The following is a 115,343-nucleotide window of genomic DNA, read 5'->3' on the forward strand; positions in this document are numbered from 1 at the left end:
GAAGGACAGATCCATATAGTTTGGCTGGGCAGTGGTACCGCCGGCGCCAAACAGGCCGGCCAAGCCGTAACGCCCGGCAACCAGGAAGGAACCCTTCTTGCCCAAAGGTCCTTCGGCCATGGCCTCGGCACCTGTAAATGCACCGGCTGAGAGGGTATATTCGTAAGCATCTTTGTTCCCTTTTCTAAATGCAATATCAAAAACACCGCCCAAGGCATTGCCATATTCGCCCGGAAAGGCCGAAGTAATAAAATCGGAGTTCCCCATCACATTTACATTAAGTGCTGATACCGGGCTGCCGGTGGTACCCAGGCTTGAAAAGTGATTTGGGCTGGGTACCGGTATGCCCTCAATACGCCAAAGTACACCTGTAGGCGAGTTACCGCGTACTATTATATCGTTGCGGCTGTCATCAGGGGCAGATACACCGGCAAAATTGGTTGCCAAACGGGCCACATCACTCCGTCCGCCTGCAAATTTCGAAATTTCTTCAGGGCTTACCTGCCTGGCGCTTACCGCAGCCAGTTTATTCAATGGCCTGTCCTTGGGCGGGCCCGCACTTATCACCACTTCGGCCAGGCTGTTAAATTTTTCTGTTAGCTTAACGTCAGCAACCACATCCTTACCGCTGCTTACGTCAACATTGGGTATTGTAGTTCTTTCATAACCTATAAAAGTGATGATAAGTGTTTTGCGGCCTACAGGCACATTGCTTAACCGGTAGGTACCGTCTGGCCCTGTAGTGGCTTTAAGTGTGCTATCTTCTGCTATCGTTACCGTTGCATTTTTAAGCGGATTATCAACAGCGGCATCGGCAATGTGGCCACGTATGTTACCAGTTTGAGCAAAGGTATGCGAGGCCAAAAAAATAAAGACACCAAAAACTGAAATAAAAAGGGTCAAATTTTTCTTGTTCGGGGTGTTGGTCGTTGTAAAACATTTCATTTTATGTGTTTTAAAAAGTGATGCAGCAAAAGTATCCTGATGAGAAAAAACGCAACGTTGACTTTGGTCAAGAAATGGTTTGTGTTACTGGTAGATGTTAAATAACCGGTAGAATAAGGCTAATAATATCAATATGCCCCCGGTTATTACACGCTAAGTATGTTTGATTTTTACAGTTTTTGGTTTTGTATTCGCAGCTATATAGCATTGAAAGTCAGTTAAATTTGATTTTATAATACCTAAAAACACAAAAATGGAAAACGACAAGAATTTAACCGTCCTGATCACAGGCGCAGGATCAGGAATGGGTTTACACACTGCCCAAACATTAGCCTTACTGGGTTATAAAGTATTTGCCGGTATCAGAGATCCGCAAGGCCGTAACGCGCACAAATCCAAACGGCTACTTGAGCCTGTAGAAAGCCAGGGTAAAAGCATGGAGATCGTAGATCTGGACATACTTTTAGAAGACTCGTGTGAACAGGCAGCAAAAACCATCATTGATAAGGAGGGGGCCATCGATGTTGTTATTCACAATGCCGCTCACCTTTTTATCGGATACGCAGAAGCCTTTAAACCGGAACAGATCGCCAGTTCATTCAACACTAACGTATTAGGCGCGCACCGTTTGAACCGGGCTGTTTTGCCCTACATGCGTAAGGAAGGCAAAGGCCTTATTTTGTATGTAGGTAGCGGTATTACCAATGTAACAGCGCCTTTCATGGCTCCCTATGTGCTCGGAAAGGCCGCCCTTGATGCACTGGCCGAGAATACAGCTTATGAGATCAGCCAATTTGGGGTAGAATCTACCATATTGATGCCTGGTGTGTATATGGACGACACTTCGCATTTTGAAACTGCCGAATTTCCGGCAGACGAAACTGTAATGAAAGCGTATGACCGCCTTCAAAAAGACTATGATCATTATGAAGACGGCCTGCGAAACCTGTTCCGTTTTGGTGATGCACCTATACAAAGCGTTGCCGACAAAATTGCAGAGATATTGGCATTGCCTGCCGGTGAAAGGCCTTTAAGAACAACGGTAGATTATTCGGACTGGGTGGCCGAACCGGGTAACGGCGTGAGGGAAGCACTTACCGAAAGGGCATTTAAGATATTAGGATACAGTCATCTTTTAAAGATCAAGAAATAATTATTTTCCGGGATGTGACAGGTCCCGGAGCTATTAAAATCAGTTTATGGAAAGTAATAAATATATCGGTATGTGGGTAACCGCTGATGGCTACATACGGCAGGAACTGTTGCCTAATGGCAGGTACGATGAAGCCCGAGGCAACAGGCAGAGTGCTTATACAGGAAGGTATGAGATAAGTGGTACCCATATAGAATACTGGGATGATACCAATTTTACCGCTGACGGTGATTTTACTGACGATAATACCCTGTCGCACGGTGGGTATATCTTTTATCGCGAAGATGCAGACAGACAAAAAAATAGCGTTCTATAAAATTTAACATCGAAGGAGATCACACCATGGTCTGCTTTTTTTAACAAATACCATGAAAAACATCATACCCCCCCTGATTGCCGTTATACTTATGGCTTTTATCTGCGGCTGTCAAATCAAGGAAGATAATTTGACCGCATCAAACAAAAAGCAGATTCAAACCGCGTTTGACAACTGGAAGAAAGGCAAGGGAACCGTGTTTGACCTGCTTGATGAGAATGTAACCTGGGTAGTTGCCGGTTCAAGCCCTGTTTCGGGTACTTATCGTTCTAAAAAAGAGCTGTTAGATGTAGTCAGGCAGATCAACGCTAAACTTTCAGGCCCGATAGTACCCGAGGTAAAGCAGATCATTGCACAGGATGATGTGGTTGTTGCAGTATGGCAAGGAAAAGCACCTGCAAAGGATGGCAACGTTTACAGCAATACATATTCGTGGGTGCTGACTTTAAAAGAGGGTAAGATCATCCGCGTAACGGCGTTTCTCGATACTTATCTCTTGTCCCAATTATTAGGACAATGAATGGCTCACACAATCCTGTGAATCTTTATTAAAGCAAAAATATAAGCCTGTCCGAGATTATTCTCAGACAGGCTTAGTTAACGAATGCAGTTTGATTGATATATTAAGGCGATCGCTCAGTTTTTTACATTACAAGCTAACCATTTTACAATTGAATGCGGTTCACAATGTTGTAATAGGCATCAAGGTCAAGCCATTCTATCCCCGATACAACTTTGCCATCTTTCATGGTCATGATATACAGGTATTCATTCCCATAAGGTTTACCATCAATAGCCTCACTCGCGCTCTTTATCCTGGCAAATACCTCGTTCCCGTCTGCCCATACGCCTATGGTTTTAACAGCTAACGGTTTTGCTAATCGCTGATACAAGGCATCTTCTGCTTTTTCAAACAGTTCCTTCATTCCATAATAGGTTCCAGCCACCGGGCCATAACCTGCAATTGTCCATTCAATATCCTCTATAAAAAGATCCTTAAAAAATATGGTAAAGTCTTGCGCTGATTTTGCCAGCGTGTTCTTTACTATTTGTTTATTTAATTCTTCCTGTGCTATATTCCTTTCCATAATAATAGTTGTTTATTACAAAATTAGGATCGCTTCAGGTCATCCGTTTGTGGTTATGAAACCAATATTTGTCAAATTCAAACCTGCCGGAATGATGATGGATTGAGCCCGGTGTTTTTTTTAAAGAAGTTGTTAAACTGGGCCTGATCTTCAAACCCAAGTACATGGCTTATCTCTGCTATGTTCCAGTTGGTATGCCTCAGTAATGCTTTCGCTTCAGTTATAAGCCGTTCAGCAATTAGGTCGGTAGTGGTACGTCCTGTAGTTTTCTTGATAGCACGGTTCAGATAATTTACGTGTACTGATAATCGTTCTGCGATTACGTTGGGCGAGCGAAGCTCGAAGCGATGAGTCGTATTTATAATCGGAAATTGCCGTTCCAGCAGTTCAGTGAACACTGCGGCAATACGGGATGACGCATCAGGATGCTGGAAGAGTTTATCCAGCGGCTGGAGTTTCATAGCCGTGTAGATCAGCTCGCTTACATAGTTTTTGATCAGTTCATGTTTATAGATATATTCAGAATTGATCTCACTGATCATTTTCTCAAACGCCGTTTTAACGATCAGGTATATTTCATCATTTAATGAAAATACAGGCTGCGCACCTGCACTGAAAACAGGAAGATGGTAAAGGCCGAGACGAAGGCTGTCCTGAAAAAGATCATCTTTAAATACACAGAAATAGCCTTTGGTTTGTGGCCTGAGCGGATCGGAAGTGTAAGGCACTCTCGGGTTAAAAAACAACAGCGTTTTACCGCTTACCTCAATACTTTTATCTCCATAGTGAAACACATTGTCTCCTTCAAACAACATTATTTTATAGAAATCTCTGCGGATATAAGTTGGCGTAACAGAGCCGGCATGTATCCAGTCCTCAATTCTAAAAACATCGAAATGACCGACCTTCATGACCGGCCTTTCTTCAATACCATTAAACTTTTGTTTATAAAACTCTGCTAATGATTCTGTTGTTTTCGGCATATGTTTTTAAAGTATCCAATTAACAATATAATAATCAGTTAGCGCTATTGTTTGTTTGTATGCAGCTTACATTAATGGTGGGGAATATTCATATTACAGGAGAAATCAAAACCGGTTATTTAATGTAAGCTGAACTGATAATGCCTTACATTGTAAGATAATAGGTCGCCAGATCTGTGTTTGTAAGATCAGTGAAGCCCGATGAACGCAATAAGGTAACCAGTTGCCCGCGATGGTAAGTGGAGTGGTTGATAATGTGGGAGAAGGTTTGCCAAAACGCCATCTGCCCTTCGCCGCCACGCGGATAAACAAAGGTTACCTGGTGCTCCAATTCATCTTCCGGGTAATTTTCAAGGTGAGTTTTAATATCTTTTGAAGCCTTTTGCCATATCTCTATCAACTCATCTTTTGTGCCGTTAAATCCTGCTGACAGGTATACAGGTGCAGCAACCTTTGTCCAAAAGTCAACCCATATCTTTTCTGCACTGGCAATATGGATAGCCGTTTCCCTGATACTGGCGAAACTGCTGGTGGTTTTTTGTTCCCACTGCTCCTCATCAATTAGTTTTAACCAGCTTATCGCTCTGTTGTTCGCCCAGATATTGTATTCAGCTAACTTTAAAAAATATGCTTTCATGTCTTGTCCTTTTATGTTTTTTAAACAGTTTAAAGGTAGACCGGGTGCTCTGAACAACTGATCGCTTTCCGTTCAGAAAGTATCGCCGAACGTTCAATTTAAAAGTTGGTATTGCTTGGGAGTGATACCGTGTATCTTTTTAAAAGACTGGATAAAACCGGACAGGTTTTCGTAACCCAGTTCATAGTAGATCTCGCTGGCCTGGTGTTTTCCATTCTTCAGCAGGTCAGCGGCTTTCTGCATTCGCTTTTCAAGCAGCCATTTATTGGGCGAAGTGTTGTAGATGCCGGCAAAGCGCCGTTTAAAGGTAGATACGCTGATGTGACAAAGAAACGCTAATTGCTCTACGGTAACAGCGTTGTCAATATTAGCAGTAACAATTTCACGGATCAGCAGATCATTATTAGCTTGATAGCTGGAAGTGCGCAGTTGCTGAATAGTTTCGGGATAATGCGCGCTTAGATAAAGCAGTAATTCCTCCAGTTTTACTTTTTGCAGGTCTTCAGAAATGGGTTTGCCCGAATCCAGCAGAAAACCGAGCGAGTTTATGAAGTTAGTCAGAAAAGCGTCCTTATTAAATACCAGGAATGGTTCATTTTGCCCTTTTTTTGTTGAAACGGAAGCAACTATATGATGACGGCTAAAAAAATCTGACAGCAGCTCATTGTCAAAAAACAAAAGCATACTCCTGTATCTACCGCCTGCTGCGGCTATCTTCTCGCTCATCAGGCAATTACCGCATGAAAGCAGGTAAAATTGATCGGGCTTTATGTGCGCACCATTCCCCGCATATTTAATGCCTTTTTCACCTTCGAGCAAAAAACTGAAAAGGTTTTGTTGTAAAGTGATCTGTGAGTTTTTGCTGCTTTTATCTGAATCATACCGAATGATCGATACTTTATTCATATTCATAAAATCGGGGATGTGTTGATCCGTAGCTAATTTAGGATCTTTTTTAAAAATTGAATGGTGGCGGCAGACTATCAAAGACTTTTATTACAAATCATATTTCCTTTCAAGGGGTAATGGTCGCCTCGTTTTTCTAACCTGAACTGCAAATATGTGCGGTTAAAATTTCTTCAATTAAAACACTTAATATTCTTAACTGTTCTAAAACGGACTTCTTAAAAGATAATAACTAAAATTTTAAAGAAGCGAAATTGAAAAGGCTTTGGGGGGATGTGTATGTATTGTAAACACACATAGTAGGTTGCTCCGGCTTGGACATCCTATTAAAATCATAATAAAAAGATAACTATGGAAGTTTTAGCCGAACCTATCAAGCAGGATGGATGGATGCCCACCTACGATCAAAGAGCAATGGGGCAGTTCAACGTTTTCCCTATTAACCAGACACCGGGCAGTTTTGTAAACTGCAAGCCCTACAACAGAAAAGGGTTTTACAAGGTGAGTTTACTTAACGGAAATACCCGTTTGTATTACGCTGATAAAGATCTGGAGATAAACAGGAGCGCTTTATTGTTTTCAAACCCTTTTGTGCCTTATTCCTGGGAACATGTGGGTAAAGAGCAATCAGGGTATTATTGTGTATTTACAGAGGCTTTTTTTGATGATCACCACCAGATCAGGGAATATCCTGTATTTCAGCCCGGCAATAATACTTTGTTTGAATTATCAGTTTCTGAAACTAACGAAGTAAGCCTGATCTTCCAAAGAATGTTAGAGGAACTGGAAACAGATTTCGCCTACAGGAGCAACGTGCTCCGCAACCTGATATTAGAACTGGTTTACAAAGCATTAAAAATGCAGCCGTCGGCAAGCCAGCCATACCCGGAATCAAACGGCGCCATCCGGGTAACTTCTTTGTTCACTGAATTACTGGAGAGGCAATTCCCGATAGAATCACGTAGTCAGAGGATGCGTTTAAAATTCCCGGCAGCATATGCGGATCATTTATCTGTGCATATCAATCACCTTAACAGATCCGTGAAGAAGGTAACCGGTAAAACAACTTCACAAATGATCGCAGCCAGGGTAATGCAGGAAGCACGGATTTTGTTGCAACATACCGATTGGAACATATCAGAGATAAGTTGGTGCCTCGGCTTCGAAGAGCTTCCACATTTTATCAATTTTTTTAAGAAGAATGAGGAATTAACGCCCAAACATTTTCGGAGCAAGCACTGCTAATTACGCTCAAATATCATTCTGAAAGTAGCTGTTGGTTATTGTGCCAACTTAGCGGGCTTTGCGAGGTAAATGGCTATACGCCCAAACATTGTGTTCATTAACGATGCTATCGCCGGGCCTCACTATTTTAATCCTGATGTTATTCAGAGTAAAACAACCACCTCATTTTATTTTTGAGGTAGTTGTTTTATATCGGATATTTTATAACTAAAATTCCGTTGGCTTGGCTTCAGCTTTAAATACTGTGTTTATTTTTATATTAGCCTGTAAGTAAAAAACACGCTACGCCTAATCATTTTTTTCGCTTGCTAAGGCAAGTTCTTTCTGTGCATCCAGAGCTTCAAGGCGGGATACTAATGCCGCCCGCATGTCACGATAGGCATCGCCTCCGAGGGCTAAGCGTAATGGGGCAGGAGATATTTCAACGCTGTCGATCATCGCTTGTACCGATTTGTCTACGTCGCCTTTTATCGGGAATGTTCCAGCCGCAACGGCTCGTCTTACTTCACCGGCCGGCGTATTCTCATAGGCTTCCATAACTGGCGCTGTCGTCATGCCCGAACCAAAGGAGGTTTGATGTGCTCCCGGTTCAACAATGGTTACGCCAATGTTCAATGGTGCAAGTTCTTTGGCAATGGTATCGCAAAATCCTTCAACCGCCCATTTGGTGGTATGATAATAGCTAAAGTTAGGATAAGTGGTTTGCCCGCCTGCTGATGAAAGTTGCAGAATGCGGCCATGCCCCTGCTCTCTGAAATGCGGCAGTGCGGCGCGGATAACCTGTATAGAACCGATAATATTGGTGTTGATCTGGTGGATGATCTGTTCGTCGCTGGCTTCTTCTGCCGAGCAGAATAAGGCATAGCCGGCATTATTAACCACTACGTCTATTTGTCCGAGATCTGCGAATGCCTGATCGACTACCGCTTTAATAGCAGCAGTGTCGGTTACATCCAGTACAGCTACCCGCAAACTTTTAGGATAGTTTTCTTTTAACTCATTCAAGGCATCAGCTTTACGAACGGTAGCCACAACGCGGTCGCCTTTTGCCAGCAGTTTTTCAGTAAGTACTTTACCCAAACCGGTAGATGTTCCGGTTATTAACCATGTTTTCATTTTGTGTAGTTTTTTAATTTTACTGACACAAAAATAGGTGCTGCAATCACCTGACCGTTAACCACGTACAAACAAATACCGACCCTAATCAAACAGCTATCGCAATGATGATGGAGCCTGACCTGAATAAGCCCGGAATGCCCTGGCAAAATGTGTAGGCTCTTCAAACCCCAGGCTGTTACTGATCTGGCTTACGGTCCAGTTGGAGTGTACCAGTAAGGCGCGCGCCTCCAGCATCAGCCTTTCGTTGATAAGTTGTGTGGTGGTCATCCCGGTTGTTTCTTTAAGTGCCCGGTTTAGGGAGTTGGTATGTACAGCCAGTTTTTCGGCAAAGTGCTGCGGTGTACGTAAGTTGATTTGCTGGTATGGGTAAGCCAGCGGAAATTGCCCGGCCAGTAAAGTTTTAAAGGAGTTAGCCAGGCGTGTTGATGCCGCTGAGCTTTTATTTTCGGGCTCCGGTTGCAGCTTTAACGCGCCATGGATGCACTCTAATACGTAGAGAAACAATAAGTCATATTTATGGGCATAGGTGGAAATTTGCTCCTGAAGCATTTTTTGGAACAGGCCGGTAAAAAGTGCTTTATCAAATTTGTTGAGTTTAAATACGGATTGCGCATTGCCGTTAAAAACGGCCCAATCAGCAGGGCGCAGGTGCGTGTGCAGCGGTAAAAAATCTTCTGTGAACATACAGGCATAGCCGCTGCAAATGCCTTCATGCACTTGCCAACGGTACGGCACCTCCCGGTTGGTAAATATCAGCGCCCACTCATCTCCGTTCAACCGGTATTCTGTACCCTGGTAAAAGTATGAGGTGTTGCCGGTAACCAACGAAATTTTGTAGAAGTCTTTACGGCTATAGGATGCTGTCGCGGCCAGGCTTTCTGCCGAAAACTCTTCCAGCCGAACGGCCGCGAAATAACCTGCTGAGGGGTCTTTAGCTTCGGCTATACCGGGTGCGAAAATATGGATAGGCTGCGTATCGATCATGCTCAAATTTAACAGAAAAGTATCACAGAAAATTAGTTTTCCGTATTCAATTCACATTAACTTCCTGATCTGTTAAACTCTTCAACTACATGAACTTTTTTCCGGCACAGGCTCCCGACCTTTGTTATATGGAAAACAACAAAAGCATTGAAAAAACCATCCTCACTTATACAAGTGCGTGGAATGAGACCGAACGGGAAGCGGTTTTGGAAAAGATCAGTAAGTGTTGGGCACCGGGCGGTGCTTATACCGACCACTTAACCGATACCATTACCGGGCCGGAGGCGATCACCGACCTGATCATCAGTTCATACAGGCAAATGGGACCGAGAACGTTTCAGGTACTGGCACAGCCGCAGGTGCATCATCAAAGCGGCCGCTTCCGCTGGCTGGCTGTTCGCCCGGAAGGCTACCCGATTGAGGGTATGGATTATTTTGAATTTGACAGCGAGAACCGCATCACCCGTATTGTAGGCTTTTTTTAAACAATAAATTATGATAAAATTACCGAATATTGAACCGGGCCAAGGGTCTGTGTTAATGCTGAACATGATAAAGTTCAGGGACAAAAAGATATACTTTGAACAGTACATACCCGCCTTTAACCGTGTGGTGCAGCAATTGGGCATTGAAGGTGTCAGCGTAAAGTTGGTAAGTAAGGTTGTAGCTAATATAGTTGCCGGCGAAGATGAGCAGTGGGACGAAATAGTACTGGTAGAATATCCTAATGCTGAAGCCTTTATAACCATAGCGCAAAGCGATGTATATCATGAAATAGCCAACCCCCTTCGTGAGGCCGGTACGGCGGAATTGAAATTGTACATGACGCGTAAAATTGACTTTTAAAAGTTATACTTGCTTATATGTCCGAACTCATCCTCACTAACTTTGCAATGCACATAGCACTTGCTCCTGACGAACAGGAGCAGGTGCTTGCCATGTTGCAGCGTAAAAAAGTTGCCAAACGCAGCATGCTGCTGCGCCCGGGCGAGATAGACCGGCATATTTATTTTGTGGATAAAGGCTGCCTGCGCATATTTCATACCGATAAGGACGGGCAGGAACATAACCTTTGCTTTTACCCCGAAAATTGGTGGGCTTGCGATATAGTAAGCTTTTTTAAAACAAAACCAGCCACCAACTCCATACAGGCATTGGAAGATACCGAAGTGTGTTACTTTACCTTGCCTGCGCTCGAACGATTGTTTACCGAGGTGCCCAGGTTTGAGCGCTTTTTTCGCATTCTCACACAAAATGGGTTTGATATGTTTCAGCGGCGGGTAACGTCAAATCTTTCAAAAACCGCTGAGCAGCGTTACCGCGAATTCCGAAGGCATTATCCCGGCCTCGAACAGCGTATTTCTCAAAAGCATATTGCCAGCTACCTGGGCATAACGGCAGCATTTCTCAGCATGATGCGTAAAGAAAGGGATCTGTGATGCGGCGATACTATATACCGTGTATCTTTTAGATTAGTATCTGGCAGAGGTTGATCGCCCTGTTCTTCGGCCTGAACGCGTAGTAGCATATTCACCCAAAGGCTGATATATGGCGGTCGAAGGAATTGCTGTCTGCCACCAGGCTTTACCGTAAGTGAAGTAGCCTATCAGTTAGGTTTTTAGCATCCGTAATTGTTCAGCGGGTAAAGCGTGTAATTGCATAAGCAACACGCCACCCCCAAAATTTGAGGTGGCGTGTTTTGTGAATATTATACTACAGGTAATGAGCCACCGTCAATTGCGTAATTGGTACCTGTAAGGTAAGCAGCTCCCGGCGATACCAGGAAGTGTACCAGCGAGGCTACCTCATCAGGTTCGGCCATTCTGCCCATTGGTATGCCGCCAATCTGGCTCAATAACTGGCTAAATGCCTCTTCAACAGGTATACCTGCTGAGGTTGCGTAGTCCTGAATAAAGCCCTCCATCAATGGAGTTCTGGTTGCACCCGGCGATACGGTTAACACGCGTACGCCTTTAGTGGCTAATTCGGTTGCAAGGGCTTTGCTGTAGCTGCTTAAAGCCGCTTTTGATACCGCGTATGCCAAATTCAAATTCCATAACGGTTGTTTAGCCGCAACGGATGAGATATGAATAATTACACCACTTTTTTGCGCTATCATTTTAGGCAACAAGGTTCTGTCAAGGCGTATACCTGCCAGTAAATTCAGTTGCAGCTCATCTTCCCAATGCTTGTCGGTTAATGTGCTGTAGCCGCCGCCCGGGGTAGTAAGACCGCCAACGTTATTGATCAGAATGTCAACACCGCCATATTGTTCGCTGATCTGCTGCGCTAAACTTAAAGCATGCTCGGGTTTAGTAAGGTCCGCGGCAATAAAATGATGTTTGTTTTCACCATCGTTGGGTACGTTACGGGCGGTAACAATAACTTTTGCGCCCGCATTAGCTAATCTGTCGGCAATGGACTTACCAATGCCTTTGGTGCCACCTGTTACAAGGGCTGTTTTTCCCTCCAGGTCTTTACTTAAAATTTGTTCGTTGTTCATTTGTATTACGTGTTTATATATTAATTCTGAATTGTTTGTTTCAGAATTGCATATGTTTATTCTGAATTGATTGTTTCAAATAGTGTGTTAAAAAAATCTACTTTGAAATTTGCCTGATAAAATACCTGGCCATCTTTTTTATTTTGATGGGGTCTTTATGCAGTATGTATGATTCATACCAGCCGGCCCATACGCTGATAAAATAATCAGCAAGTAATTCCGGATCTTCCTCATCTGATATTTCACCATTTTCAATAGCTTTTTTTATAAGCTGATGCAAAAACCGGTAGGCATAGTCACTGTCTTCTTTTAAAATATCCTTTACCCGCTTATCATTGGTTGCCACCTCAAAAGCGGCTTTTACGGCCATGCAACTATTCTCTCCGCTAATAATCACATTTACGGCATCGTCAATATATTTTACCAGAATGGAAAATGGCGAATCAGTACCTGCCAAACGTTTGTCCAGATCTCTTTTACGAATTTCGGTATAGTGTTTAACGCATTTCACAAAAAGTTCCTGCTTATCACCAATGGTGTTATACAGGCTGCTGCTGTTAATTTTCATGGCATCGGTAAGGTCGCGCAGAGAAGTGCCTTTATAGCCCTTTTCCCAAAAAACATCCATCGCTTTTTGAATTGCCTCTTCCTCGTTAAACGCTATGTTTCTTGCCATTGTATTATTACGCATCAAACATACTATATTTCTGAAACGTGTGTTTCAAATAAAGGTCATTTTTTAGAGCATTATGTGGTAGGGGTATTTAATACCTTATTAAAAAAAACAGGTTATTAACTACTAACCGGTATCCCAAACGTATTTATTGGTCCGTAAAACCACCTGAACCTTGCCAACCTTGATTGAAAAAATACCGTTCAAGACAGCTAAGGATGGTATTATTGCTATATAACATTAATTTAGGCACTGATTATAACCGCCGCCAACCAATTTCAGCATTCATCAGCAGCCGGATAACTGTTATCCTGATGGATCATATTTAAACCTAAGCGGCCATTAACATAACTACTAATAAAGCAAATGATTGATGCTACGCCTGTGATCGCCATTTTTGATGTTGGAAAAACCAACAAAAAACTGTTTTTATTTGATGAGCATTACGAGATCGTTTATCAAACATCAGTGCAGTTTGCGGAGATCACCGATGAGGATGGCGACAACTGCGAAGACATTAAAGCCCTGCGCCGGTGGATATTTAATTCGCTGAATGAGGTATTGGCATTGAAGCAATATAACATAAAAGCCATCAATTTTTCTGCTTATGGCGCGAGCCTGGTATACCTTGATAATGAAGGCCACGAGCTTACCCAGGTTTACAGTTACCTCAAGCCTTACCCCGGACGCCTGAAACAGAATTTGCATATTACCCATGGCGACGAAAAAATACTTGCCATGCAAACAGCTTCACCGGCATTGGGCAGCCTTAATTCGGGTTGGCAGCTATATCGTTTAAAGTATGGTCAGCCTGGTGTATATGCACAGGTTAGTTCGGCATTGCATTTACCGCAATACCTTAGTTACCTGCTTACAGGTAAGGCTTTTTCGGACATGACAAGTATTGGCTGCCATACCGCTCTATGGGATTTTGATAACAATGATTATCACCACTGGGTAAAGGCCGAAGGGCTGACCGGCAAATTAGCGCCTGTTATGCCAGGCAATAAAACATTCAGTGCTGAAATAAATGGCCGCCATATTCAGGTTGGCATTGGTTTACACGATAGTTCAGCCGCGCTTATACCTTATTTAATAAGCTTTAAAGAACCTTTCCTGTTGCTGTCCACCGGTACCTGGAACATAAGTCTTAACCCGTTTGACCAAACACCATTAACGGCTGATGAACTGGAGCATGACGTACTTAAATACATTCAATATCAGGGCATACCCGTTAAAGCTTCGCGCTTATTTGCCGGGTATGAATTTGAGCAGCAGGTAAAGCGTATCGCCGCTCATTTTGGCCGGGATGAAGCACGATATAAGCATATGGAATTTGATGCCGATGTATCGGCACGGTTAAAAGGAGCTGATACACAAGCACAATTTAGCGACCGTGATTTGGGTGCGTTTGCTACCGATGTTGAAGCGTACCATCAACTGATGATCGATCTGGTAGTTCACCAAAAACGATCAACCGCGATGGTTATGAATGGCACACCGGTAAAGCAAATATTTGTGGATGGCGGCTTTAGTAAAAATCCGGTTTTTATGCAACTGCTTGCTGCCGCTTTTCCTGCGATTGAAGTTTTTGCCGCATCCGTGGCGCAGGCAACGGCCACAGGCGCGGCACTGGCCATACACCAGGCCTGGAACAGTAAGCCCTGGCCAACAGATATGATAGCACTAAAGCATTATCCGGCAAAGGTTGATGTAAAAAACACGGTTTAAGTGCCCCTTGCCAACTATTGGTTAAAAAAGACAGTAGGGGATGGTTCATCATACGGTTATATCTACTTTCGTAATAACCAGTTTATATCATACCAATTTTAAACCACATGCAAGTTATCTTCGGCATTATTTATCACTTCATAGGCGGCTTTGCCTCCGGGAGCTTTTACATTCCCTATAAAAAGGTAAAAGGCTGGGCGTGGGAAAGTTTTTGGATAGTGGGCGGCATTTTTTCGTGGCTTATAGTGCCGCCGGTTGCCGCCTGGTTAACCATCCCCAACTTTAGCGATATAATACAACAAACAAACGGACAGATATTGCTTTTAACCTATTTTTTCGGGTTGCTTTGGGGTATTGGCGGCTTAACTTACGGGCTTGGGGTGCGGTATCTGGGTGTATCATTAGGTAGTACGATCATATTGGGGCTTTGCGCCGTATTCGGCTCGATCATACCATCTGTATACTATAATATTTATCCGCAGGCAGGCAAAACCACCCTTACTGATATGCTGGGCAGCCATTGGGGGCAAATGGTATTACTGGGTATATTAATATGTGTAATTGGTATTGTTATTTGTGGCAGAGCAGGAACACTCAAAGAGCGCGACCTTAGTGCCCGCGGGCAGGTAAACGCCGTTAATAAAGAGTATCGTTTTGGTTTGGGTATACTGGTGGCCATTGTATCGGGCGTATTAAGTGCCTGTTTTAATTTTGGTATCGAGGCCGGTAAAAGCATGGCCGATGTAGCAAACGCGGCATGGCAGGCGCAACATCCGGGGCAGGGTAATTTCCTGTTTTCAAACAATGTTACCTATGTGGTGATACTTTGGGGTGGGCTAACCACTAATTTTATATGGTGCATGATATTAAATGCCCGCAACAAAACTTTTTATAATTACACTGATAGCCGCACGCCATTATTTAAAAATTACCTGTTCTCTGCACTGGCAGGTACCACGTGGTTTCTGCAATTCTTTTTTTATGGCATGGGCGAGAGTAAGCTGGGTAATGGTGCCAGTTCGTGGATATTGCATATGGCATCTATCATACTGATAGCTAATTTATGGGGGCTTATATTAAAAGAATGGAAAGGCGTGAGCAAACCAGCGGTAACAACCCTTATAGCAGGTATACTCACCATTATAATATCGGTGCTGTTTGTGGGATATGGCAATTCATTAAAATAAGTAAATAAAAATAAATATAATATATGTCGTTAAATAACACACAATTTAAACATGTAAGCTATCTGTGGGATGAGGCTGAGGCGGCCAAACTGGCCGGGGATGAGGTAGCCTTATTAATATATCGCTCAAACCTGTTAGGTGCCGATCTGCGGCTTACTAATTATGGCGGCGGCAATACCTCCTGCAAAGTAACAGCTAAAGACCCGTTGACGGGTGCCGATGTGGAGGTGATGTGGGTTAAAGGCTCGGGCGGAGATTTGGGGACATTAAAGAAAAGCGGCCTTGCGGCGTTATATGTTGACAGGTTGCGCAGCCTGAAAAATATTTATCGCGGTGTTGAGTTTGAGGACGAGATGGTTGAACTTTTTAACCATTGCATTTTTGATCTGTCATCAAAAGCCCCTTCAATTGATACACCTTTACATGGCTTTTTGCCTTTTAAACATATTGACCACCTGCACCCGGACGCGGCTATAGCCATAGCTGCAGCAAAGGACGGTAAAAAAATAACCGAAGAACTTTTTGGCGGTACCATTGGCTGGGTGGAATGGAAAAAACCCGGTTTTGAACTGGGCTTACAATTAAAAGCCTGTTTGGATGCTAACCCTGGTATACGGGGTATTATGCTGGGTTCGCACGGTTTATTTACCTGGGGCGATACCGCTTACGACAGCTATATCAATACCCTGGAAGTTATTGAAAAATGTGCCGGATACCTGGAGCAGAACTACGGCAAAAAAGGCCCTGTTTTTGACGGACAAAAAATTGATAGCCTTGATGAGGCGGGTCGCAAAAAGCAAGCGGCTGCCCTGGCACCGGTGCTGCGTGGTTTTTGCTCGTCAAAAACCCGAATGGTTGGCCATTTTACTGATGATGTTCGTGTACTGGAGTTTATCAACTCTAATGACCTGAAACGCCTGGCTCCGTTGGGTACCAGTTGTCCCGATCATTTTTTACGCACCAAGATCAGTCCGCTGGTGCTGGAGCTGGATAAAAATGCTGATCTGAGTGATGTTGAAGCCTTGAAAGTACAGCTTGCCCCGGCTTTTGAGGCTTACCGGCAAATGTATACTGATTACTATAACACCTGTAAGCACAATAACAGTCCGGCAATAAGGGATGCCAACCCGGTAGTTATTCTATACCCGGGCGTGGGTATGTTTACCTTTGCAAAGGATAAGCAAACCGCGCGTGTAGCCGCCGAGTTCTACATCAATGCCATCAACGTGATGAAAGGAGCTGAGGCGATCTCCGAATACACCTCTTTACCACGGCAGGAAGCATTTGATATTGAGTACTGGCTGCTTGAAGAAGCTAAGCTACAACGTATGCCTAAGCCTAAAATACTATCAGGCCGCGTAGCATTGGTAACCGGCAGTGCCGGTGGCATCGGCAAGGCCATCGCCAAAAAGTTTGTAGAGGAAGGCGCCGTAGTAATACTGAATGATATGAATGCCGAACGGCTGGATGGGGCAGCGCAGGAGTTTCAATCAAAGTTTGGCAAGGATGCTTATGCTACCGCTGTGCTGGATGTTACTAATGCGGACCAGATAAAGGCCGCCTTTGATGCCGCTGCCCTGGCATTCGGCGGGGTTGATATTATTGTGAATAATGCGGGCCTCTCCATCTCAAAAACCATTGCCGACCATACCGAAAAGGATTGGGACCTGTTATATGATGTATTGGTAAAAGGCCAGTTTTTTGTAACACAGGCGGCTGTCGCTATCATGAAAAAGCAGGCTATCGGCGGCGATATCATCAACATAGTAAGTAAAAATGCACTGGTAAGCGGCCCAAATAATGCGGGTTATGGCAGTGCCAAGTCAGCACAGTTACATTTAAGCAGACTAAATGCCGCCGAATTGGGTGCCGATAAAATACGGGTGAACGTAGTTAACCCTGACGCGGTTATCAGCGATAGCAATATATGGGCCGGAGGCTGGGCCGAAGGCCGTGCCAAAGCTTACGGCGTTACCGTTGAAGAACTACCGGCTTACTACGCAAAACGTACCTTGCTGAATGAGATCATATTGCCGGATGATATTGCCAATGCCTGCATCGCTATTACCGGCGGGCTGCTCAATAAATCAACCGGAAACGTGATAAATGTTGATGGAGGCGTAGCTGCCGGATTTGTGCGTTAGTAATAAATTATAACAAAGCGGGCAACCAACCGCTTTGTTATCTACCTTAAATTATATTGGCATTATGCAATTAGAGAAGCAATTAATTCAAAACCTGAATAATGATGTGCTTTCGGCACATCAGCGTAAGTTTAATTATATAGCAGGCGAGGTTGCCGGTGCTGAAAAAGTTGTAAAAAAGCTGGAGGCCTTTAACATAGCCATACCCAGTTGGGCGTTGGGCACGGGTGGTACGCGCTTCGGCAGGTTTTCGGGCGGTGGTGAACCACGCAGCCTCGAAGAAAAAATTGAGGACGTAGGCCTGATCCATGCGCTTAACCGCTCAAGTAACAGTATTTCGTTACACATTCCGTGGGATATTCCGGGTAATGCTTCATCCATAAAAAGCCTGGCTTCGCAACTGGGTTTACATTTTGACGCGGTAAACTCCAATACCTTTCAGGATCAGCAAGATCAGGCGTTGAGCTATAAATATGGCTCCCTGCATCATGTGGATAAAGCGGTGCGCAAACAGGCGGTTGACCACAACATCGAAGTAATAAAATATGGCATCGAGCTTGGCTCAAAAGCGCTTTCGGTTTGGCTGGCTGATGGTTCTAATTTTCCCGGTCAGTTGAATTTTCGCGGCGTGTTTCAAAATACATACGAGAGCTTGCATGAAATATATAACGCCTTGCCTGATGATTGGAAGATCTGGATAGAATACAAACCTTACGAGCCCAATTTTTACTCAACTACCATTGGCGATTGGGGTCAATCATATTTATTAGCAAGTAAACTGGGTGCAAAGGCGAGTACCCTGGTTGATCTGGGCCATCATCTGCCCAACACCAATATCGAGCAGATTGTAGCCTTATTATTAATGGAGGGCAAGCTTGCCGGTTTTCATTTTAACGATTCAAAATATGGCGATGATGACCTGACGGTGGGCAGCATCAACCCGTACCAGTTATTCCTGATATTTAATGAGCTGGTTGAGGGCATGGATGCCCGGGGTTTGGATCATGCCACGGGTATCGGCTGGATGATAGATGCCTCACACAACGTAAAAGACCCGGTTGAGGATCTGCTGCAATCAGTAGAAGCCATCAAGATAGCCTACGCACAGGCATTATTGATAGATCAGCATGAACTGAAAGCCGCACAGCAAAATAACGATGTGGCCAAAGCGCAGGATATTTTACAAGCTGCTTATCGTACTGATGTACGCCCGCTTTTAGCCGAAGCTCGTTTACGTTCGGGAGGGGCAGTTGACCCTGTTGCGATATTTCGCAAACTAAATGTTCGTGATCAGTTGATTAAAGAAAGAGGATTGAAAACAGTGGCGACAGGACTGTGATCGACACAAATGTTGTCCATTGTTACTACATTGAGCTTTTTATGAGAATTAAGCTATTGATCCTTTTATATTTTGCTGTTGCAGGTGTTGCGCAGGCTCAAACTTCCCCGGCATTTCAAAAAGGGCTGGCTTATGAGAAGGACGATCGCCAGCGTTATTATTTATCGCCAACCCGTGTGGTTTGGATGACGGACCCTGCTTTGGGATTGATAACCAACAGCGAAAAGCTGCTGAAACAAGGCAGCGGGCAGGCAGATCTGTCAGGCAATGATCTGTGTGTTATGCGTAGCAACAAAGGCAATAAACCCGGTATTTTGCTTGATTTTGGTAAGGAGATCCATGGAGGTATATCCTTGGTTACTGACCAGTTCAGGGGAGGTAAACCTGTACGTATGCGTATCCGTTTTGGTGAGTCGGTAAGCGAGGCCATGTCAGATGTGGATACCGTTAAAGGCGCTACCAATGACCACGCCATGCGCGATATGATCGTGTCGTTGCCATGGTTGGGTAAGTTAGAGGCAGGCGATTCGGGATTCAGGTTCGCGCGGATAGATCTGGTGGATGATGATGTGGAACTGAAGTTAAAAGAAGTACGTGCTATCCTTGTTATCCGTGATATTCCTTACCTGGGCTCATTTAATAGTAGCGATACCCTGCTCAATAAAATATGGATGACCGGGGCTTATACCGTACACCTTAACATGCAAAACTACCTTTGGGACGGCATCAAGCGAGATCGCCTGGTTTGGGTGGGAGATATGCACCCCGAAACATCAACCATAGCGGCAGTGTTTGGCGATAATGAGGTGGTACAAAAAAGCCTTGACCAGGCCCGGGACATTACACCCTGGCCGCAATATATGGCGGGTATGGTATCCTACTCCATGTGGTGGATCATTATTCAGCACGATTGGTATATGCATTCGGGTAATCTCGCTTATCTCAAACAACAAAAAATCTATCTTAATAAATTGCTTGATCAGCTTGTACAAAAAATAGATCCCGACAATAGAGAGGTGCTTGATGGTAGCGGTCGTTTTTTAGACTGGCCATCATCAACCAATCCAAAAGCTATACATGCGGGTTTGCAGGGGATGCTGATCATCACCCTTTTGGATGGTGCTAAACTAAGTGAGATACTCGGCGATCAGGCTACGGCCAATAAATGCCGGGAAGTTGCAGCCCGGCTTAAAAAACACGTGCCTGATGTTAACGGCTCAAAACAAGCAGCGGCCATGATGGCGCTCGCCGGTTTGATGTCTGCCGAAAAGGCCAATGCCATTATTACCACGGATGGCGTGCACAACTACTCTACATTTTACGGTTATTACATGTTGCAGGCAAAAGCTAAAGCTAATGATTACCAGGGCGCATTAAATGATATACGTAATTTTTGGGGGCCAATGCTTCAGCTTGGTGCCACCACCTTTTGGGAGGATTTTAATATCGACTGGATGCCAGGCGCATCACGTATTGATGAACTTGTGCCGCCGGGTAAAAAGGATATTCATGCTGATTACGGCGCTTATTGCTATAAAGGTTTGCGGCATAGCCTGGCCCATGGTTGGGCATCGGGCCCAACGCCCTGGTTAACAGAGCATGTGCTGGGTATAAAAGTAATGGCGCCGGGGTGTAAGGTAATATCGGTTAAGCCACATTTAGGCGACCTTGCCTTTGCGGAGGGCACATTCCCTACGCCTTTGGGTATAGTAAGCGTTAAGCATACTAAAATGGCTAACGGAACAGTTAAATCCGTAATAAAAGCACCGCCCGGCATCAGGATTATAAGGTAAATATCAATCACATTTTATCTACATTAGTAACCGTAAAAACCAATAAGCCTCGCTTTTAGCTGAGTGTGCGTATTAAATGAAGAACTTTCTGAAAATTCTATCTGTTGACGAGTATTCAATTACGCCAAAGTATTTGCAACTGGTTAACAGTGTACTGCTGGCTATAGAAAACGGAAACATTGTTGAAGGCGACGTAATGCCATCTATTAACGACCTGAGTTTCGCGCTTGATATTTCCCGCAATACCATCGAGCGGTTTTATAATGAATTAAAAAAGTCGGGCATTATGCGCACCGTACCCGGAAAAGGCGCTTTTATTCAGAAAACAGATTTCGACAGGCCTTTAAAGTTGCTGCTGCTGTTCAACAAGTTAAGCACCCACAAAAAAATTATATACGATGCCTTTGTAGAAACCATCGGCAAAAGCGCGGTGATAGATTTTTATGTGTACAATAATGATTTTTACCTGTTTAAAAAGATCATTACCGAAAAAGTAAAACTCGATTATGACAAGATCATCATTGTGCCTTATTTTATTGAGAACGATGAGGAATCAATTGATGTGATAAAGCTTATCCCACGAGAAAAACTGGTTATTATGGATAAGCTTGTGCCTCAAATTACCGGTAAATATATTGCCGTATTTGAAGATTTTGAAGGTGACATCTTTAATGCCCTCGTAAAGTTGCTGGATCCGCTAAAAAAATACGATTGCCTGAAAATAGTTTTTCCTTCAGGAACTTATCACTCTAATGGCATTCTGACCGGTTTCAGGCATTTTTGCAACGAGCACTTTTTTGAATACGAGATAGTTAACAGCCTGGCGCATCATGTAATAACTACCAAAACCGCCTATATAACCGTTGTTGAGGATGATCTGGTGCATATGATACAAGCTGCCAGGGCGCAGGGGCTGGAGATTGGGGTGGAAGTGGGCATCATTTCGTATAATGAAACCGCCATAAAGCAGGTTATATTGAACGGCATTACAACAATTTCAACTGATTTTAACCTGTTGGGCTCAAAAACCGCGGAACTTATACTTAAAAAAGATCATAAAAAAATAGCGGTACCATTCAGTATACATCACCGGCCCTCGTTGTAGCTGTATATTATTGCCTTAAACTTGTAACGACTGTGGATTTGGGTAGTTATCGCTTTGGTCTTCTTCCACATTATCCAAGCATTGAAAATCCTTTTCAACCAGCAGATAAAAGTTAGCAGTACGATTCTCAAAGCCTACCTTGTCCGTTGCAAGCCATTCGTTACGCATGTGCAGGGGCATAAATAAGGTGATCTTATTTTGTTTAAAATCAGCCCATAGCTCGTCGGCAGCAGTAGTTCTTAGCGCGTATATTAACTGTGCAGCGCCAAAATCAGTAATTTCTTCCAGGTAACCATCGTGCCCGAAACGTTCAACTTCCGAGCGGGTTAAGCGGTAGCGTATTGAGTTTCCTTTGATACGTATTTTCATGATAATGTATTAAGATTTGTTACCTGCCCGATAATGATTATAGATGGGTAAGTAAGCTGGTTTTCTAAAGCTAATGCCGGCATATCCTTAATAAGGCCTTTAATTGATCGTTGCTGCGGTAAGGATGCATGCTGTATAATAGCGGCAGGGGTATGGCCACGGTTCTCATTAATATAAGTATCGGCAATTACGGGTAGCTGTTTCATCCCCATATATATAGCTACGGTAGCGTTGCTCTGCATGGCCAGCCGCAAGTCGGCAGATAGGGTGCCATCCTTTTTAGTGCCGGTAACTATCCATATACCTTCACTTACCGAACGGTGGGTAAGTGGTATATCCTCCAGTCCGGCGGCCTGCATAGTGGTTATGCCGGGCACAAAGCTGGTTTTAATACCCTGGCTGCGGGCATATAATATTTCTTCAAACCCACGGCCGAAGATGAACGGATCGCCGCCTTTAAGCCTTATTACCTTACCATAGGTAAGGGCATAGTGTTTTATCAATTCGTTTATTTCTTCCTGTGTGGCATATCGTTCATAGGGGCGCTTGCCAACATATACTTTCTCGCATGTGGGTTTAGTTAGCTCGAGCAATTGCTTGTTAGCCAAATTATCATATAGCACCGCGTCAGCCTGTTGTAACAGTTTTTGCCCCTTTACGGTAATCAATTCCGGATCTCCGGGGCCCGCGCCTAATACAATTAGCTCAGGTTCAGGTTTTTTTATTGATAATGGCTCATTATATAACATGTGATTTTGGTATTGTAATTAATGATGTATAAAATTAACCAATTTTGAAGCTTTAAGTATGATTTATTTAATAAAAAATTGATAATTTATGATTTATAAACATGTTAATTATTGTTAATTTAATAAATATTGCAAAAAAGATGTAAATTTTAATAGTTAAATTGTATTATTATTGAGTGTAATGATTATTATTGTTGAAATGATTGGCATTATCGGTCGCAAATTGATGGCTAATCTGGTTTAATTGCTTTAACGAATTAATAAACTGTATGAAATCAGTAGTTGTTGTGGTAGGTAATGGCATGGTTAGCCATAAATTTTGCGAAAAACTTGTAGCAAAATCATCAAATCATCAAATTGTTGTTTTTGGGGAGGAACCACGCAGGGCTTATGATCGTGTTCACCTCAGTGAGTATTTTGCCGGTAAAACCGCCGAAGACCTGTCCATGTCGCAAGCGTCATGGTATGCTGATCATGGTATCGAGCTTTACCTTGGCGACCCGGTTCAGGAGATTAACAGGCAGCAAAAAACAGTACATTCATTAAGCGGGGTTACGGTAAGGTATGATTACCTGGTATTAGCCACCGGTTCGGGCGCTTTTGTGCCCAATATACCCGGAGTAGAAAAGCAGGGTGTGTTTGTTTACCGTACCATTGATGATCTTGACCGGATTAAGGCCTATGCCGCTAATGCCAAAAGCGGCGTGGTAATGGGCGGCGGTTTACTGGGGCTTGAGGCGGCCAAGGCACTTATTGATCTGGGCATTGGGCAAACACATGTAGTTGAGTTTGCACCACGATTGATGCCCCGCCAGGTTGATGCAGGCGGCAGTGCTATGCTACAGGCAAAACTTAACCAGCTTGGGCTGCAAATCCATTTAAATAAAAGTACCTCTTGTATTGAGGGTGCTGAACATATTACCGGTTTACGTTTTAGCGACGATAGCTTGCTCGAAACGGATATGCTGGTGATATCGGCAGGTATCCGTCCGCGCGATGAACTGGCGCGGTTGTCAGGGCTCGATGTAGGCGTTAGGGGCGGTGTAATAGTAAATGCCCGCATGCAAACCAATGATCCGGCTGTATTCGCGATAGGTGAATGTGCGTTAAGTGATGGAATGATTTACGGCCTTGTTGCCCCTGGTTATGATATGGCCGAGGTAGTGGTAGCGCAACTGGCTGGTAACGACAGGGAATTCAACGGGTTTGATATGAGCACCAAGCTTAAACTCATCGGGGTAGATGTGGCCAGTTTTGGCGATGCCTTTATAAGTGAACCCGATTGCCGTACCATCGTGTTTGAAGATACCCACAAGGGCATATATAAGCGTATAAACTTTAGCAACGATGGCAGGCATCTGTTAGGCGGTATATTAATTGGCGATGCCGATGCCTATAATATGCTGCTGCAAACGGTAAACAATAAGCTGGCTTTGCCCCCCGATCCGGAGGATATGATTTTGGGCGCGCGCGGTAGCGCGGCAACCGAGGGCGCGGGTGTAATGAGTTTGCCTGATGATGCGCTGATATGCTCATGTGAGGCTGTAAGCAAAGGCAACATCTGCGGTGCGGTTAATGATGGCGCGCTTACTATTGATGAAGTTAAAAAATGTACCGGGGCAGGCACCGGCTGCGGTGGTTGTATGCCAATGGTGAAGGACCTGATAGCCGGAACCATGAAGGCTAATGGCCAGTACATCAAAAATGTTATATGTGAACACTTTGCCTACTCGCGCCAGGAACTGTATGACCTGGTAAAGATCAACAAACTTAAAAATTACGACCTGATCCTGGATCATTACGGTAAGGGTGATGGTTGCGAGGTTTGCAAGCCACTGGTAGCCAGTATACTATCAAGCCTTTGGAATGACCTGGTTGTTAAGCAGGATACTATTCAGGATAGTAATGACCGTTATCTGGCAAATATTCAAAAAGGTGGTACCTACTCTGTTGTACCCCGTATACCTGGGGGCGAGATTACACCCGAAAAACTGATCGTGATAGGCCTGGTAGCCCAAAAGTATGGGCTGTACACCAAAATAACCGGCGGCCAGCGTATTGATATGTTTGGCGCCCACGTAAGTGATCTGCCCAATATATGGGAGGCGCTTATTGATGCCGGTTTTGAAAGCGGCCACGCTTACGGCAAATCATTACGTACGGTTAAAAGCTGTGTGGGCAGCACCTGGTGCCGGTTTGGTTTGCACGATAGTGTTTCATTCGCTATTGAGATAGAGGAGCGTTACAAGGGCCTCCGTTCTCCGCATAAATTAAAAGGCGGGGTAAGCGGCTGTATCCGCGAATGTGCCGAGGCGCAGGGAAAGGATTTTGGCATCATCGCCACAGAGAAAGGCTGGAACTTATATGTATGCGGCAACGGGGGCTCAAAACCGCAGCACGCGCAACTGATAGCGGCTGATATTGACAGCAAAACCTGCATTCAATACCTCGACCGTTTCCTGATGTTCTACATCAAAACGGCTGACCCGCTAACCCGTACCGCTACCTGGCTCAACAAGCTGGAGGGCGGCATCAGCTACCTTAAAAATGTGGTGGTGAATGATAGCCTGGGCATAGCCGCGCAGTTAGAGGAGGAGATGCAGTTGCTGGTTGATAGCTTTCATTGCGAGTGGAAAGAAGTGGTGAACAACCCGCAGTTGCGCAAACGGTTCACACACTTTGTGAACGCGCCTGAAGAGAAAGATCCGAACGTAAAATTTGAGAGCATGCGTGAGCAGGTAAAAGCAAGCTGGTAACAATTTTTATCACCATAAAGCAAACATTAATATGGAAGTTTTAACAGATTTAGAATGGGTGCTGGCCTGTTATGCCGATGATGTGCCCGAAAATGGCGGGGCATGCATAAAGCACGGTGCCGAGCAGATCGCGATATATAATTTTGCGCGTCGCGGTGAGTGGTATGCTACGCAAAACCTGTGTCCGCACAAGCAGCAAATGGTTTTGTCGCGCGGAATGATAGGCAGTGCAGGCGAGAGCTGCGAGCCAAAGGTGGCCTGCCCGTTCCACAAAAAAACATTTTCGCTTTTGTCCGGCGAGTGCTTGTCGGGTGATGATTATACCATAAAAACCTACCCGGTAAAGGTGGTTGATGGCAGGGTATACATCGGGGTCATTTAAGCGGGATGGGTACAAAAGAATAAATTTACCCCTTATAAAAAGCCCTGCCGGGAGGTCGCATTCCCGGGCAGGGATATCAGTTTTCAATTGCTTTAACAAATTAAAAAACCTTGCCAAATGTACAAAAATGTATGTAAAAAATACAGGTTTGTTGTTATGGGGTTGTGCCTTGGGTTGCTTGCAGGCCGCGCTAACGCGCAGCTTACTTTTAGCGGCCAACTAAGGCCGAGAGCGGAATGGCGTGACGGATTTGGAACCCTTAAACCTAAAAACAACACTGCCGCTGCCTTTATTTCGCAGCGAACGCGCCTTGCGCTTAACTACCGCTCAAACCGGCTCATTTTTCAAACCACCTTGCAGGATGTCAGGCTTTGGGGGCAGGATGCCTCAACCATTACTGTGAATGATGGCAGCCGTTTAAGTTTGCACGAAGCCTGGGCCGAAGTTATCCTGTCCAATAAAAGCGATACTTCTTTTAAGTATTCTCCATTAGATTATTTTGCCATAAAAATAGGCAGGCAGGAGCTGGTGTATGACGATGAACGCTTGCTGGGCAACCTGGATTGGCTGCAGCAGGGCCGCCGCCATGATGCCTTGGTTTTTAAGACATTGCACCGGGGCTGGCAGGCTGATGTTGGTGTAGCCTTTAACCAAAATACCGATGCCGTTAATTATAATGGCACTTATTATACCCCGGCCAACGTACCCGCTACTATAAAAGATAGTAATGGTAACCTTGTGAACACGCCAGCAGGCATTATACCCTTGATAAGTGCTGCCGGTAACAGTGCTAAAAACGGCACTCCGGCAATACTTAATGCGCCCGGTACAAATGGCGCTACCCAAAACTATAAGGCGCTACAATATCTGTATCTATCCAAAAAAATAAATAAGACTAAAATTTCAGCATTGTTTTTAACCGATCAGTTTGGTAAGTACGCGCTTGATTCGGTTAAAAATACGGCCGGGGCCGATGTTGGATATGTATATGGCTACCGGTATAATCAGCCGGGTGTAAATTTGAGGTATACCACAGGCCTGAGTTTAACGCCGGTACTGGGTAATAAAAGCCAATGGGTGTTTAATGGTGCTTATTATTACCAGGGCGGGCATGACAGGAGCGGCATTGATCTGAGTGCTTATATGCTCAATGTTTCGGCCATATATAACCCCGGTAAATGGAGCTATACCGCCGGGTGGGATTACCTGTCGGGCAATGATGCGTTCTCAACATCAACAACCAGCCATAGGTTTGATCCGCTTTATGGTACACCACACAAATTTTGGGGGTTAATGGACTATTTTTACGCCGGCAGCGGCTCGCCCGCTGGTGGATTGAATAATCCGTTCGGCAAAATAAAATATGTGTCATCCGGCAAAAAATTTAGTGCCGAACTGGCCAATCACTATTTTTTGTTAGCCAATAATCAAAAGGATAATACCGGAGCCGCGGTGAGCAAATACCTGGGTACCGAGTTTGATGTTACCACCGCTTACCGATTGAATAAATTTACACAGGCAACATTAGGTATATCATACATGGCTGCAACACATAGTATGGAGTATGCCAAAAATATAGCACCGGGCACTGCCGATATGCACCCGGTATGGGCATACCTGCAATTAAATATTACACCTGAGTTCCTGATCAAATAATTAACCCCTGCAATCACAATAAAAAATGGAAAATCAACTTACTAAACTCAATATATTCTCGGTTAAGGGCATACAAATGCGCACATTCCATATTACCTGGCTAATGTTTTTTGTGTGCTTTTTTGGCTGGTTTGGCCTGGCACCGCTGATGCCAACCATACGTACCGAACTGGCGCTTACCAAGGCGCAGATAGGTAATATCATCATCGGCTCGGTAGGTTCAACCATCATAGCAAGGCTTATTATTGGCCGCTTGTGCGATAAATGGGGGCCGCGCAAAACCGCCGTGAGATTACTGCTTGTGGGTTCGCTACCGGTATTTTTAGTGGGATTAGCACATAGCTATACCTCGTTTTTATTGTTCCGTATGGCCATCGGGGTTATAGGGGCATCGTTTGTTATCACCCAGTTTCATACTTCCATGATGTTTGCGCCTAATATAAAAGGCACTGCTAATGCCGTAACCGGTGGCTGGGGTAATTTAGGCGGTGGTGTAACCAATATGGTTATGCCTTTAATATTTGCAGCTATTGTAGGGTTTGGCTACACACCTGCCGAGGCCTGGCGCTACGCCATGATAGTACCAGGTGTAATGATGCTGATAATTGCCTGGCTATACTATAAATACACTACTGATACCCCAAACGGTAACTACACCGATATTGGTTACCTAACAAAAAACACCAAAACAGACTGGAGCGTACTGGCCGACTGGCGTGTATGGGCGCTTACCCTGGCTTATGCCATGTGTTTTGGTATGGAGGTAACTTTTGATAATGTGGCATCGCTGCATTTTGTAGATACCTTTAAGTTATCGCAAAGCTCGGCTGGTTTTTGGGCGGGCATATTCGGCTTCATGAATATTTTTGCACGCGCCCTGGGCGGTTTAGTGTCTGATAAGGTTGGCAAAAAATATGGTATGCGTGGCAAGGGGTTACTGCTGGCAGGGGTACTGTTGCTTGAAGGGCTGGGGTTGCTGTTATTTGCGCAGGCGGGTAACTTAACCGCGGCTATTATTGCCATGTTATCGTTTGCGCTGTTCCTCAAAATGTCTAACGGGGCAACTTATGGTATTGTGCCTTTTGTCGATCAAAAAAATGTAGGCCTGGTAAGCGGCATTGTGGGCGCGGGTGGTAATCTTGGTGGTATGCTGTTCGGTTTCCTGTTTAAATCAGCCACCATTACTTATGCCGATGCCTTTAGTTATATAGGCTATACCGTAGTGGTAGTTGCTTTCATTGTTTTGATTACCCGCTTTAAAAAGCAAACCAAAAAGGCAGATCAGTCTGTTCCGTCAGTAAGTATGGCCTGATCGGTCACTTTAAATCCTCATCCATGCAAACTCCCGGAAAGCAAAATCATACATACACTTCAATCTGCTGCTATTGCGGGGTAGGTTGCGGCGTTATCGTAAATAAAGAAAAAAACGGAAGTATCACCGTTGAAGGGAATAAGGACTATCCGGTAAATAAGGGGATGCTGTGCAGCAAAGGCCTTAACCTGCAATATACCGTTAATGATAAAACCGACCGGCTGCTGTATCCGCAAATGCGGTATAATAAAAATATGCCTGTGCGGCGTGTAAGCTGGGATGAAGCGCTTGAACGTACCGCGGCTGTATTTAAAACTTTTATTGATAAGTATGGGCCGGAGTCGGTAGCCTTTTATGCATCGGGCCAATGCTTAACCGAGGAATATTATGTAGTTAATAAGCTGATTAAAGGCTTTATCGGCAGCAATAATATCGATACCAACTCGCGGCTGTGTATGAGCAGCGCGGTTGCGGCCTATAAAATGGCTTTGGGAGAGGATAGTGTGCCGCTATGTTACGATGATATTGAGCTGGCCGATTGTTTTTATGTTACAGGAGCTAACCCGGCGTGGTGCCATCCCATTTTGTGGCGGCGTGTTGAAGCGCACAAGGCAGCCAACCCCGCTGTTAAGATCATTGTGGTCGATCCGCGAGTTACCGATACCTGCAGTGTGGCCGACTTGCATTTGCAGATAAACCCCGGTACCGATATTACGCTTAACTACGCCATTGGCCGGTTATTAATTGAGAATGGGGATATTGATATTGACTTTATTACCAACCATGCTGAAGGTTTTGCGCAGTACAGCGAATTGGTTTTTAAGCGTACCCTTAGTGAAGCGGCGCAAATTTGCGGCGTGCCCGGGCATGACATTCAGCTCGCCGCGAAATACATAGGCGAGGCGAAGGGCTTTATAAGCATGTGGACCATGGGGCTCAATCAAAGCTCGGTGGGCGTTAATAAAAATTTGAGTTTAATCAACCTGAACCTGATCACCGGGCATATTGGCAAGCCAGGTTCGGGGCCCTTGTCCTTAACCGGGCAGCCTAATGCTATGGGCGGCCGTGAGGTGGGCGGCTTATCAAACCTGCTGCCTGCGCACCGCGATCTTAAAAACCCCTTACATCGCCGGGAGGTGGAGCAGTTTTGGGGAGGCAAACCTATAAACCCGCAACCGGGCCTAACCGCTACCGAGATGTTCGAGGCATTGGAAAGCGGCAAGCTCAAAGCGATATGGATCATGTGCACCAATCCGCTTACCAGCCTGCCAAATGTACGCCAGGCAGAACGGGCGTTAAGCAAGGCCAAATTTGTGGTAGTGCAGGAGATCAGCAGCAAGCCCGAAACACTGGCTTACGCCGATGTAATATTACCCGCCGCCGCCTGGGCCGAGAAGGAAGGCACCATGACTAATTCTGAAAGGCGCATCAGTTATCTGAATAAGGTTTCGGATCCGCCGGGCGAAGCTTTGCCTGATGCCGAAATTATTTGCCGGTTTGCCCAAAAAATGGGTTATACCGGGTTTGATTATAAGGATGCCGCCGCCATTTATGCTGAGCACGTAAAACTTACCGCGCAAACCAATATTGAAATATCCGGCGTAAGTTACGAGGTATTGAAGCAGCAATCATCAGTACAATGGCCCTATAAAAAACGTAACCGCCAGGCCGGTACGCCCCGCTTGTTTACCGATAAAAAGTTTTATACACCTACAGGCAAAGCCATTATACATGCCGTGCCCGATGCACTGAACAGCGAAATGCCCGATCAGGATTTTCCGTTTGTGCTAACCACCGGCCGCATCCGAGATCAGTGGCACACCATGAGCAAAACAGGCAAGGTGAACAAGCTTAATCAGCATATAAAAGAGGCATTTGTTGAGGTCAACCCGCTTGATGCCATCGCTTTACAAATAAATGATGCCGATATTGTACATATCACATCGCGCAGGGGCGAGGTGCAGGTAAAAGCCAAAGTAACTTCATTAATTAAACAAGGCGTAATTTTTATGCCTATGCACTGGGGCAAAATATTGAATAATGATCTGCACCGGGTTAATAACCTTACCAATGATGTGCTCGACCCGATATCAAAAGAGCCTGATTTTAAATTTTGCGCGGTAAGCATTAAAAAATTTAAAAAGCCTTTTCAGCGTATTGTGGTAATAGGTGCCGGGGCCGGGGCTTATGGTTTTGTACGATCATACCGGGAGCTTAATCCGCACGATAGCATCACTATTTTCAGCAAGGAGGATTTTCCGTTTTACAACCGTGTTATGCTGCCCGATTATATTAGCGGTGAGCAGCAATGGGAGCAACTCATAAAAATGAAGGATGATGAAGAAGGGCAGTACCATATCAGTTTGTTGCGTGGCGTTAGTATTGAAAAGATAGACCGGGCTCAAAAAAAGGTAACCGATTCAAGGGGTGTAGTGACGCCTTATGATGTGCTGATTATGGCAACGGGCAGCCGGGCGGCTGTACCGCGCAACGTGCCTGCATTGCCGGGTATTTTTACCATGCGCAGCCGTACCGATGCGGATAATTTTAAAAAACATGTGCCAAAAAACGGGCATGTGGCTATTGTAGGCGGTGGGTTGTTAGGACTGGAGATGGCGGCATCCCTGCGCGAAATTGGTATCAGGGTAACTATTATCCAGCGTACCTCGGCATTTTTAGGCAGGCAGCTTGACGCGCTTGGCAGCCAGTTGCTGCATGAGGAAATGGCCGATCAGGGTTGCGATATTTACTATAATGATGAGGTGCAATTGTATTACGGCCGGTCAAAGTTAACAGGTATAGGCCTGGCAAGCGGGCGCAAAATTAACTGCGATGCCATGATCATCGCTATAGGCACAACACCCAATATTGAGCTCGCGCGTGATTGCGGGCTGGATTGTAAACGGGGCGTACTGGTTAACGAGCGTATGCAAACCAGCGATCAGGATGTTTACGCCATTGGCGAAATAGCCGAGTTTGACGGTACATTATATGGCATTACCGCCGCTGCCGAGCAGCAGGCCGCCGTTGTTGCCGGGTTTATGAACGGCGATATTGCCAGCTATTACAAAGGCAGCCTGTTTATGAACATCATTAAAATACAGGGCTTTGACCTGTGCAGTATTGGGTTGCCCGAATGCCCTAATGATGAGGGTTATGAAGAGGTAGTGTTTATTGATAAGGCCAAACGTTACTACAAAAAATGTATCATTTATCAGGACAGGTTGGTGGGCACGATACTGATAGGCGATAAGAGCGAATTTTTGGAATTTAAAGAGCTGATTGCCAATAAAACCGAGCTAAGTGAAAAGCGCCTTCAGTTATTGCGCAGCACCGGCAAGGCCAGCCCCGTATTGGGCAAACTTGTTTGTAGCTGTAATAACGTGGGCAGCTTAAACATCATCAATAAAATTACTGATGGCTGCGATAACCTGAAAGAGCTTTGTACTGCTACCGGCGCGGGTATGGGCTGCGGATCGTGCAGGCCCGAGGTTAAACGCCTGCTTGACGAAGAATTAAGAAAGGTTACCACATGAGCGCTCATCACGTAGTTAAAATAAACCTACCGGGCGGTTATGTTTCTGCCGGAGATCTGCACGAAATGCTGGTAATAGCCGAACAGGCCGGGGCTGTTGATGTACGTTTTGGCAATCGGCAGCAACTGTATTTTACCGTAGAAGCCGATCGGCTTGACGATATGGAGGCCGACATGCTGCGGGATGGCATCGATTATGAGCTTGATGCGGATGAATATCCAAACATCATGAGCTCATACGTTTGCGATAGTATTTTTACACAGGAGGGCTGGCTAAGGGAGGGGGTGTATCGCGATATATTCGATATGTTCAGGCATAAGCCGCGCCTAAAGATCAATATTGTTGACCGGCATCAAACCTTTGTGCCTTTTTTTAGCGGTAATTTTAACTTCATCAGCTCGGACGTAAGTAATTATTGGTACTGGTATATCCGCTACCCTAAAAGTAGTTGGTTTTATTGCTGGCCGTCACTGATATATTCAGATGATATACCATTGGTAAGTAAGGCTGCCGAAGAAGTTATCCTGAAAAATAAGAACCTTTTTTATGATGTTGCAGAAGTAAGCGATCAGCATTTTTACGATGAGTTATTAAAACAGATAGATATACCTGCACAGGCAATTACCGAACCTTTATTATTACCTGATTTTTATTTGCCTTATTACGAGGGGTTTAATAAGTATACTAATAAATATTGGCTGGGTATTTACAGGCGAAAGGAGCTGTTTTCATTAAGCTTTTTAAAGGATGTTTGTAGGTTATGTATTCAAACAAGGGTAGGGCAAATTTATACTACCCCCTGGAAGTCTGTTATCATTAAGGATATAGGCATGGCGCTGCGTAATGATTGGGGGATGATACTCGATAAACATCGCCTGAATGTAAGGCATGCCTCCAATGAGCTTAACTGGCAAATTGAGGATTTGAGTGATGAAGGCCTTGCGTTAAAACAACAATTGGTGCGTGATTATGAAGAGGCTGATCTGCGCACTTACCGGCTTAGTTTTGTAATAAAAACACGGCCCAAAACCGGCCTTATGGGTGCTATTATTATAAAAAAGCAAAGTAATAATGCTTTTGAAATTATGCATACCCTCAATTTTAATCCAAACTCAAAAGAATACATCAGCCATAAAAAAAATGTTGAAAGGGCTGATCTGAGCAGCGAATTAATAGCGCTTTGCCACACTTACTATAGCTTGCTGTTACAGGATGTTAAAGCCATTGCCACGGTACCCGAAGAGCAGCAACAACCGCAAAACCTGCAGCAAACCGTTTATGAATGCAGGTTTTGTAAAACAGTTTACGATAGCGCTTATGGCGATACAGATGGCGGCATACCTGCCGGTACTGAGTTTGCCGCGCTGAAAGATGATTATAGCTGCCCGGTATGCGAATCGCCCAAACAGGCCTTTGAATTGGTGGCCAGGTCGTGGTAAACGGCAGCCGCGTCTGTTAAATCAGCTTAGTTTATCATCCGGTATTCATTGGGTGTTTGCCCGGTTTGCTGCTTAAAAAAGCGGGTAAAGTGCTGCGGGTATTTAAAACCTAACTGGTAGGCAATTTGGCTTACCGAGCGGCCGGTATCAAATATCCTTTCTTTAGCCACATCCATAATTTTAAGGTGTATGTACTCATGGGCTGATCTGCCTGTTTCTTTCCTTATCATATCACCAAAATAATTGGCCGAAAGGTTAAGCTCGGCCGCGCACCATGCCACGGATGGCAGCCCTTCTGTTTCGGGTTTGTTTGATTGGAAATAGCCGTTAAGCAAAGCCTCAAAACGTTCAACCAAACCTTTATTTACATTATCACGGGTAATGAATTGCCTGTCGTAAAAGCGGAGGCAATAGTTAAGCAGCAGCTCAATGTTTGAGGTAATAAGTGTGCGGCTGTGCTTGTCAATGGCTTGTTCAAGTTCGTAACGTATTTTGGCAAAGCAATCCAGCAAAAGTTGTTTTTCTTTTTCGGATACATGGAGGGCCTCATCCGCATCGTACGAGAAAAAAGAATAATCCTGAATGTGTTTTCCTAACGCGGTACCCTTTATCAGCTCGGGGTGAAAAGAGAGTGCCCAGCCTTTCGGATTAAAGTCGGCGTTTTTACGCTGTACGCCAAGTATCTGCCCCGGCGAAATACATACCAGTGTACCTTCCTGGTAATCATACAGCTTGCGGCCATAATGCAGCTCGCCGCATTTAAGCTCCTTAAAAAATATGGTGTACAGACCAAAGTTATACCGGCCTTCAGGCAAAGGCTTTGCATCAGCCATATTATATACCGATACCAAAGGGTGCAATGTTTCCAGTCCGCGTATCTGGTTATACATGGCTATACTATCCAGTTGTATGATGTTTTGCATGGTGTTGGCCATTTTGTTATGTCAAATTTAAATAATACAAAACGGTTATATATGTGTTGTAAGTCATATCAGTGAAAATGGTAGCATAACCAGTAATTGATATACAGTTTAGTTGCTACCGCCTTTATACGTTTGCATTGTAAAATTTACCAACAATGAAAAAGAGAAATTTAGGAAACAGCGGGTTAGAAGTATCGGCCCTTGGCCTGGGTTGCATGGGTTTAAGTTTTGCCTATGGCCAGGCGCTTGAAACACAGCAAGGTATAAAACTACTGCGTGATGCCTACGATGCCGGCATAACCTTTTTTGATACTGCCGAAGCATACGGCCCTTATACTAACGAGGAATTATTAGGCGAGGCGTTAGCGCCTTTCAGGGATAAGGTGATTATTGCTACCAAATTTGGGTTTAAGGATGGCAGGCCAAATACCGGGCTGGATAGCCGCCCCGAAAACATTCGTAACGTTGCCGAAGCATCATTAAAACGTTTAAAAACCGACTATATTGACTTGTTTTATCAGCACCGTGTTGATCCGGCTGTGCCTGTTGAGGATGTTGCCGGTACGATTAAGGATTTGATAGCCGAAGGCAAGATCAGGCATTGGGGCATGTCTGAAGCTAATGCGGATAACATTGCCAAGGCCCATGCTGTACAGCCGGTGGCTGCCCTGCAAAGCGAATACTCGTTATGGTGGCGTGAACCTGAAGCCGAGATATTGCCATTACTTGAAAAGCTGGGAATAGGCTTTGTGCCGTTCAGTCCGCTGGGTAGAGGCTTTTTAACCGGTGCCATCACCGCCGATACTAAGTTTGACAGCGGCGATTTCCGTACCTCTCTGCCTCGTTTTTCACAAGAGAACCTGAAAGCCAATCAGGCATTGGTTGAAGTGCTGCAAGGCATAGCCGCGGAGTTGAATGCCAGCCCGGCGCAAGTAGCTTTAGGCTGGTTATTGGCCCAAAAGCCATGGATAGTACCCATACCGGGCACTACCAAATTAACCCGTTTGCAGGAGAATATTGCTGCCACAAACATTGAACTATCGGCAGATGCATTGCAAAAAATAGAAGCCGCCATAGCGCAAGTTGACCTGCATGGCGCGCGCTACCCCGAGCACTTGCAAAAGCAGGTAAGCAAGTAATTTGCCATAATGCTTACAACGGCGCACATCCTAAAGGAGGTGCGCTGTTTTTGTGTGTATTAAAAGATCTGTTTATACATTACAAATCTTTTCTGAAGCAAATACTATCAGGCAGATCAACATACGGGCCATAAGGTGCGATGTTTGTATAGCCTGATTTTTTATATAACGCTAACGCTTCGGTTTGTTTGCTGCCGGTTTCGAGTACCGTATAGCTAAAGCCTAACTCCGCGGCCCATGTTTCCAGTTCGGTTAGCACTTTACGGCTTATGCCGTTGCCTCGTGCTTCGGGGCGTACAAACATGCGTTTCATTTCAACGGTAAGGGCATCGTAATTTTTAAAGCATCCGCAGCCTGCCGGTCGCTCATTAATGTAGGCTATAACAACGGTATCAACATATTCAATAACGTTGTGCTGGTCATAAATATCCATCACACTGCCATTGCGTTCACGCAGATCCTGGTCAAGTTCTGCTATTAGTGTCTGGAAATCAGTATCAAGGCTGTTAGTGCGTTTAAGTATTACAGTATCCATACGGTAAAAGTATTGTTTTTAGTGGTTATCAATGATAACTCACTCACCACTTACTACTCACCAATCACTGCTTAACCCTCTTTCCGCCGAAGGCGAAGAGAGGGTGGTCGGGCGAAGCTACGACCGGGTGAGTTATCATTGTTCAGCCTTTTCAAGCGATTGTATAAAATGGTCGAGGTTCACATCCTTATCCAGTTTTAATTTTTGTTTAAGCCGGTAGCGTGCCATGCGGATGCTCTTGGGTTCAACACCAAGGCGACTGGCTACTTCCTTGTTATCCAAACGCATCAGTATATAGGCGCAATATTTCAGGTCGAGGCGGGTCAGGCTGTTGTCGGCACGTTCCTGCAGGCTGCTGAAAAAGCTTGGGTGTATATTGCTGAATGCCTGTTGCTGCTCATCCAGATTTTTATCCATCCGCAGGTTCTGGTTTATAATGCGGCCAATTTGACGCGCCATGGTAGGGCTGTCGGCAACGCGGGTTTTTTCTTTCAAAAGTTCGAGGATGGTGTTCTTTTCCTCAATTTTAAGCGTGCCTGCCAATAACTCTTTCTCAAGCCACTCGGTGCGGTCCTGCAATAATTCCTGCTGGGCTTGCAGTTTGGCGCTTTCCTCGTTACGCAGGTTGGCCTGTAGTTCAACCTCCTGTTTTTCAAGGGCCAGGCGCTGAGCTTCGGCCTGTTGCAAACGGGCTAACAATTCGGCTTCTTCCTTTTCCTGTTCCGAGAGCTGCTTTTGCTTTTGCGATGCCTTTAGCCTGAAATGGTAGGAGCTTAATAATAAACCCAGGGAGATAATGCCCACCGAGCCAATAACTACATACAACCAGTTAAGCCGGTTATTATATTCGGCACGTTCACGTAAACGGGCTATTTCGTTCTCCTTTTGTGTTGATTGATATTCCTCCTCCAACTGCTGCGTTATAGCCAGCTTTTGCGCGTCAAACACCTTGGCATAATAGGCGCTGTATTGCTTATAATAAGTGAGTGCTTTGCTAATGTCGCCGCTCTTTTCGGCTACGTTAGCCAGCCCCAGCATTAAGCGCGATCGGGTAATATCAACGCCTGATAAACTGGCCAGTTCGGCTATGCCGGTTTGCAAAAACTGTTCGGCTTTTTTATAGTTCCCTTCGCGCAGGGCATATTCACTTAATATGCCATAGCAATTGGCTATTACCTCTTTACTTTTGGTACGCCGGGCAATATCAAGCGCTATGTTTACATACTTAAAAGTACTGTCGCGGTAACTTAGCGGAAAATATTTGAAATAGCTGTTGGCAATATTCAGTGCAATAGCCGAGGCGCTGCTTTGTATCAATATCTTTTCGCGTTTTTGCTGGTATAAATTAGTAGCGCGCCGGTAGTAATTAAGTGAGGTATACAGTAAATTACGCCTGGTAGTATCGCGCTCAAATGCCGAAAAATAACTGTGCGCTATGGTCATGTATCCTAACTGCAAATCATCAGGCATACCGCTGCGCTGCGCCGTGTTAAAGCAGGTAACGGCATATTTATGTTGCTTTAGCGTATCGTTACCATAAGCATAAATACCGGCAATGTAATGGTTTATAAGCACCTTGTAGCTTAACGACCGGCGGTCTGTTTGGTCCTCAAGTAATTGTTCAGCCTTCAGCAGGCCAATCATGGCTTTATCATTATCGCCCCGCACAAATTCAAGCCAACCCTTGCGTAGCCAGGCATAAGCGGCCAATGGGTTGTTTTTTGATCGCGTAGCAAACTTTACGGCACTGTCAATATAGGCTGACGCCCGTTTTTCCTGACCTTTTTGCATCAGTAAATGGCCCATTGCGGCATAGCAAAAGGCGTTTGTGCCGGCATCATCCATCTTTTTAGCTAATAATATAGCCTGCCGCGCCTGTTTTACTGATAGGTCAATGTTCTTTTCAAATCCCGCCCTGGCAAGTTCGGCCATGGCTATAGGTTTCATTTTTGGGTCGGCATTGCGTAAAACACGCTGTAATGAATCAATAATCAGCGATTGCGCAACTACAGGTAGCGTGCAACACATCAGCAAAAAAAGTATGGTAGCGGCTAATAATTTTTTATAAGGCATAAAGGTAAATATATCATATTGAGCATGTTAACGTGTTTTGTTAATGCCGTTTTTAGTGATGATTACTATTGTAACACAAATACTTAGCAAATTGTTGTAGATGCTTTGTAGACGTATTTGCATTTACTTGTAGACGCGCTGTAGCTCCTGTTTTTTTGGCGGGGTATGAATGTCGCCCTAATTTTGGCTTCATCATTTAACTTAAAAAACAAATATCATGACTAACAAAAGCATGGCCATCGTGTCTTACATCACCATCATAGGATGGGTGATCTCGTATCTCGAATACAAAAAACGTGCAGACAAAAGCGCATTGGTTAATTATCACCTGGGGCAATCGCTGGGTTTAATTATTCTATCGTTCGTATTGGGTATAGCCGTATCGGTATTAGTGGCTATCGTTCCATCGTTGTACTTTGTTTCTCTTGTTATAAGCCTGGTTTCACTTGTGCTGTTATTATTGGGTATTGTTACAGCCAATAACGAGGCTATAAAACCGCTGCCGGTTGTAGGCAAGCTGTTTGAAGGTAAGTTCGATTTTTCAAAATAACCTGAATACTTATTGCTAAGAGGAGGGTGCTGTAAGGCAGCTTCCTCTTTATTTCTGTTTAGGTAAACCATTAATCCTAAAGTGTAATGAAATATAAGGCAAAGAGTTTCCTGATCATAAGCATACTGGCTTTGCTGGTGCTGGTTGGCTGTACGCCAAAGGACAGCTACACGCCGGTGCCATTCAAGTTACCCAAGGTGCCGCTGGTGTTCAACCCCGGGAGTGAATATATTAAGCCCGATATGGAAGATACCATATACCGTGCGGATAGCCTGGGCCAGCGTATGCACATAACCATACGTATGCTTGATAAAAAAGCCGCGAAGCTATGGCGTTTGGATACGATCCATTTCAGGTATAAAAATATACTTAGCGGGTGGGACTTCCAAAAACGTGGTTATTACTGGCTGTTTCAGGATCTGACGGTTTCCAGCAATTCAAAGTATGATAAAGAGGGCCGGAAAGAGGAAATACATGAAAAGTATAACGAGTATTTTATGTTTCACCCGGTACGTCAACCCGAACGCGGGCAAACCTATCCCGGTATGGATTATACCATTATGGATGAATACTGGGGTGCTTTAGGTGCCGATGCCGTAGGGATTTCAAACCCAACAGACGGCGACCTGTTTGTGCTTGCACATCCTATAAAGTACAAGGTTCGCGGGCCGGATCAGTATGAAAAAATATATCCGAAGGACAGCGTTGCCGTACCTTTTTATACCGATAAGGTAGATTCAGCCAAAATGATATGTATACGCATAAGTATCATGCCGTTGAATGAACCTTGATAACAAATACATTGTTCTGTCAGTTATACCTTGCATCTATCTATGTTATTAGGATCAACACAAAACAATACCGCTAACAATGCCGATGAGGTACTGATAGCGGATTTAATAAGGCAGGGCCGTTATGCCGAGGCATATGTATTGCTAAAGCGTGCCCCAACAGATGAGGCTGCCACATGGTATAACCTTGCCCTGTGCCTTTACTGGTTAAATAATTACCGCCAAACAATTATGTGCCTTGACCATGCACAGGCGCAGTTGCCTGTACACAATAATAGTATGGCACAACATACTGATGAGGTGCATAAGGCGCTTACCAATAAACAAAACCAAACTAACGATCATTTACAAAGCATCAGCAAAAAGTACGTGGCGCAATTTACAGGCCTTGTGTATGATGCTATACTGCGGTTAAAAACCGACTGCTGGCTTTTACTGGGTGAGTACAGCCGGGTAATTGAACTGGCATCGCCCTTAGCCTATAAAAACTACAGGAATGTTAATGATGCTTTGCAGATCGCTAAAAACAAATTGAACCATGACAAATGAATTTAACACGATAAGGGATGCTTATCATAAAAATATGTTCGCTTCTTCGGCAGAGGCCATTGATATTATCAGCTTATATAAATCACTGCCCGATGTTGACATTGTGAATGAGCAGGAGGAAGGACTTTACAACCTGGCTGCCCGGTTTACTGATGTGGAAGCCATTAAATTTTTAAAGGAAGCCGGATTAAAGCCATCTGCAGACAAGTATGGCAATACCGCTTTGCACGCGCTGGTTACTACCAAATTTGATCTTAACAATCCTGAAATTGATGTTAAGGCTGATAAGATATATCAAACCGCGCAGCAATTGCTTGAACTGGGCATCAACCCTAAAAAGAAAAATGACTCAGGCAAACTCGCTTATTTTGAAGCAGGCTTATTGTATTTGTACCCTTTAATTAACGCCATGGGCGATGCCGGTGTAAAAATGGATGCTACCGATAGCGAAGGCAAAAACCTGCTGCATGTTATTTGCGAAAAGCTGGTTCATCGTAAAAGTATTCCGGGCGCTGTTGAGGCTGCTACCCATACGGTACGTGCGCTGCTCGAAAAAAGCGGCATCGACTTAGAGGATAAGGATGTATATGGCACCACACCGCTCATTTATGCGCAGTGCAGCGGCGTTAAAGAAATAGCCGCCCTGCTATCAGGGGATGAAAGCGATACGGTAACTGCCGGTATGACCCTGCACGAAGCCGTGCTGAACCGTGATGTTGAAGCCGTAGAAGCCTTACTAAAAGCGGGCGCGGATGCCAATGAATTGTCTGATCAGCATCGCCGTACGCCTTTGATGCTGGCTTGCGAGTATCCGTCGGCACCGTTGGTAAAAGCCTTAACAGATGGCGGCGCAGATGTGAATTTCAGATCGGGTAATGGTGATACAGCCGTATATTACCTGCTTACCAAGGCCATAGGCAACTTTGGCCGCGGCATGAGCCAGGATTTAAAAGATATAGTAAAAATGCTGCGTATGCTGATAGCGCATGGCTTTGAACTTGATGAAGCCATAAACAATGACGGCGACACGGCCATTAACTTGGTATGCCAGGGCGGTTATTTAGCCGACCTGAATGCTACCCTTGTTGAAGAACTGATTGATGCCGGTTGCGATATAAACAAGCCCAACACTTTGGGTAAAACACCGTTAATGAGCTTTGCTGCCAAAGGTAACGAAGTAAAATACAGCATTGCCGAGTTGTTGCTTGACAATAATGCCGATACTACTTATGTTGATAAAACAGGCAATACCGCGCTGATGTACGCCGCCGGTAACGCCGATAAAATGTCGGCTAAAAAAATAGTATCGCTTATTGTTGATCAGGATGCATCAACCGTTGAGCGGGTAAACAATGCCGGGCAAACCGCAATGGATATTGCCGTACAAAGTGATAACGAGCCGGTGGTAAAGCTGTTGCTTACCGCTATGGCATAAAATATAAACATCTACCTAATATGGACAACATGTTTTTAAACGCGTGTAAAAACGCGCAAAAAGGAATAGTGCAGGCTTTCCTTAAAAAAGGGGGCATCAACCTTGATAAGCGCGACGGCATGGGCAATACGCCCTTGTACTACGTGAGCGCAAAAGGCGCTAAGGATATTGTGAAGATGCTGATCGATGCCGGTGCCGATGTTAACCAGGCCAATAACGTTAGCGAAACACCCATGCACTGCGCCGCCCGAATTGGCAGCAAGGATATTATTAAGCAACTGGCCGATGCCGGTGCCGATGTAAACACGAGCAATAACAGCGGCCAAACACCGCTATTTTATGCCGTATTGGGCATGAAGACAGAAACCGCGCTCTACCTGATCTCCCTGGGCGCCGATACCACAGTTAAGGATAATGCAGGTTATAACGTACTCGACCATGCTACGGCCAACGGTATGCGCGATCTGATAGCGGCCATATCATCGGGTAGTGAGGGGCAAAAGGATGATCATGGCAACACGCCGCTGCACCAGGCGGTGTACAACAACCAAAGCGAAACCGTGCGAGCCCTTTTAGCGAAAGATGCATCGGGCATAAATGAACTGAATAATGCCGGTGTTACTCCGCTGATATTGGCAGTGAATAACTCAAACATGCACCTGGCCGAACTGCTGATAAAGCATGGTGCCAATGTAAACCTGAATGTACTCAACGGTAACTCGGTATTGCATTACGCGGCGGGTATAGGCAATCATCACCTGGGTAAACTGCTGCTAAATTCGGGCGCTGATGTAAACGGCCGTAACAGTTTTAGCGAAACTCCGCTGATAGTTGCTGCCCAGTGCGGGTTTAATGATTTTACTGCCATGCTGATAGAAAACAGCGCGGATGTTAACGCTGTTGATAACAACGGCAACAGCGCCATGCACTTTGTTACCGAGCGTGGGTATACCGAAATTGTTGAACAACTGCTGATGGCGGGTGCCGAAAATTAAGGCATCCTGATAGTTAAGAATTGAATAGCGCATACGGTGGTATGCGCTATTTTTGCTTACCTTCAAAATAAATACATTTGCTTTATGGATGGATCAATGATACCACGGATGGAGCTTGAAAAGTTTGCGCACGATGAGTACAAGGTGCCGCTGCTTAACCTGGAACATTATCCGCTTGATTCAAAATATTTTGTTATTCAAAACCGGGATAACTACCCGGTTAAGGATTATATATCGCCGCACCGGCGTAAGTTTTACAAGATATTCCACATGACGGCCGGAACGGGCATACTCACCATCGGGCTGCACCGTTACGAGATGGGACCGAATGAGATAGCCTTTCTTCACCCGGACGAGATCATGTCATGGCAAACCACATCAGCCAAAACAGGCGGCCATTTTTGTTTGATACACCCGGCATACTTTGAACTTGAGGCCGACCATGTGCTGCACCTGCTACGCCAGTACCCGTATTTTAAACCGGTAAATTGTGTTGTTCAGTTAACCGAAGTGCAATCGGCCAACATTAACAGCTATTTTGAGGTGATGCTGAACGAGGAGCGGGGTAGCAATGAGGATAAAAAGCAGGCTATATTGCTGCAATTGCAAATGCTCTTGCTTGAAAGCCAGCGTGCCGGGCGTACACGCTCCGAAACACCGGTAACCGAGGGGTATGGCTATATCTATCGGTTCCTGTCGCTGTTGGAGTCAGCCTTCAGGGTACAGCAGCGTGATAGCATCGTGAAGCTGAAAACTGCCGCCGAGTTTGCCGATGAATTGCATGTGCACCCCAACTACCTTAATTCGCTGGTTAAAAGCCACACCGGCAAAACCCTGCGCGAACATATACAGGACAGGCTGCTATACGAAGCTAAATCATTACTGGTACAAACCGATTGGGACATCAGCGAAATAAGCGATGGTCTGGGGTTCTCCGGCCAGGCAGCGTTCACCTCATTTTTCAGGAAGAAGGCTAATCTGTCGCCGTCAGTGTTCAGGAAAAGTACGCTTTCACCCGCCAATATTTGAAACTCGCAAATATCCCTATGATTTGAATAAGTGCTTGCCGGGCCATTGTAGCCACCTTTGTATCATACAATTAAATAATCATTGTCATGAAAACACAAAAAGTATGGTTCGTTACAGGAGCTTCAAAAGGTTTAGGTTTAACACTTGTAAAACGTTTGCTTAAAGAGGGCTATAAGGTAGCCGCTACATCACGCGATGCCGCGGCGCTGAGCGAAGAAGTAGGTTATACCGGCGCTGATTTTTTACCCCTGCAAATGGATATCGCCAATAACGACAGCGTGGCCAAAACCATTGCTCAGATTATAGCTACCCTTGGTGGTATTGATGTTGTGGTAAACAATGCCGGTTATGGCCAGTTAGGTACATTGGAAGAATTGAGCGATACCGAAGCCCGTCAAAATTTTGATGTTAATGTATTCGGCTCGTTAAATGTTATCCGTAACGTAATGCCTCATTTCCGCGAGAAAAAGTCAGGCGCATTCTTCAATATTTCATCTATCGCGGGCTTTTTAGGTACCTTCCCGGGGTGGGGCGTTTATAATGCCACCAAGTTTGCTGTGGCCGGTTTTACCGAGGCATTATCGGCGGAGGTAAAATCAATGGGCATAAGTGCCACCATTGTTTACCCCGGATATTTTAAAACCAATTTTCTGCTGCAAGGCTCGCTGCGCACCGCTGCCAGCCCGATCGCTGATTACAAAGAGGCTCGCGATTTGGAAGTGATCCACAACGAGCAGATCATCGGCAATCAGCCCGGCGATCCTGAAAATGCCGCAGCCGCGTTCATCAAAGTAGCCGAAATGGAGAACCGTCCGTTGCATTTGTTCTTAGGGTCTGATTCATTTGCCATGGCTAACAGCAAGATCGAGGCCGTTCAGCATGACCTGGCTGCTTTTGAAAGCATCAGCAAATCAACTGATTTTCAAAAGTAATAACAGCCCTGTAAGCAACTGATACAAGGCGGCAGACTGTGATGGTCTGCCGCCTTTTTTTTAAACCGCCGGTAGCAAAAAGTAAAACCGGCTGCCCTCGCCCAAAGCGCTTTCCAAACCAATCCGGCCTTGCTGCACTTCAATAAAATCCTTTGAAATGGCCAGCCCCAAACCGGAGCCGGACTTGTTCTGTCCGTCGGTAGGCACCTGGAAGTAGCGGTCGAACAAGCGTTTCTGAAACTGCTCGTCAATCCCCTTGCCCATATCTTTTACCGAAAATTCAACCCATTGCCCGTGTTTAGTTACCCTGATAATAACCTTTGATTTCTCCGGACTATACCGCAGCGCGTTCGACAGAAAGTTGACCAGCACCCATGCGGTCTTTTCCATATCAACACGTACTTTTGGCAGGTTATCATCTGTCAACACTTCCAGCGCCACACCTTTTTGCCCGGCCTGGAATTTTACTGAATCTATAGCGTAATCCACTATCTGCGCCGGTTCGGCAGGTACAAAGTTGAGTTGTATGTTACCTGTTTCAACCTGCGAGAGTTCAAGCAATTCGCTGGTTATTTTAAGCAGGCGGTTGGTGTCTTCCTCAATATGATGTACCAGTTGGCGCTGCTCCTCATTCACAGGGCCTATACGCTGATCGTTTAATAATTTAAGGCTTAGCCTGATAGATGATATAGGCGTTTTCAACTCGTGCGATATGGTAGCGATAAAATTGGTTTTAGCCTCGTCGCGCTCCTTAAACTCCGTTATGTTTTCGAGGATGTATACTTTACCTGCCGGGGTGTTAGCCAGGTTAATGCCGTCGGTTACCGCGGGCTTCATATTCGGTACGCTTATCTCCCGGGTTTGCAACTGAAAGTGCGACTCCTTGCCATCAACCACAATTTTAAAGGGTTTGGCTTTTACCTGCTCATCGATGATGGATCGCATCAGGTCATTTTGCCGGGTAAGTTCGCTGATGAGTTTTCCTTCCGGACGATCATCATACAAACTCAAAATATTTTTAGCCGCGGTATTGATGAATAGTATCTCCTGCTTTTCATTCACCCCGATAATGGCATCCTGCATCTGCTCAATGATAGCCTCAATGCGTCGCTTTTCAGAGAGTACTGTGGCCAGGTTACTGTTCTCCCAATCGCGAAGGCGGGTGGCCATGTTGTTAAACGCCTGGGCAACATCAGCAAATTCATCATCCTGCCTGAAACCCAGCCGGGTAGCATAATTTTTCCGGCTGATCTCGGATATACCTTCCTGCAACTTGCGCAATGGCCCCGATATGAATCCCGGAAAATTCACGCTAAAGCTGAATAATATTAAAAAGGTAATGGTACCCGCAAAGCCTAACAAAACAGTTGTTTTTTGTACTGATGCCTGGGCGGCGGCGTGCTTGCGCACAATGGCACGCATATTTACATCCTCAATATCCATCAGGATGGCGCGTATCTGCCTTTCCGTAGCATCCAGTTGTATGGTTGCTTTACCGGATGTGATTTTATTAAACGCGGCAGTTAGGCGCTCCACGGCTTCCCGTTCGCCGGTTTCGGTAATGTTGTTTTTTTCCTTTAACAGCGATTGGCTGAATTTATCTGCCGATGCTTTATTAAGCGGGAGGGATTGCTCATCTAAAACACGGCGCATCTCGCGGATGTAGCGCAGGGTTTCATAGTTATCTTTTAATATCACCTGCGAGCTTTTGGCTATCTCGTTGATGTAGAATAACGAAAGCGCTCCGAAAAATATCACTACGGCAAACAAAAAGCCGAAGCCCAGCCGTAATTTGGTTTTTATCTTCATGATAGTATAACTAAGTCGGTTTCAGTAGTGGCTATCTTGTTCAGCAATTGGTTAAACACGGTGGTGCGCCATATCACCTGGAAAAGGCTGAGGTGAGGTTTGCCAATGCAAATGGTAGTGATCTCTCGTTCTTCAGCCACCTGCATAATGGTTTGGGTTATCTGGTCGCTTTTTATTTTCATCAGTTCAGCCCCCAGTTGGGTAGCCAGGTTAAAGTTGTTTATAAGGTGGCGTTGTTTATCCAGTTTAATACGCTCCATGCTTTCGCTGCTGCTTTGCACGTATAACACTATCCACGGCGAGCGGTAGTAGGATGCCAGCCTTGCCGTTTTACGTATCACTACCTTAGCGGTTTCATGGTTTGATGATATGCAGGCTAAAAACCGCTCCGGCCGCAATTTGATTTGCTTGGGTACCTCAATATCTATCTTCCTCTCCAGGTGGTGGGCAACCTCCTTCAACGCCAGCTCCCGCAGTTGCAATATCTTATCACTCCTGAAAAAGTTTTGCAGCGCCCGTTCTATTTTGCTCTTATCGTATATTTTACCGGCACGCAGGCGCTCAATCAGTTCATCGGCAGTAAGGTCAATGTTCACTATCTCATCAGCAAGCTCCAAAACTTTGTCGGGTATGCGCTCGGTTATGGCGATGCCGGTTATATCCTCGGCCTCCTCGTTCAGGCTTTCCAGGTGCTGAATGTTTACAGCCGTTATTACGCTGATACCAGCCTCTAATATATCCATCACATCCTGCCAGCGTTTGCTGTTTTTGCTGCCCTCAATATTACTGTGCGCCAACTCATCTACAATAACCACTTCGGGGTGGCGGTTCAGTATTGCCTGCACATCCATTTCATCCAGCTCTTTACCCTTGTAAAAGGTATTACGGCGGGCAATCACCGGCAAGCCGTCCAGCAGGGCATGTGTTTCGGCGCGGTTATGTGTTTCAATGTAACCAATTTGTATATCGATGCCGTTTTTCAGCAGGGCATGGGCCTCCTGTAACATACGGTAGGTTTTGCCCACACCGGCGCTCATGCCAATATATACCTTTAGCTTGCCCCGCCTTGAGCGTTTTACCAGCTCAATAAAGTCTTTTACCGAATTATCGCTATTTCCGTTTGTACCGGCCATACGTGTGTTAACTGTTGTAAAAGTAAGCACCGGCAAGGCATTTTTACCTCACCGGTGCGTAAGTATTATTCTATTAAAACGATACCGCAAAGCTGGCCGTTAGCAGCGAATTATAGTTCACCAGTGCATCCTGCCTTGCAAAAATTTTGTCCTTGCTGTTATATACCTTTCCTTCAAGCCTGATAAGCGCGTTGGCCACCGGTGCATAATCAAAGTTAAGCGAGTAGCCGGTGGTTTTAAACCCGTTTGGTGTGCCGGTGCTTATCAGCATACCATTTTTGTCCTGGTAATATTCTACGCGGCCCGCAATAGCGTATTTACCGGCAAACTGGTAACGAGCAATAGCTACAGGAGAAATGATATGATTATAATCGTTACTGCCCTTGGCGGCTTGCTGTGTGCCATAATCAAACCCGGCGGTTATGCCAAAGGCATTGGTAAGCTGGAATATACCATAAAAGTTATGGTAAAAACGGCGTGTTCTGATCGAATCAGCACCCTCGGTGCCCAGGTAGTTGCTGTAGTTCAGCGTGATCTTGTCGGTTGGTTTGTAGTAAACCTGCACACCACCGGCGGGCTTGCTGTTGCCGTTTTGCCTGTTAATGCGTTGCCAGCCGTTAAGGTATAAACCGGTAAGGGTAAGCTTGCCATTATTAGTGGTGTAAGTCAGTTTAGCGCCCGATTCATAATAAGGCGTATTTTCTGACGATATGTTTCGGGTAAGTACCCAGCAATCTTTTGATATGGCGCTTTCAAACCCAATGTGCGATGCGAAGATACCGCCGTCAACCCACAGGTTCGCCGTTTTTGACAGCTTGATACCGGCGTTGGCTTCAAACACGTTTTTCAGTACGCCCTGCTCTGCCGCAAGGTTAGCATTGGCGTAGGTGCCCGCCATCAGGGCCATATTGGCGCGGATGCTGCCGTTATCATAATTTGCTTTAATAAAACCGAGGTTCAGGTTAGCCTCGTTATGGCGGTTGTGCGAGTAAACAAAGCCGGGGCGGTTATTATCAGCAGGTTTGTTAAAATCAAATCCGTAGTATAATTCTGCGTAGCCGCTTATAGTAAGGTTGCCGGACTTTTTAACCGTGTCCTGAGCTTGTGCGGTTACAACGCTGCCAAACAGACCGGCAGCAATAAGTAAAGTTTTCATGTATAAAAGGTGGAATAAATGCAGGGCAGGTTAAAGCCTGCCTTGCATGGGTATTTGTTTATAGGTAGATGAATTATTTTCTAAGCTGATCGAGCGCTACATTAAGTTTAAGCACGTTCACAGTGGCCGGGCCGAACAGGTGTTTTTCTGTATGCTGATTAACCAGTTGGTTTACTTGCTCCGCATTTAAACCACGGTTTTGTGCCACACGTTTTATTTGTATGGCGGCACCTTCGGGAGAAATGTCCGGGTCAAGGCCACTGCCCGACGCGGTTACCATATCAGCAGGTATATCACCTTTTTTAAGGTAAGGATGATACTTTAGCAGGGTATCCACACGGTCGCTTACCTGTTTCAGATAATCAGGATTGGTAGGGCCTTTGTTTGAGCCTGCCGAACCGGCTGCATTGTAATCAACCGCAGACGGGCGGCCCCAGAAGTATTGAGGCTGATCGAATTTTTGGCCTACGTTGGCATAGCCAACCACCTTGCCATTTACGGTAATGGTTTCGCCATTGCCTTTGCCTGCCGAAAACTTGCTGACAAAGGCAACCAGCAACGGGTATATTACGCAAAGCAATACAGTTAGCACAACGGTTAAGCGTATTGACTGTATGATGTATTTTTTCATTTTGAATGAGATTTGAACTTTATTTTAATATTGTAATCTTCTTATAAAAGCCTCCCCCTCGGGGAGGTTTGGAGGGGTCAGGGGTGTGGGTTTTATATAAACAATCCTATCACCAGGTCAATCAGTTTTATGCCGATGAACGGCGCTATCACACCACCTAATCCGTAGATCAGCAGGTTACGGCGCAGCAACGCGCTGGCACCAATCGGCTTATATTCCACGCCCTTCAGAGCCAGCGGAATAAGCAGCGGGATAATAATGGCGTTGAAAATTACCGCCGATAGTATCGCGCTTTCCGGACTATGCAGCCTCATAATATTGATGCTTTGCAATGCCGGTATGGAAGCAATGAACAATGCCGGAACGATAGCGAAATACTTGGCCACATCATTAGCTATTGAGAATGTGGTCAGCGTGCCGCGGGTAATCAGCAATTGCTTGCCTATCTCTACGATCTCGATCAGCTTGGTTGGGTCATTATCCAGGTCAACCATGTTACCGGCCTCTTTGGCGGCTTGTGTACCGCTGTTCATGGCTACGCCCACATCGGCCTGGGCAAGGGCAGGGGCATCATTTGTACCGTCGCCCATCATGGCTACCAGGCGGCCTTCCTGCTGCTCGTGCTTAATGTAATTCATTTTATCCTCGGGCTTGGCCTCGGCAATAAAATCATCCACACCGGCTTTTTCGGCAATAAATTTGGCGGTAAGCGGGTTGTCGCCGGTTACCATAACGGTTTTGATACCCATTTTGCGCAGTCGCTCAAAACGCTCGGCAATGCCGGTTTTAATAATATCCTGTAATTCAATGGTACCCAGTATGCGGCCATTTTGTGCGACTACAAGCGGTGTACCACCGTTTGATGATACGGTTTTTACTCGCTCTTCCACATCCGCAGGTATTTTGTTGCCTGTACGTTGGGCCAGGTTACGCATAGAATCGAACGCTCCCTTACGAATTTCCAAACCTTCGGGCGTATTGATACCGCTTGAGCGGGTTTCGGCTGTAAACTTGATAAATTCAGAATGCTCAGGCGCTTTAAGAGATATGCTCACTTTGCTTTGTGCCGCCAGCTCAACTATTGATTTACCCTCGGGCGTTTCATCAGCTAATGATGATAGTACAGCCGCTTTAATCAGGTCATCAGGCAATACATCAATAGAGGGCCAAAAGTGAGTAGCCTTACGGTTACCGATGGTAATGGTACCTGTTTTGTCAAGCAGTAGTACGTCAATGTCACCAGCGGTTTCAACCGCACGGCCCGATTTGGTGATCACGTTGGCTCGCAATGCCCTGTCCATGCCGGCAATACCGATAGCCGATAGCAAGCCGCCAATAGTGGTCGGTATCAAACAAACAAACAGCGATATCAGCGCGGCGATAGTGATAGGTGTGTTGGCATAGTTGGCAAAGGGTTTCAGTGTAACGCATACGATAATAAAGATCAGCGTAAAGCTGGCTAATAGGATAGTAAGCGCTATCTCGTTAGGTGTTTTTTGGCGTGATGCACCTTCAACCAGCGCGATCATCTTATCCAAAAAGCTCTCGCCCGGCTCGGTGGTTACAATTACCTTTATCTTGTCAGACAGTACTTTGGTACCACCGGTAACAGACGATTTATCGCCGCCAGCCTCACGGATCACCGGGGCAGACTCACCGGTAATGGCCGATTCATCAATGGTAGCCAAGCCTTCAACTATCTCGCCATCGGTCGGGATGGTGTCGCCCGGCTCACAAACAAACATGTCGCCTTTGCGCAGTTCGTTTGAAGATTTGGTTGTAAGCGAACCATCCTTAGATAAAACTTTGGCGGGAGTTTCCTCGCGGGTTTTACGCAGGCTGTCGGCCTGTGCCTTACCGCGTGCTTCGGCAATGGCCTCGGCAAAGTTGGCAAACAGCAGGGTTAGCAACAGTATGATGAAGATGATGACGTTATAGATGAACGAGCCCTGGTCGGTATACGTAAAGCTGTAAAAGCTCATGTACGCCATAATCAAAGTGCCCACTTCAACAGTAAACATAACCGGGTTGCGCAGCATGGCCTTTGGGTTAAGTTTTATGAATGATTGTTTGAGGGCGGTTTTCACCAGTGCCGGCTCAAATAATTTATTGGATTGTGATTTCATTTTATCTCCTCTAAATCTCCTCAAAGGGAAATTTTAAATATGAATTGAGTTTGTTTTTAATAAGCCTCCCCTTCAGGGGAGGTTTGGTGGGGCCTTATTTCATTGAAAAGTATTCGGCAATAGGGCCAAGGGCCAGCGCCGGGAAGTATGACAGCGCATTAAGCACCAGTATAACAGCCAGTGTCATCAGCCCGAAGGTTACGGTATCTATTTTAAGTGTACCGGCCGATTCAGGTATGTATTTCTTTTTAGCCAGTAAGCCTGCTATAGCCAGCGGACCAATGATCGGCAGGAACCTGCCCAGGATCAGCACAAAGCCGGTAGCTACGTTCCAAAATATGTTATTATCGCCCAAACCCTCAAAGCCTGAACCATTGTTGGCATTAGCCGAAGTAAACTCATACAACATTTCCGAAAAGCCGTGGTGACCGGGGTTATTCAGCCAGTTTGCAGGTTTAACTGCCCAGTCGGCATCGCCATAATTGTTAAACAGGTAGGCTGCTATTGCCGTACCCGCCATGATCAGGAAAGGACTAAGCAAGGTGATGAGCGCGGCTATTTTAACTTCGCGGGCTTCAACCTTGTGGCCCAAAAATTCAGGCGTACGCCCAACCATCAAACCTGAAATAAATACGGCGATGATAAGGTAAATAAAGTAGTTAAGTATACCCACACCGCAACCGCCGAAAAAGCCGTTAATCATCATGCCCAGCAACTGCCATGCACCGGTAAGCGGCATAGTACTGTCGTGCATACCATTAACAGATCCGGTTGATACGATGGTAGTCAGCGTGCTCCAGTAACCGGTAGCTAACGGGCCGATACGGACTTCCTTGCCCTCCATAGCGCCGGTAGCTTGTGTTATACCCATTTTAGTTAAGTTGGAGTTGCCGCTCAGTTCGCTGCTTATGGTTGGTATCATCAACATAAACATGCCCACCGTCATCACGCCAAATATTACCCAGCCCAATTTTTTGCGGCGGATAAAATATCCAAATGCCAATATCATCGCCATTGGGATAATCATTTGTGATATGATTTCCACCATGTTGGTTACATAGCTCGGGTTCTCCAGAGGGTGTGCCGAATTGACACCGTACCAGCCGCCGCCATTGGTACCCAGGTGTTTTATGGCGATCATTTGCGCGGCCGGGCCACGCGATACGTTTACGGTATCGCCTTGTAGGGATATGAATTGATCTTTACCCTCGTAGCTGGCCGTAGTGCCGTTAAAGGCTAATACTATAGCAACTACAAATGATAGTGGTAACAACAAACGGGTTATCGCTTTTACAAAAAACTCCCAAAAATTACCCAGATTGGTAGTGGTTTTATCGCGAAATGCCTTGAATAAACCAACCGCCGCGGCAATACCTGTGGCCGCGCTGGTAAACATCAAAAACATAATGATGATTTGTTGGGTAAGGTAGGTTAACCCGCTCTCGCCCGAGTAGTGCTGCAAATCGCAATTCACCACAAAGCTGATGATGGTGTTAAAAGCAAGGTCAGCCGTCATGCCGGGGTTACCGTCAGGGTTAAACGGTAGTTTATCCTGGTACATCAGCACAAAAAAGCCGTACACCAGCCACAGCAGGTTAATGGTAAGCATGGCCTTTAAAAACTGTTTCCAGTCCATAGGCTCACCCGGCCGTATGCCAGCCAGTTTGAATAGGCCGTTTTCGAGCGGTTTTAAAAAGTCGGTCCAAACATGCTCACCCGCGAACATTTTGGCCAGGTATTTACCCAGCGGTATGGCAATAAGCAGGGTGATTAAAAAAGAGGCGACAACGCCTAAAATTTCAGAGTTCATTTTTTGTCAGTTAAAATTTTTCGGGTTTCAGCAGTACGTAGATCATGTAAATGAATACGGCGATGGAAATAATGAATAATGCGATCATAGTTTTCAGATTTTTTCGAACCAGTCAATTGATTTGTAGAATAGCCACATGCAAAAAATCAGGGCTAACACGAGTAAAATGGGCATCATAGCTTTTTATGTTATTTGAAAGGCTATAGCCAAAGCGGATGCCAGTGGAGATGGGTTTTGTGTAAGTTGTTGTTTATTAATATCTTGTGGTGTATTCGAAAATTCAGGCACAAAAAAACCCTTCCAAAATGGAAGGGTTTTTTTCAAAATGAAAGAATGTCAAAAGGGGATGAAGCTGTTTATCCAGCTCGATTATGCCTCATCAGGTAGATGTATGGTAGACTGTCAAAGGTCAAGATAAGCCCCGGCTTTTGCTATAGCATCCACATCTACAGATGGCAGATGCGGTATATGCCCGAGTAATTTTATTCCGGTATAGCTCAATATAAAATCTTCAGAATACTTATCGGCATCGCCATTAAAAATGATGCCCTCAATACCGATATTATATTGTTTTAGTAAGCATACGGATAGCAGCGTATGGTTAATACTACCCAGATAGTTTTGTGATACCAGGATCACCTTCGCTCCTAAATGTTTGATCAGATCAACAATCAGGCTGCCGGAATTTAACGGAACCATCAGGCCGCCCGCACCCTCAATAACCAGTTGGTTGTTGGTTTGCGGAAGTGTAAATTTATTCAGATCAATGGTAATGCCATCAATATCTGCCGATTTATGTGGCGAATACGGCTGCGTAAGACGGTATGTTTCCGGGTGAAAAGCAGTTAAAGGGTTACTCACCATTGCCTGCACTTTCAGGGTATCACTGTCATCCAGATCGCCGGATTGTATGGGTTTCCAGTAATCAGCTTTCAGCTTTTCAACCACAACTGCGGATGTAATGGTTTTGCCGATGCCTGTGCCAATGCCGGTGATAAATAGGGGTTGCTTATCGCTCATTCAGAAATTTATTTATAGTGTTGGTAAGTAAGGCTATATCGGCTGTGGAGTTGTAACTATGCAAACAGATCCTGATTCGTTCGCTGCCTTGCGGCACGGTCGGGCTCAAAATAGGGCGTACATCAATGCCTGTTTGCTGTAGAGCTGTGGCTATCTGCTTCGCCTTGTGGTTGTTTTTTAAGATGATGCACTGTATAGCACTATCACTCTCAATCAGCAGATAATCCCTATGCTTACTAATATTGTTTTTAAACAGGGCTATATTATTCTGTAATGCAGATATAGCCACATCTGCGCCATTCAAAAACTCATAAGCCATTTTTATGGATGCCACCTGATGAAAGGATGCCGCCGTGGTATAAATAAATGATCGCGCGAAGTTGATCAGGTAATTTCGCAGATCATTGTTACCTAAAATAATAGCCCCGTGGCAGCCTATAGCCTTGCCAAAGGTTATCACCCGCGCAAATACCCGTTCATGCAAACCAAGCTGTTGCACCAAACCTGTTTTATATAAGCCGATGGCATGTGCCTCGTCAACAATAACGGCAGCGTTATAAGCATCTGCCAAATCAAGAATTTCAGCAATAGGCGATGCATCGCCATCCATAGAATAAACACTTTCGATGCCTATATATATGGTGCCTTTTGCTGCCTTGAGTTTATCGGCTAAACTTTGCAGATCGTTATGTTTAAAGGTATAGCGGTTGGCATTGCTCAGCCGCGCGCCGTCAATAATGGAGGCATGGGCAAGCTCATCTAATATAATGGTATCTCCGCGTTGCGGGAGGCAGGAGAACAAGCCGATGTTGGCATCATACCCCGAATTGAATAACAGCCCGGCCTCGGCTTTGTGATAGGCGGCTATACTTGCCTCAAGTTGCTCGGTATAACTCAAATTACCGGCTAACAACCGAGAGCCTGTAGAACCATTGGAGCTTTCAGGATGAGCAGCTATTTCTTCGGCTATCTTTAGTTTCAGTTCAGGTGATTGCGCGAAGCCGAGGTAATCGTTCGAGCAAAAGTCGATCAGGTTGCTCTCCGGTTTCAGGGTACGGTAGTTACCGGCCTGTTGCCTGTCTGCCAATCGTTGCTGAATAATGTGTGCTGCCCGCTTCAAAATAAAAATGTGTTTGGGCAAAAATAAAAAAAGCGGCCGATAGCCGCTTTTGTATTCTTAATTAAATGGCAAGTCTTATTGCGGGCCGCCACCGCCGCCACCCTGGCGCATACGGTTCATGCGTTCCTGCTGTGCTTTATCAAAAGCGGCAGCCTGCTCTGGTGTTAAAACAGCTTTAACCTGCTTGTTGGTTGAATCCATCAGCGGGCGCATTGAGCTGCGGAAATCGCCGCCTGCTTTGCGGATGCTGTCCATTTTGGTGAACTGTGCTTTGTAGATAGCCGTTACCTTAGTGGTTTGGTCATCATTTAATTTTAATTCCGTTTGTAATTGTTTTGCCCTGTCTTCAGGATTAAACCTTCTGCCACCGCCCTGGGCGTGACTAACTGCCGCAATTCCTAAGAACAGGCAGCACATTAACAAAAATTTTTTCATCGTTTTTAAGTTGTGTTACAGATGCTTTGATAAATGTACCGCCAAATAGTTTAGTTGCAGCCGTGTAACTTAATTGTTGCCTTGCAGCTTTGATATAGAGCGTTGCATTTGCGCCATCATGGCGGTCATGCTCTCCATAGTAGGCTCGGGTGTTGGTTGCGGCAACTCGGTTGATATATATCCTTTAGCCTTCCACAGTTCTATTACATCCTCGCCGCTTATTTCGTAAGGCTCGTAGGCCGGATTGTCAGACACCAGCTTCAGCTTTTTATTATCCTTGAATTTATTGCCGATGCGTTTGTACACCACGCCATCATTTTTTGATATCACCACATAGGTTTCGCCGGGCTTTACATCGGCCCAATTATCAACATACTGGCCTATAATAATAGCGCCGGAGGGCAGGGGCAGCATTGAGTCGCCTTTTATCTCGAAAGCGCGGTAAGTACCCTGGTTAAACATGGGCAGGTAGAATTTGGGCAGCTTAGCCACATACTCCGGGTCGGCATAGCCATTAAGGTAACCGGCGCTGGCCTTCATGGGTACCAGCTCAATATTTTCATTGTCATCCTTATCAACCGATATGCTGAGCACCCTTAAATTGGCCGGGTTGCCTTTTGGCTTGGGTGCCCACTTCTCATCAATGGTTTCATTTATAAAATCATCAATGCTGATCTCAAAAAAAGCTGCTATAATTTTTAGCAAATCATATTTCGGTTCGGCACGCTGCTCCTCGTATGCACCCACTAATGATCTTTTTATACCTATCTGATCTGCAAACTGTTGCTGTGTTAAACCTTTCTTTTTTCTGAGAAATTTAATATTTGATGAAATAATTGACATAAAATTTGGATTTACTAAAATTGTTAGTATTTTTATGCTCATAAAATTAGTAATTATTTTTTAAACAGCAAATTTTATTATCATGAAACGCTATATTTATATTATAACCGACCGTAACCGCAACAACTTACACGTAGGCCTTTGTGCTGATTTGCTAAAAACACTGGATTTTTACAAGCAGATGCCGACCCTGTTTTTTGACAGCGCGCAGCAGTTAAGCCGCCTGGTTTATTTTGAGGAGATCAATACAGAGGAGCAGGCCATGGAACGCTTTAAATATGTAAGCACCTTTACCCGCCCGCAAAAAGAGAAGATGATCAGATCAGTAAATAAGGAGTGGATTGACCTGACCATCGGTTTAAATGTAGAGAACAATATGCGTCAAAGGCCGCAAATGCGCCCTGCACTTAGTTCACGCAGATCGGCTGTTACCTTTTAATGTATACAGCCTGGCTATTTAATGTTTAGCGGGATAGGCAAGCTTACAGATAAAGCTGCTGTAAGTGTGTGAAGCACCGCATTGCTGGTCATAATATCATACCTGCTAATGATAGTTTGCAAACCAAAAGCATCGGTAAGTGTAACATTACGGTTGGTGTTTACCTTCGCTAATAATGTGGTCGGCGTTATTGTAGTCAGTTTTGCCTGGCCATTACCCGTATTTATCAACCTTGAAATATCTGCCGAGGTGAGCTTTCCCTGTATTATATATCCTTTAACATAATTAATAAGTGCAGCCTTGTTTTCGGGCTTGCGCAAGGTATCCAATATACCGGCAGGCAAACCTTCAAAAGCCTTGTTTGTAGGTGCCAATACCGTAATGGGCTTAGCGGCGGTTAAAGTACTTTTTAATCCGGCCTGTTCTACCAGGTTAATGAAAACTGAAAAATTGGGTGCGAACTTCAGGTTGTCAAAAGCTGTTTTGTTTGATACCATGATGCTGCCCTCAATACTTTTTGAGGTTACAGGAGCAGTTTGTGCAAATCCCATTTGCGCAGCTACCAGCATCAACACAACCAATATTTTAAAACGCATAAATAAAAAGCTATACATATACCTATTAACTACCAGCCCGGCGTAAAGTTGAAACCAAACACAGGTTTTTTAACATCAGTACGATTAAACGGTATGGCAAAGTATGGCTCAAGTATCAGCGCACCAAATAAATTAACACGTAGTGATATACCTGCGCTTAATGCCGGTACGCGCTGGTTGGTATTATACAGGGGCGTGTTACGATCTTCAATAGTCTGTCCGTTCCCATCTATTACAGGTACACCATTTTCATTCCTTAACACATCGTAACCTACAAAATCGGGCCCTTTCTGAAATTTGATCTGGTTGCCCGAGTTCCAGGCTAAACCGGCATCAAAAAACAGGTTAAGGTCAGTAAATAAAAAGTTTGATTTTATTTGTGCCAGCTTTTCGGGACCGGTAAATGGCAGCCTGATCTCAAAATTAGCCACCGCTATACGGCTGCCCGAAAGCTGGTTAAAGCCAAAGCCATTGCTTGGCAATCTGTCGGCATTGTAAAAGCTTTGCGATTCATAACCACGTATCAAAAACGGATAGCCCACGTATAGCGGGTACAGATTATTTTCACCAAAACGACCGGTTCCATATAAACGTGCTGCAAAGGTAACCGGTGCCACACGTACATATTTACGCAGATCAACAGTAGGGGCAAAGAACTTATAGGTACCGAACACATACTGCGCCTCAATATGGTACCTGAAACCATTTAAAGGTGCCGCAATACCAAAAAACGAGTTATCGCCTATGAGAGCCACGCTTGAGTTAAGGAGCGCGAACGAGTTAAGGTTAAAGCCAAAACCCAGGTTTTCAACTTCGGAGTTCGGGATTTTTTTACGTTCGTAATTGTAGTAGTAAAGCGCCGATGTAGTGGTATCTATTACATAAGTATTACGGTAACGGTCGGTACGGTAAGTGTTGTATGATGCGCCTACACCAAATTGCACACGGTTAATGCGAGAAATAGGGTAAGAGGTAAACAGGTTGATCGCGTCCTCAAAGTTACGGATAACGTAACTGTCTTCATTATAAACCCTTTCCTGGTTGCCGTTGATTTCCTGGGTGCCTACTGATGTATTGTAAAAGCCGAACTGATACGGTATGTGCGATACGCTGATGCCCTTATCCCAGCGGCCTTTTTGATTAATGTAAGCTACTTGAGCGCCAAAATCATAGATCTGCCCGTTAACCGATGCTGCGGCATACAATTGGTTTTGGCCCAATATATCACTGAATATGCCCTGGATACCGCTTGAAAGACCGGTGCCATAAAAGCTGTTCACACCAATACCAATACCGCTGCTGGCCAAAGCATCAAGTTTAAACATTGGCTTGTATGGCGCGCTTTTAATTGAGTCGGTACGCAGGCGAGGGTAAGCCAAAAAGTTGTTGAGGTTAGAGTTGATCAGATCAACACCTACCGAGCGTGGCGGCGGCAGCATACCTGCCGTAAAATCAACTACGCCGCTTTGTACATTTTCTGCCTTAAAGTCGGTAGCCTTGGCGTTATACAAGGTGTATTTTTGGGCACGATAGTAAGAGTAAACAACATCATCATTGTTGGATACACTCAGCGCAGGCGAAAACTCAGTTATACCGCTGATGCCTGTAAAGTAACTGGTCAGTCTATCTGTTTTTCCGGTGGCCAGTTCATAGCTATACAGGTTGCGGAAACCATCCTGGTTTGACAGGAAGTAGATTTTGCTGCCATCAGCCGAGTATTGCGGGTTAAGGTTATTGGCGCCGTCAAAAACTTTAATATCGGTAACTTTACCCGTAACCAGATCAAGCTCAGCCAGGTTGAAAGGAATATCCTGCGCGGTACCTTTATCATAGGTAGTACGGTCACTGCTGAAGATGATCTTTTTGCCATCCTTTGAGTAGCTTGGCTGGTAGTCCGAATATTTATCGTTGGTAAGCTGGGTAACTTTTTTAGTGTCGAAGTTATATGAATACAGATCGCCCTGCCCCTCATACAAACCCTGGAAAACCACATTCTTACCATCCGGCGACCATGACAGGTTACTGAACTGTTCCGCCTTGCCCATCGGTATATTATGCCTCATGCGCCCGCTTGGAATATCAATTACCACCATTTGGTTACGGCCTTTGTTAAACACGCTGAACGCGAACTGCTTACCATCCGGCGACCAGGCGCCTGCCGACTCAATGAAGTTAAATTCATCAATGTGCGTGTTCGATATTTTACTGGTGAGCTTCTTGATGATCTTGCCGGTCTTGGCATCCGCCAAAAAGAGATCGATACTGAACAGATCCTTTGATGACAAAAAGGTAATGTACTTACCATCCGGGCTAACGCTTGGCGCAACGTTCATGTCGCTGCCATTTTTGTTGTCAATCACCTTAAATCCTATGGCTTTTTGCGCGGTATCCTTCAGCATGGGCTTGTAAGTAGCCTCAATAGAGTTTTTCCACAGGGTCGATAGTGTTTTATCATCATACCCAAAGGTGCGCCTGATGCCGTATTGCAAACCAAAACGTGCCGTATTTTTAAAGAAAGGCACAATTACCGTATCGCCGTAAGTTGACCCAATGAACGACCAGAACGCCTCGCCGTAACGGTAAGGGAAATATTTGTTGCTCTCGGTCAGATCTTTTACAGTCGGAATATCCTTGTTCAGGTAAGCATCGCGCATCCACATGGCGGTATAGGCATCCTTTTTACCGATGGACAAGTACTCCGCCATACCCTCTATCATCCATAGCGGTATATTGTTCAGGTTTTCGTAACTGGTTGAATCTTTACCTAACAGAATATGATATTGAAACGCGTGAACCAACTCATGCCCTAACACGTGGCGGGTAGTGTGGTTGGTTTCCATTATAGGCATTACCACACGGTTCTTTAATCCTTCGGTAACACCGCCGGTACCTACGCTTATTTCGCCGTCAATAGCGGTGGTTTGTTGAAAATCGGGGTGATTATTATATAATATAATAGGGTTAGCCCTCAAAAAAGTGTCCCTGAAAACCTGCTGGTGCAGCGTGTACCAAAGCTCATTCTCCTGCGCAAAACGGCGTATCAGGCTATCATTCTTCATGTAATAGTAGATATCAAAGTGCGGCGTTTTATACACCTTGAAATCGAGCTTTTTATAACGTACTTTATTTTGACCGAAGTACTGCGCCTTGCCTTGCTGCGGATTAAGTAATGCTAAAATCAACACACTTAAAAGCGCTAACATGTATCGGGCTGATTTGCCGGTTAAAATGCAGGTGTAAAGTTTGTTCATAAACGCTATGATAGAATGAAGCTAATTTACTGAAATATACAAGGTTTAGTTATAAGCGCAAAAATTATTGGCCGGGTGGCGGTGTTTCGCCGCCATCAGGGTTATCCGGCAAGGTAAGTACAGGGTCTGTCGCGGTTGAATCTGTGCTTACTTCGGTGCTGTCGGTAGCGGCGGTATCAACCCTGATGCGTGGCGACGGGCACATATATTGTTTGGTGATCTTAACCCACGGCTTAGGGAACAGCCCTTCGGTATATCCCGATTTTGGATCGGCGTAAACCATCTCCATAAACTTACCGAATATCGGCAACGCGGTGCGCGAGCCTTCACCTGTTTCAGATGTTTTAAAGTGAACGCTGCGGTCATCGGCACCTACCCAAACACCGGTAACCAGGTCTTTGGTGATGCCCATATACCAGCCGTCCACATAGTCGGATGATGTTCCGGTTTTACCGCCTATCTGGTTATTCTTTTTCCAGAGGTCGTACTCCCAAAGTGCTTGTGATGTACCACCCGGTTCTTCCATACCACCCCTGAACATGTAGAGCATCAGCCAGGCGGTTTCCTCACTGATCACGCGCTCTTTCTTTAGTTCAAATTCCTCAATCACATTACCCTGATGGTCGGTGATGCGGGTTACCAATAATGGGTCGAGCTTTTCACCCTTGTTCAAAAAGGTGCTGTAAGCGCGTACCATTTCGTATACCGATACATCGTTTGACCCTAATGATACCGATGGTACCGATTTCAGATAACTGTCTATACCGCATTTGTGGGCGTACTCAACAACCTTATCCCAACCCACCTGTTCGGTAAGTTGTGCGGTGATGGAGTTTACCGACCGCCCCATAGCCCAGCGTAACGACATTTCGCGGTACGAGAAATTAAAGTCGGCATTATTGGGCGACCATTCCTCGTCCTTTCCTTCATCCTTATAACGGATGGTTACCGGTTTATCAGTAAACTTGTCGCAGGGGGTAAAGCCGTTGTCCAGCGCGGTAAGGTAGGCAAATGGCTTAAAGGTTGAGCCTGCCTGGCGCTTGGCTTGTATAACGTGGTCGTAATTAAAATGCTTATAGTCAATACCGCCTACCCAAACTTTTATTTTTCCGGTGGATGGCTCAAGTGTCATCATGCCGGTATTAAGTATACGGGCGTAATACTTGATAGAGTCGATGCTTGAAAATGTCGTATCCTGGTCGCCTTTCCAGGTAAAAACACGCATCCTTTTCTTGGTGTTAAAGTACTCCTGTATCTTGGTAGTATCTCCGTTATATTTCTTTTTCAGGATGCTGTAGATAGGCAGGCGCTGTTCGGCTTTCAGTATAAAATCTTTTATTTCGTTGCCTTTTGAGTCGCGCCACGGGTTTTGCTTGCCCCACACGTTATTAAACCTGCGCTGTAACGATTTCATCTTATCGGCCACGGCCTCCTCTGCATATTTTTGCAGGCGCGAGTCAATGGTGGTATAGATCTTCAGGCCATCCTCGTAAAGGTTATAATCATTTTCCTTACACCATTTATCCAGCCATTTTTCAACAGCGCGTCGCAGGTACGAATCGCCGTGCGAATCCTGATCTACATAGCTCAGATCAAGTTTCATGGGCGCTTTGCTGTAGCGTTGCTGCTCTGCCTCGCTGATAAAGTTATACTTATGCATCTGCGCCAAAACAATATTACGGCGTTCTGTTGATCTCTCAGGGTTACGGATAGGGTTGTATGTAGAGGTGGCTTTCAGCATCCCGATCAGCGTTGCCGCCTGTGCCGGGTCAACCTTATCGGGCTGTTGGTTAAAATACTTTAAGGTAGCCGTTTTTATACCAAAAGAGTTGTTACCGAAGGGCACCGTGTTAAAGTACATGGTAAGTATTTGCTGCTTGGTATAAAGGTGCTCTATTTTATAAGCGGTAAGCCACTCTTTAAATTTATAGATCACGGTACCCAGGCCCGGTACCCTGCTTAATACACCTCTTGATTTCTTTTTACGGGTGCTGAACAGGTTTTTAGCCAATTGCTGCGTAATGGTGCTGCCCCCCCGGCGATCGCCTTGCGCGGTTGATACCATACTGCTGAAAAATGACAGAAAATCGACACCGCCGTGGCTGTAAAAGCGTGAATCTTCGGTAGCTACAAGCGCATTTATCAGGTTAGGGGAGATGTTTTTATAGTCAACCGGTGAGCGGTTCTCTTTGTAAAATTGACCTATCAGTTTGCCATCTGCCGTATATACCTCTGAACCTACTGACATGGTGGGCGTTTTGATGTCCTCCATATCAGGCGAATAGCCGAACAACCATAAAAAGTTAAGTTCGATGGCGCAGAAAAAGATAATTACAAAATATATAAATATAACAAGATAGCGCAGGACGCGGTACTTTATGCGTTTGAACATTTGGTAAAGATGTAAAATTATGAAGCTAAATCATAACGGGATAACAAAATTTAACAACGTAAACCGGGCATCTAAATTTTATAAAACACAAATTATTTTTGGGCTGATGCTGCTGCCTGCTGTTGTTTTGAGGTGGGTTTTTCCAGATCCTGCATAAAAAGCTTGTTGGCCATAGTGCCGGTAAATACCTCAAAATCTCCGCCTTTGGCAATATCGCTGTAGTTGAGGTATAGTTTATTATAGCCGCTTTTATCAAGGTTCATGCCCTGCAGGTAAAAGTTTTTGCGGGTAATAGCCGTGCCTCCGTTAAGTATTGTAAATTGTTTGTTGTTGGGCAGGCTGATGCCGGCCTTATCAAACTGGGGCAGGCCAATGTAGTATTGCCCGCCGGGCACCAGGCTGTAAAAACCCAAACTATTCATAATATACCAGGCTGATATTTGTCCGTTATAATCATTACCACTTAAACCTGAAGCATCGGGCGCGTAAAGTTGGTTTATGATACGATTAATATAGCTCTGCGTTTTCTGCGGATTATCAGTGAATGCGTACAAATAAGGCATAAAGTTATTGTACAGGTATGCCACGCTGAACTGCCCAGTAAAGCCATCAATATAAGTTGGGTGCTCGGTAAGTGTGCCAAAAAAGCTATCCAGTTTTTCCTCAAAGGCGTCTTTACCGCCCATGGTTTCTAACAGTGCTTCTTCATCATGCGGTACCATAAAAGTGTATTGCCAGCCGTTGCCACGTTCGTAAGCTGCGGTGTCAACAGGTTTAAATGGCTCCCTGAATTTATCACCTGTTTTAGGCTGAAAAAAGCCGGTGGTTTTGTTGAACACATTTTTCCATGATGATGCAAGGCGATAATACTCGGTTGATTCCTGCGGCTTTTTCAACGCTTGCGCCATTTGTGCAGCCAGCCAGTTGTAATAGCTGTAATACAAGGTTTTGCTAATTGATAAAGGCTGATCGGCAGGTATAAAGCCATTTTGTTTTAAACCCTCATTATTCAAAACATCTAATGAAGTTCGTAGCTGTATGTATGCCTTGTCGACATCAAAGCCTTTAATCCCTTTTGCCAGCGCATCCACTATCAATTCGTTAAAAGCAAGGCTTCCGTTTAATTTAGTTGCCTGGTAGCTTTTAATAAAATCGGTAACACGTTTATGGTCGGTAAGCGTAAGTATCTGATAGCGCGTGCCAAATGTGTTTAAGGTGCTTACATCATAATGGGTATAACCTTCGGCTTTAGCTGTTTGGTTATTACCTGTGCTGTAGGTGCCATCGGCATCGCTGGCAATATTGGGGGTAAGCATGGTATGGTACAGCGCGGTGTAAAAGGTGTTCTGCTTCAAGGCGGCAAAATCAGGCAGCTTTACAGTTTTGGGTGATGGCCTGCCATAAGGATTATAGGTAGCAGGGGGCGCTTCTTCAACCCTTGGCACCGGCGGAGCGCCGCCGATAACTTCCATTTTCCCTAATTCGGTAAACCAGGCTGCACGGGCGGCCTTTTGTACTTTACGCAGATCAAAATCGGGCATTTCTGCATCAAGGTTCTTTAATGCCCCGGCGATGCTCACGTGCGACAAGCCGGTACGGATAGCCACCTCTCCCGGATCATCAAACTGAACATACATCTTTACATCGGTACCTGATGCCTTTTTTTGCTCTGTTTGCACAGCGCCGTTTACCGCGATGCCATACGTTTTAAAGGGTTTTGAAAATTTAGCATAGAAGTAAGTTTGGCGCTGGCTCCCGATAGTGCCCGATGTGCGGAAGCCACGTAATTCACGGTCGTTTACTACCTCTATCTCACTGTTCAGCACATCACCACCGTATTGCAGGTCTATAACAATATTGGCTTTAGGGGCCGTCGGGAAATCATATACCTGTAAACCCGCACGTGTAGTAGCGGTTAATTCAGCTTCTATTTTATTATTCAGTTCAACGCTGTAAAACCCTACCGATGCCTTTTCATTCTTTTTTTTAAAGGATATTGCGCGTTTTGTCTGGCTCAGCACAGGCTCGCCTATAACAGGCATAAATAAAATTTCACTGTGTGGCAGGCCGGCAGCATCAGCATAAATAGCGTGGGTAAAGCCATGTATGGTACTATCAGTATATAAGTATCCGTTTTGCATGGCGCCCGTTACAGGGGTAAGTAACACCATGCCATAAGGCGTTGCCGCGCCGGGGTAGGAGTGGCCGCTACCTGCCGTGCCAATAAAGGTGTTTACAAGCGGTGTATAATCCCTTTTTTTTTGTGCCGATGCAGTAATAGTGGCAAATAACAAAATTACCGCTGCTGCCTGTGCACTGCTGTATGTAAACTTCATGGAGGTTATGTAGAAATTACCGTTTATGAACGCAAAATAAGGTGTTTATTTTATTGATACGTAAATAAAAACAGTTTATGCTACATGGGAGGTAAAAAAATCACCCAATAACCAATCAGTTAATGGTAAAGCTATCCGCATCCTTTAAAAAAGGTAACGCGCGGCGTGTTTTCTCCAGTTCAATTGCGGCAATGGTGAAGGTATAAAGGTCTTCTTCATCACGTTTGTAATAGATCACCTTGCCGTTCGGGTCAATACAGGTTGAATCTCCGGAGTGGTAAACCTCGTTGCCATCATGCCCTACACGGTTTACGGCTACCACATAACTTTGATTTTCTACCGCACGTGCCGGTATCAGCGTACGCCAGTGCAAGGCCCGGCGCTCGGGCCAGTTGGCTACAATCAGCAGCAAGTCATACTCGCCGTTTACATTACGCTGCCACACCGGGAAACGCAGGTCATAGCATATCATGGGGCAAATATTCCAGCCTTTAAGGTCAACAATAAGGCGTTTGCTGCCCGCGGTAAACTTTTCGTGCTCTTTGCCCAGGGCAAATAAGTGGCGCTTATCATAATGCTCATGGCTGCCATCGGGGCGCATCCATACCAGGCGGTTATAGTATTTGTTGTTTTCTTTAATAATCAGACTGCCGGTTACCACACAATCGTATTTTTTTGCAGTGGCGGCCATCCACTGTACGGTTTTGCCATCCATTTCCTCTGCCAATGGCTCAACATTCATCGTAAACCCGGTGTTGAACATTTCGGGCAGAATGATCAGATCTGTTTTTTCACGGATGTTTGATAATCGCAAACTAATGTTCTGCAAGTTCTTATCGGCATTTTCCCAGAACAGGTATCCCTGGAAAACAGTAATTTTCAGATTATCCATAGGCAGGTACAGTTTAACCGCAAGGGTTAAATATTATCGCAATGTGTTAAAATTTATTTAAACTTTAATTAACCTATCAACGGCTTTATCTAAAGTTTCTTGTGTTTTGGCAAAACAAAAGCGTATCACCTTATAGTCTGTACCCTTGCTGTAAAAGGCCGATGTGGGTATGGCAGCCACGCCAAATTCCCTGGTCAGGCGTATCACAAAATCGGTGTCCTTTTCATCGATGATGTTGCTGTACAGCACTGATTGAAAGTACGATCCATGGCAGGGCAGCAGTTCAAACCGGCTTTGCGCAAGCCCGGCCCTGAAATGGTCGCGCTTTTGTTGAAAAAAGCCGGGCAGGTAATTGTAATGCGCCTCATTTTTTAAATACTCAGCCGCCGCGTATTGCATTGGCGTGTTTACGCTGAATACTAAAAACTGGTGTATCTTCCTGAATTCACGCGTAAGGTAAGCCGGGGCAATGCAATAGCCCAGCTTCCAGCCGGTAACATGGAAGGTTTTGCCCAGCGATGCGATGATAAAGCTACGGTCGCGCAGTTCGGCATAACGGGCCATGCTATGGTGTGTTTGATCGTCAAATATCAGGTGCTCATACACCTCATCGCTCAAAATAAAAATATCCCTGTTGCTGATGATGCTGATGAGTTGGTCAATATCATCCTTTTGCAAAATGGTAGCCGTAGGGTTATGCGGCGAGTTCAGGATGATCATCCGCGTGCGGTTGCTGATCAGCCTTTTAACCATTTCCCAATCAATGCGGTAATCGGGCGGTTCAAGTTGCAGTGATTTTACCAGGCCACCCATCATGCGTACAGCCGGAGCATAAGCATCATATGCGGGTTCAAAAATAATCACCTCGTCGTTCGGGTTTACTACGGTGCTTATAGCGGTGTAAATAGCTTGTGTACCACCTGCTGTAACGGTTATTTCCGTATCCGGATCGTAAACGCCGCCGTACAGCTTTTCAGTTTTGGCGGCAATAACCTCGCGCAGGCTCATTAACCCTGCCATCGGGGCGTATTGATTATGCCCGTTGTGCATGGCCTGGTTAACCAGTTCTTTCAGCTCGGCAGGACAATCATAGTCGGGGAAACCCTGCGACAGGTTGATAGCCCCCAGCTCAGCCGCCAGTGCCGACATGGTAGTAAAAATAGTAGTGCCCGTTTGCGGGAGTTTTGATATTATAGGTATCATCAATGGCTAAAATACCGCAATAACTAAATTAATTACTTAATTGTTGAAAAATAGGGTGTTTATTTTACACTTTGGCCTTATCGATTGTCAGTAAGCAGTAATAACCGGGTTATGGCTTACAACCATAGGTTGGTTGTGTTTCAGCTTTAAGGTTTAATAACTACTTTAGTGGTTATGAAGCCTGTTGAATTTTTGGCGGCCATTGCTGTGGCTGCAACCATTATATCGTGCCAGCAAAAAACTAAAAAGAATGATGTTCCGGTAGTTGGTTTTGTGGATGCCTTTGAGGATGCAACCATTGCGCAGGCCCGTACCGGTTTTACCGATGCCCTTAAAAAAGGTGGCTTTAGCGAGGATGCGCACACCGTAAAAATTGAATACCGTAATGCCCAGGGCGATATTCCGCAGCTTACGCAGATTGTAAATTATTACGTTAGTGAGCAGGTTGATGTGTTGGCCACCTCCACCACATTATCAACCGTAACGGCTTTACAAAAAAGCAAGACCATACCCGTATTCGCCATGGTATCGCCTGTGCCCGAGCGAATGAAAGTGCTTGACGCTAACGGCAAAGCCCCGGCCAACCTTTTCGGTGCGCTGGAGAACCTGAATTATATTGATACCTCATTCTCTATCATACCTAAAATATTGAAGCCCAAAGCAGGGGCGAAGCTGGTTGTTGGCATGATATATAACCAGGCAGAGCCGCAATCGGCTGATGCGATGGAGCGCATAAAAGGTTTGGCTGCAAAATTGAACGTTAACCTGGTAGCTTTGCCGCTCAATAATTCATCAGAAGCACCGCTGGTAACGCAATCATTATTAGGCAAAGGTATAGATGCCTTTTTCGCTAACCCTGATAATACCGTGTTTGCCGCCTTTGAAACCATTAAAAAGAATTGCGATGCCAAAAACGTACCCATATTTACCAGTGAGGCCGGTTTGGTGCAACGCGGCGCGGTAGCCGCGTTTGGTGCCGATATTTACCAGTGGGGATACCAGGCCGGTGAGCAGGCGGTACAATATCTTAAAACACATAAAACTGATGGCCTGAAGCCTGAACTGGTGAAGATCAGGAAAAGGGTGTATAATGCGGAAGTAGCTAAAAAATATAAGCTAACCCTGCCATCAAATTTTGAAGCGATAAAATAGATGGATTTTTACCTAACCGCTTTATTGCAGGGTTTATGCTTTTCGGGCATTGCGCTGGGTATCTACATATCCATGAAGATATTTAACATCCCCGATATTACTACCGATGGCAGTTACACGCTTGGCGGCGCGGTTACGGCATTGCTGTTAACCCATCAGCAGCCGGTGTACATTGTTTTGCCGCTGGTGATATTGGCAGGTGCGCTGGCCGGTGCCATAACAGGCTTAATACATACCCGTTTAAAGGTAAACCCACTACTTGCCGGTATATTGGTAACCTATTCACTTTATTCAATAAACCTTACGCTGATGGGGCGCTCTAACATCCCGTTAATAGGTACTACTACCTTATTTGATAAATTGCCTTTATTGGCTGATCCGAACCGGAATACAGGCATCATCTTATCGTTTATTGTGCTGTTGATTACCTTGTTAATAGGTTATCTGCTTAAAACAGATTTTGGCCTGGCCATGCGTGCAACCGGCAACAGCGAAACCATGATACGCGCCCTGGGCGTAAATACCAATAGCATGAAAATAGCGGGCCTTGCCCTTGCTAACGGGTTGATAGCCCTGAGCGGCTACCTCATGACGCAGTTTCAGGGCTTTGCCGATATCAATATGGGTATCGGTATTGTAATAACCGGGCTTGGTTCGGTTATTATTGCCGAAACTGTTATCAACTGGCTGCGCATTACTTCGGCGTGGTTAAGTTTGGCAATGGTTATTGCCGGTGCCATTGCTTTCCAGATGGTATTGGCCGTAACGCTGAGCATCGGTGTTGATGCTAACCTGCTTAAACTGGTTACCGCGGTATTTGTACTGTTAATTGTAAGCTTGCCGCGTTTATCTTTTAGTAAAAGTTCATGATAGCGCTTAATTCGGTACATAAGGTATTTAATAAAGGTAAGGCCAGCGCCGTAACGGCCATCAACAACGTGTCGCTCAATGTTGCGGCAGGCGAGTTTGTGGTAATAGTCGGCTCAAACGGTTCGGGCAAAACTACCTTGTTAAATTTAGTTGCTGGCAGCATCTTTACAGATGCCGGCAGCGTACATATTGATGGTAATGATGTTACCCGCATGGCCGATCATCAGCGCAGCAAATGGGTAGCTCGGGTTTTTCAAAATCCACTTAGCGGTACCGCGCCCGACCTGAGTATTATTGACAACTTCAGGCTGGCAGCCATACGCACCCAACGTAAAGGACTATCAATAGGCGTAACGGGGAATTTCAGGGAGAAAGTGAGGCAGCATATCGCCACTTTGGGTATGGGTCTCGAAAATAAACTGGAACAACCTATGGGTACACTGTCTGGCGGACAAAGGCAGGCACTTACTTTAGTAATGAGCGTGATGGATAGCTGTAAGGTACTGTTGCTTGATGAACCTACTGCCGCCCTTGATCCGCGCTCGGCAGATACCGTAATGCGCACTGCTGATAAGCTAATCCACGATTTTAAACTTACTTCAATACTCATCACGCATAATTTAAAGGACGCTTACCAGTACGGTACACGCCTTATCCAGATGCAGGAGGGCACTATTTTGCGCGATATTTCGGGCAGCGATAAATCCCTCTTATCTCAAAATGAAATTTTTAACTGGTTTTCTTGAGTCTGCCTTAAAAGTGGCAAAGTTATTGTATTCTTCTAATCACTATGAAGAACAATGAATTTGTAATGATAACAGATGCCTACCAGTTGGTTAAAGGCGCAAAGATAAAAGGTAAAAAGCAGGACGAGGTTTTTGAGCTTGGTCACTACGATCCAAATAAACGCGGTTATACCGTTTACCCTTTTGAAGAAGGGGTGATGTATAAGGATTTCAGCGTTATGGTATCAGAGAACGAGCTGAAGAACAACTACCTGATAGAGGCTGTAAAAAGCAAAGCAATTGATGCCGGTGTGGCTAACGCTGTTGAGCTTTTTGCTGATATAAATAATTTGAAAAGTGCCTGAGCAGTTTAAGGCTTAGGTTGATATAAAGAAATTGTCACCCCGGGATTTTGCCGGATTGTGTAATGTTGAGGATGGTTTTGTGATAGCAGGATATTCCGGCAACCGACGGTGACATTATTATTGATCGCGATAAGTGTGCGGATGGATTGATCGTGTGTGAGGCAGAAGAAGTGAGTAGATGAAGAAGTGCGGATGTATGCTGATTGGTGAAAGAGAGAAGAGTTGTGATGATGTGCAGAGGTGTGAAAACAGGATCAGTGTACTGGGTTTGTGAAGAAGTATGGATTGGATTAAGTGAAGAATGATTAGATCAGGTGATTAAGTATCGTGAACAAAGCAGAAAAGGCGCTCAATTTGAGCGCCTTTCTTATGTTATAATATTTTGATGGATACTTAAACAGAGAAGCTTTCGCCGCAGCCGCAGGTGCGGGTAGCATTAGGGTTATGAAAGTTAAACCCTTTACCGTTCAATCCATCCGAAAAATCAAGTTCGGTACCGGCCAGGTATAAAAATGATTTCATATCCAGGGCCATGCGCACACCTTTATCTTCAAAAAACTGGTCGCCTTTTTTCTCTTCGTTGTCAAAATCAAGATTGTATGACAAGCCTGAGCAGCCGCCACCCTGTACCGATACACGCAGAAAATACGACTCATCAAGTCCTGCGTTTTGTATCAGGTCATCAATTTTGCTTTTAGCTTTATCAGTTACGGTTACCATTTTATTATAGATTTTAGTATTGAGATATGAGTATTGATATCTGACATTTGAGAAAATTAGCCTCAACAAGGTATTATCTCAAATCTCATGTCTATTATCTCAAATCTCTTATTAGTGGTGCGATTTTTCTAATTCAATTGGCTCTAAACCGTTTTTAACGCGGTAATCGTTAATGGCGGCTTTAATAGCGTCCTCTGCTAAAACTGAGCAGTGAATTTTTACCGGCGGCAGGGCAAGTTCTTCAACTATGTCCATATTGTCAATAGCCATAGCATCGTCAATGCTTCTACCTTTTAACCACTCAGTAGCTAATGATGACGACGCGATAGCCGAACCACAGCCAAAGGTTTTAAATTTAGCGTCGGTAATAACGTTGTTATCATCAACTTCAATTTGTAAACGCATAACGTCGCCGCACTCAGGTGCACCAACAAGGCCGGTACCTACTTTATGGCTGCTTTTATCTAATGTACCCACGTTGCGCGGGTTGGTGTAATGATCAATTACTTTATCTGAATATGCCATTGTCTTTTGAATTATTGAGTTATTGAATTATTGACTAATTCATCGCTCACTATATAATTTACTTATTGTTTAGCATCCGCACGTTTGCACATCTGCATATTTTCACATCAATCTTAGTGTTCTGCCCACTCAATTGAGTTCAGGTCGATACCTTCTTTAAACATTTCCCACAGTGGTGAAAGTTCGCGCAGGTGGGTAACCGCTTTCTTAGTTACCTCGATGGCGTAATCTACTTCCTCGTCGGTAGTAAAGCGGCCTAAACCAAAACGTATTGAAGAGTGTGCCAGATCGTCTGACAAGCCTAAGCTTTTTAATACGTATGATGGCTCAAGTGATGCCGAGGTACAAGCTGAACCTGATGATACCGCCAGATCTTTCATGGCCATCATCAAACCTTCGCCCTCAACATATTTAAATGATATATTGGCTACGTGCGGTAAACGGTGTTGTACGTTACCATTTACATAGCTTTCTTCCAGTTCACTTAATGATGCTTCCAGTCTGTCGCGTAATGCTGATAAACGTTGAGCTTCCGAATCCATCTCCAAACGAGCTAATTCGCAAGCTTTACCCAAGCCAACAATACCCGGTACGTTCAACGTGCCTGAACGCATGCCACGCTCGTGACCACCGCCGTCCATTTGAGCGGTAACCTTAACACGCGGGCCTTTACGGCGTACGTATAAAGCGCCTACACCTTTAGGGCCATACATTTTGTGGGCCGAAAGGGCTAACAGGTCAATACCATCAGCGTTAACATCAACCGGAATTTTACCTACGGCTTGTGTAGCGTCTGTCATGAACAGGGCACCATGCTTGTGCGCAATGGCTGCAATTTCTTTAACCGGCTGTATAACGCCGATCTCGTTATTACCGTACATGATAGATACCAGGATGGTTTCAGGTGTCATGCTTTGTTCAAGCAATTCCAGATCAACCAAACCGTCCTCTTTAACAGGCAGGTAAGTAACTTTGCCGCCCAGTTTTTCAACGTGTTTACAAGCATCAAGCACAGCTTTATGCTCGGTAACAGCGGTGATGATGTGGTTACCTTTATCCTTATACATCTCAAACACACCTTTGATGGCCAGGTTGTCTGACTCGGTAGCGCCTGATGTAAAGATGATCTCTTTCTCGGTAGCGCCAATCAATTTGGCCACCTGCTCGCGGGCATAATCAACACCCTCTTCGGCTACCCAGCCAAAGTGGTGGTTACGGCTTGCGGCATTACCAAACTTTTGGGTAAAATATGGTATCATAGCTTCAAGCACCCTGGGGTCCATAGGTGTTGTAGCGTTGTTATCTAAATAAATTGGTAAGTTCATCGTATCAGTTTAACAATACAAAGATATACAAATAATTTATTAAAAATTGTTCGCTCACTGTCATAAACAAGTGCGTAGGTAGACTATTTTTTGAACTTAAATAGGGCTTTCAATGAGTATTTAGTTGAACTTGAGCGCGTATTAAAAATGAAACCAAACCTTATATTACTGTATCTTATCCTTATAATTCTCCTTAATACAGGATGTCGCCCGGTATTTTGTGTTTGGGATATGGGTTTTACAGCCATCACAGCAAAAGATGATGTTAAAGTAGTTGGTACTTATAAGCTGACAGATCATTCTAAAAAATGATGCAATATGAAGGGGACTATATTAATATTCCTGAGAGTTATTTGATAGTGCATGATAACGGAACCTATGATTTGAAAAATGCACCGGATTGGATTATGGATGATTGGGGTAAGTCAAACAAAAATTATATTGATCATAGCGGAAATTGGAGTTTAAGCTGCGATGGTAACGGACATTGTATTTTTGAACTTAACGATATCAGTACCGGGAATATACTGCAAAAAAAGGATGGTAAATTGTATGTCTTATTAAATATAGGCGATCCGGATAGTTGCCAGGGAATGGTTTATGAGAAGCAATAGCAGGTAGAGATTTAAATACGTGGAAAACTTTTTCCCTTAATGTTTTATAATCAAAATAAGATCACTATATTTGCGCCTCTTTTATAAGGAAAGTATAAAGTAATGAAAAAAGATCTGCATCCATCAAACTATAGATTAGTGGTTTTTAAAGACATGTCTAACGACTATTCTTTCATCACTAAATCATGCATCGATACCCGTGAAACTGTTAAATGGGAAGATGGCAACGAGTATCCACTAATTAAATTAGAGATATCACACACTTCACACCCTTTTTACACCGGTAAAATGAAGTTGGTAGATACAGCCGGTCGTATCGATAAGTTCCGTACACGTTACGCTAAAAAGTAATCGCTTATTTTAAAATATTCATAAGTCCCGGCTTTGCAGTCGGGACTTTTTTTATTTTTGCGCCATGGCAATCATCCTGTTTGACGATAACGCACAAAATACCTTATTACCGTTAACCTACACACGCCCTGTTGCCAACCTGCGCATAGGCATACTCACTATCGACGAAAAGTGGGCTACATACCTTGGCAGCGCGTATTCATACCTTACCCGCGATTATTTGCAGGGAAAATTTCCGCTGGAGATTCAGGATCAGAATATATTTATTAATGGTTCTGTTTGCCCGGATGAGGCGCTTGCCGAAGCCATCGATAAACTTGGCGAAGGCGAAGCCCTCAAAGCCGGCGAATTGCTTATTGCCGTAAAGTTGAATGAAACAGGTGCCAAAAGCTTTACCCCAACGGGTACTTTTGACAGGGCTACAGTATATACGGAGCGGTTTAACTACATTAAGCACCCTGAAGATATTTTCAGGAACAATGCGTCTGAACTTAAAAAGGATTTCGCGCTGCTTACCAAGGGCCGCAGCAGCGCCGCTATAAGTACCACAAACACCATTATTGGCGCTAACGATCAGTTTTTTGCCGAGGAGGGCGCCGTGGCCGAGTGCTCAACCTTTAATACCAGTAACGGCCCGATCTACCTGGCTGCCGATACCGAGGTTTGGGAAGGTACCAACATACGTGGCGGTTTTGCGCTTTGCAGCCATTCGCAGGTAAAAATGGGTACTAAGGTTTATGGTGCTACCACTATAGGGCCGCACTCGCGCGTGGGTGGCGAGATCAATAATGCCGTTGTTTGGGGTTATACCTCAAAAGGGCACGAGGGTTACCTGGGTAATTCGGTGCTGGGCGAATGGTGCAACATCGGGGCCGACTCTAACAACTCCAACCTTAAAAATAATTACGCCGAGGTAAAGCTGTGGGATTATACCAGCCAGCGTTTCCGTAAAACAGGCTTGCAATTTTGCGGTCTCATTATGGGCGATCATTCAAAATGCGGCATCAACACCATGTTTAATACCGGTACGGTGGTAGGCGTAAGCGCTAATGTATATGGTGCAGGCTACCCGCGTAATTTTGTGGCTGATTTTGCCTGGGGCGGGGCGCAGGGCTTTGAAACCTACGGCTTAAAAAAGGTTTTTGAAACCGCTGAGAAAGTATTTGAGCGCAAAGATGGGCGCGATTTTAACCAGATTGAAAAAGATATACTAACAAACGTATTTGAGCTTACCGAAAAGTTCAGACGTTTTTAATTGTGATACATTAACATAAAATAACATGAGAAAGAAAATTGTTGCCGGTAACTGGAAAATGAACCTGGATTATAACGAGGGTTTAAGCCTTTTTTCGGAGGTTATCAATATTATAAAAGATGAGGTAACCGGCACTCAGCAAGCTGTGGTTTGCAGTCCGTTTATACACCTGCACAGCCTGGTACAATTGGCCAAAGGTTATGATAAGATATCGGTAGGAGCGCAAAACGCCCACCAGGCCGAGAGCGGTGCTTATACCGGCGAGATCTCTGCAAAACAAATTAAATCAGTAGGTGCCGAGTATGTTATCCTTGGTCACTCAGAGCGCCGCCAGTACTTTGGCGAAACCAATAAGCTGCTTGCCAAAAAAACTGATACCGCCCTGGCAAACGGTTTAACGCCTATTTTTTGTATTGGCGAAACCTTGCAGGAACGTGAGGCTGAAACACATTTCGACATTATCAAGGCACAATTGGTTGAAGGTATCTTCCACCTTGACGAAGCATCATTCAGTAAACTGGTTATCGCTTATGAGCCGGTTTGGGCTATTGGTACCGGTGTAACCGCTACGTCTGACCAGGCGCAGGAAATTCATGCCTTCATCCGTCAGGAGATCGCGGCCAAATACAGCCAGGCAGTTGCCGATGCTACTACTATACTTTACGGCGGTAGCTGTAACCCTAAAAACGCTGCCGAGCTGTTTGCACAAGCGGATATCGACGGTGGTTTGATCGGCGGCGCGTCCCTAAAATCGCGCGACTTTGCCGATATAGTTAAGGTGTTTAATTAATAGTGATTAGAGGTTGGTGGTTAGAGATTGGTAATTAAAAAAATTATTAACTAACCATCAACTACTAATCTCTGATCACCAACCACTAACCACTATCCCCAATGGATTATTACGAAATAGATTTTACCCTGCCCGCGGCAGAGGATTATCAGCGCGATTTGTTGATTGATGCCCTGGCCGGTTTGGGCTGCGATACCTTTGAGGAAACCGAAACAGGTTTCAGGGCATATATACCTTCTGTAGGTTTTAACCAGCAGGCTATAGACGATCAACTGTCGGCCTACAAAAACATGGTTGATTATACTTACCAGGTAAATCTTGTCCCGCAAAAAAACTGGAACGAGGCCTGGGAAAGTAACTTTGAGCCGATAGAGATACAGGATCAGGTATTTGTCAGGGCTACATTTCACCAGCCGCGCGCGGAGTTTCCGTACGAGATCGTTATCGACCCGAAGATGGCATTTGGTACCGGCCACCATCAAACTACCTCTATGATGCTGGAGCTGATGCTAAGCGAAGGTTTTGAGGGTAAACAGGTGTTGGATATGGGCTGCGGTACTGGTATACTGGCCATTATGGCCTCAAAGCTGGGTGCCAAACAGGTGATGGCTATTGATTACGACCCGGTTTGTTATGATAGTACCATTGAAAATGCCGCGCTTAACAATGCCGATAATATAACGGCGCTTTGCGGCTCTAAAGAAGCGATACCTGATGCGCGATACGATGTGATATTAGCCAATATAAACCGCAATATATTGCTTGATCAAATGGCCAGCTACGCCGGGGTTTTAAAGCCCGATGGTGTGATATTTTTTAGTGGATTTTATGAAACGCCCGACCTTGATATAATAAAGGAGGCTGCCGCAGCGTATGGCCTAACATATACCCGCCACCTAACCCGTAATGATTGGGTGGCAGCAAGGTTTGTAATACGTTAATATTTGTTAAAAGTTAAAAAATGTAAGTTCAAACAAATATTTTTTTGTTTATTTGCATGCCATCTTTAAATAATAATTATAAATGAGGGTTCATTTTATTGCGATAGGAGGGAGCGCCATGCATAACCTCGCCATCGCCCTGCATAAAAAAGGTTTTACAGTTAGCGGGTCTGACGACCATATATTTGAACCCTCAGCTTCAAGGTTAGCCAAGTACGGCTTGTTGCCTGAGCACGAAGGCTGGTACCCCGAAAAAGTTACCACAGCGCTGGATGCCGTAATATTAGGCATGCACGCACGTGTTGATAATCCTGAACTACTTAAAGCGCAGGAGCTTGGCCTCACCATTTATTCATACCCCGATTATATTTACGAGCAATCAAAAGATAAGCTGCGTGTGGTTATAGGTGGTAGTCATGGTAAAACCTCCATTACCTCCATGATATTGCATGTATTACAGCATCAGGGTATGAAGTTTGATTACCTGGTGGGCGCGCAGTTAGATGGTTTTGAAACCATGGTAGGTTTAAGCGATGATGCCCCGCTGATCGTGATCGAAGGGGATGAATACCTGGCATCACCGATTGACAGGCGCCCAAAATTTCATATTTATAAAGCGAACATAGGTGTAATCAGTGGTATCGCCTGGGATCATATCAACGTTTTTCCGACGTTTAAAAGTTATACCGACCAATTTAAAATATTTATTGAAACCATACAGCCCGGCGGCACGCTTATTTATTGTAATGCCGATGAAGTGCTGAAACAAACCATTGCCGAAACTAATACTGAGGTAAAAAAATATCCTTATAATTTACCGCAATTCAGCATCGAAAACGGGGTTACAAATATTATTTTTAATAATAATATTTATCCGTTGCAGGTTTTTGGAGAGCACAACTTGCTGAATATTCAGGCCGCCCAACAGGTTTGTGATCAGCTTGGCATAGCTCCCGAAAATTTTTACACAGCTATAAGTTCGTTTAAAGGGGCGGCCCGCAGGCTTGAATTGCTTGGTAAAACGGAGCAGGCCAACATTTACAAGGATTTTGCACACTCGCCATCAAAACTTAGCGCCACTATTCACGCGGTAAAGTCTCAATTTGCTGATCGTAAGCTTACAGCGGTGATTGAATTGCATACTTTCAGCAGTTTGAATAAAGATTTTTTAGCTGAATACAGCGGCACAATGGATCAGGCTGACAGAGCTATTGTATTTATTGATAAGCACACATTCGAGCAAAAAAATATGGAGCCATATAGCGAGCAAGACGTAAAAAGTGCGTTTGCGCGTCAGGATCTCATTTTTTTTAATGAACCACAACAGTTATTAAAATACTTACAGGATATAAACATAATTAATGCTAACCTATTGCTTATGAGTTCAGGTAACTTCGGCGGCATCGACCTGGTAGCTTTGAAAAATAATTTATTAAAATTATAATATCCGGTTAGTTTTTAATAAAAAATTATTATAACTTTATTAACTATTGAGAAAACCCGCACCCTTAATTGAACAATTAAAAAAATGAAAACACTGGGCAAAAAAATCAGGCTGTTGCGCCACCAAAAAGGATGGAGCCAGGAAGATGTTGCAAAAAAATTAGACATATCAATTCCCGCATTTTCTAAGATCGAAACCGGTATTACCGATATTAACCTTTCAAGGCTTGAGCAAATTGCTACTTTGTTTGAAATGTCTGTAGTACAGCTACTTACTTTTAATGATACTCAGGAAGAGCAAAAATTTGCCAGTGAGCTTGAGAATATTCATAAAAAACTAACGGAGCGAGAAACAGAGGTTATAGATCTCCAGAAAAAGGTGATCGAGCTTTTTGAAGAGCTACGCCTGAAAAAAGTTACCGCATAAAACATAAGCCCGGCAAGCACACCGGGTTTTATTTTTATATCAGGTTTCATATTACACAAATACCCTGTTGTCTGAGTAGTTATCTCTGAATTCGTTGGGGGTACAACCTTTCTTATTTTTAAAAGTGCGGTTAAAGTTGGCCATATTGTTAAAACCGCATTTATATGCTATTTCTGATACGGAATGGGTGGTATCTATCAGCATGCGTGATACATGACCAAGCCTGATCTCGTTAAGGCTGCTAATAAAAGTTGAACCGGTACGTTTGCGTATAAACCTGCTAAAGGATGCGCTGGGCATATTCGCTATTTTTGATACCTCATCAAGCGTTATCTGTTTGCTGAAATTGGCATTCATATATTCAAACACACGCTCAATACGGCGGCTGTTATAGTTATCCTGCTTGTGCAAAAATGTAGAGTCGGACAGGGTACGGTAATCCCGTGCTATGGATAGTTCATTAAATATGGCAAACAGCTCCAGTATCGAATCAAACCCCGCCTGTTTGTTCAAAGCCAGTATTCTTGGCGCTATATGCTCAACGGTTTTTCGCGAAAACAGAATTCCCTTTTTTGCGGCCTCTATCATATTGCGGATAAAATTGAGCTGATTCCGTTTCAAAAACCGGTCATCCATCAAATCCTTATGAAACTGTATGGTTACCTCGGTTATCAAGTCACTTTTACAATTGTGGGTAAACCAACCATGTGGCAGGTTGGGGCCAACCAGCACAAGTTCTACATCGGTAATCTCATCAATATGGTCGCCAACAATACGCTTGGCGCCTGCTGCATTCAATATCAGGTTCAGCTCCATTTCCTCATGGTTGTGCAGCGGAAAATTAAACTCCTGTTTTTCGCGTGTAAATATGGTGAAACAGTCGTTCTGCGTCAGGGGAGTTATTTCCCTCGAAACATTCTTGAACATAGTAATCGGTTATAATTGTATTGCAATATAGTTAAAAAACTATTAAGTTATACAGGATGTATTAAAAAGCGGTAAACCTCTATGTATTGATATGTAAATGTGGCGTTGCATTATGTCTGGTTTACTTTTTAAAGATAATAAAGCCATATAACGGGCTCAAAGGGCATGATTTTTTATTAAAGCTAACAAGTGCATTTATTTTGTAGATGTTAAAACATAGCTGTTTTAATAATCAAAAACTATTTCATTTTGCTTAGTTACTGTTTAACTGAACTGTTAATATCATGTTTGGTTAAAATAATATTAAAATGGGTGCGGCTGCCCTACTAATTTTGATAAAGGTTCAAAATCAAGTAAAAAGGTTTTTTTATACGGCGTTAAAGCAATAAATTACCCTACAATGTTCACACGGGTTGAACATAACCAATTTATAACCGCTTATTTCAACAACTTAAATGAAGTTACAATTACTTGATGTATTGATATTGGTATGCTATCTGGTTATGATGGTACTTATTGGCTGGTACTATCGTAACAAGGCACGGCAAAATAAAGAAAGTTACCTGATGGGTGGCAAAAAGCTGCCGTGGTATATGCTGGGCCTTAGTGATGCCTCGGACATGTTTGATATTAGCGGTACCATGTGGATGGTATCATTGTGCTTTGTATATGGCTTTAAAAGTATCTGGATACCCTGGCTGTGGCCGGTATTTAACCAGGTATTTAACATGATGTTCATGGCCAAATGGTTACGCCGCTCAAATGCCGATACCGGTGCCGGGTGGATGGCAACCCGCTTTGGCATAAGCGGCACAGGGGTAACGGCATCACATGCTATAATGGTAGCTTTCGCGCTAATAGGTTGCCTGGGTTACCTGGCTTATGGTTTTGTTGGCCTTGGTAAGTTTGTTGAGATATTTATCCCATGGAATGTGGTTGAACCTTACATCCCATTTAATGTACCGCCTGAGTATGTAGCCCACTTTTACGGTATCATATTTACGCTGTTCGCCATGTTTTACTCGATTTTAGGGGGTATGCACAGTATTGTGCTGGGTGATGTGATAAAATACGCCATCATGACGGTGGGCTGCATTGCCATAGGCATAATAGCCATGCAGCATCTTAACGGCAAGCAACTGAATGTGCCCCACGGCTGGAACGAGCCCTTGTTTGACTGGAAGCTTTCTCTTGATTGGAGCGGCATAGTGCCCGATGCCAATAAAAAGATTGCCGATGACGGTTTTAGCATGTTCGGTGTGTTTTTTATGATGATGCTTTTTAAAGGCGTGTTTGCAAGTATGGCCGGGCCTGCGCCTACATATGATATGCAAAAGGTATTGTCGTCGCGTTCGCCAAAGGATGCGTCAAAAATGACCGGCTTTGTAAGCATCATCCTGCTGCCTATACGCTATAGCATGATCATCGGGCTTACCGTGCTGGCCTTATTGTATTATAACCAATTAGATGTAAGCACTGCCAATGGTACCGATTTTGAACGCATACTGCCTGCCGCTATCAATAACTTTTTGCCGGTTGGCATACTTGGGCTGGTTGTTACCGGGCTAATGGGCGCGTTTATGGGCACATTCTCGGGTACGTTGAATGCCGCGCAGGCCTATGTGGTGAATGATATTTATCTTAAATACATTAATCCGCAGGCATCTAACAAAAACATAATCACCACTAATTACATCACCGGTATAGTGGTGGTAATTATTGGCGTAGTGCTTGGCTTTTTCGCCAAGGATGTCAACTCTATTTTGCAATGGATAGTGGGCGCGCTTTACGGCGGATATATTGCTGCCAACGTATTAAAGTGGTATTGGTGGCGCTTTAATGCCAGCGGCTTTTTTTGGGGTATGGTATCGGGTATCGCGGCGGCGCTGGTATTTCCGTTCATATTTACAGGCTTGCCTTTGTACAACTGGCCGCTGCTGTTCCTTATATCCATCATTGGTTCAATTGTCGGTACTTATGCCGCCCCGCCAACTGATGAAAAGGTACTGATCAGTTTTTATCATACCGTAAGGCCATGGGGCTTTTGGAAACCGGTGCATGATAAGGTAATGCTGATAGACCCTGAATTTGTACCCAATAAACGCTTTAAGCTGGATATGTTTAACGTAGTGCTGGGTATTATAGCGCAACTGCTGCTTACCCTGCTGCCTATGTATGTAGTGCTTTGGATGCAGTTGCCATTACTGGTAACGGTAGCCTTATTGGCGGTGATTATTGTTATCCTCAAAAAAACATGGTGGGATAAACTGGAAGATTAAGAAATTGAAATTATCAATACGATGAATATAACTTTTAACGAGCGTTTGCAATATATACGCGGCGAGTACGAAGCATTGATAACACGGATAAATGAACCGATGGCCGACTCCAACGGCATTTATCAGCGCTATAGATACCCTATACTTACGGGTAAACATGCGCCGTATTTTTGGAAGTATGATCTTAACCCCTTAACCAATCCGCTGCTGTTGGAGCGTATTGGCGTGAACGCCGCCTTTAATGCGGGGGCAATAAAATTTAATGGCAAGTATTTGTTAGTGGCCAGGGTAGAGGGTAACGATCGTAAATCTTTTTTCGCGGTGGCCGAAAGCCCCAATGGTATTGATAATTTTCGATTTTGGGATAAGCCGATATATGTAGCCCGACACCCCGACCAGGAGGCTGATACCAATATTTATGATATGCGCCTTACTGAGCATGAGGATGGCTGGATATATGGCCTTTTTTGTACCGAACGGCGCGATCCGGATGCTGGCGAAGGCGACCAGTCGGCCGCGGTAGCGCAATGCGGTATTGTACGCACAAAGGATATGCTGGAATGGGAGCGCCTGCCCGATCTTAAAACACCATCGCCGCAGCAACGTAACGTAGTGTTGCACCCTGAGTTTGTGGAGGGTAAATATGCCTTTTACACACGTCCGCAGGATGGTTTTATTGAAGCAGGTAACGCAGGCGGTATAGGTTATGGTTTAGCTGCCGACATTACCAATGCAGTGGTAGAAAGAGAGTATGTTATTGACAGCAAGGTTTATCATACCATTAATGAGGCAAAACTGGGCCTTGGCCCGCACCCGATAAAAACAGAAAAAGGCTGGCTGCACCTGGCGCATGGCGTGCGTAATACGGCTGCGGGGCTGCGTTATGTATTATACGTTTTTATAACGGCGCTTGATGACCTGACCAGAATTATCCATAAACCCGCCGGTTACTTTTTGGCTCCCGAAGGTGACGAAAGGGTGGGCGATGTATCTAACGTAGTATTCTCCAACGGTTGGATAACTGATGATGATGGTACGGTATATATATACTATGCTTCGTCAGACACGCGAATGCACGTGGCGGTATCAAGCATTGCGCAACTGCTGGATTACGCCGTTAATACACCCGAGGACGGGCTTACCTCGGCAGCATCAGTTGAGGCGATAAATGAACTGGTTGATAAGAATGTGACTTTTATATAGATCACCAACCGATATAAAATAATAAAGGCTGTACCTGAAAGGTACAGCCTTTATTATTTTCTCTGAAAATGTAAGATTACATTTTAGCAGCAGTATCAGCTTTAACTGTATCAGTTTTGCCAGTATCAACAACTGTAGTGTCAGTACCAGTAGTATCAACAACTGTAGTATCAGCAGCAGTTGAATCACCTTCTGATGAACCAGAACCTTTACAAGCAACAACTGACAAAGAGATAGCAAGGGCTAAAAAGCCGAATTTGAATGCATTTTTCATTTTAAAATCTTTTTAATAGTGATTAATAGTTTTACTTTAATACCTGAATGTTTAAAAGGTAACCCGCTTTTTTGAAAAAAAATTAAAAAATTACGATTTAACTTTTCAGGTGCCTCATTATTAGTGAGTTTTATTGCTGTTTACGCAAATTACATTTTAGCTGTATCAGCTTTATTAGTATCAGTAGTAGCGGCAGTGTCAGTAGTAGCGGCGGTATCAGTTGCTACTGCTGATGAATCTGTTGCGGTAGTATCAGAACCTACGGTGCTTGATGAGCTGCCACAAGCTGAAACTGCGATAGAGATAGCTAATGCTAAAAAGCCAAATTTGAAAGCGTTTTTCATGATCGTTTTTTGTGTTTGTTTAAAGGTTAATACTTAAATATCAAAAAGGTAACCCTGTAAAAAGCATTTTGTTCGATTTTATTTATATAAAATATTGATTGATAGTATTTTGTAAAGCTGTGTTTATTTTAGTATGCTTTTAACAGGGTTACCTTTACCTTGCATTAGTATTAAAACTGGCTGTAACATTTATCACATTAATTTTTTTTTGTGAATAATGGGTTACATTTTCGCATAAACTGTATTAAATAGTGAGTAGCAAAGCAAATAGTTCAATTCCAACGGATAACGAGGTAATATTAGGTATACTTAATAACTCCGATGTTGTTTTAAAGCGTTTATACCTGGCTTACTTCCCGATGGTATTGCAACTGATCATCAATAATAACGGCAGTGCCGATGATGCGAAGGATATTTACCAGGAAGCCGTTATCGTTCTTTACAATAAAGTTAAGGCCGGCAATTTTGAGCTGAGCAGCAAACTGAAAACCTATATATATTCGGTAAGCCGCAGGCTCTGGCTAAAAAGGTTAACCCAGATGAACCGTTACGGCGGCGATCTGAAAGATTTTGAAGAGCATTTGCCGCTTGAGGAGGAGGACCCGGAAAAACATGCCGACCGCGACCTGCAATTTGGTAAGATGCAGGCTGCATTAGGGCAGTTGGGCGAACCCTGCAAAACCATTATGGAAGATTTTTATATCCACAACCGGTCAATGCAGGAGATATGCGAGCGTTTTGGTTATACCAATGCCGATAACGCTAAAACACAAAAATACAAGTGCCTGCAAAGGCTAAAAAAGCTGTTCTTTCAGCAAAACTAATTTAGAGTGTGATGAGTGATTACCGATTACTGGAACAAATTGACCGTTATATAAACGGTGAAATGAGCGGTGAAGAGCTGGCTGCCTTTGAGCAATTGCGCAAAGATAACCCGGCTATTGACAGTCGTATAAGTGAGCACCGTAACTTTTTAGGCGCATTAAAGCACTACAGCGAACGCCTTGATCTTGAAACGCGCCTTAACGCCATTCATGATGAGATAGATGTGCACACGCTTGAAGAAGAGTTGATGATAAAGCCATCATGGATAGTAAGCCTGTGGCGCCATCACCATTCAAAAATATCTGTAGCGGCATCTATCGCCATATTTGCGGTACTTACCACGCTGCTGTTTACCGGCGGCTTTAAAAAGCATGATACCGCTTATGTTGAGCTGAAAAAGGAAATAGCTAAAGTGCGAATTTCTACAGTGTTACTTAATGAGCAAAGCCATAATATTAAAAAGCAATTATCATCATCCGGCACCGGAAAGATCATGGCTAATCCCGGAAAATTCAGCGGTACAGGTTTTGCCCTTACCTCAAACGGTTACCTGGTTACCAACTATCACGTAGTTAAGGATGCCGATTCAGTGTATGTACAAAATGTGGATGGCGACTCGTTTCATGCAAAGGTAATTTACACCGAGCCTGCACAGGATATCGCTTTTTTGCAGATAAATGATGCCTCCTTTAAATCATTAGGTTCAGTACCATACAATTTTAAACGCGCGAAAAGCGACCTGGGCGAGGATGTGTTCACCGTAGGTTATCCTGCTGATGTAATTGCTTTTAGCGAAGGTGCCTTAACATCTCCCGCCGGTTTTAATGGCGATAGTTCAGCATACGAATTGTCCATACTTGCCCGTCCGGGTAACAGCGGTGGCCCCTTGCTTGATAGCAAAGGTAACCTGATCGGTATCATCAGTGGTAAGCAATCATCTTACGAGGGCATATCGTTCGCCAAAAAATCAAGCTATTTATTAAAGGCTATTCAAAATATACCGTCAGATTCATTAGTGAAGCCACTTAACCTGAACACGCGTAACGGTTTGGCAGGATTGAATCGTCCGCAGCAAATTAAAAAGTTGCGTAACTATGTATTCATGGTTAAAGTTTATAACTAAAGCGTACCCATCACCTTAGTAACCATATTACGTAACCCGGCGCTTGCACTAAGCGACCGGGTTTTTTATTTACACACTTTGCCCGCCTTTATTATATTTGAGGCATGGAGCAACCGCAAACTTTACCTGTACTTACCGATACCGAACTGAGGGTATTAGGCGCTTTGATCGAAAAATCGCGTACCACGCCCGAATATTATCCGCTAACGCTTAATAGCCTTACTACGGCATGTAACCAAAAAACAGCACGTAAACCGGTGGTTGAGTATGACGATGATACGGTGATTGCCGCGTTGGATTCATTAAAAAAGCGTGCACTTATATCAACTGTTGTTGGCGGTTCAAGCCGTGCTACCAAATACAAGCATAACTTCGCGGTGGTTTACCCGCTGATACCTGCCGAAGTGGTTGTTATTGGCCTGCTTATATTACGCGGACCGCAAACACCGGGGGAGATCAACACCAACTCGGGCAGAATGTATGAGTTTGAATCGCTGGAGGAGGTGCAGGAGATACTGGATAAACTTTCATCGGGCGATACCATCTACATACAGCAATTGCCAAAGCGCCCCGGGCAAAAAGAGGTTCGTTATACACACCTGTTGGCCGGTGAGGTTGATGTGAATGCTTTTGAGGAAGCGGAAGTGTCGTCATCACGTTCATCATCATCAGGCGCTTTAGAGGCCCGCGTTGCCACGCTTGAGCAGGAACTGGCCGAATTAAAAGAGAATTTTAATAAGCTGATGAAAGAACTGATGGGTTAAACATCAGTTAAATGATTGTTTGAAGGCTACGAGTACCGACAGGTAAATATTCCTTTCCAGCGGAAAGGTGGGCGGCTGATCCGGACGTATCGGTACGCCATTCTTATATTTTAGCGGGAAGAACAATGCTATGAAATCCTCCTGCGATATATCATACTTAAGCCAGGGGTGCTTGCGGTGTATCTCTTCCAAACGCATCTCAAACAGCGAAGCACTTAACGGGTCTTTTGTCATCGGGCCAAATATAACAAGTGTTAATTATAATAGCAGTATATCTATACGATGGGCATGAACCAGGTTCAGGTCATCAGACCATGAAAAGATGGTAAAATGCCCGTCCTGCGAGGCTACCAACGCTATGGCATCATGCTGATCGTAAACAAACTGTGCTGCCGAGAGGTGCCTTGTACCGCCATTTTGGGTAGGGTGGCGTCGTTCGGCCCTGCCATCAACTACAGGCTCGCTGAGGATGATCTGCTCAATTGCCAGGCTATTCTCTGATCGTGATATTTTAGCGCCAAAGGCCAGCAGCTCATGGTTTTGGGTGATGATGGTAGCACCATCAACTGAAGTAAAGCCACCAATTAGCTGTACGGCCTGTAATACAGACTCCTGCCATTCAAGGTTTTCGCCATCCTCTTCCTCACGCTGCATTAATTCATTAATAACAGTGTAAGCAGGCTCAACAGGGTAGGTTACCGGTTGCACAATTGATTCGCGCCATTTGTCAGATCCGGGAGGTACTACCAGCACAATACCGCCCCGTCCATGCAAGCGCATAACCGCTGCCAACTGTACCAGTATGTTTACACTTTTACCGGTACGATAAGGCAGGGGTAAACCAAGTAATGATTTTAATAGCTGCGGGCAACCGTTTAGCCCTGAACTTTCTTCATCCACTATCTTAACATCATCACCTTTTAGCACAGCTACGTTAACAAACTTGCCAAAGCCATCAATACGCTTGTGTTTTATTACCAGCAGGCCCGGTTCGGCAACTTCAAGCACAAAGCAAATGCCCGGTATGGCATGGGTAGTGCCCCATATATACAGGTTGTCATTATCAAACCAAACCCCCAGGTGTGTGCCGGGCTGTTCAACCGCGGGCGCAAGCTTTATCAGGGTTTGCGGGGTTAGACGCAGCGGCGTGCCAAAAAGCAACGGCTGATCGCATTGTTGCGGGTGCAGCACGGCTAATGATATTTTTGGCGGCCGCCCTTCCTCACGTCGCAGGCTCGACCAAAAGGCTATATCAATAACCGCCTCTATTATACTCGCGCCGGGGTTGGTGGCCACATTAGGCTCGCCTGCAATTATGGCTGCATCAATATGTTTGTTAAAATGCGCCTCAATAGTTGAGGCAACCATGCGCGCGGCAAGGTATGTTGGTTCTGAAAGCATAGCCAGACGAAAATGGGTTCGGTGTGTTGTTTACTGCAAAACTAACATAATTGATCGGCAAAGCGTTTTCGGTTGCATCCATAAAATGTAAACATACCCCGGGTTTTGGTCATGCCAATATCAAATACAGCTACCCTAAAAATAACTTTGTTTGTTGGTATGATAAATGTTGCGATTGGGTATCTGCTACAGATCAACTAAAAATAACTGAACATGACAGAAGTAAAAACAAGCCTGACCTATAATTTAGGCGGCGACTTACAAATTAACCGTTTAGGTTACGGTGCAATGCAGCTTACAGGCCATGGCGTTTTCGGCGAGGTTGCCGATAGGGATAATGCCATAAAGGTATTACAAGCTGCGGTTGAACAGGGTGTTAATTTTATTGATACTGCCGATGCTTACGGCCCGCATTATAACGAAAGCCTTATTGCCGATGCGCTGCATCCATATAAGCAAGGGTTGATTATTGCTACCAAGGGTGGCTTTGTACGCCCTGGCCCAAACAACTGGGTGCCGAATGGTAAACCCGAATTTATTGCCGAAAATATTGAAGGCAGCCTTAAACGCCTGAAAGTTGATACCATTGACCTTTGGCAACTGCACCGTATTGATCCTAAAGTACCCGTTGAAGATACGTTGGCACCGGTGTTAGATGCTGTTAAGGCGGGTAAAATTAAACACGTAGGCCTGTCAGAAGTGGGTATTGCCGATATTGAGCGTGTACAAAAAATATTGCCCATAGTATCGGTACAAAACCTGTATAACCTGGGCGAACGTAAATGGGAGGATGTGCTTGATTATACTACGCAAAACAACCTTGCCTTTATTCCATGGTATCCACTGGCATCAGGTCCCGATTCATTATCTAACAAGATAGAGAAGATTGCTGCAAGCCATAATGCCACTACAGCGCAAATTGCCCTGGCATGGTTACTTAAACGTGCTGAAAATATATTGCTTATACCGGGTACCAAATCAACAGGGCACCTGGCCGAAAATTTACAGGCAGCAAATATTGAACTTACTGATGAAGAATTCGAGCAACTGTCAGCATAACTACGTTATATTATAATAAACAAGCAAGGCGCACCATTAACGGTGCGCCTTGTTTGTTACAAACCTTTTTTACTTGCCGATTGTGTTTTATGCAGCTATGCGTATAAAAAGGATCACATCTTGCCTGGCGGTTATAGCGGTGTTGCTGATAAGTAACGCTTATGCCCAGTTTTCAGACAGTACCCATTACAGGTTAAATTATACCTCATCAGGCTCTATCAATAAAACAGGAGATGGTACCGCTTACCTGCTCAATAATGGTGCCCGGTTTGGTATTAAAAAAAAGGACATCTCCCTCAATTTTACCAATACCTGGGTATACGGTCGCCAGCAGGATGAACTGACCAATAACGATTTTTCTACCTCGCTCGACTTTAACCTGTACAAAACCTTTCCGCATTTTTTTTACTGGGGATTAGCCAATTATAATACCAGCTATTCCTTAAAAATTAACAATCAGTTGCTTGCAGGCCTTGGCATAGCTTATAATTTGATAGATAAGCAGGATGCCTGGCTTAACATTAGTAACGGTATTTTGTATGATAAAAGCGACCTGATGCTGACCGATACCACACGCGAAAACTATCATACCTTTCGCAACTCGTTAAGGCTGGCATTCAGGTTTAATATCCAGCGCTTTATTGTGCTGGAGAGCAGTAGTTTTTTACAGAGTTCGTTAAACAATGGTAACGATTATATTATCCGTTCAACCAATTCATTATCCTTCAAGCTCAATAAATGGCTGGCACTTACAACGGCTTTAAACTACAACCGTCAAAACCGCACCAATAGCGAAAATTTACTCTTTACCTACGGCCTCACCCTCGAAAAGTACTTTAAATAATTTAACACAAAAAGTGCGTTTGCATGCCGAAAACGCAATAAGTGTCAAAAAAACATTACATCAAAAACTGCCCGAAAAGGATGTTTTTTAGCTAAATAATATCACAAAACTGCTACTGGAACAAAGCGTATCAAAAATTTGTGGCTATAACGTATTAAATAGTGTTTCTCGCTGATAATTAGCATACATCACTATAGCTGCGCTTGCTATTAAAGCGTTTCAAAATAAGCATAAATAACTAAAAATCAGTTGTTTATGAAAAATTTATTTGCTTTTTACTTTTTTACTTCGATACCTTTGGTGTGTTGAGCGGCTTGTTTTAAACCAATTATAAAGCCGTTTATCAACCAATAACTTTTATAAACCAATAAAAAATCTATGTGCAAAAAACTGTACCAATGGCTTGCCTATGGCTAATAGGTTGACGGGCTGTAAACCAGAGCCTGTAAGCTTAAACCTAATTCCCAGATCCAACAATTATTAACTAATTATCCATGAGAAAAAAAATTACTTTTTTACTATTCCTGCTTATTGCCGGAATCACATCTGCCATGGCCCAAAGCACCATTAAGGGCAAAGTGGTTGATCAAAATGCACAGCCTTTGCCGGGGGTATCTGTTACGGTAAAAGGCACGCAAAGCGGTACCCTTACTGATGTTAACGGTAATTATACCCTCAGTGCTCCTTCAAATGCTACACTGGTGTTTTCATACATCGGTTTTGATACACAGGAAGTGAGTGTATCAAACCGTACGGAGATCAACCTAACCCTAACCGAAGGCGTTAAAAGCCTGAATGAAGTGGTAGTGGTAGGTTACGGCACGCAAAAGAAAAGCGTAGTTACCGGTTCAATTTCGCGTGTAAAGGCAAGCGATCTGGAAAACCAGCAGGTAACGCGTATTGACCAGGCTTTGCAAGGCCGTACTTCGGGGGTTACCGTTGTAGCTGCATCAGGTGCGCCAAATGCCGCGCCAACCATTCGTGTACGTGGTATCACATCTATCAATAACTCAAACCCGCTGTATGTAATTGATGGTATTATAAGCTTAAACGGGGGTCTTGAAAATATTAACCCCAATGATATCGAATCAATAGAGGTATTGAAGGATGCGTCAGCCGCTATTTACGGTTCGCGTTCGTCAAACGGTGTTGTATTGGTTACCACAAAAAAAGGAAAAACCGGACCTCCGCAATTATCATACAACGGTTACTACGGTACCCAAAAAGCAGCCAAACGCTTTGATGTTGTTAACGCTACACAATACGCCACGCTGCGTAATCAGGCGGTTACCAATGATGGTGGCACAGCGCCATTTGCTAACCCGGCACAATTTGGTACAGGGACCGATTGGCAGGATGTTATATTTGGTGAAAGCGCCGCTATACAAAACCATAACCTGATGATACAGGGTGGTACTGATGCCAGCAAGTATTATGTATCATTTGGTTATTTAAACCAACAGGGTATCATTTTCTCGGATATCTCGAATTTCAAAAAGTACAATTTTACAGTTAATACCAGCTTTAAGCCGAAAAAATGGTTAACCATTGGCGAAAATTTTGGCTATACTTATACACGCAACCAAAGCAATTTAAGCACTAACAGCGAGTTTGGTGGTCCGTTAAGCTCAGCTTTAAACCTTGACCCTATTACGCCGATCTTGGCTGCTCAGGAAGATCTCACCAACACGCCTTATTCTGATAAGCCGGTTGTTAGGGATGCACAGGGCCGTCCGTACGCCATATCAAAATACGTTGGGCAGGAGATGAGCAACCCGCTTGCTTATTTGCAAACACAACTGGGTAACTACGGTTGGTCGCACAATTTACTGGGCAACGCTTTTGTGGAGATAGAGCTGTTAAAAGGTTTAAAACTAAGGAGCCAGATAAATGGTAAACAAGCTTTTTGGGGTAGCCAGTCATACACTCCGCTGTACTACTTAACTACTCAAAATAACAATACAACCAATCAAAACGCTTTTAGAGGCAGTAACCGCAATTTTACCTGGAACTGGGATAATACCATATCATACAATCGCCAGATAAATAAGCATGATTTTACTGTATTGGTTGGTACCAGCGCCCAGGAGCAGACCGAAGTAGGCGTAAGCACAACTTACAACAATTTACCTGTGGCTGATTACCGCGACCTTTCATTCAATTACCAGTTGGCTAACGAGAACAAGATAGGTGGTGCTTATGAAACACAGCCATACCACACTTCTTCAATTTTCGGACGTGTAAACTATAGTTTTGATGAAAAATACCTGTTTACCGGTATCATCCGTCGTGATGGTTCATCAAAATTCGGTTCAAATAATGTTTACGGTGTGTTCCCGTCAGCACAGGTTGGCTGGGTAGCTACACGCGAAGACTTTTTTCCGAAGGAGTCATTTGTTGATTTTCTGAAAGTACGTGCATCATACGGCGAGGTAGGTAACGAAATGTCGTTAGATCCGTTTCAATACACCTCGGTTGTTGCAGGTGGCCGCAACGCGGTATTTGGTCCGGGAGGACTGGTAATAGGTAGCGCGCCCCGTGGTCCGGAAAATCCTAACCTTAAATGGGAGTCAACCAAAACTACTGATATTGGTTTTGACGCGGTCATCTTCAAAAACATAAATGTAACGGTTGATGTCTATCGTAAGCTAACTTCAGGCATGTTGCAAAGCTTCTACCTGCCGGGTTACGCGGGCTTTGATGATCCTTTCTTTGATAACATTGGCGATCTTGAAAATAAGGGTATTGAACTTGAAGTGGGCTACAATGGTAAAATCGGCGATTTTAGATTTAATGCCGGTGGTAACATATCGTACAATAAAAATGAGGTTACATTTTTGGGCTCCAGGCCTTATATAGATGGTGGCTCGTTCCAAAACTCAAGCTATCCGCTATTCCGCACTCAAAGCGGTCAGCCTGTTGCATCATTCTATGGTTTCCAGGAGCTGGGTACCTTTAAATCTCAGGCCGATATTGATGCTTATACTTTAAACGGCACTAAAATTCAGCCTAATGCTAAACCAGGCGATTTTAAATGGGCCGACAATAATGGCAATGGTGTAATTGATGAGGGCGACCGCACATTTTTAGGCAGCCAGTTACCAAAATTCACTTACGGTGTAAACTTTAAAGCCAATTATAAAGGCTTTGATATGCTGGTATTTGGCCAGGGTGCATGGGGTAACAAGTTATTCCAGGGTTACCGCAGGTTGGATATAGCTACCGCTAACTACTCCGCAGAAGCATTGAACGCCTGGACACCTGAAAATTCAGGCAGCAACTATCCGCGCCTGAGCGATCTTGACCCGAACAATAACTTCAAAAATCCATCAAACTTCTATCTGCAAAGCGGTGCATACTTCCGCCTGAAAACATTGCAGTTTGGTTATACCCTGCCAACATCAATACTGAGCAAAATAGATGTTAAGAGCGCAAGGTTATATGTTAGCAGCAATAACCTGTTTACCATTACTAAATACAATGGTCTTGATCCTGAAATTGCAGGTGGTATAGACAGGGTAATCTATCCGCAGGCACGCACCTTTATGGTTGGTTTAGATTTTTCATTATAAACTGATTTAAAAAACTAATAGTCATGAAAAGAAAATATATCATATACAGCTCGGTAGTATTGCTGGGGATAACCGGGTTTGTATCCTGCAAAAAATCATTTTTAGAAACCACACCGGCAGGGCAAACACTTGAGGCCAATTATTACACAACACCCGAAGAGATTTTTGCAGGCGTGGTTGCGGCTTACGATCCGCTGGTAACAGAAACAGGTGGTTTGAATAATACCTATGCAGGCCCGCTGGGCCCTTTAAATGCCGCGTCAGACGATTGCGTGGCCGGTGGTGGCGGGCCTACTGATATGACGACCTGGCAGGTATGGAACAACTATACGCTAACCCCGGCACAGGGTCCGCAGGGCGAATACTGGGGGCGTAATTTTAAGGGAGTAAGCCGTTGTAATACAGTGCTTTCAAAAATGGAACCGGCTACCTTCTTAGATGCGAACACTAAAAAACGTTACATAGCCGAAGTGAAATTTTTGCGTGCCTACTATTATTTCTGGCTGGTACGTATGTTTAAAAATATTCCGCTTATACTGCAGCCTTTACAACCGCAAGAGGTGTATACGCAACCACAGGTAGCATCCGAGGCTGTTTACGCGCAGGTTGAGGCTGATTTGAACGCAGCTATTCCCGATCTGCCAAACATTGTTCCGGCGGCCGAGAATGGCCGTATAACCAAAGGTGCCGGTATTGCATTATTAGGTAAAGTATTTATTTACGAAAAGAAATGGGCTGAAGCTGCCGCGCAACTGGCACAGGTTAACGGCACAACACCGGGCGGAACAACCGCTACCTATGGCTACAAGCTGCAAAGTAATTTCGGCCAGATATTCAGCCCTGATAATAAATTCAACAGCGAGTCGATATTTGAATTAAACTTCACCGGTTCACAAAGCTATAGCTGGAACAACTGGAACCAATTCAAATCAAACGTTTACGTACAAATGGTTGGTCCGCGTGGATATAATGGCCCGATTTACTGGGGTGGCTGGGGCTTTAGCCCGGTAACAACGGGTTTGGCCAACGCCATGAAAACCGATCCGCGTTATGGTTACACCATTGCCAATATTGATAGCCTGACCAAAGCTACCAATACCAAGTATGAAGCAAGCTATCAAAACACCGGTTACTTTATACAAAAGTATGCGCCGTTGCAAAAATACAAAGCGCCAACAGGTACTGCCGAGCTTAACTTCCCGAATAATTATATCGAGATCAGGCTGGCCGATACTTACCTGTTAGAAGCAGAGGCCTTGTTGCAAAGCGGTAGCAATGCCGCACGCGCACTGGCATTACTTAGCGCGGTACGCGAAAGGGTAGGTTTAACACCTGTACCTGCAACTTTACAAAATATTTATAATGAACGCCGGTTTGAACTGGCTACTGAAGGTCACCGTTGGTTTGACCTGGTACGCACAGGGCAAGCGCCTACCGTGTTAGCCGGCAAAGGCTTTAAAACCGGTACTCACGAAATTTTGCCGATTCCGTTAGTGGAGCTGCAAAATACCCAGTTAAAACAAAATCCGGGTTATTAATTAATAAACAAACATGCTTTTACAAACCGCCCGCAAGGGGCGGTTTGTAAATTAATTTGAATTTGCCCATGATAAAAATTAATACCTCCATATTACTTTGCGCCTTTACCGGCCTGGTGCTCATAGCCTGTGGCAGCAAAAAAAGCGACCCTGCGCCAAACATAGGCCCTGTAAAAACCGAGCCGCCTACTGATAAAGGCTGGGAATTTGAAACCACGGCATCATTTGCCGATGAATTTAATACCGATGGCAAACCCAGCGATGCCAACTGGATGTATGATACCGGCGGCAGCGGCTGGGGAAATAACGAACTGCAGTACTATACCAATACAGAGAACAATGCAGCGATAAAGGATGGCATATTAACCATTACCGCCAAAAAAGAGGCTATGCAGGGCATGAACTACAGCTCATCACGTATGGTATCAAAATTTGAGCATAGTATAAAATACGGCAGGGTTGAGGTACGTGCTAAACTGCCCGCCGGGCGTGGTACATGGCCCGCTATCTGGATGCTGCCTGATGATTATAAATATGGCAGTTGGCCGGCATCAGGCGAGATAGATATTATGGAGCACGTAGGTTATGATCCTAATAATGTGCACTTCAGTATTCATAATTCAGTAAACAATGGCGGTAACTCCAAAACATCAGGCCGGATGATTGAAACGGCGCTTACAGCATACCATAAATACCGGGTAGACTGGACACCCTACGCGCTTCGTGGGTATTATGATGATACGCTGGTATTCACTTTTGTGAATGAAGGCAAAGGCTCATCAACCTGGCCGTTCGATCAAAAATTTCACCTGTTGCTTAACGTTGCCGTTGGCGGTAACTGGGGCGGGGTGCAAGGGGTTGACGATACTGTTTTTCCGGCAAGTATGCAGGTTGATTATGTACGGTTTTACAAGATGATCGATAAATAAAGGCACATACCACCGCTGATTAGATAACAAAAAATATTACTGAAAGCAGCATTGTTAAAGCTCAAAAGCGATAACAACGGCCATCGGCTTGCCCAAAAACATTTACCCGAATAAATAACCCCTATGATTAAAAGAGTTGCTAACCCATTTTACGCCCTGTTATTGCTGGCCGGCATAGCCGGAGGGTGCAGTAAATCGGGCTCGAACAACCCCGACCCGGTTGACCCGATAGTACCGCCGCCGGTTACACCGGTAAAAACCGATGTAGAGTTTTGGCTTACCAAGGGCGACAGAACATCGCTGTTTGCAAAACAGAATACAGCTATCCTGTTTAAGCAGGAAACCAATAACAACGCTACTATTGAGGTAGACAGCACGCAAACCTATCAAACTGTAGATGGCTTTGGCTTTGCGCTTACGGGCGGCAGTGCCATGCTGATCAATCAACTGAACGCTACTGATAAGACTGCCCTGATCCGTGAGCTTTTTGGTACCGATGGCGGTGGGATAGGTATCAGTTATCTGCGGGTAACGCTGGGTGCGTCAGACCTCAGCATAGCGCCTTTTACCTATGATGAAATTACCACTGGTGTAAGCGACATGGAGTTAAAGCAATTCAGCATCGATATGGAGAAAAAGGATCTGATACCGGTGCTGAAGATGATACTTGCCGTTAATCCAAACATAAAAATACTGGCAAGCCCCTGGACAGCCCCAACCTGGATGAAGGATAATCAGGGCTACTATGGAGGCAGCCTCAAAAAGGAATATTACAGCGTTTATGCGCAGTACTTTGTAAAATACATTAACGCCATGAAGGCCGAGGGTATAACCATTGATGCTATAACGCCGCAAAACGAACCGCTGAATGCTTATAATAACCCGAGCATGTTCATGTCATCGGCAGATCAGAAAATATTTGTGCGCGATAACCTGGGTCCTGCATTTGAGTCGGCAGGCATCAGCACCAAAATACTGGTATACGATCATAACCTCGATCACCCGGAATATGCGACCGATATTTTAAAGGATGCAGCAGCGGCAAAGTATATTGATGGCTCGGCGTTTCACCTGTATGGCGGTAACATCAATGCGATGAGTGCCGTACATGATGCCGCGCCAAGCAAAAACGTGTACTTTACCGAGCAGGCCACCTTTGGCAACGGCAGCTTTGATGGCGATTTAAAATGGCACACCAGCAACCTCATCATCGGCGCTATGCGCAATTGGAGCCGTAACGTAATAGAATGGAATCTGGCTTCCGATCCTCAGTTTGACCCGCATACCGTTGGCGGTTGCGATGCCTGCCAGGGAGCTATCACCGTAGGCAACTCCGTAGCGCGCAATGTATCATATTACATTATAGCACATGCTTCAAAATTTGTGAGGCCGGGATCGGTGCGTATCGGCTCAACCTCCATAAACGATCTGCAAAGCGTGGCCTACAAAACGCCATCGGGCAAAAAGGTACTTGTCGTACTAAATAATACTGGTAGCACGCTAACATTCAACATCAAGTACAATAACAAAATTGCCGCGAGTACACTTGCAGGGGGCGCGGTTGGTACTTACATCTGGTAATCAACTACTATAAAAACATTTACATATGCATAAGATACATAAAATAGCCGCCATGCTGCTTATATCGCAACAGTTGTGGCAACAGGCTTTGGCACAAACTGCCGCCTCGCCGGTAGCCGGTAAAACGGTTAAGGTTTATACCACGGCCAAGGACACCAAGTTCAGATTGTCCGAAACTGAAACGCTGAACTTTACCCCCAATCCGCAGCCTTTTGAAACCGAGGCCTGCATATTTGTTGATCCCGGTAAAACATTCCAGTCTGTATTGGGGATAGGTGCGGCGCTTACGGATGCCTCGGCTGAAACATTTTATAAATTGCCCAAAGACAAACAGCAGCAGTTATTAACCGACTTTTACGATACTGAAAAAGGTATAGGCTATACGCTTGCCCGTACCAACATACAGAGCTGTGATTTTTCGAGCGGGAGCTATAGCTATGTAAAAGAGGGTGATGCGGCGCTTAAAACATTCAGCATACAGCACGATAAAAAATACCGTATTCCATTCATCAAGGAAGCTATAGCGGCCGCCGGAGGTAAGATAACCATGTATGTTAGTCCGTGGAGCCCGCCTGCTTTTATGAAGGATAACAACAATATGCTGCAAGGCGGTAAGCTAAAACCTGATTTTTATCAGCCATGGGCCAACATGTACGTAAAGTTTATTAATGCTTACGAGAAAGAGGGCATCCCGGTGTGGGGCCTGTCGGTACAAAACGAACCAATGGCGAAGCAAACCTGGGAATCGTGCATGTACACAGCCGAGGAGGAGCGCGATTTTGTAAAGAATTACCTGGGCCCAACGCTGCACAAAAGTGGTATGGCTAACAAGAATTTAATTGTGTGGGATCATAACCGCGACTTGTTGTACCAGCGTGCTACCACCATCCTGTCTGATCCGGAAGCGGCTAAATATGTATGGGGTACCGGTTTTCACTGGTATGTGCACGATGTTTTTGAGAATGTAAAACGCGTGAAAGAAGCCTTCCCTGATAAGAACCTGATATTTACCGAGGGTTGCAGCGAGCGCTTTAACATGGAGCGGATTAACGAGTGGCAATGGGGCGAAATGTACGGTAAATCAATGGTGAATGATTTTAATAACGGCGTAGTAGGGTGGACGGATTGGAACATATTTTTGGATCAAACCGGTGGCCCTAACCATGTAGGTAATTTTTGCTATGCACCGGTACATGCCAATACCAAAACCGCCGAGATAACGTACATGAATTCGTACTACTACATTGGCCATTTCTCAAAATTTGTTAAGCCGGGCGCTAAGCGCATCATCAGTTCATCAAACAGAGATAAACTGCAAACCACGGCCTTTGTAAGTCCGGAAGGTAAACTGGTGGTCATCGTGCTTAACCTGAGCGATGATGAACTGCCTTACCAACTATGGATAGCCGGTAATGCCGCGAAAACCAAAAGTTTGCCGCACTCTATCACAACCCTTGTTGTGCAATAATCGTTATAATTGATAACCATTATAACCAACCTATAAATCGTATAAAAATCAACATGAGGGGTAAAAGGATCATTCTTTTTTCGGGGATATTTTTATTGCCCCTCGTTTTTATATTCTCGCAGTGTGGTAATCTGTTTCATAAACAGGAGGCCGATCCGCGCGGCAACCTGTACGCGGGCAGTGCATCATGCGTAAAATGCCATAGCAATGTTTATAAAAACTACCTGCATACGGCACACTTTCAAAGCACAAGGAATGCGGCCGATAGTACTGTTCAGGGGGATTTTAGTGCCGGCCAAAACAGCTTTACTTTTAATGATAGCCTGAAAGTAGTGATGGAAAAGCGTGTCGATGGATTATTTCAGACAGGTTACATTAATAACAAAATACAGCAGGAGCAGCGGTTGGATATTGTATTTGGCGGCGTAAAGGCCGAAACCTATTTGTATTGGAAAGATAGTACCACCTATCAGCTACCCATATCGTACTTTAAACGCCTGCATAACTGGACAAATAGCCCCGGGTATGATACCACCCGTATTGATTTTGGGCGAATGATAGGCAAGCGTTGTTTTGAGTGCCACAGCTCATACATCAAACAATTGCCCGCTACGGTACAAAGCCTTAACCCGGTGGTTAAGTTTGATAAAGCCACCCTGATTAACGGCATTGATTGCGAACGCTGCCACGGGCCTGCAGCTAACCACGTTAATTTTCATACTGATTATCCGGAGCAAAAAAAGGCGCGGTATATCACGGCTGTTGTGTCACTTACACGGCAGCAAAAAATAGATATGTGCGCTTCGTGCCACTCAGGTAATAACAGTATGCCGGTGCGTTCAATGTTTGCCTTTAAACCGGGCGATACGCTGGCCAATTTTTTGGAAACAGAGTATTATCACACAGCAAGCGCTGATGCTGCACAGTTAGATGTACACGGCAACCAAAGCCAGATGCTGGGCGCAAGCCAATGCTTTATACAAAGTAAAATGGATTGCAACACATGCCACAATACGCATGTAAAAGATAGGGGTAATGTGGCCCTATATTCGCAGCGCTGCATGAGCTGCCATAAGGCCGATGGACATAATTTTTGCAAAATGGCGTCGAAAATAGGTGTTTCGATAAAAAATAATTGTGTGGACTGCCATATGCCCGAACGTCCGTCGGCTATTATTGCGGTGCAATCAGCGCAGGGCAGGGCCGCCCCTTACTATGTACGCACGCATAGGATAGCGGTATATCCGCAAGAGGTGCAAAAGGTATTATCGTTTATCAACAAAAATTAAATCCCGAATAAAATTCACATATTTAAGCACCAATTTAACCACTTATTTATGAAGAGAATATTACCTGCCCTGGTCATACTTATGGCCCTGTTTTCAGCGCGGTTATTCGCGCAGGGCAAATTCATAACCGTTAAAGGCAAAGAAATTATCGGCACCGATGGTAAACCGTTTTTAATACGCGGTACCAACCTGGGCAACTGGCTGGTGCCCGAAGGGTATATGTTCAAGCTAAAGGGCATTAATTCGCCGCGATTGATTAACCAGGCCTTTGCCGAAATGATAGGCCCGGATGATATGCGCGTGTTTTGGAAACAGTTTTTAGATACTTACATAACGGCGGAGGATATTCATTACCTGAAAACCACGGGTATGAACTCCATCCGCATACCGTTCAATTACAAGCTTTTTACCAATGAGGATTACATGGGCGATAATGATGCTACCCGTGGCTTCAAATACCTGGATAAGGTAATTGCCTGGTGCAAAAAGGAAAACCTGTTTGTGATACTGGATATGCACTGCGCCCCGGGCGGCCAAACCGGCGATAATATTGATGATGGTTACGGCTACCCCTTCCTGTTTGAGAACAGGCCAAGCCAGTTGCTTACTATCAAGATATGGAAGGAGATAGCTAACCGCTATAAAAACGAAAGCATCATTTTAGGTTACGATCTGCTGAACGAACCTATTGCCCATTATTTTAAAGTGGACAGCCTGAACCCTTATTTGGAGCCATTGTACAAAGAGATCACCCAGGCGGTACGTACGGTAGATAAGAACCACCTGATATTTTTAGGCGGCGCCCAGTGGGATAGCAATTTTAAACCCTTCGGCCAGCCGTTTGACAGTAAGCTGGTGTACACCTTCCATAAATACTGGACGCCGGCTACTATTGATGTGATTAAGGATTACATTGATTTCAGGGATAAATACAATGTACCTATCTACGTTGGCGAAACCGGCGAGAATACCGATGAGTGGGTGCGTGATTTCCGCATCCTGCTGGAAAAGAATAACATTGGCTGGCATTACTGGCCTTATAAAAAGATGGATAACGAGCGCGGTTTCCGCACGTTTGCCCAGCCCGAAGGGTATGATAAGGTGTTTGAATACACCGAAAAAAACCGCCAAACCTTTGAGGACATTCGCAAAGCCACCCCCGAAGACCGTAAGAAGATAAAGGAAGTGCTTTTTAGGGTATTGGAGAATAGCAAATTTGTAAACACAAAACCTAACAAAGGTTACATCGAGGCTTTGGGCTTAACCGCAGGCCAATAGTTTTTAATTGTGGCGATAAAAAGGCTATGTTTGCAGCGTAAACCATTATAAACAATGCTTCGTTTTTTAGCGAAGCCTCATTAAGCTTTTAACTGACCGTATGCTAAAAACCCGGATAAAGACTTTATTCTTTATTTTGTTTTTAATGCCGTTGTGCCTGCACGTTTCCGCTCAGGTACCGCTGCTGTTGAACGACGGGGAAAACCAGCGTTTTTTTACTTTTAATGAGATAGAAGCGCTGCCCGACTCAACGGCATCGCTTACTTTTGGCCAGGTGTTGAGCAAACAACACGCGCAACAATTCAGGCCGAGCAAATTATCCTCACCTAAAACGGTTGAACCGGGCTGGGCTTACTGGTACCGTATCCGCATCAGCAATACAAACAATACCCGAAAAAACTGGCTGCTGGAATTTATGGATCAAACCATTGACAGCATAACGGTTTATTCGCCACGCAAGGGCGGTGGCTACAGCAAAACATCGTTTGGGGCGGCCTATCATTTTGATGAGCGGCTGTATCACCATAAAAACTTTACCCACAACATCAGCAGTGACCTGCAAGGCACGCATACCTATTACATCCGCGTTGTATCGCACCAGCCGGTAAACGTTATTGTGGTGCTGCGTTCGGTAAACTGGTTTATCCATTACGCGCTGGATGAATACCTGTTTTTCGGTGCCTTTTATGGGATGCTCACCGTGTTCGGGCTGTATAATCTCATGATGTTTTTCGCCATAAGGCAAAAGCAATACCTGTACTATGTAATGTACAACGTAAGCATCGGTTTTTACGAAATGTGCACCGATGGTATCGCTTACCAGTATGTGTGGCCTAACTCACCGCACTGGAACCAGTATGCTTATGGTGTGGCCCTGTATTTTGCCAGCGTATCGGGTATGTTGTTTACGCTGAGCCTGCTGCATGTAAAGGCCCGTGCCCCGCAGATGTACAAAATATTTGTTTGGGCGATAGTGCTGCGCTCGGTTTTCTTTTTAGGGTGTTTGTTTATTGATAAATGCTGGTTTAACTATAAGATCATCGAGATAGTTCCGCTTTTATTAGCCTGTTATACCGGGTTCTACGTAATGCGCAAAGGGTACTGGCCTGCGCGCTTTTTTGTGGTGGGCTATAGCTTTTTGTTTGTGGGCTTCATCATCAAACTGCTCATCGCGCTTGATGTGCCCTGGTTGCCGTTCGGGCCGGTTACCCATTACAGTTTAAGTTTTTGTTTTATTATGGAGATGCTGTTCATTTCCTTCGCGATAGCCGAAAAAGTGCGTGCCCTTAAAAAGAAAAAGGATTATGTGCAGCGCCGCATTATCAGGCAAATGAAGCAGAACGAAGAACTGAAGGATAACATTAACCGGCAGTTGGAGCACCAGGTGCAGGAACGCACCCGTGAACTATCCGTAAAATCAGAAGTTATTGAGCAGCAGAACGACGAGCTGAAGGCCATGAATCTGCTGCTGAAAGATCAGGCGGAGGAAATATCGCGTATAAATGTATTGCTCGAAAAGGATAACATTACGCTGCATAACGATATTGAAAAGGTAACGCACGACAGGGTGATGTCTGCCGAGGTTGATTTTGAGGAGTTCAGCCGCATTTACCCCGACCGTGAAACCTGTTTCGGTTTTTTAGCTAAGCTGAAATGGGAGAAGGGTTACGCTTGTCGCCGTTGCGAGCATACCCATTACAGCGGCGGCCATTTACCTTACAGCAGGCGTTGCTCAAAATGTGGGTACGAGGAATCGGTTATCGCGTATACTATTCTGCAAAATACCCGCATACCTATCAATAAGGCTTTTTACATGATATTTTTAATGTACTCTACCAAGGGTAAGATATCATCACACAAACTATCTGAAGTGCTTGACATTCGCCAGAGTACCTGCTGGGCCTACAGCTCGCGTATCAAGAAGATCATGGAAACTAAAAAGAAGGAACTCCGCAATGCCGGCCACAAAGGCTGGAGCAAGCTGGTTATAGATGTGGGTGATGATTAACTATATTTATATCTTAGCCGTTATTTAAACAATTATCACATTCAATAATGGAAGGAACAATAGCGATAGTTATTGCCATCATAGCAGTTTTCGGGTTATACAAAATAACCATAATGGTAGTTAAAACCTTAGACGAGTCGCGCACTAAATATTTTTTACTTTCAGTTTTTGGAAAAGTCTTGGTAGCATTTGTTTCGCTGACGGTGACGTATCTGTTTTTGGGATTAGTTATGACCACTATCTTCCACATAAATTGTTAGTTCTTGTAGATGCAGCAATTCTTCAAAATATCAAAATTTACATACTTTTAGTTCATCGATGCAACTGAAAGATAATAAACGCACCATATGGTCGTGGGCTATGTTTGATTGGGCCAATTCGGCCTATAACCTGGTGATCACCACCACCATATTCCCGGCATATTATACAGCTATCACCGCCAACAACGGCACCCATAAGGTTGATTTTTTTGGTCATACCTTTATTAATACCGCTCTTGCCGATTATGCTTTGGCAGCCGCTTACCTTATTATCGCCCTCATGCTGCCGGTACTTACCGCCATTGCCGACTTTCGCGGTAATAAAAAGGTGTTCATGCAGTTTTTTACGCTGATAGGGGCCATAAGCTGCGGGCTGTTGTTCTTTTTTAATAAAAACAATATTGAGATGGGCATCATCTGCTTCGCGATGGCGGCTATTGGTTATTGCGGGGGCTTTGTGTTCTATAATTCATATCTGCCCCAAATTGCCAGTTTAGAAATGCAGGATAAGGTGAGCGCTAAAGGTTTTACCTACGGCTACATCGGCAGTGTACTGCTGCAACTTATTTGCTTCGCTTTTGTGTTGAAGCCTGATTGGTTTGGCATTACCGATGTTTCTTTACCACCACGATTATCATTTTTATTGGTAGGCGTATGGTGGATAGCCTTTGCGCAGATACCGTTTGCTATTTTGCCAAAAGGTGCGCCTAATGCGCAAAGTCACCATAAAAACATCATCAAAGGCGGCTTTGCTGAATTAGGTAAGGTTTGGAAAAAGATAGGGCAGATGCCGCTGCTCAAAAAGTTTCTACCGGCATTCTTTTTTTACTCCATGGGCGTACAAACCGTAATGCTGGTAGCAACCAGCTTCGGCGCCAAGGAGTTGGGTTTACCGCAGGAGGCATTGATTGCCATCATTCTCATTATACAATTAGTGGCCATTGGCGGGGCTATCTTAATGTCGCGCCTGGCGGTTAAGTTTGGTAACGTACGCATATTACTTTTTGTGGTGATGCTGTGGGTGGTGGTTTGTGTATGTGCTTACTTTATTACCACGGCAACGCAGTTTTACATATTGGCCACGCTGGTAGGTTTGGTAATGGGTGGCATACAGTCGCTTTCGCGCTCCACCTATTCAAAATATCTGCCGCAAAACATTCCGGATACGGCATCGTTCTTTAGTTTTTTTGACGTTACCGAAAAGCTGGCCATCGTAGGCGGTTTATTCAGCTTTGGTTTTATTGAAGAGTTGAGCGGCAGTATGCGTAATTCAACACTGGCGCTATGTGTTTACTTCGCTATCGGGCTGGTGCTATTATTTGTTTTATTGTCGGCAGAGAAAAAACACAATAAAAATGCTGATTTTAGCGCCGTTTAATTTTATTTGTGCGGATGAAGGTAGAGCTATTTGTACCCTGTTTTGTTGACCAGTTATACCCCGAAACGGCTTTTAACACCGTGAAGCTGCTTGAAAAAGCGGGTTGTAACGTGGCGTTCAATCCTAACCAAACCTGCTGTGGGCAGCCCGCCTTTAACGCCGGTTTTTGGGATGAGGCCAAAGAGGTAGGCAATAAGTTTTTGAACGATTTTGAGCAGGACAGTATCATCGTTACCCCATCGGCATCATGCACCGGCATGGTGAAAAATTATTATAACGATCTGTTCACCAATACCATTGTGCACAATAAGTGCCGTAACATACAAAGCAATATTTACGAGCTGTCGGATTTTTTGGTGAACATACTCCAGTTTGACTATTTTGGTGCCGAGCTTGATGGCCGTGCCGTTTATCATGATAGTTGCAGCGGTTTACGCGAATGCCACATAAAGGACGAACCCCGTCAACTACTTTCAAAAGTGTTTGGGTTAGAGCTGATTGAGATGAAGGATAACGAAACCTGCTGCGGTTTTGGCGGTACGTTCGCTGTAAAGTTTGAGGCCATTGCCAGTGCCATGGCACAGCAAAAGGTGGATAATGCGCTTGCGGCGGGTGCTGACTACATTATCTCTACCGATGCCTCATGCCTGCTGCACCTGCAAGCTTATATTGACAAGAATAATCTGCCTATAAAAACTTACCATCTGGCTGATGTACTGGCCAACGGATGGGGGAATGTGTAGTAATTATTTATCGCTCGCGAGTATTTCAAGCAATGCATCGATCAACGGTATCTGGCCGGGGTTGATGTAAACACGCGCGTCATCAACTGTAAAAAAATCGCCCTTATCAACTTCGGGTATTATGATGGTTTTGCCTGATTTGGGCGGCCATGGTAAGGCAAAGGTATTGCTCACTATTTTTGTAGTATCAACATCGCCCTCAACAGCCCAGGCGTTTACTATTTTGCCGCTACGCTGTTTTACCGGTGGCAGGGGTATAAACTCGCCATTAATCTTCTGGCCTGTTTCTTCCTCAAACTCGCGTTTCGCTGCCACAAGCGTATCTTCATCCGGGTCAAGTTCTCCTTTTGGGATTGACCACGCGCCTTTGTCTTTGTTTTTCCAGAACGGGCCGCCGGGGTGTACCAGGAATATCATCGGCTCATTATTCAGCATCTTATACAGTAAAATTCCGGCGCTTTGTTGTGGCATGGTCAATATTTTGATTTGCTATTAAAACCATTGCTTTTATATTTAGTTTTGCCCCATGTTTACAGGTATTATTGAAACGCTTGGCAGGATAGTAACGCTCGAAAAGGAGCAAAGTAACCTGCATATTACCGTTGAGTCGGCTATTGCGCACGAGTTGAAGATCGATCAGTCGGTTGCGCATAATGGCGTTTGCCTTACGGTTGTTGCCGTTGCTGATGGTTTGCATACAGTAACCGCAATTGACGAAACGCTGGGTAAAACCAGCCTTGGCCACCTCAAAACCGGCGACCTGGTAAACCTGGAGCGCTGCATGCAGATGAATGCACGCCTGGACGGCCACATTGTACAAGGCCATGTAGACCAAACCGCTATCTGCACCGCTTTTACCGAGCACGATGGCAGTTGGGAATACACCTTTGAATACGATGCCGCAACAGGTAATGTAACCGTAGAAAAGGGCTCCATCTGCGTAAATGGTATCAGCTTAACGGTAGTTAATTCCAAAGCCAACAGCTTTTCGGTAGCCATTATACCTTACACTTACGAGCATACTAATTTGCAGCATGTGCGTGTCGGCTCGGTAGTAAACCTCGAGTTTGATATTATTGGCAAATATGTTGCCCGCCTGATGCAACGTTAACGGCTTAATGCTTCAATGCGTGAACTGCTGTAGGCCATGTATTGCTGATGATTTTTTGGCGGTTTTGATGCCAGGTACTTTTTGTAGTACCTGATGGCTTGTTTCTTATTCTTTAGCTTGTCATCATACAAAATAGCCAGCGCGTAAAGGGTAACAGGGCGCTCGTTGTACTCCAAAGCCTTTTGGTAGGCGGCTAATGATAGCATGGTTTTGTTAAGCCTGTCGTAGCTTTCGGCTATCTCACCGTAATAAGTATCCACCGTAGGTGATATGGCTTTTTCAATGGCATCTTCCAGGTACTTTATAGCTTTGCGCTGATCTTTTAAACCTTTATAGGCCATACCAGTATAATATAACGAAGCCTCGGTCTGGGTGTCGTCAGTCAGCTTGTTGTAAGTATCGATACATAACTGATACTTTTTTTCGAGATAATAAGAGGTGCCCAACATACTGATCACCGCGCCCGACTGATCGCCTTCCTGTATTAATTTATTACATAAAGCGATGGTTTCGGCGGTTTTACCTTGCTGGTAGGTGGTTTTGGCCTTACCCAGGATCAGTGTTAAGTTGGTACTATCAGCCGCCAGGGCGGGCGATAGTACTTTCTCAGCCTGATCCAATTGTTTTATGGCAAGATAAAAAGTGCTCAGATCAAAAGCTACATCGCCATCCAGCGGGTTTATATTATTAGCCTGCTGCATGTAATATATGGATGAACCCATATCGCCAACGTTTTTGGCCAACGTACTTAGTTGACGATACACGTTGAAGTTGGTACTGTCTTTCTTTATTATTTTCAGGTAGTAGATGATGGCTTTTGCATTATTGCCGCGGCGGTTATTGATATTGCCCAAATTAAACAGCACCGGTATGTTAAGTGAGTCCGTTTGGAGTATGCGGAGGTAATATTTTTCGGCTTGGGGTAGCTGCCCGCTCATTTGCGAAGTGTATGCCAGCGCAGACAGTATCTTGACATCCGCTACACTATCCCCATAGATGCCGTGCAGATAGGTAAAGGCATCGGCATAGCGCTGGTTCTGGTAATATTCAAGCAGTGCCGTGGCATCGTGTTTTGGGGTGTTTTGTGCATAAACGGCAGCGCAAAGGCACATTGTGGTAATAAAGGTTAATATGGGTTTCATATTAACTAAGTTATTAGTTGATATTGATAATTCCAAATCTTGGCAGAGTTATTGTTTTATAACTGATACATCATAATTAAAATACTATGGATAAGTTAAAGAAGTTCGCGCTGATGGAGAAAATTGTCCATGAGCTTGAGGATTTAAAAAACAGCCAAACGGCTTTGATACAAAAGATCGCTAAGATTGAGGTTGATAATATTGAGCTTGGTGATAAAAGGTTAGAGAAGGACCTGCCCGACATGCACCAGCGTGTAGCTGATAACCTGGATACTATTGCAGGTATATTGGAAGATTTTGCACAACAAACTGACCAATACAGCAACAGCAACAACATTGCCGCGCTGAAAGAGCAGGAAGCAATTAATAATGTATAGATCTGCCTGAAACGGATCTCTGAAAAAATATCCCCGCCCTGTAATAAGGCGGGGATATTTTTTTGCGCGGTATTTGCAAAATAGAATACTTAATAAAACAATATGAGTAAAAAAGTATTGTGTAACTTGTTAATATACTATATTTTAGTGCCCACATCAACTAATATCACTTATGAAGAAAATCACTTTGATGGCTGTTTTAGCCGTTGCTACCGTTGTTTATTCGTGCAAATCAAAATCAGACAAAGATGCTGCGGACAGCACCGCCGCTGTTGAATCAGCCGAGGCCTCAACTGAAGATCCACCATCAGTTAAAGAAGAACAACCTGCTAATGAAACCAAAACGTATACCATTAGCTTTTCGCCGGATACGGCTATTTTAGGTAAAAGTAAGGAAGCGTTTTTAAAGGTAATTCCGGTTAGCGCTACGGATTTGAGCGATCCGGATGGTAAATCGCAGGGTATCGAGTTTAAATTTAAAATAAGCGGAACCAATAAAGAAAAAATAGGCGGTAACAGCATTGGTATTGCTACCAACAATTTCAGGCTGGTGCTTGATAATAACACCTCGATCAATGAATCAAACGGAGGTTATTTTTCGGTGCAACCTGAGTCGACGGCTGAGTCTGACGAGATCACCTACCGCATACCTGCCGGTGCCAAGCCTAAAGCCCTTAACCTGTTTTTTGACGAAACCCGTGCAAGCGTAGGGGTTACGTTAAAATAAAACCCAACCCTCCCGAGGGGACGGCTTAAAGAAGAAAGTCATCCCCTCAGGGGGAGGATTTAGGAGGGGTTAAGAACGTAGACAGTTTTATCGTTATAGCTCCGAATGACAGAATAAGTAAATAAACACGCGTCATTGCGAGGTACGAAGCAATCCCAGGGCGACTTGTTAAAAAGTTCGTCCTAAAGTTTGTTTCGTACCTGCAATGGCGTTTTTGGTATATTCGTTTTTATTCAGCTACCTGCTGGCCTATCTGCAATATATAGCCGTTGTTATCGTAAATGGCAAACTCGCGCATGCCCCATTCAAAGGTTTCAATGCTGTAGCAAATAGGGGCTTTATCTTTAACAGCCAGCCAAAAGGCTTCCACATCATCGGTATTAAAATAAAACGAGCCTGTAAAGCTTATTTTGGTGTGAGATGAATGCCCGTTGGGTTTGGCCAGCATTATGGCCACATTGTCCCTGTCAAGCGATGCCCAGCCCCAGTCATCATTCTTTTCGCTTATGATAAAGCCAAGTACATCAACATAAAAGCTAATGGTTTTATTGATGTTTTCAGTCCATAATACCGGGCGCAGGGAGGTAAGTTTCATGAGGTTATTTTGATGTGATGGCTTGCTGTTTGTTCTTGTTATATTTTTTTAATGCCTTGTAGTATTTTTTTGATTTGAATTGCTCTGTTGCTTCTTTGTCATCAGCAATCATAAGTTTAAGGTTCTCGGGGCGAAAAGGCAATATCGGCATGTTTTCACCTTTTTGAATACCAACTATAGTTGTTTCGTCAAAGCTATCAGGGCTTTCAGCTAAAAAAGCGTAAGCTGTAATCGGTCCATCTATTACCTTAAACAGCCAACAACTATCAGTAGCCATTCCGTTCAGCATTTTTCCTGAATAACCGTCTTTACGAGAAATGCTGATAGTTTCTTTAGGATATATTTTTACTTTACGGTTGGGGTCTGATTTTGGCAGGTTCTTATCCTCATATTCCAGGTAGTATTTATGTAAGGCGGTATCAATATTTATTTTTGATCTTACATTCTGTACCATGCCTAAACTATCCGTTACCACAAAATCAAATTTGGGGTTATAGTTTTTGTAATAATTTAAGCCAAACATACTCATGCGAAGATTTCTGTCCATCATGCTATTCATAAACTGGCGGTTCAACATGCTGTTAACAGCAGCCATGTTTTGAGCAGATGAAACTTTAACGGAGATTATTCCAAGAGCTATAAGGGGCAATAGTTTAAATCGTGATATCATTCAGGAGTATATTTTTTGTTAAAGATAAAGCAAAAAATATACTGCTGTAAACCGCGGCTTAAACTTTTTAATCGATGCTCTTACCCTTCATGGCATGGCTTATGGCCTGGTCCATCAGGCGTTCGGCAAAGGGGCGGGTAAACTCATTAAGCTCGTCAATACGTTTATGGATGAGGTCTTTGTCGCCGCTTTCCAGCGCTTGTTTCAGAGTGGCTACATACTCATTGGTTTGGGCGGTTTCTTCATCGGTTACTGATGCACCATGTTTTTGCAAAAAGCGCTCAACGGTGTAGATCATCTGTTCGCCCTCGGTACGTGCTTCAATAATCATGCGCTGGCTTACATCATCCTTGGCATGGGTAATGCTGTCCATCAGCATTTGTTCCACCTGGTCGTCGGTAATACCATAGGTAGGCTTAACCTCAACCTCCTGTTTCACACCCGAACGCAGTTCAATAGCCTGTACCTTCAGGATACCATCCGCGTTCAGCAAAAAGTTTATATCTATTTTAGGGAAACCGGCGGGCATGGCCGGAATGCCTTTCAGGTTAAATTCAGCCAGTTTACGGTTTTCCTTTACCAAGTCACGCTCGCCCTGGTAAACGGCAACCTTCATGTTCACCTGCCCATCAACCGATGTAGTATATTGCCTGCCGGCCTTGGTAGGCACTTTGGCATTGCGCGGGATGATCACGTCCATCAGTCCGCCCATGGTTTCAATTCCGAGGGAGAGGGGCGTAACATCAAGCAGCAAAATATCCTTACGGTTACCGGCCATAATATCGGCCTGTATGGCGGCACCCAAAGCAACCACCTCATCGGGGTTAACCTCATCGTGCACCGGGCGACCGAAAAACCCGGCCACCATTTGCTTAACCAGCGCCGTACGGGTTGAGCCGCCCACCATAACCACTTCGTCAATTTGCTTAACATCCAGTTTAGCATCTTTAAGCGCGTTTTGGCAGCAGGTTATGGTTTGCTGTACTTTGGGCAACATCAGTTGCTCAAAGGTTTGCTTATCAAGCGTGCACCATATATCACCCAGTTGCTCATTAAATATACTTTGGTGGGCGAATGATTTTTTAGCTTCCTCAGCCTTTAAACGTAATTGTTGCGATAGCTCACGGTTTTCGGCAAGCTGTGCTTTATCCAGGTTATTTTTCTCTATCCAGTAGTCAATAATAACGCGGTCAAAATCATCGCCGCCTAAAAAGGTATCACCATTGGTGGCTAATACCTCAAAAATACCATTCTGTATTTGCAGTATGGATACGTCAAACGTACCACCGCCCAAATCATAAACGGCAATGGTTTTGGTTTCTTCCGGGTCGAGGCCTATGCCGTAAGCTAAACTGGCGGCGGTTGGCTCGTTTACAATACGCAATACATCTAAACCGGCAAGTTTACCGGCATCGCGCGTGGCCTGGCGCTGCGAATCATTGAAATAAGCAGGTACGGTAATAACCGCGCGGTTAACCGGGGTTTTAAGGGCATGCTCGGCACGCTCTTTTAACTCCTTTAATATCAGTGCCGAGAGGTCAATGGGTGTATAAAATTTGTCGCCAACCTTTATTTTAACCAGGCTTTCGGTATTATCATCAATAACCTTGTACGAGAAAAAGTCTTTATAATTTTCAATATCATGGTATGAGCGGCCCAGCAGGCGCTTAACCGAGAAAATGGTATTCTGCGGATCGGTAACCAGGTAGTTTTTGGCATCATTACCCACGGTAATATCACCCGTTTGGCCAAAGTGTACTACAGAGGGTACTAAAACGCCTTTACCGGTATCATTAATTACCTGCGCGTTTTTATCAGGGTTGATAAAGGCCACCAGCGAGTTGGTGGTACCCAGATCTATACCTACAATAATTTCTTCCTTTTGTAATGAGCCTGTTGCCAGGTTTATAGAAACTTTAGCCATAACAGGGCAAATGTAGCAAGTTTTAACAGGCCGAATGTCTTTTTAATCTCTAATTCTCAATTCAATTGCATATTATTTATATTTTTGTCGCCCCGATTATTTACTACGAATGGGCAGGCATTTAATGAGTTATACAGGCTGTTTTATAAAAAAAAATCTGCCCGCAATTTTATTCAGTACAATTTTTTTGTTGACTGCCGGGCTGGCCAATGCGCAAACCTTTGGTGGTAACCCGCCATCGTTAAAGTGGCAGCAGGTAAATACAGAGGCCGCTCGGGTAATTTTTCCTGCGGGAATGGATAGCACCGGTACACGTGTAGCTGTACTGATCAATCGGATAAATAACGTAGTAAAACCAACCATCGGCGTAAAGCAAAAGCAGGTTAATATTGTGCTGCAAAACCAAACTACCGAGAGTAACGGCTATGTTGGTTTGGCGCCGTTTCGCAGCGAGTTTTATTTAACCCCGCAGCAAAACAGCTTTGAACTGGGCAGCATACCATGGCCAGAAATGCTGGCCGTGCACGAGTTTAGGCACGTACAGCAATACAACAACTTTAACGTAGGCCTCTCGCATGTGTTAAAAATATTTTTTGGCGAAGGCGGGCAGGCATTTGGTAACGCGCTTAGCGTACCCAACTGGTTTTTTGAGGGCGATGCCGTATATAATGAAACATTAGTGAGCGCGCAGGGACGTGGGCGCTTACCTTATTTTTACAACGGCTTTCGCGGCTTATGGGCTGCCGGGAAAGATTATAACTGGATGAAGCTGCGCAACGGCTCGTATATTGATTATGTGCCCAACCATTACCCGCTTGGCTACATGATGGTGGCTTATGGCCGTGAAAAGTATGGCGATGATTTTTGGCGTAACGTTACCCATGACGCGGCTGCTTATAAAAGTTTGTTCTACCCATTTCAAAGCAGTGTTAAAAAGCATTCGGGGATAAGTTTTGGTGCTTTTCGTACCGCCGCGTCAGATCATTTCAGGCAACAGTTTAATGATGCCGCTCCGCAAAAGCAGGTTAAACACTTTATTGCTGATGAAGAATTTCCGGCATTTGTTAACGATAGCACCATTATCTACCTAAAAAGCCCTTATAACCAAATAGCAAGCTTTGTTATACGCACAGGTGGTAAGGAAAAAAAGATCACCACACGCGCCATATCTCAAGACAGGTATTTTGATTATAACAATGGCAAAATAGTATACTCAGCCTATCGCCGCGACCTGCGCTGGGGGTACCGCAATTACCATGAAATACGCGTGGTTGACGTAAGCAACGGCCACGAGCGTACCATCACCGGTAAAACCAAATATTTTTCGCCTGCCTTTAGTGCCGATGGTAAGCGTATAGTAGCTGTGCAGGCAAACCCTGATGGTAGCGCCACACTGCACGTATTGAATGCGCAAACGGGCAAGCTAATAACGGCAATTGCAAACCCTGATCGGTTATTTTATACTTACCCTAAGTTTTATGGTGATGATGTGCTCTCGGCTGTTCGCAACAACAGGGGAGAAATGGCCATTATAAGGGTTAATACTGTTACCGGCAAACAGGAAAACCTGCTGCCTTTTAGCCATCAGCCGGCAGGCTATTTAACAATTAAGCAGGATACAGTTTATTTTACCGCCACATCGGGCATTAACGATGATTTGTTCGCTTTATCTGTTAATGATAAAAAACTGTTTAAACTAAAAACCGGAACTAAGACCATAGGCTATTATCAGCCAACGGTATCTGCAGGCAAGCTGGCTTGGGTGGGCTTCACAGCCAGTGGCTATCAAATTATGCAAACCAATAAGCAGGATGTTAACTGGGAAGCAGTAGCTACCGGCAAACTGCCCGGCGGTTTACCTCAGTATAATGTTGCATCGCTTAATAAAAATGCGGCGTCGGGCTTAATTGAAAGGGTTGAGGATACGGTTTATAATTACCCTGTAGCTAAATACAGCAAAGGTTATAACCTGTTTAATTTTCACAGCCTGATACCTGAAATAAGCGACCCGGAT

The 115,343-nt window shown here is 44.5% G+C and carries 104 protein-coding genes (2 of these 104 cut by a window edge); 60 read left to right on the forward strand and 44 right to left on the reverse strand.

All coding sequences use genetic code 11. The features are described 5' to 3' along the window. Nucleotides 1–945, reverse strand: partial view of a TonB-dependent receptor gene (locus tag LJ707_RS09390; protein WP_228950551.1) — the start only. Its footprint begins 1,473 nt before the window's first position; the window shows 945 of its 2,418 coding nt (coding positions 1–945); its start codon is at nt 943–945; its stop codon lies off the left edge, out of view. A 253-nt stretch (nt 946–1,198) separates the two neighbouring features. Between LJ707_RS09390 and LJ707_RS09395 the strand changes: the two genes are divergently transcribed. Genes LJ707_RS09395 through LJ707_RS09405 form a run of 3 tightly spaced genes read left to right on the forward strand, consistent with a single transcriptional unit; the run spans nt 1,199 to nt 2,934 of the window. Beyond that, nucleotides 1,199–2,098 carry an SDR family NAD(P)-dependent oxidoreductase gene (locus tag LJ707_RS09395; RefSeq protein WP_228950552.1) on the forward strand — a complete coding sequence of 300 codons (900 nt, stop codon included), beginning with the start codon at nt 1,199–1,201 and terminating at the stop codon, nt 2,096–2,098. A 46-nt stretch (nt 2,099–2,144) separates the two neighbouring features. Beyond that, nucleotides 2,145–2,414 carry an Atu4866 domain-containing protein gene (locus LJ707_RS09400; protein ID WP_228950553.1) on the forward strand — a complete coding sequence of 90 codons (270 nt, stop codon included), beginning with the start codon at nt 2,145–2,147 and terminating at the stop codon, nt 2,412–2,414. Between the two features lie 52 nt (nt 2,415–2,466). Next, the gene (locus LJ707_RS09405; RefSeq protein ID WP_228950554.1) at nt 2,467–2,934 is read left to right on the forward strand and encodes a nuclear transport factor 2 family protein; all 468 of its coding nucleotides are present in this window, start codon (nt 2,467–2,469) and stop codon (nt 2,932–2,934) included. A 145-nt stretch (nt 2,935–3,079) separates the two neighbouring features. On the opposite strand, the gene LJ707_RS09410 is transcribed toward LJ707_RS09405, so the two are convergent. The 4 genes from LJ707_RS09410 to LJ707_RS09425 all read right to left on the reverse strand — a co-directional run bounded on the left by LJ707_RS09410 (nt 3,080) and on the right by LJ707_RS09425 (nt 6,028). Then, the gene (locus LJ707_RS09410; RefSeq protein ID WP_228950555.1) at nt 3,080–3,502 is read right to left on the reverse strand and encodes a nuclear transport factor 2 family protein; all 423 of its coding nucleotides are present in this window, start codon (nt 3,500–3,502) and stop codon (nt 3,080–3,082) included. A gap of 77 nt (nt 3,503–3,579) precedes the next feature. Beyond that, nucleotides 3,580–4,485 carry an AraC family transcriptional regulator gene (locus LJ707_RS09415; protein WP_228950556.1) on the reverse strand — a complete coding sequence of 302 codons (906 nt, stop codon included), beginning with the start codon at nt 4,483–4,485 and terminating at the stop codon, nt 3,580–3,582. Between the two features lie 145 nt (nt 4,486–4,630). Continuing rightward, the gene (locus tag LJ707_RS09420; RefSeq protein ID WP_228950557.1) at nt 4,631–5,122 is read right to left on the reverse strand and encodes a DinB family protein; all 492 of its coding nucleotides are present in this window, start codon (nt 5,120–5,122) and stop codon (nt 4,631–4,633) included. 93 nt (nt 5,123–5,215) lie between these two features. Continuing rightward, on the reverse strand, nt 5,216–6,028 hold the full coding sequence (locus LJ707_RS09425) for an AraC family transcriptional regulator (RefSeq protein WP_228950558.1): 813 nt from the start codon (nt 6,026–6,028) through the stop codon (nt 5,216–5,218). A gap of 351 nt (nt 6,029–6,379) precedes the next feature. On the opposite strand from LJ707_RS09425, the gene LJ707_RS09430 reads away from it, so the two are divergent. Then, nucleotides 6,380–7,273: an AraC family transcriptional regulator gene (locus tag LJ707_RS09430; RefSeq protein WP_228950559.1), complete on the forward strand. Its 894-nt coding sequence runs from the start codon at nt 6,380–6,382 to the stop codon at nt 7,271–7,273. Between the two features lie 288 nt (nt 7,274–7,561). On the opposite strand, the gene LJ707_RS09435 is transcribed toward LJ707_RS09430, so the two are convergent. Both LJ707_RS09435 and LJ707_RS09440 read right to left on the reverse strand, forming a co-directional pair. Next, a complete protein-coding gene (locus tag LJ707_RS09435) occupies nt 7,562–8,389 on the reverse strand; it encodes an SDR family oxidoreductase (RefSeq protein ID WP_228950560.1) in 828 nt (275 codons plus the stop codon). A 96-nt stretch (nt 8,390–8,485) separates the two neighbouring features. Further along, nucleotides 8,486–9,376, reverse strand: a complete 891-nt coding sequence (locus tag LJ707_RS09440) for an AraC family transcriptional regulator (RefSeq protein ID WP_228950561.1) — start codon at nt 9,374–9,376, stop codon at nt 8,486–8,488. An 89-nt stretch (nt 9,377–9,465) separates the two neighbouring features. Between LJ707_RS09440 and LJ707_RS09445 the strand changes: the two genes are divergently transcribed. Genes LJ707_RS09445 through LJ707_RS09455 form a run of 3 tightly spaced genes read left to right on the forward strand, consistent with a single transcriptional unit; the run spans nt 9,466 to nt 10,815 of the window. Beyond that, nucleotides 9,466–9,861, forward strand: coding sequence for a nuclear transport factor 2 family protein (locus tag LJ707_RS09445; RefSeq protein ID WP_228950562.1), 396 nt, complete (start codon nt 9,466–9,468; stop codon nt 9,859–9,861). 10 nt (nt 9,862–9,871) lie between these two features. Continuing rightward, complete coding sequence (locus LJ707_RS09450) at nt 9,872–10,222, forward strand: DUF1330 domain-containing protein (protein ID WP_228950563.1); 351 nt, start codon at nt 9,872–9,874, stop codon at nt 10,220–10,222. Nucleotides 10,223–10,239: 17 nt separating this feature from the next. After that, nucleotides 10,240–10,815 (forward strand): Crp/Fnr family transcriptional regulator, encoded by a 576-nt coding sequence (locus LJ707_RS09455; RefSeq protein ID WP_228950564.1) that lies wholly within the window; start codon nt 10,240–10,242, stop codon nt 10,813–10,815. Nucleotides 10,816–11,084: 269 nt separating this feature from the next. Here the strand turns inward: LJ707_RS09455 and LJ707_RS09460 are convergent, their stop codons facing one another. Beyond that, nucleotides 11,085–11,879 carry an SDR family oxidoreductase gene (locus LJ707_RS09460; protein ID WP_228950565.1) on the reverse strand — a complete coding sequence of 265 codons (795 nt, stop codon included), beginning with the start codon at nt 11,877–11,879 and terminating at the stop codon, nt 11,085–11,087. Nucleotides 11,880–11,976: 97 nt separating this feature from the next. Continuing rightward, nucleotides 11,977–12,555 carry a TetR/AcrR family transcriptional regulator gene (locus tag LJ707_RS09465; protein ID WP_228950566.1) on the reverse strand — a complete coding sequence of 193 codons (579 nt, stop codon included), beginning with the start codon at nt 12,553–12,555 and terminating at the stop codon, nt 11,977–11,979. A gap of 363 nt (nt 12,556–12,918) precedes the next feature. Between LJ707_RS09465 and LJ707_RS09470 the strand changes: the two genes are divergently transcribed. The 6 genes from LJ707_RS09470 (at nt 12,919) to LJ707_RS09495 (ending at nt 21,851) form a co-directional block, all read left to right on the forward strand. Further along, nucleotides 12,919–14,283 (forward strand): FGGY-family carbohydrate kinase, encoded by a 1,365-nt coding sequence (locus LJ707_RS09470; protein ID WP_255678827.1) that lies wholly within the window; start codon nt 12,919–12,921, stop codon nt 14,281–14,283. A 107-nt stretch (nt 14,284–14,390) separates the two neighbouring features. Beyond that, nucleotides 14,391–15,470, forward strand: a complete 1,080-nt coding sequence (gene rhaT / locus LJ707_RS09475; protein ID WP_228950567.1) for an L-rhamnose/proton symporter RhaT — start codon at nt 14,391–14,393, stop codon at nt 15,468–15,470. Between the two features lie 23 nt (nt 15,471–15,493). Further along, nucleotides 15,494–17,614: a bifunctional aldolase/short-chain dehydrogenase gene (locus LJ707_RS09480; RefSeq protein WP_228950568.1), complete on the forward strand. Its 2,121-nt coding sequence runs from the start codon at nt 15,494–15,496 to the stop codon at nt 17,612–17,614. Nucleotides 17,615–17,678: 64 nt separating this feature from the next. Continuing rightward, the gene (locus LJ707_RS09485; RefSeq protein ID WP_228950569.1) at nt 17,679–18,953 is read left to right on the forward strand and encodes a sugar isomerase; all 1,275 of its coding nucleotides are present in this window, start codon (nt 17,679–17,681) and stop codon (nt 18,951–18,953) included. A 41-nt stretch (nt 18,954–18,994) separates the two neighbouring features. Further along, entirely contained in the window at nt 18,995–20,746 is a 1,752-nt protein-coding gene (locus LJ707_RS09490) for an alpha-L-rhamnosidase (RefSeq protein ID WP_228950570.1), read from the forward strand. Between the two features lie 76 nt (nt 20,747–20,822). Further along, a complete protein-coding gene (locus tag LJ707_RS09495; protein WP_228950571.1) occupies nt 20,823–21,851 on the forward strand; it encodes a GntR family transcriptional regulator in 1,029 nt (342 codons plus the stop codon). A 15-nt stretch (nt 21,852–21,866) separates the two neighbouring features. On the opposite strand, the gene LJ707_RS09500 is transcribed toward LJ707_RS09495, so the two are convergent. Both LJ707_RS09500 and cobA read right to left on the reverse strand, forming a co-directional pair. Beyond that, nucleotides 21,867–22,220 (reverse strand): hypothetical protein, encoded by a 354-nt coding sequence (locus tag LJ707_RS09500; protein ID WP_228950572.1) that lies wholly within the window; start codon nt 22,218–22,220, stop codon nt 21,867–21,869. Next, entirely contained in the window at nt 22,217–22,969 is a 753-nt protein-coding gene (gene cobA / locus LJ707_RS09505; RefSeq protein ID WP_228950573.1) for a uroporphyrinogen-III C-methyltransferase, read from the reverse strand. Before cobA ends, LJ707_RS09500 begins: the two co-directional genes overlap by 4 nt. Before the next feature lie 269 nt (nt 22,970–23,238). Between cobA and nirB the strand changes: the two genes are divergently transcribed. From nirB to LJ707_RS09535, 6 genes are all read left to right on the forward strand, one after another. After that, nucleotides 23,239–25,725, forward strand: coding sequence for a nitrite reductase large subunit NirB (gene nirB / locus LJ707_RS09510; protein ID WP_228950574.1), 2,487 nt, complete (start codon nt 23,239–23,241; stop codon nt 25,723–25,725). A gap of 31 nt (nt 25,726–25,756) precedes the next feature. Beyond that, complete coding sequence (gene nirD, locus LJ707_RS09515; protein ID WP_228950575.1) at nt 25,757–26,107, forward strand: nitrite reductase small subunit NirD; 351 nt, start codon at nt 25,757–25,759, stop codon at nt 26,105–26,107. A 117-nt stretch (nt 26,108–26,224) separates the two neighbouring features. Further along, nucleotides 26,225–27,763, forward strand: coding sequence for an alginate export family protein (locus tag LJ707_RS09520; RefSeq protein WP_228950576.1), 1,539 nt, complete (start codon nt 26,225–26,227; stop codon nt 27,761–27,763). A gap of 25 nt (nt 27,764–27,788) precedes the next feature. Then, nucleotides 27,789–29,075 carry an MFS transporter gene (locus LJ707_RS09525; RefSeq protein WP_228950577.1) on the forward strand — a complete coding sequence of 429 codons (1,287 nt, stop codon included), beginning with the start codon at nt 27,789–27,791 and terminating at the stop codon, nt 29,073–29,075. Nucleotides 29,076–29,098: 23 nt separating this feature from the next. Beyond that, nucleotides 29,099–32,611, forward strand: coding sequence for a nitrate reductase (locus LJ707_RS09530; RefSeq protein ID WP_228950578.1), 3,513 nt, complete (start codon nt 29,099–29,101; stop codon nt 32,609–32,611). Next, nucleotides 32,608–34,050, forward strand: coding sequence for a rubredoxin domain-containing protein (locus LJ707_RS09535; RefSeq protein WP_228950579.1), 1,443 nt, complete (start codon nt 32,608–32,610; stop codon nt 34,048–34,050). Before LJ707_RS09530 ends, LJ707_RS09535 begins: the two co-directional genes overlap by 4 nt. Nucleotides 34,051–34,076: 26 nt before the next feature. Here the strand turns inward: LJ707_RS09535 and LJ707_RS09540 are convergent, their stop codons facing one another. After that, nucleotides 34,077–34,973 carry an AraC family transcriptional regulator gene (locus LJ707_RS09540; RefSeq protein WP_228950580.1) on the reverse strand — a complete coding sequence of 299 codons (897 nt, stop codon included), beginning with the start codon at nt 34,971–34,973 and terminating at the stop codon, nt 34,077–34,079. Between the two features lie 155 nt (nt 34,974–35,128). Here LJ707_RS09540 and LJ707_RS09545 point away from each other — a divergent pair, with 155 nt between their 5' ends. Beyond that, the gene (locus LJ707_RS09545) at nt 35,129–36,112 is read left to right on the forward strand and encodes an aldo/keto reductase (RefSeq protein WP_228950581.1); all 984 of its coding nucleotides are present in this window, start codon (nt 35,129–35,131) and stop codon (nt 36,110–36,112) included. Nucleotides 36,113–36,191: 79 nt separating this feature from the next. Here the strand turns inward: LJ707_RS09545 and LJ707_RS09550 are convergent, their stop codons facing one another. Both LJ707_RS09550 and LJ707_RS09555 read right to left on the reverse strand, forming a co-directional pair. Further along, entirely contained in the window at nt 36,192–36,647 is a 456-nt protein-coding gene (locus LJ707_RS09550) for a GNAT family N-acetyltransferase (protein ID WP_228950582.1), read from the reverse strand. A 135-nt stretch (nt 36,648–36,782) separates the two neighbouring features. Further along, complete coding sequence (locus LJ707_RS09555; RefSeq protein WP_228950583.1) at nt 36,783–38,720, reverse strand: LuxR family transcriptional regulator; 1,938 nt, start codon at nt 38,718–38,720, stop codon at nt 36,783–36,785. 217 nt (nt 38,721–38,937) lie between these two features. Between LJ707_RS09555 and LJ707_RS09560 the strand changes: the two genes are divergently transcribed. The 7 genes from LJ707_RS09560 (at nt 38,938) to LJ707_RS09590 (ending at nt 45,001) form a co-directional block, all read left to right on the forward strand. Continuing rightward, nucleotides 38,938–39,270: a DUF4870 domain-containing protein gene (locus tag LJ707_RS09560; protein ID WP_228950584.1), complete on the forward strand. Its 333-nt coding sequence runs from the start codon at nt 38,938–38,940 to the stop codon at nt 39,268–39,270. An 86-nt stretch (nt 39,271–39,356) separates the two neighbouring features. Next, nucleotides 39,357–40,061, forward strand: coding sequence for a hypothetical protein (locus LJ707_RS09565; RefSeq protein WP_228950585.1), 705 nt, complete (start codon nt 39,357–39,359; stop codon nt 40,059–40,061). A 42-nt stretch (nt 40,062–40,103) separates the two neighbouring features. Next, nucleotides 40,104–40,610, forward strand: coding sequence for a hypothetical protein (locus LJ707_RS09570; protein WP_228950586.1), 507 nt, complete (start codon nt 40,104–40,106; stop codon nt 40,608–40,610). Further along, nucleotides 40,600–42,045, forward strand: a complete 1,446-nt coding sequence (locus tag LJ707_RS09575; protein WP_228950587.1) for an ankyrin repeat domain-containing protein — start codon at nt 40,600–40,602, stop codon at nt 42,043–42,045. Before LJ707_RS09570 ends, LJ707_RS09575 begins: the two co-directional genes overlap by 11 nt. 20 nt (nt 42,046–42,065) lie before the next feature. Next, nucleotides 42,066–43,040: an ankyrin repeat domain-containing protein gene (locus tag LJ707_RS09580; protein ID WP_228950588.1), complete on the forward strand. Its 975-nt coding sequence runs from the start codon at nt 42,066–42,068 to the stop codon at nt 43,038–43,040. Between the two features lie 84 nt (nt 43,041–43,124). Next, nucleotides 43,125–44,069, forward strand: coding sequence for an AraC family transcriptional regulator (locus LJ707_RS09585; protein WP_228950589.1), 945 nt, complete (start codon nt 43,125–43,127; stop codon nt 44,067–44,069). Nucleotides 44,070–44,155: 86 nt separating this feature from the next. Further along, nucleotides 44,156–45,001 (forward strand): SDR family NAD(P)-dependent oxidoreductase, encoded by an 846-nt coding sequence (locus tag LJ707_RS09590; protein ID WP_228950590.1) that lies wholly within the window; start codon nt 44,156–44,158, stop codon nt 44,999–45,001. Between the two features lie 60 nt (nt 45,002–45,061). Here the strand turns inward: LJ707_RS09590 and LJ707_RS09595 are convergent, their stop codons facing one another. The 11 genes from LJ707_RS09595 to LJ707_RS09640 all read right to left on the reverse strand — a co-directional run bounded on the left by LJ707_RS09595 (nt 45,062) and on the right by LJ707_RS09640 (nt 57,084). After that, nucleotides 45,062–46,810 (reverse strand): ATP-binding protein, encoded by a 1,749-nt coding sequence (locus LJ707_RS09595; protein ID WP_228950591.1) that lies wholly within the window; start codon nt 46,808–46,810, stop codon nt 45,062–45,064. Beyond that, entirely contained in the window at nt 46,807–47,943 is a 1,137-nt protein-coding gene (locus LJ707_RS09600) for a sensor protein KdpD (protein WP_228950592.1), read from the reverse strand. Before LJ707_RS09600 ends, LJ707_RS09595 begins: the two co-directional genes overlap by 4 nt. A gap of 73 nt (nt 47,944–48,016) precedes the next feature. After that, nucleotides 48,017–49,099: a porin gene (locus LJ707_RS09605; protein WP_228950593.1), complete on the reverse strand. Its 1,083-nt coding sequence runs from the start codon at nt 49,097–49,099 to the stop codon at nt 48,017–48,019. A 73-nt stretch (nt 49,100–49,172) separates the two neighbouring features. Continuing rightward, nucleotides 49,173–49,730: a K(+)-transporting ATPase subunit C gene (locus LJ707_RS09610; RefSeq protein WP_228950594.1), complete on the reverse strand. Its 558-nt coding sequence runs from the start codon at nt 49,728–49,730 to the stop codon at nt 49,173–49,175. Nucleotides 49,731–49,822: 92 nt separating this feature from the next. Further along, nucleotides 49,823–51,856, reverse strand: a complete 2,034-nt coding sequence (gene kdpB / locus LJ707_RS09615; protein ID WP_228950595.1) for a potassium-transporting ATPase subunit KdpB — start codon at nt 51,854–51,856, stop codon at nt 49,823–49,825. A 94-nt stretch (nt 51,857–51,950) separates the two neighbouring features. After that, a complete protein-coding gene (gene kdpA / locus LJ707_RS09620; protein ID WP_228950596.1) occupies nt 51,951–53,666 on the reverse strand; it encodes a potassium-transporting ATPase subunit KdpA in 1,716 nt (571 codons plus the stop codon). Nucleotides 53,667–53,676: 10 nt separating this feature from the next. Next, nucleotides 53,677–53,754, reverse strand: coding sequence for a K(+)-transporting ATPase subunit F (gene kdpF / locus LJ707_RS20420; protein ID WP_157540818.1), 78 nt, complete (start codon nt 53,752–53,754; stop codon nt 53,677–53,679). Nucleotides 53,755–54,068: 314 nt separating this feature from the next. Further along, nucleotides 54,069–54,686 carry a dethiobiotin synthase gene (gene bioD / locus LJ707_RS09625; RefSeq protein WP_228950597.1) on the reverse strand — a complete coding sequence of 206 codons (618 nt, stop codon included), beginning with the start codon at nt 54,684–54,686 and terminating at the stop codon, nt 54,069–54,071. Next, nucleotides 54,676–55,806 carry an 8-amino-7-oxononanoate synthase gene (locus LJ707_RS09630; protein WP_228950598.1) on the reverse strand — a complete coding sequence of 377 codons (1,131 nt, stop codon included), beginning with the start codon at nt 55,804–55,806 and terminating at the stop codon, nt 54,676–54,678. The genes bioD and LJ707_RS09630 overlap by 11 nt, the downstream gene beginning before the upstream one ends. A gap of 75 nt (nt 55,807–55,881) precedes the next feature. Further along, on the reverse strand, nt 55,882–56,241 hold the full coding sequence (locus tag LJ707_RS09635; RefSeq protein WP_228950599.1) for a Spy/CpxP family protein refolding chaperone: 360 nt from the start codon (nt 56,239–56,241) through the stop codon (nt 55,882–55,884). A 69-nt stretch (nt 56,242–56,310) separates the two neighbouring features. Continuing rightward, a complete protein-coding gene (locus LJ707_RS09640; protein ID WP_228950600.1) occupies nt 56,311–57,084 on the reverse strand; it encodes a LexA family transcriptional regulator in 774 nt (257 codons plus the stop codon). A gap of 82 nt (nt 57,085–57,166) precedes the next feature. Between LJ707_RS09640 and LJ707_RS09645 the strand changes: the two genes are divergently transcribed. Continuing rightward, entirely contained in the window at nt 57,167–57,523 is a 357-nt protein-coding gene (locus tag LJ707_RS09645) for a GIY-YIG nuclease family protein (RefSeq protein WP_228950601.1), read from the forward strand. A gap of 14 nt (nt 57,524–57,537) precedes the next feature. On the opposite strand, the gene LJ707_RS09650 is transcribed toward LJ707_RS09645, so the two are convergent. The 6 genes from LJ707_RS09650 to LJ707_RS09675 all read right to left on the reverse strand — a co-directional run bounded on the left by LJ707_RS09650 (nt 57,538) and on the right by LJ707_RS09675 (nt 68,193). Beyond that, entirely contained in the window at nt 57,538–58,119 is a 582-nt protein-coding gene (locus tag LJ707_RS09650; protein WP_228950602.1) for a fasciclin domain-containing protein, read from the reverse strand. A 29-nt stretch (nt 58,120–58,148) separates the two neighbouring features. After that, nucleotides 58,149–61,370: a DPP IV N-terminal domain-containing protein gene (locus LJ707_RS09655; RefSeq protein ID WP_228950603.1), complete on the reverse strand. Its 3,222-nt coding sequence runs from the start codon at nt 61,368–61,370 to the stop codon at nt 58,149–58,151. Between the two features lie 64 nt (nt 61,371–61,434). Further along, nucleotides 61,435–63,762 carry a penicillin-binding protein 1A gene (locus tag LJ707_RS09660; RefSeq protein WP_228950604.1) on the reverse strand — a complete coding sequence of 776 codons (2,328 nt, stop codon included), beginning with the start codon at nt 63,760–63,762 and terminating at the stop codon, nt 61,435–61,437. A 92-nt stretch (nt 63,763–63,854) separates the two neighbouring features. Further along, nucleotides 63,855–66,098, reverse strand: a complete 2,244-nt coding sequence (locus LJ707_RS09665) for a glycoside hydrolase domain-containing protein (protein WP_228950605.1) — start codon at nt 66,096–66,098, stop codon at nt 63,855–63,857. Between the two features lie 115 nt (nt 66,099–66,213). Next, nucleotides 66,214–66,990, reverse strand: coding sequence for an amidohydrolase (locus LJ707_RS09670; RefSeq protein ID WP_228950606.1), 777 nt, complete (start codon nt 66,988–66,990; stop codon nt 66,214–66,216). Between the two features lie 57 nt (nt 66,991–67,047). Then, nucleotides 67,048–68,193, reverse strand: a complete 1,146-nt coding sequence (locus LJ707_RS09675; RefSeq protein ID WP_228950607.1) for a methionine aminotransferase — start codon at nt 68,191–68,193, stop codon at nt 67,048–67,050. A 174-nt stretch (nt 68,194–68,367) separates the two neighbouring features. On the opposite strand from LJ707_RS09675, the gene LJ707_RS09680 reads away from it, so the two are divergent. From LJ707_RS09680 to LJ707_RS09695, 4 genes are read left to right on the forward strand one after another with little or no spacing between them, the layout of a single operon-like run. Next, nucleotides 68,368–69,345: an ABC transporter substrate-binding protein gene (locus LJ707_RS09680; RefSeq protein ID WP_228950608.1), complete on the forward strand. Its 978-nt coding sequence runs from the start codon at nt 68,368–68,370 to the stop codon at nt 69,343–69,345. Then, the gene (locus tag LJ707_RS09685; protein ID WP_228950609.1) at nt 69,346–70,215 is read left to right on the forward strand and encodes an ABC transporter permease; all 870 of its coding nucleotides are present in this window, start codon (nt 69,346–69,348) and stop codon (nt 70,213–70,215) included. It begins immediately after the preceding gene. Beyond that, nucleotides 70,212–70,961, forward strand: a complete 750-nt coding sequence (locus tag LJ707_RS09690) for an ABC transporter ATP-binding protein (protein WP_228950610.1) — start codon at nt 70,212–70,214, stop codon at nt 70,959–70,961. The genes LJ707_RS09685 and LJ707_RS09690 overlap by 4 nt, the downstream gene beginning before the upstream one ends. Before the next feature lie 44 nt (nt 70,962–71,005). Beyond that, nucleotides 71,006–71,305, forward strand: coding sequence for a hypothetical protein (locus LJ707_RS09695; protein ID WP_228950611.1), 300 nt, complete (start codon nt 71,006–71,008; stop codon nt 71,303–71,305). 393 nt (nt 71,306–71,698) lie between these two features. Here LJ707_RS09695 and LJ707_RS09700 read toward each other — a convergent pair whose 3' ends face one another. The 3 genes from LJ707_RS09700 to LJ707_RS09710 form a co-directional block, all read right to left on the reverse strand. Beyond that, nucleotides 71,699–72,025 (reverse strand): iron-sulfur cluster assembly accessory protein, encoded by a 327-nt coding sequence (locus tag LJ707_RS09700; protein ID WP_228950612.1) that lies wholly within the window; start codon nt 72,023–72,025, stop codon nt 71,699–71,701. 111 nt (nt 72,026–72,136) lie between these two features. After that, nucleotides 72,137–72,550 carry a Fe-S cluster assembly scaffold IscU gene (gene iscU / locus LJ707_RS09705; protein ID WP_228950613.1) on the reverse strand — a complete coding sequence of 138 codons (414 nt, stop codon included), beginning with the start codon at nt 72,548–72,550 and terminating at the stop codon, nt 72,137–72,139. 113 nt (nt 72,551–72,663) lie between these two features. Further along, nucleotides 72,664–73,875, reverse strand: coding sequence for an IscS subfamily cysteine desulfurase (locus LJ707_RS09710; RefSeq protein WP_228950614.1), 1,212 nt, complete (start codon nt 73,873–73,875; stop codon nt 72,664–72,666). 308 nt (nt 73,876–74,183) lie between these two features. On the opposite strand from LJ707_RS09710, the gene LJ707_RS09715 reads away from it, so the two are divergent. The 7 genes from LJ707_RS09715 to LJ707_RS09745 all read left to right on the forward strand — a co-directional run bounded on the left by LJ707_RS09715 (nt 74,184) and on the right by LJ707_RS09745 (nt 79,696). Then, a complete protein-coding gene (locus tag LJ707_RS09715; protein ID WP_228950615.1) occupies nt 74,184–74,489 on the forward strand; it encodes a hypothetical protein in 306 nt (101 codons plus the stop codon). A gap of 102 nt (nt 74,490–74,591) precedes the next feature. After that, the gene (locus LJ707_RS09720; RefSeq protein WP_255678832.1) at nt 74,592–74,840 is read left to right on the forward strand and encodes a type B 50S ribosomal protein L31; all 249 of its coding nucleotides are present in this window, start codon (nt 74,592–74,594) and stop codon (nt 74,838–74,840) included. A 64-nt stretch (nt 74,841–74,904) separates the two neighbouring features. Next, the gene (locus LJ707_RS09725) at nt 74,905–76,095 is read left to right on the forward strand and encodes a putative sugar nucleotidyl transferase (RefSeq protein ID WP_228950617.1); all 1,191 of its coding nucleotides are present in this window, start codon (nt 74,905–74,907) and stop codon (nt 76,093–76,095) included. 25 nt (nt 76,096–76,120) lie between these two features. Continuing rightward, nucleotides 76,121–76,885: a triose-phosphate isomerase gene (tpiA, locus tag LJ707_RS09730; protein WP_228950618.1), complete on the forward strand. Its 765-nt coding sequence runs from the start codon at nt 76,121–76,123 to the stop codon at nt 76,883–76,885. Between the two features lie 101 nt (nt 76,886–76,986). Further along, nucleotides 76,987–77,826, forward strand: a complete 840-nt coding sequence (gene prmA, locus LJ707_RS09735) for a 50S ribosomal protein L11 methyltransferase (protein WP_228950619.1) — start codon at nt 76,987–76,989, stop codon at nt 77,824–77,826. Between the two features lie 82 nt (nt 77,827–77,908). Beyond that, entirely contained in the window at nt 77,909–79,270 is a 1,362-nt protein-coding gene (murC, locus tag LJ707_RS09740) for a UDP-N-acetylmuramate--L-alanine ligase (RefSeq protein ID WP_228950620.1), read from the forward strand. Between the two features lie 84 nt (nt 79,271–79,354). Next, the gene (locus tag LJ707_RS09745; RefSeq protein ID WP_194102040.1) at nt 79,355–79,696 is read left to right on the forward strand and encodes a helix-turn-helix domain-containing protein; all 342 of its coding nucleotides are present in this window, start codon (nt 79,355–79,357) and stop codon (nt 79,694–79,696) included. 51 nt (nt 79,697–79,747) lie between these two features. Here LJ707_RS09745 and LJ707_RS09750 read toward each other — a convergent pair whose 3' ends face one another. After that, entirely contained in the window at nt 79,748–80,623 is an 876-nt protein-coding gene (locus tag LJ707_RS09750) for an AraC family transcriptional regulator (protein ID WP_228950621.1), read from the reverse strand. 455 nt (nt 80,624–81,078) lie between these two features. On the opposite strand from LJ707_RS09750, the gene LJ707_RS09755 reads away from it, so the two are divergent. Then, a complete protein-coding gene (locus LJ707_RS09755) occupies nt 81,079–82,902 on the forward strand; it encodes a sodium:solute symporter family protein (protein ID WP_228950622.1) in 1,824 nt (607 codons plus the stop codon). Between the two features lie 21 nt (nt 82,903–82,923). Then, nucleotides 82,924–84,105: a glycosidase gene (locus tag LJ707_RS09760; RefSeq protein ID WP_228950623.1), complete on the forward strand. Its 1,182-nt coding sequence runs from the start codon at nt 82,924–82,926 to the stop codon at nt 84,103–84,105. A gap of 76 nt (nt 84,106–84,181) precedes the next feature. Here LJ707_RS09760 and LJ707_RS09765 read toward each other — a convergent pair whose 3' ends face one another. Continuing rightward, entirely contained in the window at nt 84,182–84,379 is a 198-nt protein-coding gene (locus LJ707_RS09765; protein ID WP_228950624.1) for a hypothetical protein, read from the reverse strand. 149 nt (nt 84,380–84,528) lie between these two features. Then, on the reverse strand, nt 84,529–84,723 hold the full coding sequence (locus tag LJ707_RS09770) for a hypothetical protein (protein ID WP_228950625.1): 195 nt from the start codon (nt 84,721–84,723) through the stop codon (nt 84,529–84,531). 251 nt (nt 84,724–84,974) lie between these two features. On the opposite strand from LJ707_RS09770, the gene LJ707_RS09775 reads away from it, so the two are divergent. The 3 genes from LJ707_RS09775 (at nt 84,975) to LJ707_RS09785 (ending at nt 87,435) form a co-directional block, all read left to right on the forward strand. Beyond that, nucleotides 84,975–85,547: a sigma-70 family RNA polymerase sigma factor gene (locus LJ707_RS09775; protein ID WP_228950626.1), complete on the forward strand. Its 573-nt coding sequence runs from the start codon at nt 84,975–84,977 to the stop codon at nt 85,545–85,547. A gap of 11 nt (nt 85,548–85,558) precedes the next feature. After that, entirely contained in the window at nt 85,559–86,671 is a 1,113-nt protein-coding gene (locus LJ707_RS09780) for a S1C family serine protease (RefSeq protein ID WP_228950627.1), read from the forward strand. A 104-nt stretch (nt 86,672–86,775) separates the two neighbouring features. Beyond that, the gene (locus tag LJ707_RS09785) at nt 86,776–87,435 is read left to right on the forward strand and encodes a YceH family protein (RefSeq protein ID WP_228950628.1); all 660 of its coding nucleotides are present in this window, start codon (nt 86,776–86,778) and stop codon (nt 87,433–87,435) included. Nucleotides 87,436–87,438: 3 nt separating this feature from the next. Here the strand turns inward: LJ707_RS09785 and LJ707_RS09790 are convergent, their stop codons facing one another. Then, complete coding sequence (locus LJ707_RS09790) at nt 87,439–87,669, reverse strand: hypothetical protein (protein WP_228950629.1); 231 nt, start codon at nt 87,667–87,669, stop codon at nt 87,439–87,441. 24 nt (nt 87,670–87,693) lie between these two features. Next, nucleotides 87,694–88,836: a putative sensor domain DACNV-containing protein gene (locus LJ707_RS09795; protein WP_228950630.1), complete on the reverse strand. Its 1,143-nt coding sequence runs from the start codon at nt 88,834–88,836 to the stop codon at nt 87,694–87,696. A 213-nt stretch (nt 88,837–89,049) separates the two neighbouring features. On the opposite strand from LJ707_RS09795, the gene LJ707_RS09800 reads away from it, so the two are divergent. The 12 genes from LJ707_RS09800 (at nt 89,050) to LJ707_RS09855 (ending at nt 106,783) form a co-directional block, all read left to right on the forward strand. Beyond that, a complete protein-coding gene (locus LJ707_RS09800; RefSeq protein WP_228950631.1) occupies nt 89,050–89,895 on the forward strand; it encodes an aldo/keto reductase in 846 nt (281 codons plus the stop codon). Nucleotides 89,896–89,992: 97 nt separating this feature from the next. Further along, a complete protein-coding gene (locus LJ707_RS09805) occupies nt 89,993–90,739 on the forward strand; it encodes a DUF481 domain-containing protein (protein ID WP_228950632.1) in 747 nt (248 codons plus the stop codon). 494 nt (nt 90,740–91,233) lie between these two features. Then, nucleotides 91,234–94,311, forward strand: coding sequence for a TonB-dependent receptor (locus LJ707_RS09810; RefSeq protein ID WP_228950633.1), 3,078 nt, complete (start codon nt 91,234–91,236; stop codon nt 94,309–94,311). Nucleotides 94,312–94,334: 23 nt separating this feature from the next. Beyond that, entirely contained in the window at nt 94,335–95,849 is a 1,515-nt protein-coding gene (locus LJ707_RS09815) for a RagB/SusD family nutrient uptake outer membrane protein (RefSeq protein WP_228950634.1), read from the forward strand. Between the two features lie 68 nt (nt 95,850–95,917). Beyond that, on the forward strand, nt 95,918–96,778 hold the full coding sequence (locus tag LJ707_RS09820) for a family 16 glycosylhydrolase (RefSeq protein WP_228950635.1): 861 nt from the start codon (nt 95,918–95,920) through the stop codon (nt 96,776–96,778). Nucleotides 96,779–96,901: 123 nt separating this feature from the next. Further along, the gene (locus LJ707_RS09825) at nt 96,902–98,359 is read left to right on the forward strand and encodes a glycoside hydrolase family 30 beta sandwich domain-containing protein (RefSeq protein ID WP_228950636.1); all 1,458 of its coding nucleotides are present in this window, start codon (nt 96,902–96,904) and stop codon (nt 98,357–98,359) included. A gap of 25 nt (nt 98,360–98,384) precedes the next feature. Continuing rightward, on the forward strand, nt 98,385–99,827 hold the full coding sequence (locus LJ707_RS09830; RefSeq protein ID WP_228950637.1) for a glycoside hydrolase family 30 beta sandwich domain-containing protein: 1,443 nt from the start codon (nt 98,385–98,387) through the stop codon (nt 99,825–99,827). Between the two features lie 53 nt (nt 99,828–99,880). Next, nucleotides 99,881–101,116: a multiheme c-type cytochrome gene (locus LJ707_RS09835; protein WP_228950638.1), complete on the forward strand. Its 1,236-nt coding sequence runs from the start codon at nt 99,881–99,883 to the stop codon at nt 101,114–101,116. 48 nt (nt 101,117–101,164) lie between these two features. Further along, complete coding sequence (locus LJ707_RS09840; RefSeq protein WP_228950639.1) at nt 101,165–102,394, forward strand: glycoside hydrolase family 5 protein; 1,230 nt, start codon at nt 101,165–101,167, stop codon at nt 102,392–102,394. Nucleotides 102,395–102,494: 100 nt separating this feature from the next. Then, entirely contained in the window at nt 102,495–104,402 is a 1,908-nt protein-coding gene (locus LJ707_RS09845) for a 7TM diverse intracellular signaling domain-containing protein (RefSeq protein WP_228950640.1), read from the forward strand. Between the two features lie 318 nt (nt 104,403–104,720). Next, the gene (locus LJ707_RS09850; RefSeq protein ID WP_228950641.1) at nt 104,721–106,040 is read left to right on the forward strand and encodes an MFS transporter; all 1,320 of its coding nucleotides are present in this window, start codon (nt 104,721–104,723) and stop codon (nt 106,038–106,040) included. 14 nt (nt 106,041–106,054) lie between these two features. Next, complete coding sequence (locus LJ707_RS09855) at nt 106,055–106,783, forward strand: (Fe-S)-binding protein (protein ID WP_228950642.1); 729 nt, start codon at nt 106,055–106,057, stop codon at nt 106,781–106,783. A gap of 3 nt (nt 106,784–106,786) precedes the next feature. Here the strand turns inward: LJ707_RS09855 and LJ707_RS09860 are convergent, their stop codons facing one another. Further along, on the reverse strand, nt 106,787–107,254 hold the full coding sequence (locus LJ707_RS09860) for an NUDIX domain-containing protein (protein WP_228950643.1): 468 nt from the start codon (nt 107,252–107,254) through the stop codon (nt 106,787–106,789). Between the two features lie 55 nt (nt 107,255–107,309). Here LJ707_RS09860 and LJ707_RS09865 point away from each other — a divergent pair, with 55 nt between their 5' ends. Beyond that, nucleotides 107,310–107,894, forward strand: a complete 585-nt coding sequence (locus tag LJ707_RS09865) for a riboflavin synthase (RefSeq protein WP_228950644.1) — start codon at nt 107,310–107,312, stop codon at nt 107,892–107,894. Here the strand turns inward: LJ707_RS09865 and LJ707_RS09870 are convergent. Then, nucleotides 107,891–109,036, reverse strand: a complete 1,146-nt coding sequence (locus LJ707_RS09870; protein ID WP_228950645.1) for a tetratricopeptide repeat protein — start codon at nt 109,034–109,036, stop codon at nt 107,891–107,893. The two genes, LJ707_RS09865 and LJ707_RS09870, sit on opposite strands and share 4 nt — an antisense overlap. Before the next feature lie 86 nt (nt 109,037–109,122). Between LJ707_RS09870 and LJ707_RS09875 the strand changes: the two genes are divergently transcribed. Continuing rightward, nucleotides 109,123–109,413, forward strand: coding sequence for a hypothetical protein (locus LJ707_RS09875; RefSeq protein WP_228950646.1), 291 nt, complete (start codon nt 109,123–109,125; stop codon nt 109,411–109,413). Between the two features lie 172 nt (nt 109,414–109,585). After that, nucleotides 109,586–110,140: a hypothetical protein gene (locus LJ707_RS09880; RefSeq protein WP_228950647.1), complete on the forward strand. Its 555-nt coding sequence runs from the start codon at nt 109,586–109,588 to the stop codon at nt 110,138–110,140. Between the two features lie 229 nt (nt 110,141–110,369). On the opposite strand, the gene LJ707_RS09885 is transcribed toward LJ707_RS09880, so the two are convergent. The 3 genes from LJ707_RS09885 to hscA all read right to left on the reverse strand — a co-directional run bounded on the left by LJ707_RS09885 (nt 110,370) and on the right by hscA (nt 113,329). Continuing rightward, a complete protein-coding gene (locus LJ707_RS09885) occupies nt 110,370–110,735 on the reverse strand; it encodes a VOC family protein (RefSeq protein WP_228950648.1) in 366 nt (121 codons plus the stop codon). A gap of 4 nt (nt 110,736–110,739) precedes the next feature. After that, nucleotides 110,740–111,330: a hypothetical protein gene (locus tag LJ707_RS09890; RefSeq protein ID WP_228950649.1), complete on the reverse strand. Its 591-nt coding sequence runs from the start codon at nt 111,328–111,330 to the stop codon at nt 110,740–110,742. A 142-nt stretch (nt 111,331–111,472) separates the two neighbouring features. Further along, entirely contained in the window at nt 111,473–113,329 is a 1,857-nt protein-coding gene (hscA, locus tag LJ707_RS09895; protein ID WP_228950650.1) for a Fe-S protein assembly chaperone HscA, read from the reverse strand. 187 nt (nt 113,330–113,516) lie between these two features. Here hscA and LJ707_RS09900 point away from each other — a divergent pair, with 187 nt between their 5' ends. Beyond that, nucleotides 113,517–115,343 carry the 5' portion of a hypothetical protein gene (locus LJ707_RS09900; protein WP_228950651.1) on the forward strand. The gene runs 936 nt beyond the window's last position, so the window shows 1,827 of its 2,763 coding nt (coding positions 1–1,827); it begins with the start codon at nt 113,517–113,519; its stop codon lies beyond the right edge, outside the window.

It is taken from the genome of Mucilaginibacter sp. UR6-1 (assembly GCF_020880975.1).
GTDB lineage: Bacteria > Bacteroidota > Bacteroidia > Sphingobacteriales > Sphingobacteriaceae > Mucilaginibacter.

What these genes read in the sequence shown, in the direction of transcription:
- LJ707_RS09395 (WP_228950552.1), top strand. Translation starts at nt 1,199, where the DNA reads ATGGAAAACGACAAGAATTTAACCGTCCTGATCACAGGCGCAGGATCA.
- LJ707_RS09400 (WP_228950553.1), top strand. Translation starts at nt 2,145, where the DNA reads ATGGAAAGTAATAAATATATCGGTATGTGGGTAACCGCTGATGGCTAC.
- LJ707_RS09405 (WP_228950554.1), top strand. Translation starts at nt 2,467, where the DNA reads ATGAAAAACATCATACCCCCCCTGATTGCCGTTATACTTATGGCTTTT.
- LJ707_RS09410 (WP_228950555.1), bottom strand. Translation starts at nt 3,502, where the DNA reads ATGGAAAGGAATATAGCACAGGAAGAATTAAATAAACAAATAGTAAAG.
- LJ707_RS09415 (WP_228950556.1), bottom strand. Translation starts at nt 4,485, where the DNA reads ATGCCGAAAACAACAGAATCATTAGCAGAGTTTTATAAACAAAAGTTT.
- LJ707_RS09420 (WP_228950557.1), bottom strand. Translation starts at nt 5,122, where the DNA reads ATGAAAGCATATTTTTTAAAGTTAGCTGAATACAATATCTGGGCGAAC.
- LJ707_RS09425 (WP_228950558.1), bottom strand. Translation starts at nt 6,028, where the DNA reads ATGAATAAAGTATCGATCATTCGGTATGATTCAGATAAAAGCAGCAAA.
- LJ707_RS09430 (WP_228950559.1), top strand. Translation starts at nt 6,380, where the DNA reads ATGGAAGTTTTAGCCGAACCTATCAAGCAGGATGGATGGATGCCCACC.
- LJ707_RS09435 (WP_228950560.1), bottom strand. Translation starts at nt 8,389, where the DNA reads ATGAAAACATGGTTAATAACCGGAACATCTACCGGTTTGGGTAAAGTA.
- LJ707_RS09440 (WP_228950561.1), bottom strand. Translation starts at nt 9,376, where the DNA reads ATGATCGATACGCAGCCTATCCATATTTTCGCACCCGGTATAGCCGAA.
- LJ707_RS09445 (WP_228950562.1), top strand. Translation starts at nt 9,466, where the DNA reads ATGAACTTTTTTCCGGCACAGGCTCCCGACCTTTGTTATATGGAAAAC.
- LJ707_RS09450 (WP_228950563.1), top strand. Translation starts at nt 9,872, where the DNA reads ATGATAAAATTACCGAATATTGAACCGGGCCAAGGGTCTGTGTTAATG.
- LJ707_RS09455 (WP_228950564.1), top strand. Translation starts at nt 10,240, where the DNA reads ATGTCCGAACTCATCCTCACTAACTTTGCAATGCACATAGCACTTGCT.
- LJ707_RS09460 (WP_228950565.1), bottom strand. Translation starts at nt 11,879, where the DNA reads ATGAACAACGAACAAATTTTAAGTAAAGACCTGGAGGGAAAAACAGCC.
- LJ707_RS09465 (WP_228950566.1), bottom strand. Translation starts at nt 12,555, where the DNA reads ATGGCAAGAAACATAGCGTTTAACGAGGAAGAGGCAATTCAAAAAGCG.
- LJ707_RS09470 (WP_255678827.1), top strand. Translation starts at nt 12,919, where the DNA reads ATGATTGATGCTACGCCTGTGATCGCCATTTTTGATGTTGGAAAAACC.
- rhaT (WP_228950567.1), top strand. Translation starts at nt 14,391, where the DNA reads ATGCAAGTTATCTTCGGCATTATTTATCACTTCATAGGCGGCTTTGCC.
- LJ707_RS09480 (WP_228950568.1), top strand. Translation starts at nt 15,494, where the DNA reads ATGTCGTTAAATAACACACAATTTAAACATGTAAGCTATCTGTGGGAT.
- LJ707_RS09485 (WP_228950569.1), top strand. Translation starts at nt 17,679, where the DNA reads ATGCAATTAGAGAAGCAATTAATTCAAAACCTGAATAATGATGTGCTT.
- LJ707_RS09490 (WP_228950570.1), top strand. Translation starts at nt 18,995, where the DNA reads ATGAGAATTAAGCTATTGATCCTTTTATATTTTGCTGTTGCAGGTGTT.
- LJ707_RS09495 (WP_228950571.1), top strand. Translation starts at nt 20,823, where the DNA reads ATGAAGAACTTTCTGAAAATTCTATCTGTTGACGAGTATTCAATTACG.
- LJ707_RS09500 (WP_228950572.1), bottom strand. Translation starts at nt 22,220, where the DNA reads ATGAAAATACGTATCAAAGGAAACTCAATACGCTACCGCTTAACCCGC.
- cobA (WP_228950573.1), bottom strand. Translation starts at nt 22,969, where the DNA reads ATGTTATATAATGAGCCATTATCAATAAAAAAACCTGAACCTGAGCTA.
- nirB (WP_228950574.1), top strand. Translation starts at nt 23,239, where the DNA reads ATGAAATCAGTAGTTGTTGTGGTAGGTAATGGCATGGTTAGCCATAAA.
- nirD (WP_228950575.1), top strand. Translation starts at nt 25,757, where the DNA reads ATGGAAGTTTTAACAGATTTAGAATGGGTGCTGGCCTGTTATGCCGAT.
- LJ707_RS09520 (WP_228950576.1), top strand. Translation starts at nt 26,225, where the DNA reads ATGTACAAAAATGTATGTAAAAAATACAGGTTTGTTGTTATGGGGTTG.
- LJ707_RS09525 (WP_228950577.1), top strand. Translation starts at nt 27,789, where the DNA reads ATGGAAAATCAACTTACTAAACTCAATATATTCTCGGTTAAGGGCATA.
- LJ707_RS09530 (WP_228950578.1), top strand. Translation starts at nt 29,099, where the DNA reads ATGCAAACTCCCGGAAAGCAAAATCATACATACACTTCAATCTGCTGC.
- LJ707_RS09535 (WP_228950579.1), top strand. Translation starts at nt 32,608, where the DNA reads ATGAGCGCTCATCACGTAGTTAAAATAAACCTACCGGGCGGTTATGTT.
- LJ707_RS09540 (WP_228950580.1), bottom strand. Translation starts at nt 34,973, where the DNA reads ATGCAAAACATCATACAACTGGATAGTATAGCCATGTATAACCAGATA.
- LJ707_RS09545 (WP_228950581.1), top strand. Translation starts at nt 35,129, where the DNA reads ATGAAAAAGAGAAATTTAGGAAACAGCGGGTTAGAAGTATCGGCCCTT.
- LJ707_RS09550 (WP_228950582.1), bottom strand. Translation starts at nt 36,647, where the DNA reads ATGGATACTGTAATACTTAAACGCACTAACAGCCTTGATACTGATTTC.
- LJ707_RS09555 (WP_228950583.1), bottom strand. Translation starts at nt 38,720, where the DNA reads ATGCCTTATAAAAAATTATTAGCCGCTACCATACTTTTTTTGCTGATG.
- LJ707_RS09560 (WP_228950584.1), top strand. Translation starts at nt 38,938, where the DNA reads ATGACTAACAAAAGCATGGCCATCGTGTCTTACATCACCATCATAGGA.
- LJ707_RS09565 (WP_228950585.1), top strand. Translation starts at nt 39,357, where the DNA reads ATGAAATATAAGGCAAAGAGTTTCCTGATCATAAGCATACTGGCTTTG.
- LJ707_RS09570 (WP_228950586.1), top strand. Translation starts at nt 40,104, where the DNA reads ATGTTATTAGGATCAACACAAAACAATACCGCTAACAATGCCGATGAG.
- LJ707_RS09575 (WP_228950587.1), top strand. Translation starts at nt 40,600, where the DNA reads ATGACAAATGAATTTAACACGATAAGGGATGCTTATCATAAAAATATG.
- LJ707_RS09580 (WP_228950588.1), top strand. Translation starts at nt 42,066, where the DNA reads ATGGACAACATGTTTTTAAACGCGTGTAAAAACGCGCAAAAAGGAATA.
- LJ707_RS09585 (WP_228950589.1), top strand. Translation starts at nt 43,125, where the DNA reads ATGGATGGATCAATGATACCACGGATGGAGCTTGAAAAGTTTGCGCAC.
- LJ707_RS09590 (WP_228950590.1), top strand. Translation starts at nt 44,156, where the DNA reads ATGAAAACACAAAAAGTATGGTTCGTTACAGGAGCTTCAAAAGGTTTA.
- LJ707_RS09595 (WP_228950591.1), bottom strand. Translation starts at nt 46,810, where the DNA reads ATGAAGATAAAAACCAAATTACGGCTGGGCTTCGGCTTTTTGTTTGCC.
- LJ707_RS09600 (WP_228950592.1), bottom strand. Translation starts at nt 47,943, where the DNA reads ATGGCCGGTACAAACGGAAATAGCGATAATTCGGTAAAAGACTTTATT.
- LJ707_RS09605 (WP_228950593.1), bottom strand. Translation starts at nt 49,099, where the DNA reads ATGAAAACTTTACTTATTGCTGCCGGTCTGTTTGGCAGCGTTGTAACC.
- LJ707_RS09610 (WP_228950594.1), bottom strand. Translation starts at nt 49,730, where the DNA reads ATGAAAAAATACATCATACAGTCAATACGCTTAACCGTTGTGCTAACT.
- kdpB (WP_228950595.1), bottom strand. Translation starts at nt 51,856, where the DNA reads ATGAAATCACAATCCAATAAATTATTTGAGCCGGCACTGGTGAAAACC.
- kdpA (WP_228950596.1), bottom strand. Translation starts at nt 53,666, where the DNA reads ATGAACTCTGAAATTTTAGGCGTTGTCGCCTCTTTTTTAATCACCCTG.
- kdpF (WP_157540818.1), bottom strand. Translation starts at nt 53,754, where the DNA reads ATGATCGCATTATTCATTATTTCCATCGCCGTATTCATTTACATGATC.
- bioD (WP_228950597.1), bottom strand. Translation starts at nt 54,686, where the DNA reads ATGAGCGATAAGCAACCCCTATTTATCACCGGCATTGGCACAGGCATC.
- LJ707_RS09635 (WP_228950599.1), bottom strand. Translation starts at nt 56,241, where the DNA reads ATGAAAAAATTTTTGTTAATGTGCTGCCTGTTCTTAGGAATTGCGGCA.
- LJ707_RS09640 (WP_228950600.1), bottom strand. Translation starts at nt 57,084, where the DNA reads ATGTCAATTATTTCATCAAATATTAAATTTCTCAGAAAAAAGAAAGGT.
- LJ707_RS09645 (WP_228950601.1), top strand. Translation starts at nt 57,167, where the DNA reads ATGAAACGCTATATTTATATTATAACCGACCGTAACCGCAACAACTTA.
- LJ707_RS09650 (WP_228950602.1), bottom strand. Translation starts at nt 58,119, where the DNA reads ATGCGTTTTAAAATATTGGTTGTGTTGATGCTGGTAGCTGCGCAAATG.
- LJ707_RS09655 (WP_228950603.1), bottom strand. Translation starts at nt 61,370, where the DNA reads ATGAACAAACTTTACACCTGCATTTTAACCGGCAAATCAGCCCGATAC.
- LJ707_RS09660 (WP_228950604.1), bottom strand. Translation starts at nt 63,762, where the DNA reads ATGTTCAAACGCATAAAGTACCGCGTCCTGCGCTATCTTGTTATATTT.
- LJ707_RS09665 (WP_228950605.1), bottom strand. Translation starts at nt 66,098, where the DNA reads ATGAAGTTTACATACAGCAGTGCACAGGCAGCAGCGGTAATTTTGTTA.
- LJ707_RS09670 (WP_228950606.1), bottom strand. Translation starts at nt 66,990, where the DNA reads ATGGATAATCTGAAAATTACTGTTTTCCAGGGATACCTGTTCTGGGAA.
- LJ707_RS09675 (WP_228950607.1), bottom strand. Translation starts at nt 68,193, where the DNA reads ATGATACCTATAATATCAAAACTCCCGCAAACGGGCACTACTATTTTT.
- LJ707_RS09680 (WP_228950608.1), top strand. Translation starts at nt 68,368, where the DNA reads ATGAAGCCTGTTGAATTTTTGGCGGCCATTGCTGTGGCTGCAACCATT.
- LJ707_RS09685 (WP_228950609.1), top strand. Translation starts at nt 69,346, where the DNA reads ATGGATTTTTACCTAACCGCTTTATTGCAGGGTTTATGCTTTTCGGGC.
- LJ707_RS09690 (WP_228950610.1), top strand. Translation starts at nt 70,212, where the DNA reads ATGATAGCGCTTAATTCGGTACATAAGGTATTTAATAAAGGTAAGGCC.
- LJ707_RS09695 (WP_228950611.1), top strand. Translation starts at nt 71,006, where the DNA reads ATGAAGAACAATGAATTTGTAATGATAACAGATGCCTACCAGTTGGTT.
- LJ707_RS09700 (WP_228950612.1), bottom strand. Translation starts at nt 72,025, where the DNA reads ATGGTAACCGTAACTGATAAAGCTAAAAGCAAAATTGATGACCTGATA.
- iscU (WP_228950613.1), bottom strand. Translation starts at nt 72,550, where the DNA reads ATGGCATATTCAGATAAAGTAATTGATCATTACACCAACCCGCGCAAC.
- LJ707_RS09710 (WP_228950614.1), bottom strand. Translation starts at nt 73,875, where the DNA reads ATGAACTTACCAATTTATTTAGATAACAACGCTACAACACCTATGGAC.
- LJ707_RS09715 (WP_228950615.1), top strand. Translation starts at nt 74,184, where the DNA reads ATGATGCAATATGAAGGGGACTATATTAATATTCCTGAGAGTTATTTG.
- LJ707_RS09720 (WP_255678832.1), top strand. Translation starts at nt 74,592, where the DNA reads ATGAAAAAAGATCTGCATCCATCAAACTATAGATTAGTGGTTTTTAAA.
- LJ707_RS09725 (WP_228950617.1), top strand. Translation starts at nt 74,905, where the DNA reads ATGGCAATCATCCTGTTTGACGATAACGCACAAAATACCTTATTACCG.
- tpiA (WP_228950618.1), top strand. Translation starts at nt 76,121, where the DNA reads ATGAGAAAGAAAATTGTTGCCGGTAACTGGAAAATGAACCTGGATTAT.
- prmA (WP_228950619.1), top strand. Translation starts at nt 76,987, where the DNA reads ATGGATTATTACGAAATAGATTTTACCCTGCCCGCGGCAGAGGATTAT.
- murC (WP_228950620.1), top strand. Translation starts at nt 77,909, where the DNA reads ATGAGGGTTCATTTTATTGCGATAGGAGGGAGCGCCATGCATAACCTC.
- LJ707_RS09745 (WP_194102040.1), top strand. Translation starts at nt 79,355, where the DNA reads ATGAAAACACTGGGCAAAAAAATCAGGCTGTTGCGCCACCAAAAAGGA.
- LJ707_RS09750 (WP_228950621.1), bottom strand. Translation starts at nt 80,623, where the DNA reads ATGTTCAAGAATGTTTCGAGGGAAATAACTCCCCTGACGCAGAACGAC.
- LJ707_RS09755 (WP_228950622.1), top strand. Translation starts at nt 81,079, where the DNA reads ATGAAGTTACAATTACTTGATGTATTGATATTGGTATGCTATCTGGTT.
- LJ707_RS09760 (WP_228950623.1), top strand. Translation starts at nt 82,924, where the DNA reads ATGAATATAACTTTTAACGAGCGTTTGCAATATATACGCGGCGAGTAC.
- LJ707_RS09765 (WP_228950624.1), bottom strand. Translation starts at nt 84,379, where the DNA reads ATGAAAAATGCATTCAAATTCGGCTTTTTAGCCCTTGCTATCTCTTTG.
- LJ707_RS09770 (WP_228950625.1), bottom strand. Translation starts at nt 84,723, where the DNA reads ATGAAAAACGCTTTCAAATTTGGCTTTTTAGCATTAGCTATCTCTATC.
- LJ707_RS09780 (WP_228950627.1), top strand. Translation starts at nt 85,559, where the DNA reads ATGAGTGATTACCGATTACTGGAACAAATTGACCGTTATATAAACGGT.
- LJ707_RS09785 (WP_228950628.1), top strand. Translation starts at nt 86,776, where the DNA reads ATGGAGCAACCGCAAACTTTACCTGTACTTACCGATACCGAACTGAGG.
- LJ707_RS09790 (WP_228950629.1), bottom strand. Translation starts at nt 87,669, where the DNA reads ATGACAAAAGACCCGTTAAGTGCTTCGCTGTTTGAGATGCGTTTGGAA.
- LJ707_RS09795 (WP_228950630.1), bottom strand. Translation starts at nt 88,836, where the DNA reads ATGCTTTCAGAACCAACATACCTTGCCGCGCGCATGGTTGCCTCAACT.
- LJ707_RS09800 (WP_228950631.1), top strand. Translation starts at nt 89,050, where the DNA reads ATGACAGAAGTAAAAACAAGCCTGACCTATAATTTAGGCGGCGACTTA.
- LJ707_RS09805 (WP_228950632.1), top strand. Translation starts at nt 89,993, where the DNA reads ATGCGTATAAAAAGGATCACATCTTGCCTGGCGGTTATAGCGGTGTTG.
- LJ707_RS09810 (WP_228950633.1), top strand. Translation starts at nt 91,234, where the DNA reads ATGAGAAAAAAAATTACTTTTTTACTATTCCTGCTTATTGCCGGAATC.
- LJ707_RS09815 (WP_228950634.1), top strand. Translation starts at nt 94,335, where the DNA reads ATGAAAAGAAAATATATCATATACAGCTCGGTAGTATTGCTGGGGATA.
- LJ707_RS09820 (WP_228950635.1), top strand. Translation starts at nt 95,918, where the DNA reads ATGATAAAAATTAATACCTCCATATTACTTTGCGCCTTTACCGGCCTG.
- LJ707_RS09825 (WP_228950636.1), top strand. Translation starts at nt 96,902, where the DNA reads ATGATTAAAAGAGTTGCTAACCCATTTTACGCCCTGTTATTGCTGGCC.
- LJ707_RS09830 (WP_228950637.1), top strand. Translation starts at nt 98,385, where the DNA reads ATGCATAAGATACATAAAATAGCCGCCATGCTGCTTATATCGCAACAG.
- LJ707_RS09835 (WP_228950638.1), top strand. Translation starts at nt 99,881, where the DNA reads ATGAGGGGTAAAAGGATCATTCTTTTTTCGGGGATATTTTTATTGCCC.
- LJ707_RS09840 (WP_228950639.1), top strand. Translation starts at nt 101,165, where the DNA reads ATGAAGAGAATATTACCTGCCCTGGTCATACTTATGGCCCTGTTTTCA.
- LJ707_RS09845 (WP_228950640.1), top strand. Translation starts at nt 102,495, where the DNA reads ATGCTAAAAACCCGGATAAAGACTTTATTCTTTATTTTGTTTTTAATG.
- LJ707_RS09850 (WP_228950641.1), top strand. Translation starts at nt 104,721, where the DNA reads ATGCAACTGAAAGATAATAAACGCACCATATGGTCGTGGGCTATGTTT.
- LJ707_RS09855 (WP_228950642.1), top strand. Translation starts at nt 106,055, where the DNA reads ATGAAGGTAGAGCTATTTGTACCCTGTTTTGTTGACCAGTTATACCCC.
- LJ707_RS09860 (WP_228950643.1), bottom strand. Translation starts at nt 107,254, where the DNA reads ATGCCACAACAAAGCGCCGGAATTTTACTGTATAAGATGCTGAATAAT.
- LJ707_RS09865 (WP_228950644.1), top strand. Translation starts at nt 107,310, where the DNA reads ATGTTTACAGGTATTATTGAAACGCTTGGCAGGATAGTAACGCTCGAA.
- LJ707_RS09870 (WP_228950645.1), bottom strand. Translation starts at nt 109,036, where the DNA reads ATGAAACCCATATTAACCTTTATTACCACAATGTGCCTTTGCGCTGCC.
- LJ707_RS09875 (WP_228950646.1), top strand. Translation starts at nt 109,123, where the DNA reads ATGGATAAGTTAAAGAAGTTCGCGCTGATGGAGAAAATTGTCCATGAG.
- LJ707_RS09880 (WP_228950647.1), top strand. Translation starts at nt 109,586, where the DNA reads ATGAAGAAAATCACTTTGATGGCTGTTTTAGCCGTTGCTACCGTTGTT.
- LJ707_RS09885 (WP_228950648.1), bottom strand. Translation starts at nt 110,735, where the DNA reads ATGAAACTTACCTCCCTGCGCCCGGTATTATGGACTGAAAACATCAAT.
- LJ707_RS09890 (WP_228950649.1), bottom strand. Translation starts at nt 111,330, where the DNA reads ATGGCTGCTGTTAACAGCATGTTGAACCGCCAGTTTATGAATAGCATG.
- hscA (WP_228950650.1), bottom strand. Translation starts at nt 113,329, where the DNA reads ATGGCTAAAGTTTCTATAAACCTGGCAACAGGCTCATTACAAAAGGAA.